The organism is Ruegeria sp. I1, assembly GCF_056532675.1.
In genome coordinates this window covers 1-113,137 of record NZ_JBQFNM010000001.1, presented here as the reverse complement: position 1 = coordinate 113,137, position 113,137 = coordinate 1, and the positions used below count along the sequence as shown (strand labels likewise).

General features: G+C 57.5%; 111 protein-coding genes and 1 riboswitch. Of the genes, 53 read left to right on the top strand and 58 right to left on the bottom strand.

Annotated elements, in window-relative coordinates:
- Window positions 1-6: 6 nt before the first annotated feature.
- The gene (locus ACR0DH_RS00555; protein WP_480546378.1) at window positions 7-942 is read left to right on the top strand and encodes a 2-hydroxyacid dehydrogenase; all 936 of its coding nucleotides are present in this window, start codon (window positions 7-9) and stop codon (window positions 940-942) included.
- Between the two features lie 5 nt (window positions 943-947).
- Here the strand turns inward: ACR0DH_RS00555 and ACR0DH_RS00550 are convergent, their stop codons facing one another.
- A complete protein-coding gene (locus tag ACR0DH_RS00550; RefSeq protein WP_480541958.1) occupies window positions 948-1,304 on the bottom strand; it encodes a hypothetical protein in 357 nt (118 codons plus the stop codon).
- 175 nt (window positions 1,305-1,479) lie between these two features.
- Between ACR0DH_RS00550 and ACR0DH_RS00545 the strand changes: the two genes are divergently transcribed.
- The 3 genes from ACR0DH_RS00545 (at window position 1,480) to ACR0DH_RS00535 (ending at window position 3,777) form a co-directional block, all read left to right on the top strand.
- Window positions 1,480-2,310 carry a bifunctional allantoicase/(S)-ureidoglycine aminohydrolase gene (locus ACR0DH_RS00545; protein WP_480546376.1) on the top strand — a complete coding sequence of 277 codons (831 nt, stop codon included), beginning with the start codon at window positions 1,480-1,482 and terminating at the stop codon, window positions 2,308-2,310.
- A 102-nt stretch (window positions 2,311-2,412) separates the two neighbouring features.
- Entirely contained in the window at window positions 2,413-2,736 is a 324-nt protein-coding gene (locus tag ACR0DH_RS00540; protein ID WP_480546374.1) for a hypothetical protein, read from the top strand.
- A gap of 54 nt (window positions 2,737-2,790) precedes the next feature.
- The gene (locus ACR0DH_RS00535) at window positions 2,791-3,777 is read left to right on the top strand and encodes a type I glyceraldehyde-3-phosphate dehydrogenase (protein ID WP_480546372.1); all 987 of its coding nucleotides are present in this window, start codon (window positions 2,791-2,793) and stop codon (window positions 3,775-3,777) included.
- 101 nt (window positions 3,778-3,878) lie between these two features.
- On the opposite strand, the gene ACR0DH_RS00530 is transcribed toward ACR0DH_RS00535, so the two are convergent.
- Window positions 3,879-4,367 carry an ureidoglycolate lyase gene (locus tag ACR0DH_RS00530; RefSeq protein WP_480546370.1) on the bottom strand — a complete coding sequence of 163 codons (489 nt, stop codon included), beginning with the start codon at window positions 4,365-4,367 and terminating at the stop codon, window positions 3,879-3,881.
- Complete coding sequence (gene puuE / locus ACR0DH_RS00525) at window positions 4,364-5,782, bottom strand: allantoinase PuuE (RefSeq protein WP_480546368.1); 1,419 nt, start codon at window positions 5,780-5,782, stop codon at window positions 4,364-4,366. The genes ACR0DH_RS00530 and puuE overlap by 4 nt, the downstream gene beginning before the upstream one ends.
- A gap of 165 nt (window positions 5,783-5,947) precedes the next feature.
- Here puuE and uraH point away from each other — a divergent pair, with 165 nt between their 5' ends.
- A complete protein-coding gene (gene uraH, locus ACR0DH_RS00520; protein ID WP_480546366.1) occupies window positions 5,948-6,304 on the top strand; it encodes a hydroxyisourate hydrolase in 357 nt (118 codons plus the stop codon).
- A gap of 4 nt (window positions 6,305-6,308) precedes the next feature.
- On the opposite strand, the gene ACR0DH_RS00515 is transcribed toward uraH, so the two are convergent.
- Window positions 6,309-7,223: a LysR family transcriptional regulator gene (locus tag ACR0DH_RS00515; protein ID WP_480546364.1), complete on the bottom strand. Its 915-nt coding sequence runs from the start codon at window positions 7,221-7,223 to the stop codon at window positions 6,309-6,311.
- 97 nt (window positions 7,224-7,320) lie between these two features.
- On the opposite strand from ACR0DH_RS00515, the gene ACR0DH_RS00510 reads away from it, so the two are divergent.
- The 3 genes from ACR0DH_RS00510 to ACR0DH_RS00500 all read left to right on the top strand — a co-directional run bounded on the left by ACR0DH_RS00510 (window position 7,321) and on the right by ACR0DH_RS00500 (window position 14,570).
- A complete protein-coding gene (locus ACR0DH_RS00510; RefSeq protein WP_480546362.1) occupies window positions 7,321-8,544 on the top strand; it encodes a urate hydroxylase PuuD in 1,224 nt (407 codons plus the stop codon).
- 135 nt (window positions 8,545-8,679) lie between these two features.
- Window positions 8,680-10,485 (top strand): autotransporter assembly complex protein TamA, encoded by a 1,806-nt coding sequence (locus tag ACR0DH_RS00505; RefSeq protein WP_480546360.1) that lies wholly within the window; start codon window positions 8,680-8,682, stop codon window positions 10,483-10,485.
- 86 nt (window positions 10,486-10,571) lie between these two features.
- The gene (locus ACR0DH_RS00500) at window positions 10,572-14,570 is read left to right on the top strand and encodes a translocation/assembly module TamB domain-containing protein (RefSeq protein ID WP_480546358.1); all 3,999 of its coding nucleotides are present in this window, start codon (window positions 10,572-10,574) and stop codon (window positions 14,568-14,570) included.
- 79 nt (window positions 14,571-14,649) lie between these two features.
- Here the strand turns inward: ACR0DH_RS00500 and ACR0DH_RS00495 are convergent, their stop codons facing one another.
- From ACR0DH_RS00495 to ACR0DH_RS00475, 5 genes are all read right to left on the bottom strand, one after another.
- Window positions 14,650-15,612 carry a porin gene (locus ACR0DH_RS00495; protein WP_480546356.1) on the bottom strand — a complete coding sequence of 321 codons (963 nt, stop codon included), beginning with the start codon at window positions 15,610-15,612 and terminating at the stop codon, window positions 14,650-14,652.
- 1,128 nt (window positions 15,613-16,740) lie between these two features.
- Window positions 16,741-17,637 (bottom strand): LytTR family DNA-binding domain-containing protein, encoded by an 897-nt coding sequence (locus tag ACR0DH_RS00490; protein WP_480546354.1) that lies wholly within the window; start codon window positions 17,635-17,637, stop codon window positions 16,741-16,743.
- Window positions 17,638-17,897: 260 nt separating this feature from the next.
- On the bottom strand, window positions 17,898-20,681 hold the full coding sequence (gene fdhF / locus ACR0DH_RS00485; protein ID WP_480546352.1) for a formate dehydrogenase subunit alpha: 2,784 nt from the start codon (window positions 20,679-20,681) through the stop codon (window positions 17,898-17,900).
- Window positions 20,682-20,695: 14 nt separating this feature from the next.
- Window positions 20,696-22,399: an NAD(P)H-dependent oxidoreductase subunit E gene (locus ACR0DH_RS00480; protein WP_480546350.1), complete on the bottom strand. Its 1,704-nt coding sequence runs from the start codon at window positions 22,397-22,399 to the stop codon at window positions 20,696-20,698.
- A gap of 85 nt (window positions 22,400-22,484) precedes the next feature.
- The gene (locus tag ACR0DH_RS00475; RefSeq protein ID WP_480546348.1) at window positions 22,485-23,366 is read right to left on the bottom strand and encodes a LysR family transcriptional regulator; all 882 of its coding nucleotides are present in this window, start codon (window positions 23,364-23,366) and stop codon (window positions 22,485-22,487) included.
- Between the two features lie 195 nt (window positions 23,367-23,561).
- Here ACR0DH_RS00475 and ACR0DH_RS00470 point away from each other — a divergent pair, with 195 nt between their 5' ends.
- From ACR0DH_RS00470 to ACR0DH_RS00460, 3 genes are read left to right on the top strand one after another with little or no spacing between them, the layout of a single operon-like run.
- A complete protein-coding gene (locus ACR0DH_RS00470) occupies window positions 23,562-24,380 on the top strand; it encodes an ABC transporter substrate-binding protein (protein ID WP_480546346.1) in 819 nt (272 codons plus the stop codon).
- The gene (locus ACR0DH_RS00465; protein ID WP_480546344.1) at window positions 24,381-25,238 is read left to right on the top strand and encodes an amino acid ABC transporter permease; all 858 of its coding nucleotides are present in this window, start codon (window positions 24,381-24,383) and stop codon (window positions 25,236-25,238) included.
- Complete coding sequence (locus ACR0DH_RS00460; RefSeq protein WP_480541923.1) at window positions 25,235-25,966, top strand: amino acid ABC transporter ATP-binding protein; 732 nt, start codon at window positions 25,235-25,237, stop codon at window positions 25,964-25,966. Before ACR0DH_RS00465 ends, ACR0DH_RS00460 begins: the two co-directional genes overlap by 4 nt.
- A gap of 61 nt (window positions 25,967-26,027) precedes the next feature.
- Here the strand turns inward: ACR0DH_RS00460 and ychF are convergent, their stop codons facing one another.
- Window positions 26,028-27,125, bottom strand: a complete 1,098-nt coding sequence (ychF, locus tag ACR0DH_RS00455) for a redox-regulated ATPase YchF (RefSeq protein ID WP_480546342.1) — start codon at window positions 27,123-27,125, stop codon at window positions 26,028-26,030.
- A 201-nt stretch (window positions 27,126-27,326) separates the two neighbouring features.
- On the opposite strand from ychF, the gene ACR0DH_RS00450 reads away from it, so the two are divergent.
- The 7 genes from ACR0DH_RS00450 (at window position 27,327) to ACR0DH_RS00420 (ending at window position 33,342) form a co-directional block, all read left to right on the top strand.
- A complete protein-coding gene (locus tag ACR0DH_RS00450) occupies window positions 27,327-27,815 on the top strand; it encodes an acyloxyacyl hydrolase (protein WP_480546340.1) in 489 nt (162 codons plus the stop codon).
- 79 nt (window positions 27,816-27,894) lie between these two features.
- Window positions 27,895-28,686 carry a tryptophan synthase subunit alpha gene (gene trpA / locus ACR0DH_RS00445; RefSeq protein WP_480541917.1) on the top strand — a complete coding sequence of 264 codons (792 nt, stop codon included), beginning with the start codon at window positions 27,895-27,897 and terminating at the stop codon, window positions 28,684-28,686.
- 156 nt (window positions 28,687-28,842) lie between these two features.
- Window positions 28,843-30,009 carry an alpha-hydroxy acid oxidase gene (locus ACR0DH_RS00440; RefSeq protein ID WP_480546338.1) on the top strand — a complete coding sequence of 389 codons (1,167 nt, stop codon included), beginning with the start codon at window positions 28,843-28,845 and terminating at the stop codon, window positions 30,007-30,009.
- 244 nt (window positions 30,010-30,253) lie between these two features.
- The gene (locus ACR0DH_RS00435; protein ID WP_170531146.1) at window positions 30,254-30,910 is read left to right on the top strand and encodes a 50S ribosomal protein L25/general stress protein Ctc; all 657 of its coding nucleotides are present in this window, start codon (window positions 30,254-30,256) and stop codon (window positions 30,908-30,910) included.
- A gap of 122 nt (window positions 30,911-31,032) precedes the next feature.
- Window positions 31,033-31,716, top strand: a complete 684-nt coding sequence (gene pth / locus ACR0DH_RS00430) for an aminoacyl-tRNA hydrolase (protein WP_480546336.1) — start codon at window positions 31,033-31,035, stop codon at window positions 31,714-31,716.
- Window positions 31,717-31,797: 81 nt separating this feature from the next.
- Window positions 31,798-32,961, top strand: a complete 1,164-nt coding sequence (locus ACR0DH_RS00425; protein WP_480546334.1) for a serine hydrolase domain-containing protein — start codon at window positions 31,798-31,800, stop codon at window positions 32,959-32,961.
- 9 nt (window positions 32,962-32,970) lie between these two features.
- Complete coding sequence (locus tag ACR0DH_RS00420) at window positions 32,971-33,342, top strand: DUF2237 family protein (RefSeq protein ID WP_480546332.1); 372 nt, start codon at window positions 32,971-32,973, stop codon at window positions 33,340-33,342.
- A 5-nt stretch (window positions 33,343-33,347) separates the two neighbouring features.
- Here ACR0DH_RS00420 and ACR0DH_RS00415 read toward each other — a convergent pair whose 3' ends face one another.
- The 10 genes from ACR0DH_RS00415 to ACR0DH_RS00370 form a co-directional block, all read right to left on the bottom strand.
- The gene (locus ACR0DH_RS00415; RefSeq protein WP_480546330.1) at window positions 33,348-33,980 is read right to left on the bottom strand and encodes a class I SAM-dependent methyltransferase; all 633 of its coding nucleotides are present in this window, start codon (window positions 33,978-33,980) and stop codon (window positions 33,348-33,350) included.
- 44 nt (window positions 33,981-34,024) lie between these two features.
- Complete coding sequence (trpB, locus tag ACR0DH_RS00410; protein ID WP_480546328.1) at window positions 34,025-35,272, bottom strand: tryptophan synthase subunit beta; 1,248 nt, start codon at window positions 35,270-35,272, stop codon at window positions 34,025-34,027.
- 137 nt (window positions 35,273-35,409) lie between these two features.
- Window positions 35,410-35,790 (bottom strand): hypothetical protein, encoded by a 381-nt coding sequence (locus tag ACR0DH_RS00405; protein WP_480546326.1) that lies wholly within the window; start codon window positions 35,788-35,790, stop codon window positions 35,410-35,412.
- Window positions 35,783-36,436, bottom strand: coding sequence for a phosphoribosylanthranilate isomerase (locus ACR0DH_RS00400; RefSeq protein WP_480546324.1), 654 nt, complete (start codon window positions 36,434-36,436; stop codon window positions 35,783-35,785). Before ACR0DH_RS00400 ends, ACR0DH_RS00405 begins: the two co-directional genes overlap by 8 nt.
- A 9-nt stretch (window positions 36,437-36,445) precedes the next feature.
- The gene (locus tag ACR0DH_RS00395) at window positions 36,446-36,796 is read right to left on the bottom strand and encodes a lipopolysaccharide assembly protein LapA domain-containing protein (protein ID WP_480547282.1); all 351 of its coding nucleotides are present in this window, start codon (window positions 36,794-36,796) and stop codon (window positions 36,446-36,448) included.
- Window positions 36,797-36,803: 7 nt separating this feature from the next.
- Window positions 36,804-37,088 (bottom strand): integration host factor subunit beta, encoded by a 285-nt coding sequence (gene ihfB / locus ACR0DH_RS00390; protein ID WP_480546322.1) that lies wholly within the window; start codon window positions 37,086-37,088, stop codon window positions 36,804-36,806.
- 271 nt (window positions 37,089-37,359) lie between these two features.
- Entirely contained in the window at window positions 37,360-39,036 is a 1,677-nt protein-coding gene (gene rpsA / locus ACR0DH_RS00385; RefSeq protein WP_480546320.1) for a 30S ribosomal protein S1, read from the bottom strand.
- Window positions 39,037-39,302: 266 nt separating this feature from the next.
- Window positions 39,303-39,590, bottom strand: a complete 288-nt coding sequence (locus ACR0DH_RS00380; RefSeq protein WP_480546318.1) for a DUF6525 family protein — start codon at window positions 39,588-39,590, stop codon at window positions 39,303-39,305.
- 133 nt (window positions 39,591-39,723) lie between these two features.
- Window positions 39,724-41,406, bottom strand: a complete 1,683-nt coding sequence (locus tag ACR0DH_RS00375) for a tryptophan halogenase family protein (RefSeq protein WP_480546316.1) — start codon at window positions 41,404-41,406, stop codon at window positions 39,724-39,726.
- A gap of 168 nt (window positions 41,407-41,574) precedes the next feature.
- Window positions 41,575-42,111 carry a hypothetical protein gene (locus ACR0DH_RS00370; RefSeq protein WP_170531161.1) on the bottom strand — a complete coding sequence of 179 codons (537 nt, stop codon included), beginning with the start codon at window positions 42,109-42,111 and terminating at the stop codon, window positions 41,575-41,577.
- A 48-nt stretch (window positions 42,112-42,159) separates the two neighbouring features.
- On the opposite strand from ACR0DH_RS00370, the gene ACR0DH_RS00365 reads away from it, so the two are divergent.
- Both ACR0DH_RS00365 and ACR0DH_RS00360 read left to right on the top strand, forming a co-directional pair.
- On the top strand, window positions 42,160-42,333 hold the full coding sequence (locus ACR0DH_RS00365; RefSeq protein ID WP_480546314.1) for a hypothetical protein: 174 nt from the start codon (window positions 42,160-42,162) through the stop codon (window positions 42,331-42,333).
- Window positions 42,330-42,806 (top strand): YHS domain-containing (seleno)protein, encoded by a 477-nt coding sequence (locus ACR0DH_RS00360; RefSeq protein WP_480546312.1) that lies wholly within the window; start codon window positions 42,330-42,332, stop codon window positions 42,804-42,806. The genes ACR0DH_RS00365 and ACR0DH_RS00360 overlap by 4 nt, the downstream gene beginning before the upstream one ends.
- A gap of 23 nt (window positions 42,807-42,829) precedes the next feature.
- Here ACR0DH_RS00360 and cmk read toward each other — a convergent pair whose 3' ends face one another.
- Complete coding sequence (gene cmk, locus ACR0DH_RS00355; RefSeq protein ID WP_480546310.1) at window positions 42,830-43,453, bottom strand: (d)CMP kinase; 624 nt, start codon at window positions 43,451-43,453, stop codon at window positions 42,830-42,832.
- Between the two features lie 8 nt (window positions 43,454-43,461).
- Entirely contained in the window at window positions 43,462-44,814 is a 1,353-nt protein-coding gene (gene aroA / locus ACR0DH_RS00350; protein ID WP_480546308.1) for a 3-phosphoshikimate 1-carboxyvinyltransferase, read from the bottom strand.
- Window positions 44,815-44,998: 184 nt separating this feature from the next.
- Between aroA and ACR0DH_RS00345 the strand changes: the two genes are divergently transcribed.
- Entirely contained in the window at window positions 44,999-45,802 is an 804-nt protein-coding gene (locus tag ACR0DH_RS00345) for a hypothetical protein (protein WP_480546306.1), read from the top strand.
- Here the strand turns inward: ACR0DH_RS00345 and trmB are convergent.
- The 8 genes from trmB to miaB form a co-directional block, all read right to left on the bottom strand.
- Window positions 45,799-46,509, bottom strand: a complete 711-nt coding sequence (gene trmB, locus ACR0DH_RS00340) for a tRNA (guanine(46)-N(7))-methyltransferase TrmB (RefSeq protein ID WP_480546304.1) — start codon at window positions 46,507-46,509, stop codon at window positions 45,799-45,801. The genes ACR0DH_RS00345 and trmB overlap by 4 nt on opposite strands.
- A gap of 138 nt (window positions 46,510-46,647) precedes the next feature.
- The gene (gene metK, locus ACR0DH_RS00335) at window positions 46,648-47,829 is read right to left on the bottom strand and encodes a methionine adenosyltransferase (protein WP_480546302.1); all 1,182 of its coding nucleotides are present in this window, start codon (window positions 47,827-47,829) and stop codon (window positions 46,648-46,650) included.
- Between the two features lie 5 nt (window positions 47,830-47,834).
- Window positions 47,835-47,883, bottom strand: a riboswitch (SAM-SAH riboswitch).
- Between the two features lie 21 nt (window positions 47,884-47,904).
- Window positions 47,905-49,422, bottom strand: coding sequence for an apolipoprotein N-acyltransferase (gene lnt / locus ACR0DH_RS00330; RefSeq protein ID WP_480546300.1), 1,518 nt, complete (start codon window positions 49,420-49,422; stop codon window positions 47,905-47,907).
- Entirely contained in the window at window positions 49,419-50,306 is an 888-nt protein-coding gene (locus ACR0DH_RS00325) for a hemolysin family protein (protein ID WP_480546298.1), read from the bottom strand. The genes lnt and ACR0DH_RS00325 overlap by 4 nt, the downstream gene beginning before the upstream one ends.
- Before the next feature lie 36 nt (window positions 50,307-50,342).
- Window positions 50,343-50,837: an rRNA maturation RNase YbeY gene (ybeY, locus tag ACR0DH_RS00320; protein ID WP_480546296.1), complete on the bottom strand. Its 495-nt coding sequence runs from the start codon at window positions 50,835-50,837 to the stop codon at window positions 50,343-50,345.
- A gap of 35 nt (window positions 50,838-50,872) precedes the next feature.
- Entirely contained in the window at window positions 50,873-51,895 is a 1,023-nt protein-coding gene (locus tag ACR0DH_RS00315) for a PhoH family protein (protein ID WP_353012261.1), read from the bottom strand.
- A gap of 134 nt (window positions 51,896-52,029) precedes the next feature.
- On the bottom strand, window positions 52,030-52,794 hold the full coding sequence (locus tag ACR0DH_RS00310; RefSeq protein WP_480546294.1) for an outer membrane protein: 765 nt from the start codon (window positions 52,792-52,794) through the stop codon (window positions 52,030-52,032).
- Window positions 52,795-52,966: 172 nt separating this feature from the next.
- Window positions 52,967-54,298, bottom strand: coding sequence for a tRNA (N6-isopentenyl adenosine(37)-C2)-methylthiotransferase MiaB (gene miaB / locus ACR0DH_RS00305; protein WP_480546292.1), 1,332 nt, complete (start codon window positions 54,296-54,298; stop codon window positions 52,967-52,969).
- A gap of 120 nt (window positions 54,299-54,418) precedes the next feature.
- Between miaB and ACR0DH_RS00300 the strand changes: the two genes are divergently transcribed.
- Window positions 54,419-55,282: a hypothetical protein gene (locus ACR0DH_RS00300; protein ID WP_480546290.1), complete on the top strand. Its 864-nt coding sequence runs from the start codon at window positions 54,419-54,421 to the stop codon at window positions 55,280-55,282.
- Window positions 55,283-55,284: 2 nt separating this feature from the next.
- Here the strand turns inward: ACR0DH_RS00300 and ACR0DH_RS00295 are convergent, their stop codons facing one another.
- The gene (locus ACR0DH_RS00295; protein ID WP_480546288.1) at window positions 55,285-56,082 is read right to left on the bottom strand and encodes a phytanoyl-CoA dioxygenase family protein; all 798 of its coding nucleotides are present in this window, start codon (window positions 56,080-56,082) and stop codon (window positions 55,285-55,287) included.
- Between the two features lie 93 nt (window positions 56,083-56,175).
- Here ACR0DH_RS00295 and ACR0DH_RS00290 point away from each other — a divergent pair, with 93 nt between their 5' ends.
- Window positions 56,176-57,072 (top strand): LysR family transcriptional regulator, encoded by an 897-nt coding sequence (locus ACR0DH_RS00290; RefSeq protein WP_480546286.1) that lies wholly within the window; start codon window positions 56,176-56,178, stop codon window positions 57,070-57,072.
- A 1-nt stretch (window position 57,073) separates the two neighbouring features.
- On the opposite strand, the gene irrA is transcribed toward ACR0DH_RS00290, so the two are convergent.
- Window positions 57,074-57,496 carry an iron response transcriptional regulator IrrA gene (irrA, locus tag ACR0DH_RS00285; RefSeq protein WP_170531195.1) on the bottom strand — a complete coding sequence of 141 codons (423 nt, stop codon included), beginning with the start codon at window positions 57,494-57,496 and terminating at the stop codon, window positions 57,074-57,076.
- A gap of 185 nt (window positions 57,497-57,681) precedes the next feature.
- Between irrA and fabA the strand changes: the two genes are divergently transcribed.
- From fabA to ACR0DH_RS00265, 4 genes are read left to right on the top strand one after another with little or no spacing between them, the layout of a single operon-like run.
- Window positions 57,682-58,191 carry a bifunctional 3-hydroxydecanoyl-ACP dehydratase/trans-2-decenoyl-ACP isomerase gene (fabA, locus tag ACR0DH_RS00280; RefSeq protein ID WP_170531196.1) on the top strand — a complete coding sequence of 170 codons (510 nt, stop codon included), beginning with the start codon at window positions 57,682-57,684 and terminating at the stop codon, window positions 58,189-58,191.
- Window positions 58,192-58,222: 31 nt separating this feature from the next.
- Entirely contained in the window at window positions 58,223-59,452 is a 1,230-nt protein-coding gene (gene fabB / locus ACR0DH_RS00275) for a beta-ketoacyl-ACP synthase I (RefSeq protein ID WP_480541867.1), read from the top strand.
- A 5-nt stretch (window positions 59,453-59,457) separates the two neighbouring features.
- Window positions 59,458-60,249 (top strand): enoyl-ACP reductase FabI, encoded by a 792-nt coding sequence (locus tag ACR0DH_RS00270; protein WP_480546284.1) that lies wholly within the window; start codon window positions 59,458-59,460, stop codon window positions 60,247-60,249.
- 59 nt (window positions 60,250-60,308) lie between these two features.
- Window positions 60,309-60,482, top strand: a complete 174-nt coding sequence (locus tag ACR0DH_RS00265) for a hypothetical protein (protein ID WP_170531201.1) — start codon at window positions 60,309-60,311, stop codon at window positions 60,480-60,482.
- A gap of 116 nt (window positions 60,483-60,598) precedes the next feature.
- On the opposite strand, the gene ACR0DH_RS00260 is transcribed toward ACR0DH_RS00265, so the two are convergent.
- A complete protein-coding gene (locus tag ACR0DH_RS00260) occupies window positions 60,599-61,027 on the bottom strand; it encodes an FKBP-type peptidyl-prolyl cis-trans isomerase (RefSeq protein WP_480541863.1) in 429 nt (142 codons plus the stop codon).
- Window positions 61,028-61,153: 126 nt separating this feature from the next.
- Between ACR0DH_RS00260 and ACR0DH_RS00255 the strand changes: the two genes are divergently transcribed.
- The 8 genes from ACR0DH_RS00255 to ACR0DH_RS00220 all read left to right on the top strand — a co-directional run bounded on the left by ACR0DH_RS00255 (window position 61,154) and on the right by ACR0DH_RS00220 (window position 68,216).
- Window positions 61,154-61,840, top strand: a complete 687-nt coding sequence (locus ACR0DH_RS00255; RefSeq protein ID WP_480546282.1) for a haloacid dehalogenase type II — start codon at window positions 61,154-61,156, stop codon at window positions 61,838-61,840.
- Window positions 61,840-62,667 (top strand): alpha/beta fold hydrolase, encoded by an 828-nt coding sequence (locus ACR0DH_RS00250; protein ID WP_480546280.1) that lies wholly within the window; start codon window positions 61,840-61,842, stop codon window positions 62,665-62,667. The genes ACR0DH_RS00255 and ACR0DH_RS00250 overlap by 1 nt, the downstream gene beginning before the upstream one ends.
- Window positions 62,664-63,641: a threonine ammonia-lyase gene (locus ACR0DH_RS00245; protein ID WP_480546279.1), complete on the top strand. Its 978-nt coding sequence runs from the start codon at window positions 62,664-62,666 to the stop codon at window positions 63,639-63,641. The genes ACR0DH_RS00250 and ACR0DH_RS00245 overlap by 4 nt, the downstream gene beginning before the upstream one ends.
- 46 nt (window positions 63,642-63,687) lie before the next feature.
- Window positions 63,688-64,476, top strand: coding sequence for a 3-oxoadipate enol-lactonase (gene pcaD, locus ACR0DH_RS00240; RefSeq protein WP_480546277.1), 789 nt, complete (start codon window positions 63,688-63,690; stop codon window positions 64,474-64,476).
- 12 nt (window positions 64,477-64,488) lie between these two features.
- Window positions 64,489-65,202 (top strand): alpha/beta fold hydrolase, encoded by a 714-nt coding sequence (locus ACR0DH_RS00235; RefSeq protein WP_480541853.1) that lies wholly within the window; start codon window positions 64,489-64,491, stop codon window positions 65,200-65,202.
- 97 nt (window positions 65,203-65,299) lie between these two features.
- Window positions 65,300-66,499, top strand: coding sequence for a TCR/Tet family MFS transporter (locus ACR0DH_RS00230; RefSeq protein WP_480547280.1), 1,200 nt, complete (start codon window positions 65,300-65,302; stop codon window positions 66,497-66,499).
- 90 nt (window positions 66,500-66,589) lie between these two features.
- A complete protein-coding gene (locus ACR0DH_RS00225) occupies window positions 66,590-67,822 on the top strand; it encodes a mandelate racemase/muconate lactonizing enzyme family protein (RefSeq protein WP_480546275.1) in 1,233 nt (410 codons plus the stop codon).
- A gap of 106 nt (window positions 67,823-67,928) precedes the next feature.
- Entirely contained in the window at window positions 67,929-68,216 is a 288-nt protein-coding gene (locus ACR0DH_RS00220; protein WP_480547278.1) for an ArsR/SmtB family transcription factor, read from the top strand.
- 3 nt (window positions 68,217-68,219) lie between these two features.
- Here the strand turns inward: ACR0DH_RS00220 and ACR0DH_RS00215 are convergent, their stop codons facing one another.
- Entirely contained in the window at window positions 68,220-71,216 is a 2,997-nt protein-coding gene (locus ACR0DH_RS00215; protein WP_480547276.1) for an ABC transporter transmembrane domain-containing protein, read from the bottom strand.
- A 256-nt stretch (window positions 71,217-71,472) separates the two neighbouring features.
- On the opposite strand from ACR0DH_RS00215, the gene ACR0DH_RS00210 reads away from it, so the two are divergent.
- Window positions 71,473-71,820, top strand: a complete 348-nt coding sequence (locus tag ACR0DH_RS00210; RefSeq protein ID WP_480541849.1) for a DUF3307 domain-containing protein — start codon at window positions 71,473-71,475, stop codon at window positions 71,818-71,820.
- A 7-nt stretch (window positions 71,821-71,827) separates the two neighbouring features.
- On the opposite strand, the gene ACR0DH_RS00205 is transcribed toward ACR0DH_RS00210, so the two are convergent.
- The 8 genes from ACR0DH_RS00205 to ACR0DH_RS00170 form a co-directional block, all read right to left on the bottom strand.
- Window positions 71,828-72,559 (bottom strand): hypothetical protein, encoded by a 732-nt coding sequence (locus tag ACR0DH_RS00205; protein ID WP_480546273.1) that lies wholly within the window; start codon window positions 72,557-72,559, stop codon window positions 71,828-71,830.
- 57 nt (window positions 72,560-72,616) lie between these two features.
- Window positions 72,617-73,921: an NAD(P)/FAD-dependent oxidoreductase gene (locus ACR0DH_RS00200; protein WP_480546271.1), complete on the bottom strand. Its 1,305-nt coding sequence runs from the start codon at window positions 73,919-73,921 to the stop codon at window positions 72,617-72,619.
- Window positions 73,918-74,592 (bottom strand): TetR/AcrR family transcriptional regulator, encoded by a 675-nt coding sequence (locus ACR0DH_RS00195; protein WP_480546269.1) that lies wholly within the window; start codon window positions 74,590-74,592, stop codon window positions 73,918-73,920. The genes ACR0DH_RS00200 and ACR0DH_RS00195 overlap by 4 nt, the downstream gene beginning before the upstream one ends.
- Window positions 74,593-76,137 carry a trimethylamine methyltransferase family protein gene (locus ACR0DH_RS00190; protein ID WP_480546267.1) on the bottom strand — a complete coding sequence of 515 codons (1,545 nt, stop codon included), beginning with the start codon at window positions 76,135-76,137 and terminating at the stop codon, window positions 74,593-74,595.
- A gap of 2 nt (window positions 76,138-76,139) precedes the next feature.
- Window positions 76,140-78,542 carry a GcvT family protein gene (locus tag ACR0DH_RS00185; RefSeq protein WP_480546265.1) on the bottom strand — a complete coding sequence of 801 codons (2,403 nt, stop codon included), beginning with the start codon at window positions 78,540-78,542 and terminating at the stop codon, window positions 76,140-76,142.
- A gap of 113 nt (window positions 78,543-78,655) precedes the next feature.
- Complete coding sequence (locus tag ACR0DH_RS00180; RefSeq protein ID WP_480546264.1) at window positions 78,656-79,285, bottom strand: glutathione S-transferase family protein; 630 nt, start codon at window positions 79,283-79,285, stop codon at window positions 78,656-78,658.
- Window positions 79,286-79,316: 31 nt separating this feature from the next.
- Window positions 79,317-80,465: an acetate/propionate family kinase gene (locus ACR0DH_RS00175; RefSeq protein WP_480546262.1), complete on the bottom strand. Its 1,149-nt coding sequence runs from the start codon at window positions 80,463-80,465 to the stop codon at window positions 79,317-79,319.
- 61 nt (window positions 80,466-80,526) lie between these two features.
- Entirely contained in the window at window positions 80,527-81,024 is a 498-nt protein-coding gene (locus ACR0DH_RS00170) for a class I SAM-dependent methyltransferase (protein WP_480541835.1), read from the bottom strand.
- Window positions 81,025-81,257: 233 nt separating this feature from the next.
- Here ACR0DH_RS00170 and ACR0DH_RS00165 point away from each other — a divergent pair, with 233 nt between their 5' ends.
- From ACR0DH_RS00165 to ACR0DH_RS00145, 5 genes are read left to right on the top strand one after another with little or no spacing between them, the layout of a single operon-like run.
- Window positions 81,258-83,030, top strand: a complete 1,773-nt coding sequence (locus ACR0DH_RS00165; protein WP_480546260.1) for an ABC transporter ATP-binding protein — start codon at window positions 81,258-81,260, stop codon at window positions 83,028-83,030.
- Window positions 83,023-84,933 (top strand): ABC transporter substrate-binding protein, encoded by a 1,911-nt coding sequence (locus ACR0DH_RS00160; RefSeq protein WP_480546258.1) that lies wholly within the window; start codon window positions 83,023-83,025, stop codon window positions 84,931-84,933. The genes ACR0DH_RS00165 and ACR0DH_RS00160 overlap by 8 nt, the downstream gene beginning before the upstream one ends.
- Before the next feature lie 13 nt (window positions 84,934-84,946).
- Entirely contained in the window at window positions 84,947-85,975 is a 1,029-nt protein-coding gene (locus tag ACR0DH_RS00155; RefSeq protein ID WP_170531235.1) for an ABC transporter permease, read from the top strand.
- Entirely contained in the window at window positions 85,972-87,126 is a 1,155-nt protein-coding gene (locus tag ACR0DH_RS00150) for an ABC transporter permease (protein ID WP_480541828.1), read from the top strand. The genes ACR0DH_RS00155 and ACR0DH_RS00150 overlap by 4 nt, the downstream gene beginning before the upstream one ends.
- Window positions 87,123-88,466 carry a CoA transferase gene (locus tag ACR0DH_RS00145; RefSeq protein WP_480546256.1) on the top strand — a complete coding sequence of 448 codons (1,344 nt, stop codon included), beginning with the start codon at window positions 87,123-87,125 and terminating at the stop codon, window positions 88,464-88,466. Before ACR0DH_RS00150 ends, ACR0DH_RS00145 begins: the two co-directional genes overlap by 4 nt.
- A 100-nt stretch (window positions 88,467-88,566) precedes the next feature.
- Here the strand turns inward: ACR0DH_RS00145 and ACR0DH_RS00140 are convergent, their stop codons facing one another.
- Complete coding sequence (locus ACR0DH_RS00140; RefSeq protein WP_480546254.1) at window positions 88,567-90,930, bottom strand: mechanosensitive ion channel domain-containing protein; 2,364 nt, start codon at window positions 90,928-90,930, stop codon at window positions 88,567-88,569.
- Window positions 90,931-91,205: 275 nt separating this feature from the next.
- On the opposite strand from ACR0DH_RS00140, the gene ACR0DH_RS00135 reads away from it, so the two are divergent.
- The 7 genes from ACR0DH_RS00135 to ACR0DH_RS00105 are packed head-to-tail and all read left to right on the top strand — an operon-like array spanning window position 91,206 to window position 97,703.
- Window positions 91,206-92,420, top strand: coding sequence for a glycosyltransferase family protein (locus ACR0DH_RS00135; RefSeq protein ID WP_480541822.1), 1,215 nt, complete (start codon window positions 91,206-91,208; stop codon window positions 92,418-92,420).
- Window positions 92,417-93,664, top strand: a complete 1,248-nt coding sequence (locus ACR0DH_RS00130; RefSeq protein WP_480546252.1) for a glycosyltransferase — start codon at window positions 92,417-92,419, stop codon at window positions 93,662-93,664. The genes ACR0DH_RS00135 and ACR0DH_RS00130 overlap by 4 nt, the downstream gene beginning before the upstream one ends.
- Complete coding sequence (locus ACR0DH_RS00125) at window positions 93,664-94,740, top strand: glycosyltransferase family 4 protein (RefSeq protein WP_480546250.1); 1,077 nt, start codon at window positions 93,664-93,666, stop codon at window positions 94,738-94,740. The genes ACR0DH_RS00130 and ACR0DH_RS00125 overlap by 1 nt, the downstream gene beginning before the upstream one ends.
- Complete coding sequence (locus ACR0DH_RS00120; protein WP_480541816.1) at window positions 94,737-95,321, top strand: histidine phosphatase family protein; 585 nt, start codon at window positions 94,737-94,739, stop codon at window positions 95,319-95,321. Before ACR0DH_RS00125 ends, ACR0DH_RS00120 begins: the two co-directional genes overlap by 4 nt.
- Window positions 95,318-96,460, top strand: a complete 1,143-nt coding sequence (locus ACR0DH_RS00115) for a glycosyltransferase family protein (protein ID WP_480546249.1) — start codon at window positions 95,318-95,320, stop codon at window positions 96,458-96,460. Before ACR0DH_RS00120 ends, ACR0DH_RS00115 begins: the two co-directional genes overlap by 4 nt.
- Entirely contained in the window at window positions 96,457-97,230 is a 774-nt protein-coding gene (locus ACR0DH_RS00110) for a polysaccharide deacetylase family protein (RefSeq protein WP_480546247.1), read from the top strand. Before ACR0DH_RS00115 ends, ACR0DH_RS00110 begins: the two co-directional genes overlap by 4 nt.
- The gene (locus tag ACR0DH_RS00105) at window positions 97,227-97,703 is read left to right on the top strand and encodes a class I SAM-dependent methyltransferase (RefSeq protein ID WP_480546245.1); all 477 of its coding nucleotides are present in this window, start codon (window positions 97,227-97,229) and stop codon (window positions 97,701-97,703) included. Before ACR0DH_RS00110 ends, ACR0DH_RS00105 begins: the two co-directional genes overlap by 4 nt.
- Here the strand turns inward: ACR0DH_RS00105 and ACR0DH_RS00100 are convergent, their stop codons facing one another.
- A complete protein-coding gene (locus ACR0DH_RS00100) occupies window positions 97,704-98,846 on the bottom strand; it encodes an alpha-D-ribose 1-methylphosphonate 5-triphosphate diphosphatase (RefSeq protein WP_480546243.1) in 1,143 nt (380 codons plus the stop codon).
- 52 nt (window positions 98,847-98,898) lie between these two features.
- On the opposite strand from ACR0DH_RS00100, the gene ACR0DH_RS00095 reads away from it, so the two are divergent.
- Entirely contained in the window at window positions 98,899-99,582 is a 684-nt protein-coding gene (locus tag ACR0DH_RS00095; RefSeq protein ID WP_480546241.1) for a DUF1045 domain-containing protein, read from the top strand.
- Here the strand turns inward: ACR0DH_RS00095 and phnN are convergent.
- From phnN to phnG, 8 genes are read right to left on the bottom strand one after another with little or no spacing between them, the layout of a single operon-like run.
- Window positions 99,564-100,112, bottom strand: coding sequence for a phosphonate metabolism protein/1,5-bisphosphokinase (PRPP-forming) PhnN (phnN, locus tag ACR0DH_RS00090; protein ID WP_480546239.1), 549 nt, complete (start codon window positions 100,110-100,112; stop codon window positions 99,564-99,566). The two genes, ACR0DH_RS00095 and phnN, sit on opposite strands and share 19 nt — an antisense overlap.
- Complete coding sequence (gene phnL, locus ACR0DH_RS00085) at window positions 100,109-100,792, bottom strand: phosphonate C-P lyase system protein PhnL (RefSeq protein WP_480546237.1); 684 nt, start codon at window positions 100,790-100,792, stop codon at window positions 100,109-100,111. The genes phnN and phnL overlap by 4 nt, the downstream gene beginning before the upstream one ends.
- A gap of 22 nt (window positions 100,793-100,814) precedes the next feature.
- Entirely contained in the window at window positions 100,815-101,585 is a 771-nt protein-coding gene (phnK, locus tag ACR0DH_RS00080; protein ID WP_480546236.1) for a phosphonate C-P lyase system protein PhnK, read from the bottom strand.
- Window positions 101,582-102,442, bottom strand: coding sequence for an alpha-D-ribose 1-methylphosphonate 5-phosphate C-P-lyase PhnJ (locus tag ACR0DH_RS00075; protein WP_480546234.1), 861 nt, complete (start codon window positions 102,440-102,442; stop codon window positions 101,582-101,584). The genes phnK and ACR0DH_RS00075 overlap by 4 nt, the downstream gene beginning before the upstream one ends.
- Window positions 102,439-103,035: an HAD family hydrolase gene (locus tag ACR0DH_RS00070; RefSeq protein ID WP_480541798.1), complete on the bottom strand. Its 597-nt coding sequence runs from the start codon at window positions 103,033-103,035 to the stop codon at window positions 102,439-102,441. Before ACR0DH_RS00070 ends, ACR0DH_RS00075 begins: the two co-directional genes overlap by 4 nt.
- Window positions 103,032-104,123 (bottom strand): carbon-phosphorus lyase complex subunit, encoded by a 1,092-nt coding sequence (locus tag ACR0DH_RS00065; protein WP_480546233.1) that lies wholly within the window; start codon window positions 104,121-104,123, stop codon window positions 103,032-103,034. Before ACR0DH_RS00065 ends, ACR0DH_RS00070 begins: the two co-directional genes overlap by 4 nt.
- Window positions 104,124-104,126: 3 nt before the next feature.
- Window positions 104,127-104,702, bottom strand: coding sequence for a phosphonate C-P lyase system protein PhnH (gene phnH, locus ACR0DH_RS00060; protein ID WP_480546231.1), 576 nt, complete (start codon window positions 104,700-104,702; stop codon window positions 104,127-104,129).
- On the bottom strand, window positions 104,702-105,160 hold the full coding sequence (phnG, locus tag ACR0DH_RS00055; protein ID WP_480546229.1) for a phosphonate C-P lyase system protein PhnG: 459 nt from the start codon (window positions 105,158-105,160) through the stop codon (window positions 104,702-104,704). Before phnG ends, phnH begins: the two co-directional genes overlap by 1 nt.
- A 102-nt stretch (window positions 105,161-105,262) precedes the next feature.
- Here phnG and phnF point away from each other — a divergent pair, with 102 nt between their 5' ends.
- On the top strand, window positions 105,263-105,973 hold the full coding sequence (gene phnF / locus ACR0DH_RS00050) for a phosphonate metabolism transcriptional regulator PhnF (RefSeq protein WP_480546227.1): 711 nt from the start codon (window positions 105,263-105,265) through the stop codon (window positions 105,971-105,973).
- Between the two features lie 97 nt (window positions 105,974-106,070).
- Here phnF and ACR0DH_RS00045 read toward each other — a convergent pair whose 3' ends face one another.
- The 5 genes from ACR0DH_RS00045 to phnC form a co-directional block, all read right to left on the bottom strand.
- The gene (locus ACR0DH_RS00045) at window positions 106,071-106,685 is read right to left on the bottom strand and encodes an LbetaH domain-containing protein (protein ID WP_480546225.1); all 615 of its coding nucleotides are present in this window, start codon (window positions 106,683-106,685) and stop codon (window positions 106,071-106,073) included.
- A 20-nt stretch (window positions 106,686-106,705) separates the two neighbouring features.
- Entirely contained in the window at window positions 106,706-108,073 is a 1,368-nt protein-coding gene (phnE, locus tag ACR0DH_RS00040) for a phosphonate ABC transporter, permease protein PhnE (RefSeq protein ID WP_480546223.1), read from the bottom strand.
- Window positions 108,070-108,951 carry a phosphonate ABC transporter, permease protein PhnE gene (phnE, locus tag ACR0DH_RS00035; protein WP_480541785.1) on the bottom strand — a complete coding sequence of 294 codons (882 nt, stop codon included), beginning with the start codon at window positions 108,949-108,951 and terminating at the stop codon, window positions 108,070-108,072. The genes phnE (ACR0DH_RS00040) and phnE (ACR0DH_RS00035) overlap by 4 nt, the downstream gene beginning before the upstream one ends.
- Window positions 108,952-109,016: 65 nt before the next feature.
- Window positions 109,017-109,919 (bottom strand): phosphonate ABC transporter substrate-binding protein, encoded by a 903-nt coding sequence (phnD, locus tag ACR0DH_RS00030; protein WP_480541783.1) that lies wholly within the window; start codon window positions 109,917-109,919, stop codon window positions 109,017-109,019.
- A gap of 63 nt (window positions 109,920-109,982) precedes the next feature.
- Entirely contained in the window at window positions 109,983-110,804 is an 822-nt protein-coding gene (gene phnC / locus ACR0DH_RS00025) for a phosphonate ABC transporter ATP-binding protein (RefSeq protein ID WP_480541781.1), read from the bottom strand.
- Between the two features lie 163 nt (window positions 110,805-110,967).
- Here phnC and rpe point away from each other — a divergent pair, with 163 nt between their 5' ends.
- Window positions 110,968-111,654: a ribulose-phosphate 3-epimerase gene (rpe, locus tag ACR0DH_RS00020; RefSeq protein ID WP_480546221.1), complete on the top strand. Its 687-nt coding sequence runs from the start codon at window positions 110,968-110,970 to the stop codon at window positions 111,652-111,654.
- Window positions 111,655-111,661: 7 nt separating this feature from the next.
- Here the strand turns inward: rpe and ACR0DH_RS00015 are convergent, their stop codons facing one another.
- Window positions 111,662-112,114: a MarR family winged helix-turn-helix transcriptional regulator gene (locus ACR0DH_RS00015; protein WP_480546219.1), complete on the bottom strand. Its 453-nt coding sequence runs from the start codon at window positions 112,112-112,114 to the stop codon at window positions 111,662-111,664.
- A 57-nt stretch (window positions 112,115-112,171) separates the two neighbouring features.
- On the opposite strand from ACR0DH_RS00015, the gene ACR0DH_RS00010 reads away from it, so the two are divergent.
- Together ACR0DH_RS00010 and ACR0DH_RS00005 are read left to right on the top strand one after the other, a co-directional pair.
- Complete coding sequence (locus ACR0DH_RS00010) at window positions 112,172-112,540, top strand: antibiotic biosynthesis monooxygenase family protein (protein WP_480541775.1); 369 nt, start codon at window positions 112,172-112,174, stop codon at window positions 112,538-112,540.
- A gap of 21 nt (window positions 112,541-112,561) precedes the next feature.
- Window positions 112,562-113,011 carry a hypothetical protein gene (locus ACR0DH_RS00005; RefSeq protein ID WP_480546217.1) on the top strand — a complete coding sequence of 150 codons (450 nt, stop codon included), beginning with the start codon at window positions 112,562-112,564 and terminating at the stop codon, window positions 113,009-113,011.
- Window positions 113,012-113,137: the final 126 nt, after the last annotated feature.

The window sequence follows — 113,137 nt, the reverse complement described above, 5'->3', positions numbered from 1 at the left end:
AACACCATGGCGCTGTTGATAGATACCGGGCTGACCAACTGGATCAGTGATGCCGAGATCGCCAATGAGGTTCGATCCGCGATACCCGGTGCCGATATTCGCACACCCGACGCGATCGGCAACGCTGATGAGATTACGATGGTCGCTGTTGTTGGCATGCAAGATGACCACCTGCGCCTATTGCCGAACCTGGAACTGGTGCAAAAGCTTGGGGCCGGTGTGGAAACAATCGTTGGCAATCCAAACCTACCCAACCATATGCGGATCGCACGTCTGAAACCCGATGCACCAGCACAGGGCATCGCGGAGTGGTTTCTTGCCTACATCCTGCGTGCCCAGCGCCATATGGCTTTTCACGAGGCAGCACAGGCCCGTGGTGAATGGCTGCCGAAAGAGCCGACCTTTACACCCCATACGACCGTAGGCGTTCTGGGTCTGGGCCATATCGGGGATCGTACGGCGCGAATGCTGCGCGCCGTCGGGTTTCAGGTCTTGGGTTGGAGCCGCTCACCCAAACAGATCGAAGGTGTCACCTGCCTGCATGGTGATGATGCCCTGCCCCAATTGCTGGGTCGGTGCGATTTCGTCTGCGCCATCTTACCCTCGACCCCGCAAACAGTGGGTCTGTTCGATACGCAAATGCTAGCCGCGATGAAGCCTGGTAGTCAGTTGCTGAACGCAGGTCGGGGCGATCTGATTGACGAAGACGCGCTGATCACCGCACTGGATCAGGGCACGCCAGGCCATGCGGTTCTCGACGTCACTTGCCAAGAACCCCTGCCTACCAGCAGCCCGTTGTGGCACCACCCACATGTCACGATCACACCGCATGTATCGGGCTGGCACCTGGGCGATGCGCTGTCGGATGTGGCCGAGAATTTCAAAAGACTTAGCTCAGGCGCGCCCTTGTTGAATGAGGTCGACCGCGCACGCGGCTATTAACGGGATCAGGGGGCCATCACCCAATTGCCTCCGGCATCTTTGCACTGGCGCGTTCTAACCCCGCGCGAGGCTTCCTCGCCTTGTGGCTGAATATCGTGTTCCAAACGAACACAATTGCCTTCGACCGCAATGATGCGGATTGTTCCCTGTGATCCGGTTTGGCCATTCGCCCAACCCATCTCTTTGCCGACACTCGGCGTGCCATCAGTCAGCAAGGCGCGCGAGGTTTTGCTCGCCACCTCGAAGTCCGACGGCGACAGCCCCATCTCGGCAATGATTCGGGACAGCGGTTTAGCCGATGCGGTCATGCCGAACCCCATCGTGCTGAGAATTGACAAAACGAATATGATCCGGGCTTTCATGAGTGCCTCGCTGAACTGAGATAAATACCGTTCAAGGATATACCTGCGCTGAAACGGGGCCAACCCCCGCCTGGCCGGACCTTCAAATTATCCCGAACAAACCTATCGTCAGCCCGGCGCTAGAGGCTGCTCCATCTTCCCCTCATAGTACCAAAAAGACAGCCCGAGGCATTCGATGACCCAACCGACCTATTTTGCGCCCACTGGCGGACATCCCGGCCAGGATCAGTTGCTGACCGACCGCGCCATGTTCACCGATGCCTATGCGGTGATCCCCAAGGGAACGATGCGCGACATTGTCACCAGCTATCTGCCGTTCTGGGAAGGTACGCGCCTGTGGGTTCTGTCGCGTCCGCTCAGCGGATTTGCCGAGACATTCTCGCAATACATCATGGAGGTTCAGCCGGGTGGCGGCAGCGACCAGCCCGAGACCGATGCTCGGGCTCAGGCGGTTTTGTTTGTCGTCGAAGGTTCCGTACAAATTACCCTGCATGGTCAGGAATATGATTTGGAAACAGGGGGGTATGCCTATATCCCGCCGGGTGCGGATTGGACCTTGCACAATCGGTCTGACAACGAGGCGCGATTCCATTGGGTGCGCAAAGCATATGAGGCCGTACCTGGATTGCCCGCGCCCGAACCAATCATCACAAATGAACGCGAAGTAGCACCAGTTGAGATGCCCGGAACTCAGGGTCGCTGGTCCACAACCCGTTTTGCCGACCCGCAAGACCTGCGTCATGACATGCATGTGAATATCGTCAATTTCGAACCCGGCGGCGTGATCCCTTTTGCCGAAACCCATGTAATGGAGCACGGGCTTTACGTTCTGGAAGGCAAGGCCGTCTATCGCCTCAATCAGGACTGGGTCGAGGTCGAGGCAGGCGACTACATGTGGCTGCGCGCCTTCTGCCCTCAGGCTTGCTACGCGGGTGGGCCGGGGCGTTTTCGCTATCTGCTGTACAAGGATGTGAACCGGCACATGCCGCTCACACTGCCCCGCTAGCGCAGGTTTCGTTATATTTTTGGGTTGGCAGGGGTTCACACCGGCCCCGGAATTTGCTGAAATCCCAGCATATTCCATTGTTCGAGTATTGGAGACCGGCTCATGAAACTGCGTACCCCTCTGATGGCACTGGCCGCAATCGCCATGGTGGCCGCTTCGGTTTCCACGCCGGTCGCAGCAAAAGACGAAACCAAATCGGTCTTTGTCATGAGCCGCACCTGGGCCGTGACCAAAGTATCTGATGAGCCAGTCATCTACCGTGCCACGCGCGACAACAACAACCTCAACCCCTTTGGTCCGCCACCGCGCCTGCGTACCCTGCAGGCCATTGCAGCAATCCAGCAGGCAACGGGCTGCAAACCGATCGTGACAAGCATGTATCAGAATATCTCGGGGCAGTTTTTCTCGCAGGTCAGTTGCGGCTGAAATTGGTACAATACTTTCATTGAGATCGCCTGATCTGCCTGCCATAGCTTGCGCATGAAACTCGCAATCAATGGATTCGGCCGCATCGGTCGCACGATCCTGCGGCAGGTTCTGGCCCGGCCGCAAGGATCAGATATCGAGCTGGTGTTGATCAACGACATCGCGCCGCTCGACACCTGCGCCTATCTGTTCAAATACGACAGCACCTTTGGCCCCTATGCCGGGGACGTCGCCGCGCACGACAATGCTCTTGTCATCGACGGACGCAAAGTGCCTATGACGCACAGCTCCGATCTGACGAACGTCGATCTGACCGGCGTAGATGTTTTGCTCGATTGCACCGGAATCGCACGCACATCTGATGTGGCCTGCCGGGGTCTGGCTTCAGGGGCGCGCAAAGTTCTGATCTCGGGCCCCTCGCCCGCAGCAGAGTTGACGGTGGTTCTGGGCGCGAATGACGATCAACTCGGCGATGCCAGCGTCGTCTCGAACGCGTCCTGCACCACCAATGGTCTTGCGCCGTTGGTCTGGGTTCTGGACCAGATCGGCGGTATCGTCTCAGGTCACATGACCACCATCCATTGCTATACCAACAGCCAGCCGATGATCGACGCACCTCGCGGCGACCTTGCCCGGTCGCGGGCGGGGGCACTGTCGATGGTACCGACGACCTCCAGCGCGACGCATCTGATCGATGTTGTTCTGCCGCATTTGGCCGGGCGCATTTCAGGCGCGGCGGTGCGGGTTCCGACAGCCAGCGTATCTGCCGTAGATCTTGTTGTGACGCTCGAACGCGGGATGAGCGCGCAAGCCTTCGATACAACATTCCGCGATGCGGTAGAGGCCTCGGACGTGCTCGGCTGGACCGATCTGCCGCTGGTCTCTTCCGACCTTAGAGCGCGCCCTGAATCGCTGGTCATTGCGGGCCCTGAAACCCGTATGGTGGGCGAAAATCAGGTCCGCGTTTTCGGCTGGTATGACAACGAATGGGGCTTCTCAGCTCGTATGCTCGACGTCGCCCGATTGATGGCGACGGGCTGATACAGACCAGCCGCAGTGGGCGGGCCTGCCCGCGCGCTGCCGGGCCCAACGGGTTATGGTGCATCTTTGATGCGCCCTGACCGGGCGGGAGCGTGCCGGGCTCAGCCAGCGATCACCTCATAAGGAGTGTCGAACCAATGCTCCTCAAGATTTGTACCCTCACCGATACGGTCAACCACAGCAAACAAACCGGGGTCATGTAGCGGGGTCAGCACGCCGTGCCAGGTGCCCCGATGGTAGTTCACCGCTTGCCCCGGCTCTGTCAGGAAAGCCCGAGGAATGCCGGGCAAACCATCGCGATCGGGTGCGACGATCACCAGAAAGGGCTGATGGGTCATCGGAATGAAGGTCTGGCTGCCATCGGGATGACGCTCGACCATATCCAGCGCGTAGGGCAGCGCGCGTGGATTGGCGTTGAACAAGCTGATCCCGGCGCGCCCGTCAGTGAACTCCAGCAACGCGCGGTCATGATACCGTCCGCATTGTCCCTGATTGATAATCTTGTCCGGATCGCCAGACAGCTCGATCAAGTCCCCAAACGGCGCAAAAGCCTCAGCTGTCAACGGCGATGCAACGATCTGGCGGCTCATGAGGGTAATATGTCCCGCAGTCGAAACTCGGCGATACGTTCCACCTGGCGGCAGGCTTCGGAAAACTCCGTGTCCCGGTCCTGTTCGATACGCCGTTGAAAAGCGGCCAGGATTGAGGCCTTGTCATGATCCCGCACCGCAATGATGAAGGGAAAACCGAATTTCTCGGTATACCGCGTATTCAGATCGGTGAAGGCCCTGCGCTCCTCATCTGTCAGCGCATCCAATCCGGCTGAGGCTTGCTCGGACGTGCTTTCAACAGTCAGCCGCCTGGCCTGCGCCAGTTTGCCCGCAAGATCGGGGTGCGCAGTCAAAACACCCAATCGTTCGGCATCAGAGGCCGACCTGAACATCCGCGCCAAGGCGTTGTGCAACCCGCCTGCGGTGTCATGCGCGGGCCCAAGCTCCAGATCATAGGCCCTATCCGCGATCCAGGCCGAGTGTTCGAAAATACCCCCGTAGGCTTCGACAAATGCGTCCCGCTCCATCTGCGATGGCTTTGGATTGGATTGCGGCAGGTGGTTCTGCGCCCAGTGTTCAGCAATCTGCAACCGCGTGGCGAACCACACATCCGCATGACTGCGCGCATAGTCCAAAAACCGTCTCAGCGCCATAACGCGCCCCGGTCGCCCGATCAGACGGCAATGCAGGCCAATCGACAGCATCTTGGGGGCGCCGGCCTCACCTTCGGCATAGAGCGCATCGAAACTGTCCTTGAGGTAGGCCAAGAACTGATCGCCTGAATTGAACCCCTGCGGCGTTGCAAATCGCATATCGTTGCAGTCCAGCGTGTAGGGCACGATCAGCTGATCCCGGCCGCCGATCTGCATCCAGTATGGCAGGTCGTCATCATAGGTGTCGGCGACATAGGCGAACCCACCTTCTTCGCTGACCAGACGCACGGTGTTGTCGGAACATCGCCCGGTGTACCAACCGCGCGGGCGTTCGCCGACGACCTCGGTATGCAGGCGAATTGCCTCAGCAATCTGGGCGCGTTCCTGCGCCTCGGGCATGTCCTTGTGTTCGACCCATTTGAAACCATGGCTGGCAATCTCCCAATCGGCATCCTTCATGGCGGCAACCTGATCCGGGGATCGTGCCAGGGCAGTAGCCACACCATACACCGTGATTGGCAGCTCCTTCATCAGCCGGTGCAACCGCCAGAACCCGGCGCGCGCGCCGTATTCGTAGATCGATTCCATGTTCCAATGGCGCTGAGCCGGCCATTGGGCAGCACCTACGATTTCGGACAAAAATGCCTCGGACGCTGCATCCCCATGCAATACACAGTTCTCGCCACCTTCTTCGTAGTTCAGGACAATCTGAACCGCGATTTTCGCCCCGCCCGGCCATTTGGCATTCGGCGGGTTGGCACCGTATCCGATCATATTGCGAGGGTATCGAGGAGGTTGCATGAGGTCTTCCGGGCTTTGAACTGTTTCGACAGGCTTATCCTAGAAACTCGCCGATGATTATCAAATCAAACCGAACGCTGTTTCGGGTTCTTTCGGCATTTCCCCTGTTTCGATGTTTGCGCCACACTGTCAGAAAGCGAAGTTACGCACCTGAAGGAGGTTCACGTGGCAGGCTATCTGACAACCCATGTACTGGACACCGCCCGGGGTTGCCCCGCCGCTGGTTTGAAAATTGCACTCTACCGAGTATCCGGCAACTCGCATCGCAAGCTGGTCGAGATGGAGACCAATGTCGATGGACGTACTGACAGTCCAATCCTACCCACCGAAAAATTCAAGACCGGCACATACGAGTTGATCTTCTTTACTGGGGATTACCTACGTTCAACCGGCCAACATAGGGATGATCCCTTGTTCCTGGATCAGATCCCAATCCGGTTTGGTATGTCAGATGCCGAGGCGCACTATCACGTGCCGCTGCTTTTGTCGCCTTACGGCTATTCGACCTATCGCGGCAGTTGATCTGTCAGGTTTCGGCGCTTCGAACAACGCCACCGATACGCTCGATCATGAAATCCATGAACAATCGGGCTTTGGGGTCCTGATGACGCCGATGGGTGTAAAGGCACGCCATTTGAACCGGAACAGGGGGCGTGTCTTGCGCTACCGTGACGAGGCGCCCGGCAGCCAAGTGCTCTGCCACTTCAAAAACAGGCTTCATCGCAATGCCTTGGCCTGACAGCGCCCAATCGGTCAGCACGTCCCCATCATCACATTCGAATCGACCGGACACGGCAAACCGTTTTGGGCCGTCGGGGGTTTCCAACATCCACTGAAACTCGGTCGCACCGGGAAAGCGAAGATTCAAGCATTCGTGCTGGCCTTTGATCAGGTTCTCACCGGATTGCGGCATGCCCCGCCTCGCCACATAGTCGGGTGCGGCACACAACACCCTTTGACAATCCGCGATCTTACGAATGCGCAGGGTGCTGTCTTCCGGCTGCCCGATGAAGAAGGCCAGATCCAGCCCTTCGGTCGTCAGATCAACGGATCTATCCGTCAGACGCAATCGAACATCAATTTCGGGATAGTCGGCGAGAAAATCAGGCACATGCGGGGCTAGCAACCGCCGCCCAACCCCCAGCGGAGCCGCCACAAACAAGGACCCGCGCGGCGCTTCGGTCAGATGCGTTACCTGCGCCTCGGCCTCATCCACCGCATCCAGCACCGCCACCGCACCGGGGTAGAACGCCTTGCCCTGCTCAGTCGGCGACAGGTTACGCGTTGTACGCTGAAACAGCCGCACGCCCAGATGATCCTCAAGCTGCGAGATTCGCGCCGACGTCACCGCAGGGGAAATGCGCAAATCGCGCCCGGCGGCGGACATACTGCCCAAATCATAGACACGGACAAAGGTGCGAATATTGTCGAGATAGGACATCTTTTCGTTTTTTTTGATACAGTTTGACAATATACGGGAATACCGAAGAAAACCCCGTTTGCCTAGTGTGGCGGCACCTTATCGGAGACTTCTGAAAATGTACGACTTCGCCGTGTTCTGGGATTGGATGGCCTTTGCCGTGCGCTGGCTGCACGTGATCACGGCCATGGCCTGGATCGGATCGTCCTTTTACTTCATCGCGCTGGATCTGGGCCTGAACCGCAATATCCCCGGCCCAGCGGACGGCGAGGAATGGCAGGTCCATGGCGGCGGCTTCTATCACATCCAGAAATATCTGGTCGCGCCCGAACGGATGCCGGACCATCTGACCTGGTTCAAATGGGAAAGCTACTCGACCTGGCTGAGTGGTGCTGCGCTGTTGATGATCGTCTACTGGGTCGGTGGAGAGCTTTATCTGATCGACGCGGAAAAGGCCGATCTGGCGTTGTGGCAAGGCATTCTGATCTCGGCAGCCTCGCTAACTGTTGGGTGGCTGGTCTATAATTTCCTGTGTAAATCGGGGTTAGGAGAGCGCCCGACCCTGTTGATGGTTCTGCTGTTCGTGCTGCTGGTGGTCATGGGCTGGGGCTATAACCAGATTTTCACCGGTCGCGCCATGATGCTGCATCTGGGGGCCTTCACCGCTACGATCATGACGGCGAATGTGTTTTTCATCATCATGCCGAACCAGCGCATCGTTGTGGATGACTTGAAGAACGGGCGTACACCGGACCCGAAATACGGCAAGATTGCCAAGCTGCGGTCGACCCACAACAACTATCTGACTTTGCCGGTCCTGTTTCTGATGCTGTCGAACCACTATCCGCTGGCATTTGCCACCGAATACAACTGGATCATCGCGGCATTGGTGTTCCTGATGGGCGTGACCATCCGGCACTACTTCAACACACTCCATGCGCGCGCTGGAAACCCCACCTGGACCTGGTTGGCCACAGCCCTGCTGTTCATCGCCATCATGTGGCTGTCGACAGCGCCAATGTACAAGCCCCTGGAAGAGGCCGAAGCCAAACCGCTGACACCGTATGAACAGCGCTTTGCCGCTGCAGACGGGTTTACCGAAGCGCATGATATCGTTCTGGGCCGCTGCTCTATGTGCCACGCCCGCGAACCGGTTTGGGAGGGTATCCTTTGGGCACCCAAAGGTGTGCTGCTTGAAACCGAAGCTGATGTCGCGCGGAATGCGAAACAGATCTACCTTCAAGCCGGTATCACCCACGCGATGCCCCCGGCCAATGTCACCTACATGGAGCCCGATGACCGCGATGCGATCATTCGCTGGGTCCGTAACGCCGGGCTTTGACGCGCGCGGGAGTTCGCGCTGGCGAATGTTTCCCCCTTCCCCCGGGGCGCTCCAAATGATCTAACTTAACCTTAATCAGCCGCGTCATTTAGGCGGCATAAGTGATTTCGAGTTTGGGGGCAGTTGGAGCATCTGATGCAGGGATACAAGCCGCGGCGCGGTCTGACATGCTGGCTATTTGCTGCGCTGATGGTTTTTGCGCCCGCGATTGCCGAAGCATTGGAGACCACGCTGACCGTGCCCGGCGCCCCGAAAGAGGTGGTCGAGCGGCTAAAAGAAACCTCCTCAATCACCACGGCTGAAGTACGGGGTCTGGACACGCCGCTTGAAATTCTATCTGCCGCGCTTTCTGATTATCGAACACTGGTTCAAATTCTTTATGACGAGGGGTATTTCAGCCCTGTCGTCAGCATCAAGCTGGATGGGCAGGAAGCGGCCGAAATGAGCTCGCTCACCGTGCCAACCCAGATCAAGCGCGCGGCGATCACGATTGAGACTGGACCAACCTTTACCTTCGGCACCGCAATCGTGCAGCCGCAGGCGCCGGATACCGAACTGCCCGAAGGCTTTGCCACCGGCAAACTGGCGACAACGGGCGCTATTCAACAAGCGGCCTCAGCCGGCGTGCGCGCTTGGAAAGATGCAGGCCATGCAAAGGCCGATGTCGCAGATCAGCGCGTCATCGCGCGCCATGCTCAGGCGAGGCTGGACGCGGAAATCGACCTTGATCCGGGGCGGCGGCTGACCTTTGGCAAGATGTTTATCAAGGGCGATACAGACGTACGCCACCGGTCGATCGAAAAGATCGCCGGGTTTCCCACGGGTCAGGTCTATTCGCCTGCACAGGTGCAGAAGGTTGGAACTCGCCTGCGCCGCACAGGCACTTTCAGCACGGTCTCACTGCAAGAACGTGAAACCCCAAACCCGGACGGAACGCTTGATTTTGATGCCACCTTTGAAGACCTGCCCAAACGCCGCTTGACCCTGGGTTTCGAACTGGCTTCGCGAGACGGGATCGACCTGAGCGCGACCTGGACACATCGTAACGTCTTTCGCCGCGCTGAACGGCTGCGGTTCGAAGCCAGCCTACGAAACATCGGAGGGTCGGAAGATCTGGATGGCCGAATTGGCCTGAGACTGGATCAGCCCGACCGGCTTGGCCCCGATGACAATACGTTCTGGAGTGCGCTCTTGGAACGTCGCAATACCGATAATTACAACGTCTCGGTCGCGTCACTGGCGTATGGTGCTCGGCGCACGTTCTCGGATCAGCTCTACGCAGAAGCCTCGGCGGGCTTTCAATGGTCTGACGCGGATGACGCCTATGGCGACGGGCGCAAATTTCGCTATTTCATTCTGCCCCTCCGGTCAGAATGGGACCAGCGCGACAGTAAAGTCAGCGCAACGAAAGGCTTCTATCTCGACGCACAGGCTATGCCGTTCATCGGTCTGTCCGGCAGCGACACCGGGCTGCGGCTATTCTTTGACAGCCGAGCTTATACAAGCCTTGGAACCGGGGGCAGGCTGGTGCTGGCAGGCCGGATTCAACTGGGCTCGGTCATCGGGCCGCCCGCCGATGGGGTAACGCCAGACTTCCTTTTCTTCTCTGGCGGCGCTGGCACTGTACGCGGCCAACCTTATGAGAGCCTTGGGATTCCGGTTGGCACCGGTGTCGCAGGTGGCAAATCCTTCCTTGGTTTCTCCGGAGAGGTGCGGGGCAAGATCACTGACACCATCTCTCTGGTTGGGTTTTACGATTACGGTATCGTCGATACATCATCCTTCGTGGGCTCAGGCGCCGAAGACCATGCCGGCGCCGGGCTTGGTGTTCGGTACGATCTGGGCGGGTTCGGCCCGCTGCGCGTCGATTTGGCGGTGCCGGTGCAAGGCGACACCGGCGATGGCCTGCAATTCTATATCGGGATCGGACAGGCCTTTTGATGCGACGTCTCTCATATCCACTTCTAGTTGGTACCCTCATCGCCGTTCCGATGACCTCAGGTGCGCAGGAAGACGACGGAGGCAGTATGATCGAACGCTTTCTTCAGGACACTTTGTCCGGAGACAACCAGAACGTCACTGTCAAAGGCCTAGAGGGCGCGCTGAGCTCGCGCGCGACGATTCAGGAAATCTCGGTCGCCGATGACGAAGGGGTGTGGCTGACCATCAAAGGGGCAGAACTGGACTGGAATCGCCTCGCCCTGATCCGAGGACGGTTTTCAGTCAATGCCCTGACCGCGCAGGAGATCGATGTCGCACGCGCGCCTGGCACCACAACAACCGAAGACCCTCCGCCTTCGGCTGAAACGCAACCCTTTCAATTGCCGGAACTGCCCGTTTCGATTGAAATCGGTGAAATCCGTGTTGACGAATTGGCGTTGGGGCAACCGCTGATCGGGGTCGCAGCAGAGCTGAAAGTAACCGGGAACCTGTCTTTGGCAGATGGGACGCTGGATACCGATCTGGATATCACGCGGCTGGATCGCGCGGGGGATGAGATCACGCTTTCAGCCGGATTCCAGAATTCAAGCAGCCAGATCGATCTGGATTTGAACGTAATCGAAGCCTCGGGCGGTCTGATCTCCACCGCTTTACGCATTCCCGATAGCCCGCCTATCGGGTTGAGCGCCAAGGGCTCGGGCCCGGTTACGGATTTCACCGCCGATATCGGCCTGAGCAGCGACAACCAGCAACGTGTTGGCGGACAGGTCAAGCTGCGCGCCGCCCCTGATGTGGATGATACCGCCGCGGACGGTATCGCCTTTACTGCAGATATCAGTGGCGACATGACCCCGTTTGTTGCCAATGACATGGATGTTTTCTTTGGTCAGGACACACGCTTGTTGGTCGATGGCCAAACGCAGCCCGAAGGCGCGTTGATCATCAACGATCTGGCCTTTACCTCACAAGCGTTGAAACTGGAGGGTAAGCTGGAACTGGCAACCGGTGGGGCGCTGCAGCTGGCCGCGCTGCAAGGACGGATTACACCGCCAAATGGCGAAACCGTTGTCTTACCTGCTTCGGGTGGAGAAACCTCAATCGAAGCGGCCCAGATTTCGGCGCTGTTTGATCAGGCAAATGGCAACCTTTGGGATCTGAGCTTAACGGCAGACGCGTTTAAGTCCCCACAGATCGCCTTGGACCGAGCGCAGATTACCGCGCAAGGCTCGTTGGAACAGGGGAATGTAACCAAGGTTGAAGGTGATGTTCAGGCCGCGCTTGACGGTATTGATCTGGAAGACCCCGCGCTGAACAGCGCACTGGGGGATCGGGTCACGCTGGACGGGCTGTTCGACTACAGCACCGATGAAAATTTGAACCTTTCGGGGTTTGAGCTGGTCGGGACCGACTACACACTGGGTGTTGACGCATTGATCAGCGGCTTGACCAGCGGTTTGAAAATTGACGGCTCAGCCACGCTGGATGCAACCGATCTGTCCCGTTTCTCCGACCTCGCCAAACTGGACCTTGGGGGTCAGGTGTCGGCACGGCTGACAGGCAGTGGTTCCCCGTTAGAGGGGAGCTTTGACGGTAAACTTGAGGTTCAAGGCGATGATCTTTCCACCGGGCGTGATGATATCGACCCGGTTATTCAGGGCAAAACAACGATAACCGTGGACGCCAAGCGCGGAACAGATGGCATCACGTTGCGCGATTTCACTCTGATCGCGGACGCTGCACGGGCGCAGGCCGACGGGACCGTCACAACACCTGATGGCAATCTGTCCATCGATGGTCAGGTCAAACTATCCGCCCGTGATCTGTCCGTTTTCTCAGGGCTGGCGCAGCGGGACCTAGGCGGGTCGCTACAGGCCAGTTTGGATGGCAAGGGAACAGTACAGACCCTTGAATTCGATGGCACCGCAAGCGTCACAGGTCGAGATATCAAAACCGGAATGGACGAGATTGATCCGCTGCTGAGCGGTGAAACCTCGGTCGTGTTTGACGGGGCGCTGTCGCAAGATCAGATCACGATCCGGCAGGCTACGGTGAATGGCCAAGCTGTCTCTGGTCAAGTCGCCGCCACCATCGACGATCCGACCGGAGAGGTTGCGGTCGACGGAGAGGCTAGCTTGAACATCCCGGACCTGTCACTCTTTTCAGGACTGGCCAAGCGTGAATTGGGCGGCTCCGTTGATGCAAACGTTAAAGGAAATGGGGCTGTCGGCAGCAAGGCTTTCGACGTTAAGGGCACAGTTGCAGCGGACGATATCCGCACCGGAATCGACCAGTTGGATGGGCTGGTTCAGGGCCGAACAACCCTGAACGTAGACGCGTTGAACGGTGATGAAGGATTGAACATTCGCACCTTCCGCCTGCAGGGCACGGCCCTATCTGCGAATGCATCGGGCCAACTGAGCCGCGATGCGGGTGGGCTAAATTTCACTGCTGCGCTGGACGATCTCGGACGGCTTTCAAACACACTATCCGGCCCGCTGAGCCTGGGTGGCAATGTTGCCCCCACCGGTTCGGGGTTGGAGGGAAAGCTCAACCTAAAAGGACCCGACAGCTCGTATGCAAGTCTGACAGGCACGGTCGACACAGATGGCGCAGCCGATCTGGATTTTGATGCCAAGTTAAACCGGATCGAACGCTTTGCACCCGATTTCCCCGGGACAGTTGCCGCGACCGGCAATGCAAAACGAGCCAAGGGCGTTTGGACCATCGATGCCAAAGCCGAAGGGCCTGCGGGGATCAACAGCACCGTGGCCGGGACGTTTGACGAGACCGCAGGCACTGCTGATCTGAGGGCTCAGGGCGGGCTCAACCTGGGGATCGCCAACGTCTTCCTCACACCCAACAAAATCGATGGCTCGGCCCGATTCGACCTTGCGTTGCAAGGGGAGCCAGCGCTGGAGTCGCTGCGGGGGTCGATCACCACATCCGGGACATCCTTCGCGATTCCCAGCGCAGGTCAAACAGTGACTGGGATCAGCGGATCGGTCGATCTGGCGCAAAGCCGCGCCACGATCTCGTTAAACGGTGGCATGCGTGCCGGTGGTGGATTCTCCGTCACAGGGCCGGTCGATCTGAAACCACCCTTCAATGCACAGATCACTACGCGGCTGGACAACCTCGTTTTAACGGATCAATTGCTGTACGAGACCAAGCTAAACGGCCAGATCGCGATGACCGGGGCCCTGGCCGGGAACAGCAGCCTGGCGGGGCAGATCATCTTTGAAGAAACCAATATCAATCTTGCAGCAGCCTCTGGCGCAGTTGGCGCTGCCCCGATCCCCGAGATCACTCATATCGGAGAAAGCCGTGCGCAATACATCACCCGAGAGCGCGCGCAGCTGGTCACAAAAGACCAATCCGGCCAAAGCGCCTCCAGAATTGCGCTGGACATCATATTGTCTGCACCCAAAGCCGTGTTCGTTCGCGGGCGCGGCGTTAATGCTGAACTGGGCGGGCGCATCGCTATTGGCGGCACCACGCGATCTGTCGTGCCATCGGGTCAAATCGAACTGATCCGGGGGAATTTCGACATATTGGGACGCCGCCTTGCACTGACCAAAGGGATCGTAACGCTGCAAGGCGATCTGACCCCGTATATCGAGTTCGCCTCCTCAGCCAGCACACCCGATGGAACCGCAACGATCGAGATCGCAGGTCCGCTGGATGCGCCAGAGGTTGATGTCTTTTCCGACCCCGAGCGGCCAGCCGAAGAAGCCTTGGCCATGCTTCTGTTTGGAAATCGCTTTTCGGAACTTTCCCCGTTTGTCATCGCGCAGATGGCAGCATCTCTGGCACAGCTAAGCGGTGCCGGGGGGGATGCCACCAAAGGGTTGCGTGAATCCACCGGTGTGGATTCAGTCGATATCGGGGCGACCGAAGGCGGCGCAGGCCGTCTGGGCGCCGGTGCTTATCTGGGGGACAATCTGTACACGGATTTCACCGTCAACACCGAGGGAGATACCGAGGTGAACCTGAACTTGGACATCAACGACAACTTCACCGTCCGGGGGACTGTAGACGGACGCGGTGAAACCGGGATTGGTCTGTTCTTCGAGCGTGACTACTGAAGGTTCACTTGAAGCAAAGTTGCCAATAGGAAAAAGGCCGATCCAAAAACCGGCCTTTCTCCTGCAATCTGGGGTTCGATCAGAAGTTGAACTGAACACCAAAGTCAGCGATGGTCTGAGCTTCGCCCGCACGACCGACCTTTTCTCGACCAACTGCACCGCGCAGCGTTGCGCCGTTGCCTAGATCATAGATCGCGCCAACACCATATTGCTGCGTGTCACCTTCGGCCGAACCATCACCGTAAGCCGCTGTAATGGTGGTGGCGGCACCAAGGTTATAGGCAAGCGACGCACCATAAACAGTGCCGTCGGTATCTTCTCCAAAATCATTGACCGGCGTGTCACCATCACGTCCAACGAACAGTGTTCCGCTAAAGTCTCCGAGCTCAGCACCCAGAGCCAGAACAATCAGATCCTGTTTGTCGCCGCCAGCAACGGCTTCGGTCTGACCGTAGATCACTGTGGCAGAATAATTGTCGAAGATGTATGTCGCACTGACGTCCCAGCGATCTGCGCCATTGATGGCATCGGTGTCATAGGACGCACCAAAGGCCAAGTCTCCAACCGCATATTGGAAGAACACCGCATTCGAACCCGCGCCGGTCGATGAATACTCCAGGAAATCGTAATCGACACCAGAATATTGACCCAGAAACTCCTCTAGACCCGGTTCGTTACCAAAGTACAGGTCCGAGTTGTCAAACGCGCCAGAGACGTTGCCCGCATCGACACGCAGACCGCCAAAGATGACCGAGAAGCGGGCACCGTTCAAACCGGCTGTGTTTGCCTCGCCGGTATCGCTGTCTTCATCGGCCTGCAATCGAACCCGCGCCGAGAATTTGACCCCGGTATCAGTTTCCACATCCCCGTCGATGTTTAGACGAAAGCGGGAAACCAGAATTGTGTCACTCACATTCGAGTCGGTTGATCGATCTTCCTGATACCCGATACCAAAACGGCCATAACCGCTGAATTTCACCTCTGCTGCCGCGACACTTGCAGTCGCGATTAGCGCTGTTGTTGCGAAGAGAACATGTTTCATGTCGTTTTCCGTAAATGTGTGAATAGGCGAGCTATGAAATTTCGCTCGAGCCCTAATCGAACAGATCAGTTCAGTTCACAAGATGCTCAGAATAGTTTTATCAAGCGCTGCCTTTTACCTGCCTTTACGCGGGCTTCTTTGGCGGCAAAACACCTCACCAAAGGGGCGTTTTTGAGTTTACTAGGCGGTACGCAAACATGGCTTATGAACTTGGTAAACTTTTGTTAACGCTGAGTATATACTCCATGTGCCTGTCTCTAGACCTTCGCAGTGCCGTAGCCGAACAGCGTAGTGAGCCTTTTGCGCGGATCCGGGGCACACGTCCCAAAAGCCACAGTTTCAAAACTCAAATATTTGTGATCCAGCCTAGCCCTTGTAAAGTTTCTTTCTGATACCTAATGCACCCAAGGCAAGTAGCATGTGATGCCTGCACCGAAGTTGGCACCACGTTGTTCTGGACGATTTCGCTGCCACTTTGAACGGGTATGGATGAGGCCCGACATTCGAGCGGAACGGGGTGTCCAGCTGAACATTCCTAATCCCGAAAAGACCAACAACCATGATGGGCCCCCAGAGACTGATCTGGAGCGGTCTATAGACCTCAAATCATACGCGATTCAGGGCGACAAACGAATAGAGGCTGAACTGTTGACGCCTAAACCCTTGGGAAACGAGAATAGGTTATCTCGATCATCGTGATGAACTCCTAGCGGCCAGAAACAAATTAAAGACTTGGAATCTAAGAATTAAAGAACATGTCGCGAATTGCACTGCGCCCGCAACTCGTGCGACATGAACTGCAGGCCCCATTCGTTTCGAATTTTCGACGTTTCGTACCAAACTCGTTGCCTGTTTCAGACATATATTCGAAGAGGTAGCGTGCTGCGGTTGTTGCAGCGCATTTAACCAGTGTGTTTGGTGACGAGTAATGCCTGATGAAGGAGGGGGTTAAATCCGAAATCGGGGGAAACGAAAGTGGTACTAACAAACCGTTTCAGCATTCAAGCATTTGATACGTTCACCTTCCTGCGTGCCGCTATCTCAATTAGCGAGAAACGCGGGAAGGTGTTCATTTATCCGCGACCGCCCTTCAAACCCAACCCGAACAGAGTTGTGGCCTTCGCGTGATCAAGCTCCGACGCTCTGCAGCCCTTCGGAGCAGGCGAGGCTTGCCAACCAATCGCGTACCGCACCGGTGCGGCTGCGGGCAACGGACACTTTCTCACCGTTGCACAGCACGACATGTCCGATCTCATTCAAACTACGTGCGATGTCGACGCAGGAATTGGCAACCCAACACGAACGATGCACCTGCAACCCTGCCGCCGTGGGCAGCTGGGTCAGAATCCCCTTGAACGTAGAGCGCACCAGCACTTCACGATCATCAAGTTGCAGGGTCACATAGTGCTGGTTTGCCTGAATGAACTTGATGTCCTTGATCAGGAAGCTCTGACCATTTGCCGTCACCACCCCGGTCGCATTGTTTTCGGGCGTATCCTCGATTGGGCCCTCGCTTTCCCCTAGCCGGTCCAGATAAGGTGGCAAAACCCAAACGATAACAATGCTCTCAATCCCGACGATCAGCAGGTACTGCGGCAGGAGCATAGGCATATACATGAAATCTGATGTCTGAAACAGATTAAGCACCCAGTTCGTCGCAAGCTCGGCAAACGTCATAGCGCCAAGCGCCACGGGAATACATGTGACAGGCGAGAAGAATCTTTTGATGCCCAAAAAACTGCTGCCGCTGGCTTGAACCAGGATCATGAGAAAGGCGGATCCCATGTACCCGATCAACATCGACAACCAATAAACCGCACGACCAAACCCGCTTAACCGGTCAGCAAACAAAGACGATGTCGCGCCGATCAGCAACAGCATCAAAGGCACCAGAAATAAGATAAAATTCCTGGACAGAAAGAAACTGAGCAGGGTGTTCAAAGTTGCACGAACCGTCACCCGCGGTAGCACGACATATGTAATGTCGGCCTGTTTCAGTCTGAGATACACATCGTTGAGTGTCATATCGCCCTGCTGCTCTGGTCGCGCCCAAGTCCTTCCCTTTGGGCAATCCCCTTAGATTTGATGCCTTTGCTTCTCCTTGCCCTGCGGCGAATGGAGGCGTTCTTGTGACGTTTTCGCATTCGGGGATGTGTAGAAACAGACAATTGTGGCGCAAATGGTGCAAAGAAAGTCCAAAATAATGCAGCAGGGAGTGACGTAGCGGCACTTAGGAAAAGGGCGGCCCCATCGGACCGCCCTTTCAGATTCATCGCTGCCTAAGATCACTCTGCCGCGATGGCGTCTTCAATCTTTTCGACACGGATCGCCGAGAACTTGAATTCGGGGATTTTGCCATAGGGATCGATGGCCGAGTTGGTCAGGATGTTCGCGGCAGCCTCGACATAGGCAAACGGGATGAACACCATATCCTCGGCAATCGCCCTGTCCGCGCGCACCATGATCTCGATCGAGCCGCGACGCGTGGTCAGACGGATCGTCTCACCCGGTTCGATGCCCATCAGTTTCAGGGTACGCGGGTTCATCGAGCAATTCGCCTCAGGCTCCACCGCGTCCAGAACAGTGGCGCGGCGGGTCATGGAGCCGGTGTGCCAATGCTCCAACTGACGGCCAGTTGTGGCGATCATCGGATAATCCTCATCCGGGGCCTCATCCGGTGGGATGATGCTGGCCGGTGTGAACTTGGCCTTGCCATCGGTGCGTGGGAAGCCATCCCCGAACACAATGGACTGGCCCGGATCGGTTTCGCTGAGCGACGGATAGGTGATCGTCTCGGTTTCAAGCCGTTCCCAGGTGATGTTGTCGAGAGACTCCATCGTTAGCTTCATCTCGTTGAAGACCTGAGAGACATCCGTGTAGTCCCAGTTCAGCCCGATGCGCTGCGCCAGATCGACGGTGATCGCCCAATCCTCACGCGCTTCCCCCGGAGGGGCCACAGCCGGACGCACCCGCTGCACCTGACGGTTGGTGTTCGACACGGTGCCGTTCTTCTCATACAGCGCCGAGGCCGGCAGGATGATGTCGGCATAGTTCGCCGTTTCGGTCAGGAAGATATCCTGAACGATCATCAGATCCAACTTGGCCAAGGCCTCGCGCGCGTGGTTCACATCCGGGTCGGACATGGCCGGGTTTTCACCCAGAATGTACATACCCTTGATGTTGCGCGCATAGATCTGATCGATGATCTCGGTGACAGTCAGGCCCTTTTCATTCGAGAAGTCATCCGAGCCCCAGACATCCATAAACTGCGCCCGAATGCTGTCATCCGTAACCGTCTTATAGTCCGGTAGGAACATCGGGATCAGACCGGCATCGGATGCCCCCTGCACGTTGTTCTGACCGCGCAGCGGGTGCAGACCCGCACCGGGCTTGCCGACATTGCCCGTCATCAGCGCCAGGCTGATCAGGCAGCGCGAGTTGTCGGTGCCGTGGATATGCTGGCTGACGCCCATACCCCAGAAGATCAAGCCAGCTTTGGCCTGCGCAAAGGTGCGGGCCACACGGCGCAACTGATCGGGTTCGATGCCACAGATCGGTGCCATCGCCTCGGGCGTAAACTGGCGCAGGTGCTCTTTCTCGGCCTCCCAATTCTCGGTCCAGCGGTGGATGTACTGGCTGTCGTAGAGTTCCTCTTCGACGATCACATTCATGATCGCGTTGAGCATCGAGACATCAGCACCGGGGCGGAACTGCAGCATCTCATCGGCAAATTTGCGCATGCCAACACCGCGCGGGTCCATCACGATCAGCTTGCCGCCGCGCTTGGTGAACTGCTTGAAGTAGGTCGCGGCCACAGGGTGGTTTTCGATCGGGTTGGCCCCGATGATAATCGCCACATCCGCGTTTTCGATCTCGTTGAAGGTCGCAGTCACGGCGCCCGATCCCACGTTCTCGATCAGGGCTGCCACCGACGACGCGTGGCACAGACGGGTGCAGTGATCGACGTTGTTGTGCTTGAACCCCTGACGGATGAACTTCTGGAACAAATACGCCTCTTCGTTGGTGCATTTGGCCGAACCAAAGCCCGCAACGCTGCGCGGGTCTTCCTGACGCAGAGTTTTCAACTTGGAGGCCGCCAGATCCATCGCTTCTTCCCATGTCGCTTCGCGGAAATGGGTGTCCAGATTGCCGGGATCGACGTTCAGCCCCTTTTCAGGCGCATCCTCGCGCCGGATCAGCGGCTTGGTTAGGCGGTGGGGGTGGTGGATGTAGTCAAAGCCAAAGCGGCCCTTGACGCACAGACGACCTTCGTTAGCGGGGCCATTGATGCCCTCGACATATTTCACCTTGCCGTCTTTGACCTTCAGCGAGACCTTACAGCCCACGCCGCAGAACGGGCAGACGCTTTCGGTTTCGCTGTCATAGTCCTTGCTGTCACCCTTCTGCTGGTCGTCCAGCACGGTAGCAGGCATCAGCGCGCCGGTCGGGCAGGCTTGAACACATTCGCCACATGCCACGCAAGTTGATGCGCCCATTGGGTCGTTCTGGTCAAACACCACCTGCGCGGTGTGGCCGCGACCGGCCATGCCGATCACGTCATTCACCTGCACGTCACGGCAAGCGCGAACGCAGAGGTTGCAGTTGATACAGGCATCCAGATTGACCCGCATCGCAACGTGGCTGTCATCCAGCAGAGGGATTTTCTCGGCCTCTTTCGCCGGGAAACGGCTGTCGCTGACATCGTTCAGCTTGGCCATGTCCCAGAAGTGGCTGGAGGCGTCATGTGCCTCTTCCGGCTGATCGGCGACCAGCAGTTCCATGACCATGGCGCGCGATTTCTCGGCCCGGTCGCTGTCGGTCTTAACGACCATACCGTCTGCGGCGGGGCGGATGCACGAGGCGACCAGCGTGCGCTCGCCTTCCACCTCAACCATACAGGCGCGGCAGTTGCCGTCCGGGCGATAACCCGGCTGCGGCTTGTGGCACAGGTGCGGGATGGTGAACCCCTGGCCCTTGGCGGCTTCCCAGATGGTCCAGCCCTCAGGCACGGTGACATCTTCGCCGTTCAGGTTGAAGGTGACGGTCTTGGTTGGGCTTGCGTCTAGCATGGCTCTGTCTCCCCTCAGATTTCGTCAGCGAAATGTTTCATGACAAGGCGGATCGGGTTCGGGGCCGCCTGCCCCAGACCGCAGATCGAGGCATCGCCCATGACCTGACACAAGTCCTCAAGCAGGTCCTGATCCCACTTGTCTGCCTGCATCAGTTTGACCGCCTTTTCGCAGCCTGCCCGGCAAGGCGTACACTGGCCGCAGCTTTCGTCTTCGAAGAAGCGCAGCATGTTCAGCGCCGCATCGCGGGCGGTGTCCTGATCGGATAGAACCACCACAGCGGCCGAGCCGATGAAGGTGCCATGCGGTTGCAGCGTGTCGAAATCCAGAGGAATGTCATCCATCGACGCGGGCAACAGACCCGACGAAGGACCACCCGGCTGATACGCTTTGAAGGTTAGCCCTTCGGCCATGCCACCGGCAGCCTCAATCACATCCAGAATGGTCGAGCCGGCGGGCAGCAGGTAAACACCCGGCTTCGCCACACGGCCAGAGACCGAATAGCTACGCAGTCCTTTGCGACCATTCTTTTTGGTACTGTTGAGGCATTCCGGCCCCTCTCGGCACACTTTGGTGACCCAATACAGAGTCTCAACATTGTGCACCAAGGTCGGGCAACTAAAGACCCCAACCTGCGCCACGAACGGAGGACGATGACGCGGCAGGCCCTTCTTGCCTTCGATCGACTCGATCATCGCGGATTCTTCACCGCAGATATAGGCACCGGCACCCCGGCGCAGGTCGATGTAGCCTTCTTCGACGATCCCTGCCTGCTCCAACGCGGCGATTTCACGACGCAGGATTTCCAGCACGGCCGGGTATTCGTCGCGCATGTAGATGAAACACGTCTCAGCCTCGACCGCCCATGCGGCGATCAGCATGCCTTCGAGGAAGACATGCGGCGTGCGCTCCAGATAGTAACGGTCTTTGAACGTGCCAGGCTCGCCTTCATCGCCGTTCACGGCCAGATAGCGCGGGCCTTCATTCATGCGAACAAAGCCCCATTTCTTGCCCGACGGGAAGCCAGCACCGCCCAGACCACGCAGGCCCGAGGACAGAACGTCTTCCTGCACCTTCTCCCAATCGCCGCCCTTGCGCAGCTCTTTCAGCTTGGCATAGCCGCCTTCGGCCTCATAGGTCGCGAAGGTTTCGTAGTCAGGCAGATGTGCATGGGTGTCATCGGCAGCAATTGCAGCCTGCACCTTTTCGGGGGTCGCATGGTCAATGTGGTTGTGGCCGATCTCAAGCACCGGAGCGGTGTCACAGCGGCCCATGCAAGGGGCGCGGACAACACGAACCTCGGACGGGTCCAGTCCGTCTTGCAGCGCTTTTTGCAGCTGCTGGGCACCGGCCATCTCACAGGACAGAGAATCACAGACGCGAATCGTCAGCGCGGGCGGAGGTGTCTCGTCTTCTTTCACTACGTCGAAATGAGCATAGAAGGTCGCGGTCTCATAGATTTCAGCCTGTCCAATCCGCATCTCGACCGCCAGCGCAGCGATGTGGTCGGCGCTGATATGGCCATGTTCGTCCTGAATCAAATGCAGAAATTCGATCAGCAGGTCGCGGCGACGCGGGCGGTCGCCCAACAGGCGCGCGATTTCGGCCTGCGCCTCGTCCGAGAATTGACGGCCTTTGGGCGTGTGCCGCCCTTTGCCTTTACCTGACTTCCAGACGCCCTTTGGTGCGCCTGATGGCTTGGTATCTAATGGTGCCATGATGCCCTCCGATTAAGGCCCCGTGTCTCATCAGACCAGCATATCGTCAAATCGCATTTGGCTATCGCACGATAACGACACCTTATCACCGCAAAGAGGTCACCACAGAGCGCAGCGCTTGTATGGTTGGCAATTCGGGATCTCGGCTCAGGGTCGCCAGACAAATCGGCTTACTGACCACCGGATCGACCAAGGGCAGCACTTTTGTACCCTTCAGTTCGCCCAGCGCACGCACCAGAACCCGTGGCACAACGGTCGCCGCTAGCCCTTCACGAGCCATCACCATCGAGGCCGTGAAGCCGCTGGTTTCAGCCACGACATCCGGATGCAAACCTTGGTCCGCGAAAATTCGATCCAGAATACGACGGTTCTGCATTTGTGGCTCCAACAGGCTGAGCGGGAACTCGGCCACGCGCGCCCATGGGATCGGGTCGGTTTCAGCGGTCATATGCGACGGCACCAACAGCACATAGGTTTCTTCGTATAATGACTGCACCTGCCGCAGATCGGTACCGATACTGTCGCCATAGGTGATGCCCGCGTCCAGGCTGCCCTCATCCAGCCGGTGTTGAATGGCGGTGGCTGACATGGTTTCGATCCGTGTGATGATGCGGGGATGCGCGTCGCGCAGCCGCTTGATCAGGCGGCCCGTAAAGGCAATGGCGGTCGGGATCACGCCCAGGATCAGCGTCCCGGTAATCTCGCCCTTTGCGGCCAGAACCTGTTGCTCCAAAGCTTTGGTATCGTCGAGAATACGCCGGGCCCGCAGGACAATCATCTCACCCTCTTCGGTCAGACCCTGAAACCGGTTCGCGCGACGTACAATCGAGACGCCAAGCCGATCCTCAAGATTTCGGATTCGCATCGAGAACGCAGGCTGCGAGATCCCGCATTCCTCGGCCGCCTTGGCAAAGTGACGATGCCGCGCAAGGGCGCTGAGCAATTGCAGGTCGCGGATTTCAATCATGTAGTGCAGTCTCGGATCATGGCTTGCCCCTTACACTAGCGGGCTCTGCGCCCGAGCGGAATGCATGATGCGTTCAAGCCATAAGCAAGCTGTTCCATCAGACCGATGTTACGGGCATTCCATATCGGGACACACTAGACAAATACGTGCGTCCGTAAGAACCTGTGCGCAAACAATATCCAGGGAGATGCTTTAATGAAACTGATTGCGGGTACGGCATTAGCCGTCATTCTGTCCTCGACCCATGCCTTTGCCGCAGGGGAATGCGCGACAGGTAAGACCCTTACGGATGGCACGCTGACAATCGCCACCGGAAACCCGGCCTATTATCCTTGGGTGATGAATGACGCACCCGAAAGTGGTGAAGGGTTTGAAGCTGCCGTTGCCTACGCCATCGCCGAGAAGATGGGCTTTGAGGCCAACAGTGTCACTTGGGTGCGCACCAGCTTTGACGAGGCCATCCAGCCCGGGGCAAAGAACTTTGATTTTAACATGCAGCAATATTCGATCACGCCCGAGCGCGAAGAGATGGTCGATTTCAGCCTGCCCTATTACACGTCCGCAATGGCGGTTCTGACCACGCAAGGTGTGGTGGATGCAGGAGCCGAGGCAACGCTGGACAGCTTGAAGGGACTGAAATGGGGCGCAGTCGCTACGACCACCGCGATACCGATGTTGAATGACGTGATTCAGCCCGCAAGTGATCCCCTGCTTTACAATGACAATGCAGATGTGAATGCCGCGATCATGGCCGGCCAGATTGATGCTGCCCTCTACGATCTGCCCACGGCCTTGTATCTGTCAGCGGTCGTGGTTGAAAACGGGGCATTGCTGGGGCAGTTTTCACCCGATCAATCAGAAAGCCCTGATCAATTCGGCCTTTTGATGGAGGACGGCAATCCACTCAAGGAATGCGTCAACGCTGCCATCTCGGAATTGGTTGATAGCGGAGAGCTTGCCGCCATCGAAACCCAATGGCTGTCCGAAGCCACCGGAGTTCCGGTTATCCAGTAAATGAACGACGCGTCACTACAAAATCCACCCGAACCCCAAGGTTCGGGCCCAACACGCCGCGAGCTCTATGAGGCTGGGGTCAGGCGACGCTTCAACCGTATCGCCCTGATCTCAACGGTCAGTGTGGTCCTTGCGCTGATCATCCTGATCCCGCTTGCCCCCGGTTGGGAGGCTGTTCAGCGCGCCTTTTTCAACGGCAGGGTCTTTGCAGCGACCTTTCCCGGCTTGCTGGAAGCCTTTGTGCTGAACGTGATGATCTTTGCCTGGTCCGCACCGTTGATCGCAGTGACGGGTTTGATGATCGCACTTTGCCGGGATACGCGCGCACCCGCGCTGTTTCCTTTGCGCCTTTTCGGGATCGCCTATACCGACATTTTCCGCGGCTTGCCTGTGGTTCTGGTGATCTACATTATCGGCTTCGGCGTCCCTGGGCTGGGCCTACCGCGGCCATGGAATAGCCCTTATATCTGGGGCACCCTGGCGCTGGTTCTGGTGTATTCGGCTTATGTGGCCGAGGTGATCCGATCCGGCATCGATTCGATCCACCAGTCGCAACGCTCTGCTGCGGCCTCGCTGGGGCTAAGCGCGCAAGACACCATGCGCTTCGTGGTGCTGCCGCAGGCCATCCGCAACGTGGTGCCTGCCAATATGAACCTGTTCATCGCGCTGCAAAAAGACGTGGCGCTTTTGTCTTTCATCGGACCGGTCGAGGTGTTTCGTCAGGCTGGGGTCTACAAATCGCTCTATGCGAACTTCACACCCTATGTAGGGGCCGCGCTGATCTTCCTTGCGCTGACCATCCCCGCAACACGCTATGCCGATTACCTCATGAACAAACAGAACCGGGCGCGAACATGACGGCGAAGCTGAGTTTACGAGGTGTGCGCAAACGGTTCGGTGATCATGAGGTTTGCAAAGGCATCGATCTTGATGTGGCCGAAGGGGAAATGGTCTGCCTGATCGGGGCGTCCGGGTCTGGCAAATCCACGCTGCTGCGCTGCATGAACCTGCTTGAGCCTGTCGACGACGGCACGATCTGGCTGGACGGCAAGGATATATCGGAACCCGGGCTGGATCCTCAGCCCGTGCGCCAGCAGATTGGCATCGTGTTTCAAAGCTACAACCTGTTTCCCCATATGACGGCGGTTGAGAACGTGATGCTTGCGCCACGCCGCGTGCACGGCCTCAGCCGGGACAAGCTGCGCCCAGAGGTCACGCAGCTTTTTGCCCGCTTCGGGCTAGAAGACCGGATGCAGCACTATCCCGATCAGCTTTCAGGCGGACAGCAGCAGCGCGTAGCAATCATCCGGGCGTTGGCAATGCAGCCGCAGATCATGCTGTTTGACGAAATCACAAGCGCCTTAGACCCCGAACTTGTCGGCGAAGTGCTGGACGTACTGCGGGACCTGCATCAGCAGGGTATGACCATGGTGCTTGCCACCCATGAGATGGGATTTGCCCGAGAACTGGCAGACAAGGTCTGTTTTCTGGACGCAGGTCGCATTCTGGAACAAGGCACACCCGAACAGCTGTTTTCCCAACCACGCGAGCCGCGCACCAAGGCCTTTCTGTCGCGCGTCCTATGACCCTATGCATCATGATGCGCTGGGTGATCTCAGCACCAATCGCAATGCCCGTTGCGAGACTTTAGGTGTTGAACAGAAAGTGCATCACATCACCATCTTTGACGATGTAGCCTTTGCCCTCAGCCCGCATCTTGCCCGCCTCTTTCGCACCCTGTTCGCCATTCGCGGCAATGTAGTCGTCATAAGCAATGGTCTCGGCCCGGATAAAACCCTTCTCGAAATCGCCGTGGATCACACCCGCGGCCTGCGGTGCGGCAGTGCCGGTGCGGATGGTCCAGGCGCGGGCCTCTTTCGGGCCAACGGTGAAATAGGTTTCTAGTTTCAGCAGGTCGTAGCCTGCGCGGATCAGGCGGTCGAGGCCGGGCTCTTCCAGACCCATCTCTTCAAGGAACATCTGGGCCTCATCCTCTTCCAGAAGGCTGATCTCTTCTTCGATCTTGGCGCTGATGATGACATGGGAATTGCCCTGCGCCGCCGCCATTTCGGCGACCTTGGCTGAATACTCATTCCCTACGGCCGCTTCTTCTTCGGAAACGTTGCAAACATAAAGCACCGGCTTGGTGGTCAGCAGTTGCAGCATCTTCCAGGCCTTGGCGTCCTCGGCAGATACCGCGACCAAACGCGCAGGTTTGCCGTTTTCCAACATCTCTTGCGCCTCTGCCAGCAAACGGTCCTGCTGCTGCGCCTCTTTGTCATTGCCCTTCAGCTTGCGCACCAGATTGACGCGGCGCTTTTCGATGCTTTCCAGATCGGCCAGCATTAGCTCGGTCTCAATCGTGTCCGCATCGGCCACCGGATCAACGCGTCCATCCACATGAGTCACATCGCCATCTTCGAAACAGCGCAACACATGGGCGATGGCGTCTGTCTCACGAATATTGGCCAGAAACTGGTTGCCCAGCCCTTCGCCTTTTGAGGCCCCCTTCACCAGACCTGCAATATCCACAAAGGTCATGCGCGTCGGGATGATCTGCTTGGAAGACGCAATCGCTGCCAGCTTGTCCAACCGGTCATCCGGCACAGCCACATCACCGACATTGGGTTCGATTGTGCAAAACGGGAAATTCGCAGCTTGCGCTGCAGCTGTTTTGGTCAGCGCGTTAAACAGGGTCGACTTGCCGACATTCGGCAGACCCACAATTCCCATTTTAAAGCCCATGATGGCCTCCTGAAGCGATGTGACGGCGTCTTCTATGCATCTGAGTTAGAATGCGCAAGCAATAGCTCGGGCCTGCGAAACGTGGGGCCGATAGGTCACATCACAAAACTGTTCCCCAATCGTGTTCTTGTACCAATTGAAAAATACGATTTAGGGTAGCCACTTAGCGCATGTAGACATAACGATTGAAGAACTCCGGCTATGAAGACTTTCCTTTTCGCGTCCTTGATTGCACTTTCCACCCCGGCAGTTGTGCAGGCCCAGACCGTGATCTTTGGGGCCGGCTATGCAGATTATTCTGACAGTGCGTCGGTGGATCAGGGCATTGTATCCCTTGAATATCAGCATCGCCCCTTCCATCAGGCAACCCGGTTCAGTGCGACCTGGGGTGCGGCCCTTTCGGTTGACGAAGACGGCGATACCCATATCGGCGCAGGCCTCGTCGGCATCTACAATCTGAATGACCGCTGGTTCGTCGAAGGCAGCGTGATGCCCGGCTATTACAACGAAGGCAACGATCTGAACGATCTGGGCGGCAATTTTCAGATCCGCAGCTTGCTGGGGCTGGGCTATACCTTAAATGGCGGGAACAAAGTGTCGGTGGCGATCACTCACAAGTCCAATGCCAGCACAGAGGAATTCAACCCCGGCGTAAACGCGGTGCTCGTGCGGTATCATCTGGGCTTCTGAGCCGATCAGACCCGGGCGGGATTGATTTTCGGGTAAAGTTTCTGCACATCAGGTTCAAACCTGACTGCTAGGACACCCGATGACCCGTATCGACACGAAGTTCGCCGCCCTGAAAGCCGAAGGCAAGAAAGCATTTGTTGCCTATATCATGGCGGGCGATCCCGACTATGACACCTCGCTAGAGGTGGTCAAAGGCCTGCCTGCGGCAGGCGTCGACGTGATCGAGCTGGGCCTGCCCTTTACCGACCCGATGGCGGATGGGCCCACCATTCAGGCCGCGGGTCAACGGGCGCTGGATCAGGGCATGACGCTGAAGCGCACCCTCGACCTGGCCCGCAGCTTCCGCGAAACAGATGACACCACACCGATTGTTTTGATGGGCTACTACAATCCGATCTACAGCCACGGTGTTGATGCCTTTCTGGGCGACGCTAAAGCTGCAGGCATTGATGGGTTGATCGTCGTGGACCTACCGCCGGAAGAAGATGACGAGCTCTGCCTGCCGGCGCAGGCTGCGGGCCTGAATTTCATCAGGCTCGCCACACCCACAACCGATGATAAACGCCTGCCTCGCGTTCTGCAAAACACCTCTGGCTTTGTCTATTATGTGTCGATTACCGGAATCACTGGCGCGGCTGAGGCTGAGGCTACTAATGTCGGCCCCGAGGTCGCGCGGATCAAATCCGCAAGTGACCTGCCCGTGATCGTGGGTTTTGGGATCAACACACCCGAAAAATCGCGCGCCATAGCATCGGTTGCAGATGGGGCTGTCGTGGGCTCAGCGATTGTAAGCCAGATCGGCGCGGGAAAACCCGTGCCTGAAGTGCTGGAATTTGTAAAAACGCTGGCGGATGGTGCGCATTCCGTCTGACTTTAATCACCAAGAACAAAACCGAAGCCGCAGTCAGCCCCTACTGACTGCGGTTTTTCGTTATACGGGCATGTCCATCAACCGCAATTATCCAGCGTTGCGATCTTTGATGCGAATTGGTAAAGAAAACAAACCAATCCTTCAGGGGCCGGACAAATGCCAGTCATCACCACCATCGACGACCTAAAACGTATCTACGAACGGCGCGTGCCGCGCATGTTCTATGACTACGCCGAAAGCGGCAGTTGGACTGAACAGACCTTTCGCGAAAACAGCTCGGACTTCGAACAAATTCGCCTGCGCCAGCGGGTCGCTGTGGACATGGCCGGGCGTTCAACCGCGTCTCAGATGATCGGGCAAGATGTCGAGATGCCCGTAGCGCTTGCGCCGGTAGGTCTGACCGGAATGCAGCATGCTGATGGCGAGATGAAAGCGGCCAAGGCAGCCGAGGAATTCGGTGTCCCGTTTACGCTATCGACGATGTCCATCAATTCGATCGAAGATGTCGCAGAGTATACCAGCACACCTTTCTGGTTTCAGCTCTACACGATGAAAGACACCGACTACGTCAACCGACTGATCCAGCGTGCAAAAGATGCCAAGTGTTCGGCGCTGGTGATCACGCTGGACCTGCAAATCCTGGGTCAGCGGCACAAGGATCTGAAGAACGGATTGTCCGCCCCGCCAAAACTAACCGCCAAAACCATAGCAAACCTGATGACCAAATGGTCCTGGGGCCTTGAGATACTGCGCGCCCAAAGGCGTGAGTTCGGAAACATCGTCGGCCATGTCGAAGGCATCTCGGACGCCTCCTCACTGGGCGCTTGGACCGCTGAACAATTTGACCCCAGCCTGGATTGGTCAAAGGTTGAAAAGCTGATGGAACAATGGGGCGGCAAGGTGATCCTCAAAGGCATTCTGGATGCCGAAGATGCAAAAATGGCCGCCAAGCTGGGGGCGGATGCTATCGTTGTCTCGAATCACGGCGGTCGCCAACTGGACGGCGCGCTCAGTTCAATCCGGATGCTGCCCGAGATCATGGACGCCGTCGGTAGCGATATCGAGGTGCATCTGGACAGCGGCATCCGATCTGGGCAGGACGTCCTGAAGGCGTTGGCCCTGGGCGCAAAAGGCACCTATATCGGGCGCGCCTTTGTCTACGGACTGGGCGCAATGGGTCAAAAGGGTGTGACAACAGCGCTCGATGTCATTCAGAAAGAACTTGATACAACCATGGCTTTGTGCGGGGAACGCAACGTTTCGGATTTGGGTCGGCACAATCTGCTGGTGCCTCAAGACTTTGGTGGCCGCTGGCAAAACTGACGAGTCATAGGGGCTCTGCCCCCGTCGCCCTTTCTGGGCGCCTCCCCCGGGATATTTATAGCCGGATGAAGTCTGGATTCTTCATTCACCTGGCTAAAAAATATCCCGGAGCTTGAGGCAGAGCCTCGCAAGAAAACAGACGCTGCAAAAACCCCTTTCCAAACCCAATGAATCAAGCTAAGGACGCGGCTTCACGCGGGCATACAGCCTTGGAGGATGCCCGCCCTAACATTGGAGAATTATCATGGCTGGAGAGATTCCTGATCTCGTAGCTCTGGAACGGACGGGGACAGGCAAGGGCGCCGCTCGTCAGGCGCGCCGCGATGGCATGGTTCCGGGCATTGTGTTTGGTGGCGATAAAGAGCCGCTGCCGATTCAGATCCCGTTCAACGAACTGTTTAAACGCCTGAAGGCTGGCCGGTTCAAGTCGACCCTTTGGAACCTGAAGGTTGACGGTCACGAAGACGTCCGCGTCATTTGCCGCGATGTTCAGCGTGACGTCGTCAAAGACCTGCCGACCCATCTGGACCTGATGCGCCTGCGCCGGACCACCAAAATCGCACTGTTCATCCCCGTTGAGTTTATCAACGAAGAAGCAGCCCCTGGAATCAAGAAGGGCGGCGTTCTGACCGTTGTGCGCCCTGAGGTCGAACTGATGTGTACCGCTGGCGAGATCCCCGAGAAGATCACCGTTGATCTTACTGGCATGGAGATCAACGACGTTGCCACCATCTCGTCGGTTGACCTGCCCGCAGGCACCAAGCCGACAATCGACCGGGACTTCGTGATCGCCAATGTGTCAGCGCCGACAGGACTGTCGACCAGCGACGATGAGGAAGAAGGCGAAGAAGTGGCCGCGGACGAAGTAGAAGTCGTCGGCCAGGAAGAAGCTGAAGAGTAAACCCGGGCCCAAGAGTTCGGACTTGAAACGGGGCCCTTTGCGGGCCCCGTTTTCTTTTGGTCGGGCTGGAAACACGTGCAATTCCGTGCCATCAACCCACTGCGCTGTACAAGGACGAGAAAATGAAACTGTTTGTCGGACTGGGGAACCCGGGCTCGAAATACGCCCGCAACCGACACAATATAGGTTTCATGGCTTTGGATCGAATTGCCGAAGATCATGGCTTTGGTCCTTGGAAATCAAAGTTCCAGGGTGAGATCGCCGAAGGACGTTTGGGTACAGATAAAGTACTGCTGCTAAAGCCGCAGACGTTCATGAACCGTTCAGGCCAATCGGTTGGCGAAGCAATGCGCTTCTACAAACTTGAATCCACGGATGTGACCGTCTTTCACGATGAGCTGGATCTGGCCCCGGGCAAAGTCCGGGTCAAGGCGGGCGGCGGTCACGCTGGTCACAACGGATTGCGGTCGATCCACGACCACATTGGGGCGGCCTATGACCGCGTGCGCCTGGGCATCGGCCATCCTGGTCGCAAAGAGATTGTATCGCCTTACGTACTATCAGATTTTGCCAAAGCTGAGGCCGAATGGCTGGACAATGTACTGCGCGGTGTCTCAGACGGGGCTGAACATCTGACAAAGGACGAGGGTGGCAAATTCATGAACGCCGTTGCGCTGCGTACTGCACCGGCACGATCCTCCAAGTCGCCTCCGGCCGACGACCCCACATCTAAGCCCGTTGAAAAACCCGAACCAGTTGCAGATGACCGGACGGCCATGCAAAAGCTGCTGGATAAATTCAAATAGTCCTGATCGCGCTTTCCGTTACGTCTTGATTGCGCAATGCGCCCTGCAACGCTCCTATGTAACCGAAACAGGGAGGGTTGCATGAGAACTGTGATCAAATGGCTGCTGCGCATCACTTTGGCCTTGGTGCTGGCTGCAATTGCGGTTGGGGTCTGGAAGCGTGAAGAGATTCAACGCTTGATGGCGGTGAACTCTTTGTTTTCCGAAGAGAAGATCGTTCACAACTTCTCGCACATGGATGAGGCGTTTCTGACCGCCCCCCTGCCCCGTGGAAACGGACCAACTTGGGAATTGCCCTATGGGGCTGGCTTTGACCTTCCCGATGGCACAGATGAATGGGTTGACGAACGCGCCGTGACATCTCTGCTGGTCATGCAAAACGGTGAGGTTCGGTTTGAAGAGTACTATCTGGGCACTGGCGCAGATGACCGGCGGATATCTTGGTCGGTTGCAAAAAGCTATCTGTCGGCCTTGTTCGGCATCTTACTGAGCGAAGGCGCAATCACCTCGCTGGACGATCCTGTCGTGCAATATGCCCCGCAGTTGAAAGGCAGCGCCTATGACGGCGCAACGATCCGGAATGTGCTGAACATGGCCAGCGGTGTAACCTTTGACGAAGACTATCTGGACCCAAATTCAGACATCAACCGCATGGGCCGTATCGTTGCGCTTGGCGGGGAACTGGATGATTTTGCCGCGTCGCTCAATGAGAGTTTCGCCCCTCCGGGGGAAACCTATCAATATGTTTCGATCGATACCCATGTGTTGGGCATGGTGATCCGCGGGGCCACTGGGCGCAGTGTTACCGACCTGCTGACCGAAAAGATCATTCAGCCCTTGGGCCTAGAGCATGACGGCTACTACGTGACTGACGGCGCTGGCGTGGCCTTTGTCCTGGGTGGGTTGAACTTCACCACGCGTGACTTCGCCCGCTTTGGCCAGATGATCTTGCAAAACGGCGTACACAATGGACAACAGCTGGTTCCGGCGGACTGGATCGCCGCATCAACAGCCGCGTCATCACCAACCAAACCGGGCAAAATCGGCTATGGCTACCAATGGTGGATCCCTGTTGGTGCCGAAGACGGTGAATTCATGGCGCGCGGCGTTTACGGGCAATACATCTATTTTGACCAAGCCCGCGACGTTCTGATCGTCACGACCGGCGCAGATCGGCGATTCCGCGATCCGGGCGTCAGCGAAGAAAATATTGAAATGTTTCGCAGCATCGCCCAAAGCCTGTAAGATGGCCATATGCAGAAACAAGACAGCGTCAATGTTCTGGGGGGCGTTCTGGCCCCCTGCTCACGCGATCCTCTGACCGGGTTTTTCCGGGACGGGGCTTGCAACACATGCCCCGAGGATCAGGGCAGCCACACGGTCTGCGCCGTCATGACGGCTGAATTCCTGGCCTATTCCAAGTATGTAGGCAACGATCTCAGCACGCCGCGCCCCGAGTTTGATTTCCCGGGCCTTAAACCCGGTGACGGCTGGTGCCTTTGTGCAAGTCGTTTCCTGCAGGCCTATGACGAAGGCTGTGCCCCGATGGTGCATCTTGAAGCAACACATCAGCGAGCTTTGGAGATCGTTCCGCTCAAGGTATTGGAAGCCAAGCGCGCTGACTAAGATAGTTATATCGCCACTGCGCGATATCCACGGGATGTGCGCGAAGGCGGGCCGGTTGGAAAACCGTGCTCTGCCTCCAAACCCCACCCTGATTGTGCCAGCAATTTTGCCACCACATCCGGACGATAGGTCCGGTGGCGCCACTGCAGCCATATGATCGCATTGCACCAATGCGGTTTGCTTACGACCAGCCACAGCGTCGCTCCCGGTGCAGCCAACTCGCGCATTTGACGCAGTGCATCGACCGGATCAGTACAGTGTTCCAGAACATGCGCCGCTAGGATACAATCATAGGGCTGAACGGCCTTGAACTCTGACAGCCAGTTTCTCGCGACCGCTGCATCAATTCCGCGCCGAGCGAGGGCACCCTTTGCCCGAAACAACATGTTCTCTGATGGCTCAAGCAACGTGACGGAACCGTGCGGTTGTACAACGGCACGCGCCTCGGCAAAGGCACCGGTTCCGCACCCAACGTCCAACGCATTGTCGCCTAGATTCGCCGCCGGGTCCGCCGATAGAAACCCGAGATAGGCGTCGAAATAGCCAAGCAACCGCATCTTGTCCGCCCATCCGGGCGCTGCGGCATCATACTTCTGACCAAGCTGTTCGGACTTGATGGATTGAGACGGGTCGCGCATGGGCGCAACCTGACACAATTCAATCGAGTCTCATAGCTCCAAGGCTAGTCCGCCGTGCGGCCTTCGGTATCCGACATATCAAAGTTCAGATACTTGGCCACGGTCTGTACGTCCTTGTCTCCTCGCCCACACATGTTCATGCAGATCAGGTGATCTTTGGGCAGGTCGGGCGCGATCTTCATGACATGGGCCAGTGCATGGCTAGGCTCCAGCGCAGGAATGATGCCTTCGGTCGCGCAGCACAGCTGGAACGCCTCTAGCGCTTCTTTGTCTGTGATAGCGACATAGTTTGCACGACCGATATCGTTCAGCCATGAATGCTCAGGTCCGATGCCCGGATAGTCGAGACCAGCCGAGATCGAATAGCCTTCGAGAATCTGACCATCGTCATCCTGCAACAGATAGGTGCGGTTGCCGTGCAGCACGCCCGGACGTCCACCAGTGAGTGAGGCGCAATGTTCCATCTTTTCGTTCACGCCTTTGCCGCCAGCTTCGACGCCAATGATGTTGACGTCCTTGTCGTCGAGGAACGGGTAGAACAGGCCCATCGCGTTCGAGCCACCGCCAATGGCGGCGATGATCGTGTCGGGTAGGCGGCCCTCAGCCTTCATCATCTGCTCTTTCGCTTCCTTGCCAATGATCGACTGGAAATCGCGCACCATCGCCGGATACGGGTGCGGACCGGCCACCGTGCCAATGCAGTAGAACGTGTCGCGCACATTAGTCACCCAGTCGCGCAGTGCGTCGTTCATCGCGTCTTTCAACGTGCCACGACCTGAAGTCACTGGGATCACTTCGGCGCCCAACAGACGCATCCGAAACACGTTCGGGGCCTGACGCTGCACATCATGCGCACCCATGTAGACGATGCATTTCAGGCCGAACTTGGCGCAGACGGTGGCGGTAGCCACACCGTGCTGCCCGGCCCCTGTTTCCGCGATGATCCGGGTCTTGCCCATGCGGCGCGCCAGAATGATCTGGCCCAACACGTTGTTGATCTTGTGAGCGCCGGTGTGGTTCAGCTCATCGCGTTTCAGATAGATCTTCGCGCCGCCCAAATGCTGCGTCAGACGTTCCGCATAATACAGCGGCGACGGGCGACCCACGTAGTTGGCCCACAGATCATCCATTTCGGCCCAGAAGGTGGGATCATCCTTGGCCTTTTCATATTCCTCTTCCAGCGAAAGGATCAGCGGCATCAGCGTCTCGCTGACAAACCGCCCGCCGAAGATGCCAAAGCGGCCCTGTTCATCCGGACCGGACATGAAGGAATTGAAAAGATCGTTGGCCATGGGTGTCTCCCTCGTCGTACCTGATGTTCATAGGAGGTAGGTGCGGAATTTGCCATGGCAAAACGTACACTTTGCCTTAGGCTCTAATGACCGACACCGGACCCATTCTACAATCGAGGTTTGAGTCGAATCCTAGATCACTTGGCCTGCCGTTCTGCGATCCGACGTTCAATTTCACGCCGCAGTTCCAAGTTTTCATGCATCTGCCGTAGGGACGAACGATTGATCAAAAGAACTGTGACAGCCGCGCCAATCAATGCCGCCCCCAGTTCGAAGAAAAGATCAACAAACACATCGCTGACCAACTGGACCAACAAATCAGGATACCGAGCGACAACTAGCTTTGAGAGAACAATAAAAGCCACAGCGCTAAGAATTAACGCCACCAATCGCTTATCCTTACCAGTCTCACGCGTGTTAAGCAGATCGATCCGATCCGGATTCTCGGCAAAGAAATCAATGTCTTTCTCGGTAACAGTCTTCCGCTCGCCCAGAAGCAGTTCATATGGATCAGACATATTCTCCCCGACAGGCTGCGATGAACGCTTTAATCATGTCAGCGTCCTTTACACCGGGTGCCTTTTCAACCCCCGATGCGACATCAACCTGCCGTGCCCCGGTCATACGAATCGCTTCGCCAACATTATCCGGGGTTAGCCCACCGGCCAGCATCCAGGGTTTGCGCCAGTATTTGCGCCCGGCCAGCAGCCGCCAGTCAAACGCCAAGCCATTGCCGCCGGGCAGAACTGCATTTTTGGGGGCCTTCGCGTCGATTAGCAGCTGATCGGCGACCTCGCTATAGATATCGATTGAGGTCAGGTCCTCGGCATCGGAAATACCGATGACCTTTATGACGGGCAAACCATAGCGATCCTTGACCTCTTGCACCCGAGCGACTGTCTCGGCCCCGTGCAATTGCAGCATGTCGAACGGTGCAGCCTGCGTGATACTATCGAGCAGTTCATTCGTGGCGTTCACAACCAGCGCGACCTTAGCCACACCAACCGGGACATCGGTCACCAACCCGGCGGCCTGTTCGGGTGAAACATATCGTGGTGATTTTCGGAAAAAGTTGAACCCCAAGTACCGTGCACCAGCATCAACCGCGGCACGCACGTGATCAGGCGCGGTGAGGCCGCAGATTTTGACGGATATCTCGGCCATGGTGTAGGCTCAGCTCGCCTCGTCGAGAATGGCCAGAACTTCGTCTTTGTCTTCGTTCTGCTTTTTCTTGAGCTTCTTGACCTCGCGCTCAAGCTTGCGCACTTCGCTTTTCTTGACCGACGCGTCTTTGCGATGCTTGTGCTCGCGCAGCCATTCCCACAGGAAGCCGATGACCAGCCCGGCCACAACACCGCCCAAAACGACGATGAACAGCGGCAATGAGATGGACAGGTTAAAGCCCAGCAGTTCTGCCAAAGCGTCGGGCATCAGCTTCAGCTCGACCGAGCTGACATTGGCCAGTGAAATCGAGATCAGGATGATCCCCAAGCTGGCCAGAAAAGCATATCGAAGGTAGCGCATCATGGGATCAGGCTTTACCGTTCAATCGGTCCCTTAGCAACTTGCCGGTTTTAAAAAACGGTACAGATTTTTCTTCAACCTGAACCGTCTCACCGGTTCTGGGATTCCGACCCACACGTGCATCGCGCTTTTTCACGGAAAACGCGCCAAACCCGCGCAATTCTACTCGATCACCACGCGCCATGGCATCGGTGACTTCTTCAAATACGGTATTCACGATCCGCTCGACATCACGCTGGTAGAGATGTGGGTTTTCATCGGCAATCTTCTGAATCAATTCTGAACGGATCATTCGCGTTACCCTCCCAGGCGGCCAATATGTCAGGTCTATTGTTCTGACAGTATAGGGAAAAATCCGGATCAGGGGAAAGCAAACTATGGGCGCGGGTGCCTGAATTTGGCACAGACTCACGCGATTTTTTGCCAGTTCACCCGCTTTGTACACCTAAAGCGCGAACGATCAGCCGGATAGGTCGAAGAATCGGAACATATTGATTCGCAACAAAAACGGCCCCGCACGGATGCACGGGGCCGATTATCATGTTCAAGCTTGCGCCCTGAGTTTAGTCGCCGGATTTCAGCGCTGCACCCAGGATATCGCCCAGCGACGCACCCGAGTCGGAAGAACCGTACTGTTCCACGGCCTCTTTCTCTTCGGCAATCTCCCGCGCCTTGATCGACAGGCCCAGACGGCGGGTCTTACTGTCAACGTTGGTGACCCGGACGTCGACCTTGTCGCCGGTGTTGAAACGCTCAGGGCGCTGTTCGGCACGATCACGCGACAGGTCCGAACGACGGATGAACGACTTCATGCCTTCGTACTCAACCTCGATGCCGCCATCTTCGATCGCGGTGACCTCAACGGTGATAATCGAGCCACGCTTCACGCCGCCCACGGCTTCGGCGAACTTGTCACCGCCCAGGGCCTTGATCGACAGCGAGATACGCTCTTTCTCAACATCCACTTCCGAGACAACAGCCTGTACCACATCGTTCTTGTGGTAGTTCTGGATGGCGTCTTCGCCACGCTCGTCCCAAGACAGATCCGACAGGTGAACCATGCCGTCGATGTCGCCTTCGAGGCCAATGAACAGACCGAATTCGGTGATGTTCTTGACTTCGCCTTCGACCTCGGTGCCCTCGGGGTGTGTTTCTGCAAACACTTCCCATGGGTTGCGCTGAGTCTGTTTCAGGCCCAGAGACACGCGACGCTTGGCGCCGTCGATTTCCAGAACCATGACGTCGACTTCCTGGCTGGTCGAAACGATCTTGCCGGGGTGGACGTTTTTCTTGGTCCAGGACATCTCGGATACGTGCACCAGACCTTCGACACCGGCTTCCAGCTCGACGAACGCGCCGTAGTCGGTGATGTTGGTGACGCGACCCTGATGGACCGAGCCCAGCGGGTACTTGGCAGCAACCAGATCCCACGGATCTTCCTGCAGCTGCTTCATGCCCAGGCTGATGCGGTGGGTCTCTTTGTTGATCTTGATGACCTGAACCTTGATGGTTTCGCCGATCGTCAGGATCTCGGACGGGTGGTTTACACGACGCCATGCCATGTCGGTGACGTGCAGCAGGCCGTCAACGCCGCCCAGGTCAACGAATGCACCGTATTCGGTGATGTTCTTGACAACACCCTCGACGGTCTGACCTTCGGACAGGTTGCCGATAACTTCGGCACGCTGTTCGGCACGCGATTCTTCCAGGATGGCGCGGCGCGAAACAACGATGTTGCCACGGCGGCGGTCCATTTTCAGAATCTGGAACGGCTGCTTCAGACCCATCAGCGGACCAGCGTCGCGCACGGGGCGAACGTCAACCTGCGAGCCGGGCAGGAACGCAACTGCGCCACCCAGATCGACGGTGAAGCCACCTTTGACGCGACCAAAGATTGCACCTTCGACGCGCTGGTCGTCGGCATATGCTTTTTCCAGACGGTCCCATGCCTCTTCACGGCGGGCCATCTCGCGCGAGATGACGGCTTCGCCACGGGCGTTTTCTGCGGCGCGCAGGTAAACTTCGACCTCGTCACCTACAGCGATTTCAGGGGCTTCGCCGGGATTTGCGAATTCTTTCAGATCAACGCGGCCTTCCATTTTGTAGCCTACGTCGATGATGGCTTGGCCGGCTTCAATCGCCAGAACCTTACCTTTGACGACAGAACCCTCTTCGGGTGTGTCCATTTCGAAGCTTTCGTTCAGGAGGGCTTCGAATTCCTCCATAGATGTATCAGCCATGTGGCGTCGTTTTCCTTTACAGTACGTTTTTGCTGGCCGAGCGGTTGTCTCCGCCGGTCTTGTTTCATGATGTCGTCGGGCGTGATCCGGTGCGCCCCTGAGCAAACAAACACAAAGGGCCGAGGTAACCCGGCCCTGCTCAGAAACGTCATCCGGGCGTTGACCGCCCATGTATCGACAGCGCGCGTATAGGCGGATTTCAGTGCGGACGCAAGGGCAAAGCCCATATTTTCATGGCCCAGGGGAATCCGGGCGCCCTTGTGCAATCAGACAGACTGGGTCCAGACTTTCGAATCCTTTTGCAGCATCGCCTGCTCGACCGCGTTCAACCGTCCAATCGCAGCTAAGGGGTATTTGGCACCGTCAATTCGGTTCCAGATTTTCAGGGCCGAGCTTGGGCTCCACGGCAGACAGGCCTGTGCCAGCCAGCGCCGTAACGGTTGCGGCAAGTTATCATAGGTCTGCATAGGCGACGCCTGTCGGCGACGCCGTTTCAAATCACTCCGCAGATTGCGGTCAGTGCCGGGTCGGTATTGGGGTCTCGGTTGCCTCATGACGTAATGATATTACATTTCTCATCACAGGCTGCAACACGGATTGATCACCTTACCAAGTCATAGAGTGGGGCACTTGGCGCTCAGAGCACCAGTGCTTGACAAATGCCCCCTGTCACCCGCCGCAAACACCCTAGAAAAGCTGCAAATCCTTGCTGCCACTTTGAATTTCGGCAAGATTCGGCATGTTCTGGATCGCCACAGGCGCAGGCACCTGCCCGGGCATTGCCACCGTCGCCGCAGCAACGGCCTTGTCAAAGGCGGGTTTATCCAGTTCTCCCCGAATATCGCGCAACAGAGTTTTGTGGTCTGGCATGGTGCGCAGAATCTGCGCAAGGTCCACCTTGGCCCCCTTCCACCATTGGAACCAGATCGGCTTTTTCAGCGGGCGTATCCGGTCGCGTATCCCCGCGCCATAGCCTGTATCGTAGACCTGCTTGCCTAGCAGAACCGTCTGATAGACGCGGAAATTGAACAGGGTTGCGAACTCGATATCATGTTCCATTGGCAGGCGGCGTTGCCACAGCTCAAGGTTCTCGGCCAAACGGTCCGGTATCTTCATCTCGGTGCGCGCATCAATCCAATATTGGTCATCTGTGCGATTGCCCAATCGGTAATGCAGGCAGATGAAGTCCAGAACCTCATCATACAGCTTGTTCATCTGGCGATTATATCGCGCCCGCAAAGACGGCTCGATATCGCGCGTGGGCAGATGCTCGGCGAACCAGCGGATGGCATGGTCGATCATATGGATCGCGGTGCTTTCAAGCGGTTCGATAAACCCACCGGACAGACCAATCGCCAAACAGTTCTTAACCCAGGCATTGCGCACCCGCCCGATGCGCATCGGGATAACACGTGGTGTCAGACCCTTGCCGCTGTCGCCCAGCCATTCCAGATACTCATCCGCCGCCTGATCATCAGTCCGATGCGCCGATGAGAACACATAGCCCGTCCCAACCCGATTGTAGAGCGGCACGCGCCATGTCCAGCCCGCGCCCAGTGCGGTCGACCGCGTGACGCTTTCGATCTTTTCCGGATCGGGATGTTCGATCTGTAACGCCATGGCGCGGTCATTCGGCAAATAGTCCGAATAGTCCATGAACGGCTCGCCCAGAGCCTGGTTGATGATCAATCCCCGGAATCCGGTACAGTCGATGACCATCTCAATGTCGTGCCGCCCTTTGCGCTCCAGCATCAGATGGCTGACATTGCCCTGCTCGTCCAGCTCGACCGACTGCACCTCATCCTGAATGTGCTCCACACCACGCTTGGTGCAGACCCGCGTGAGCATGCCCGCAAACTTTACCGCGTCCAGATGATAGGCATAGCCAAAGCGCTGTTCGAACTCAGGCGCACCCAAAGGCCGCGCACCTTTGCACAGGCGGGCCAGATCATCATGAGGCGCGATTGACTGCGTAAAATCACGATCCCCATTGCCGAACCGCAGAAAGTATTCCGCGGCCTCGAGCCCTTCCAGCAACTGCCCATGGGCAAAGGGGTTCACGTAGTCGATACGGTTTCCCTTGGCATCCTTATTCCAGTTGCAAAACTTCACGCCCAGCTTGAACGAAGCGTTGGTTTCACGAAAGAAATCCCGCTCGGAGATCCCCGCCTGGCGCAATGTGACCGGCATGCGGGGCACCGTCGCCTCGCCCACACCGACGGTCGAAATATTCGGGCTTTCGATCAGGCAGATACGCGGACGATCCTTGGTTGCGGAGGTGCGTGAAAACACCATGTCCAGGATCAGCGCAGTCATCCAACCCGCCGTACCACCACCGACGATGGTGATCTTACTCAAACGATTATTCATATTTTCTGTCCCTGTTGGCTTTTGGGATTCTGTAACCGCCTCCCCATTTATTGAGGTTGTTTGGCGGCTTTCCCATTTAGCTTGCAGGAGACTATAGCAGCTTTCCTGCATCCAGCTAGGGTCTTTGGGATGGGGCCATCAAAGAGGATGGGGGATCGCCAATTGCGTTCAGATTTCTTCGCCCTTCTTCAACAGCTCTTCGAGCAACTCGCGCTGCAAGTCATGACTGTCGCCGCCGCCAAACTCGGCCGCACCACCTGTGTACAGAGTGCCATAGGTGATTGCGATGTTCACAGTCTGGGCCAAACCCGAAATCAACTGATCCTTATCCAATCGGGACAACGGATGGATAAACGCCGCCCAGAGTGTGCCATTGGCAATAGCGTAGCGGGCATCCAGCGTACTGTCGAAATTTGCCTGCATCATGCGCTGCAGGTCTGCGTGCGACAAATCTTCGGCGCTGCCAATCGCAACCAAAGCCCGCATCCGATCCAGTGTCGTATCGGTGACAACCAGCACCGTCTGTTCTGATATCGTCAGCTGAAAGCCCGGTCCAAACGGCTGCGCCTCGGGGTCGAGCGCGAAGAGGATCTTGCCCAGACGCTCATATGTCATCGCAGGTTCGACATCTGGCTGCTCTGGCTGAGCCTCCTGCGCCATCAGGCTTCCGGCGGCGAGGAACAAAATCAGGGCTAGTCGGATCATGGCGTCTCTCCTGCTGGCATAGGGTGAACATATGGCCAGATGTTTCGCATGACCAAACAAAGCTTGGTGAACAGCACAAGCCTGCAATCCGACAAGTTGTACGATCTGCAAGTAATCGCGACCTATCTGCGATTAAACGTCCAACCACCCTTGCCTAGCTATGTTTCATCGGTCGCCACAGTGATCGACTTGAACCCAAAGCAACAAGGAAACGCACAATGAAAACTCGATTTTTGACCGCCCTCGCAGCTGCCATTGCCCTCACCACACCGGCCTTTGCAGCGGATGAAATCAATGTCTCGAACGGCATCTCAGCCGCAGGTGCGCCGCTGGCTGCCCACGGCGTTGATCTGGTCGCACTGGTCAATAACGGCAACCCGGTCGAAGGCTTCGCGACCCATACAGCAACTTATGATGGCGCATCATACTATTTTACCACCGCCACAAACCTCGAAGCATTCGAGGCGAACCCGACGGCGTATCTGCCGCAACACGGCGGTTTCTGTTCGTTTGGCGTATCGGTCGGCAAGAAGTTCGATGGCGATCCGGATCAATACCTGATTGCCGATGGCAAGCTGTACCTGTTCTTGAATGCTGATACCCGCGCCGCCTTTTTGAAAGATGTTGCTGGCACCGCAAAAACGGCGGACGATCAGTGGGCAAACATTCAAAGCATCGCAGTTGGCGATCTGTAAACTGCGCCTTGCTGCCCGCGGCTTTAGTCAGCTGCGGGCAGTTTTGCGTTGATCGCGGCCAGGGCTTGGTTCAAAGCGGCCTCGATGCTCAGATCTGTGGTATCCAGCATCACGGCATCTTCGGCCGGTTTCATCGGCGCTGTACTACGCTCGGCATCGCGCGCATCGCGTTCTTTCACATCCGCCAGAACCTGATCACGGGTCACGTCAGCGCCTTTGGCTTGCAGCTCAAGAAACCGACGCTCGGCCCGAACCTCAGCACTTGCGGTGACGAACAGTTTCACCTCGGCATGTGGGCAAATCACAGTCCCAATGTCCCGCCCATCCAGTACGACACCGCCTGCCCGCCGGGCAAAAGCGCGTTGAAAATCGACAAGTGCGGCGCGCACGTCAGGGATCACAGCGACTTTTGACGCTGCCTGCGCTATCTCAGCCGTGCGCAGGTCGCCCTGATCTAAATCCTCGGCCGTCAATGTCTGTGCGGCGTCTACCGGATCGACGCCCCGCAGAGTCTGTCGCCCAACCGCGCGATAGAGCAGTCCCGTATCCAAATGCGCAAACCCAAAATGCGCCGCAACCGCCTTTGAGATTGTGCCTTTTCCTGCTGCTGCCGGGCCATCAATCGCGACAGTGAAGCTGTAGGTCATCGCCCGGCTCACTGGTTGTTTCTGACAAGCCGCGCCCCAAGGCCGGCCATCAGAGGTTCGAATATCGGGAAAGAGGTTGCGATTGGGCCAGCGTCATCAACTGTCACTGGGGTCTTAGCACCCATACCGAGGATCATAAACGACATGGCGATGCGGTGATCCAGAAAGCTCTCGCAGGTTTTGCCACCGGGCACGTTACCGATGCCCAGCCCTTCAACCGACCACCAATCATCGCCGTCTTCCACAGTGACGCCATTCGCGCGCAAGCCGCGGGCCATTGCGTCGATCCGGTCGCTTTCCTTCACGCGCAGCTCTTTCACGCCAGCCATCATCGTAGTGCCGGTCGCGTTGGCGGCCACAACGGACAGAACCGGATATTCATCGATCATCGAGGCGGCGCGTTCGGGTGGCACCTCGATCCCCTTCATATTTGGCGAATACTTGGCGCGCAGATCGGCAACGGGCTCGCCCCCTTCTTCACGTTCGTTCTCATAAGTCAGATCAGCCCCCATCTCGCGCAGCGTGGTGAACAGACCCGCACGGGTTGGGTTCAAACCAATACCAGGCACCAACACGTCTGAGCCGGGCGTGATAAGCGCAGCACAAACTGGGAAAGCCGCGCTGGACGGGTCGCGTGGCACGGCAATGACCTGAGGTTTCAACTCGGGGCGACCGGTCAGAGTGATCACGCGCCCCTCATCCGTATCCTCAACGGCGATCTCGGCCCCGAAACCCGCCAGCATCCGTTCGGAGTGATCGCGGGTGGCTTCTTTCTCGATCACCACGGTCTTGCCGGGCGCATTCAGCCCTGCCAGCAGCACCGCCGATTTGACCTGCGCAGACGGCACTGGCACTTCATAGCGCACCGGAACAGGCTCAGCCGCACCCACGATTGTCATCGGCAAGCGCCCACCGGAACGGCCCACAGATTGCGTGCCAAACAAGGCAAGCGGATCAGTAACCCGTGCCATTGGGCGTTTGTTCAGGCTCGCGTCTCCTGTGAACGTGGCCGAGATCGGACAGGTGGCCATGGCCCCCATGATCAGCCGCACCCCGGTGCCCGAATTGCCGCAATCGATCACCTGATCGGGTTCAGCAAAGCCACCAACGCCGACGCCGTGAACCGACCATTCGCCACCGCCGTGATCTGTCACCTCGGCCCCAAAGGCGCGCATCGCCTTAGCGGTGTCCAGAACATCCTCACCTTCCAGCAGGCCGGTGATCCGCGTCTCGCCCACAGCCATCGCACCCAGGATCAAAGACCGATGCGAAATCGACTTGTCGCCGGGAACCTCGGCCGTGCCTTGCAGCGGGCCGCAGGGATGCGAGGTCATCGGGATGGGCGTGCCGTGTCCGGACATGGGAGCTCCTGTTTTCGCTATCAATCCTCAGGCCGATTAGCGAATTGGGCGTGCAGGGTCCAGCGCCAAAGCCCCGGGTTGCAAGCTTGTTTCTTCGATTCTGTGCTAAACACCTGATTTGTGGTATACTGAAGCCATTCATATTCAGTGATTTATTTTATCTATGAAAGCTCAGGATTTTACCATGAACAGAGCACCAAACATGTTGGAGCGCGGGCCAACTCAGCTTTTCCACCCCGCTGATCCCACGCGCACAGAAAGCAAACTGGAACAAAGGCTGGCGTTTCTGGTCGGACTGGTCGCCTTTGGCCTGCCGATCATTCTGGCAGTCGGGGCCAACTTCGGCGGAAGCTGTTTCCGCGACAGCATCAGCCATTTCTACTATGCCCAGTTTCTTGGCACAATCTTCGTTGGCCTGCTGTATTTCATTGGCGGCTTTCTGATCGCCTACACCGGAGATACGTTTTTCGAAGACACCCTCAGCAGCGTTGCAGGTGTCGGCGCATTCATCGTCGCCTCAATCCCAACACTGGGCACCGGGTGCGAGGATCGGAAAACTTTCCTGTCCCGCGTCTTTGTCGAAGTGACCAGCGGCCCGCCGATCACAGTTGCAGAGGCACCGCATCAAGGGTTTTTCAACCTGTTCAGCAGCGCCAGCAACTGGCACCTGATCGCGGCTGGTATCTTGTTTGTTTATCTTGGCCTATACTGCCTGATCGTGCTCAAGCGCGTGGTCCCCGAACGGCATGAAAAAGACGGCGTGCTGATCGAAAGCAAGCGCAAGCGGAACCGGCTGTATACCATATGCGGGATCACTATTCTGGCCTGCGTCGCAGCGCTTTATGTTAAAGACAAGTTCGGAACAGATTTCGTCGACTGGTGGAACAGCCTGAACTTGACCTTCTATGTCGAAGCCCTCGCCCTGTGGGCCTTTGGAATCGCATGGTTCGCCAAGGGACGTACCTTCCCGAAGCTGAACGACGCCTAGCCCAACCGCCGGAAGGTCAGATAATGCGGGGTCCTGCCTTCGCGCAGGGCCTTTTGCTCATACCGGGTTGAGATCCAATCAGACCATGGCTCGCGCCAATCCGCGGGCCTCTCCGCCAGCCATTCGAACCCCGCACGCGGAACCTCTTCCAGCGTTTGGCGCACATAGTCGGGGATGTCAGTCGCGACCCGAAAGATCGCACCCGGCTTGAGCGCCCGCGCTAGAGGTTCGAGATGCTCGGGCGTAACGAAGCGACGGCGATGATGCCGTGTCTTGGGCCATGGATCGGGATAAAGCAGGAAAGCGCGCGAGATGCTGGCCTCAGGCAATACATCAAACAAGTCGCGCGCATCGCCAGGGTGAACGGCAAGGTTCTGAACTCCCGCCTGTCGGATTTTGCCAAGCAGCATCGCAACGCCATTGATATAAGGTTCAGCCCCAATGATCCCGACATCAGGGTTGGATGCGGCCTGATGCACAAGATGCTCTCCACCGCCAAAACCAACCTCAAGCCAGACATCCTTGCCGCCGAACAACGCATCAAGATCCAACGGGTGACGATCCGGGTTAACATCCCAATCCACTTCGCCCGGCGACAAAGCATCGAGATCTTCGTTCAGATAGGTCTTTTGGCTTTGCTTAAGGGTCTTACCCTTGAAGCGACCATAAAAGTTTCTGCGGGGGCGTTGGGGTGTCTGGGTGCTCATGGCCGTGCCCATACTGCGCTCATGATGTTGTTGCAATAGATGGCAAGGGCGGAAGCGGGGGCCAGCCCCCACACCCCCGGGGTATTTTCAAACAGAAGAAGAGCGCGCCCGTCAGGGCGCACCTTCGGATTAGGGTCGTTAGACGGCCTTTTTCAGAGCGTCAGTCAGATCGGTGCGTTCCCAGCTAAAGCCGCCATCCGCATCCGGTTCACGACCAAAATGGCCGTAAGCGGCCGTGCGCTGGTAAATCGGCTTGTTCAACTGCAGATGTTCGCGGATGCCACGCGGGGTCAAATCCATAACCTGCCCAACCGCCTTTTCGATTTGCGCATCCTCAATCTGGCCGGTTCCGTGGGTGTCTGCATAGATCGACAGAGGTTTGGATACGCCAATCGCATAGCTCAGCTGGATGGTGCAGCGTTCGGCCATGCCGGCGGCGACCACGTTCTTGGCCAGATAGCGCGCAGCATAGGCGGCTGAACGGTCCACCTTGGTTGGATCTTTGCCCGAGAATGCACCACCACCATGGGGCGCAGCACCGCCATAGGTATCCACGATGATCTTACGACCAGTGAGACCAGCATCTCCATCCGGGCCACCAATGACGAATTTTCCGGTTGGGTTCACATGCCACTCGGTCTCAGTCGACAGCCAACCATCGGGCAAGGTTTCGGTGATATAGGGTTCGACAATGGCGCGAATATCATCCGAGCTCAGCGCTTCATCGAGATGCTGGGTCGACAGCACGATCGAACTCACGCCAACGGGCTTGCCATCGCGATACACGACCGACAGCTGCGATTTTGCGTCCGGGCCCAATGCGGGCTCAGCTCCGTTCTTGCGCACCTCGGCCAGACGCCGCAGGATCGCGTGCGAATACTGGATAGGCGCAGGCATCAGCGCAGGGGTTTCGGTCGTGGCATATCCGAACATAATGCCCTGATCGCCCGCGCCCTCATCCTTGTCGCCCGAGGCATCCACGCCCTGAGCAATATGGGCGGATTGCTCGTGCAGCAGGTTCGTCACCTCGACTGTTTCATGATGAAACTTGTCCTGCTCGTAGCCGATATCCTTGATACAGTCGCGCGCAATCTGATCGATGCGCCCCATGTAATCGTGCAGCTTTTCCTGATCAGACAGACCTACTTCGCCACCGATGACGACACGATCGGTGGTCGCAAAGGTTTCGCACGCCACGCGTGCTTCGGGTTCTTCATTCAGAAATGCATCAAGGACGGCATCCGAGATCCGGTCGCAAACCTTATCCGGGTGCCCTTCGGAAACCGATTCCGAAGTGAAAGTATAGTTCTGTCTGGACATAAAATTGCTCCATTAAGATTTCTCTGCCACGCCAGGAAGCCGTTGTGACAGGCTTTTGCGGGGATACGCGCGTTGTTACACGGGGTCAATCGGTATTTCTGAACGACCCCGGTAGGCCGTGAAGCAACACCCGGCAAACAGGAACAATAAAAAGATCAGAACCGGGTTGTCCCCAAATCGCGAATAGAGCGTGGGTGCGTGCGGCGCAGGCAGTATGGTATCCACGAATCCCGCTTCTCCCAAAGGCAATGAATCTGTGATCTGGCCCAGCGGGTCGATCATTGCAGAAACACCGGTATTGGCGGATCGCATCAGCGGCAAACCCTGCTCAATGGCCCGCATGCGGGCCTGCGCCAGATGCTGATAGGGGCCCGAGCGGGTGCCAAACCACGCATCATTTGTGATCTGCAGAATGAAATCTGCCCGATCCGGTGCGCCGTTGACATCTTGTGGAAACACGGCCTCGTAACAAATCAATGGTAAAGCGCGGCCGAGCTTTCCAGCCTCCAACAGCGATGGACCGGGCCCCGCACTGAACCCGTGGCCGGTCGTGGCAGCCAGGCCATGAATGCCAAAACGCCCGAGCAAATCGCCAAACGGGACGTATTCCCCAAACGGGGCAAGGTGGTGTTTGTCGTACGATCCCCGTTGGGCACCGGTTTCATCCAGAAAGATCAGCGAGTTGAAAATCTTCAACCCATCCGCGCGCTGGATGCCGAACACAACAGGCGTGCCCTGCGCTGCACTGGCAATCGTTTCCAACCAAGGGCCAGCACGGCTCAACCATGCTGGCACTGCGGTTTCGGGCCAGACAATGAGATCAGGCCGTGGCGCGGCGGCGGTAAATTCAATCTGCCGCGCGAAGAACAGCGATGCGTAGTCCGGGTCCCATTTCTGGTGCTGCGGCGCATTGGGTTGCACCAGCCTTACGACACTATCGGTATGCTCCACGGCGGGCCTGAGGCCTGCATAGACGAACGCGAAAACCACGCTGGCGATGGCAAAAATACCCGGAGCAACCAAGCCCTCCCCGCGCATCAGCGCCGCCCCTAAGGGGACGGCTACCAACAGGGTCAGCGCACCCAAACCATACGGCCCGATCAGAGACAAAAGCTGCGCCACAGGCGTATCGACCCAGACCTGTGCAACGCCTGCCCATGGAAACCCGGTCAGCACATAGCCGCGCACAAACTCAGCAAGCGACAAAGTCAAAGCCAGCAGTACGGCCCTCTGCATGAGTGTGCCGCGAATCCGATGAGCGGCCCAAAACGCCGCAGCCCAAAACAACGCAAGCCCGCCTGCCATAAACACCAAAGCAAAGGGTGCCATCCAGGCGTGGCGTTCGGGGTCCACCTGAAACGGTTCAATAATCCAGCCCAGCGCATGGGCGAAATAGCCGGTTGCAAAGGCCCAGCCCAGAAATCCGGCACGCCAAGCAGTCTCGGAAGCCAGAAAAAGCGGCGCAATCAGAACCAAAGCGGCAAGCGTCACACCCCAATACCCAAATGGAGCTAGACCAAATGCGCCCAGTGCGCCCAATGCTGCCGCGAATAGGATCCTCAGGCTGAATGGCCAGCCCCGGACAAGGGTCATGCAGTCAGTTCCGGCAACATGACACGCAAGCGCTTGATGCGGCGCGGATCGGCATCGATCACTTCAAACTCGGGACCTTCTGGATGCAGCACCACCTCACCCCGCGCAGGAACACGGCCCGACAGCATGAAGACCAGACCTCCCAAGGTGTCGATCTCTTCTTCATCCACATCCTCGTGACTGGTCAGAGAACATCCTATTTCAGCCTCAAAGTCTTCCAACGGCACACGGGCCTGCACCACGTAACAGCCGGGTTTTTCCTGGAACCAGAGCTGATCTTCGTCAGCGTCATGTTCATCGGCGATTTCACCAACGACCTGTTCGATCAGGTCCTCGATGGTCAGCAAGCCGTCAACGCCACCATACTCATCGATCACCAATGCCATATGCCGACGTTCGGTCTGCATCTTTGTCATCAGAACACCGATCGGCATCGAAGGCGGCACAAACAGTAGCGTGCGCAGCATCGAAACCAGATCGAATTCGGCCGCACCGCCATTGAACCCGTGGGTAAGTGCGAAATCCTTGAGGTGAACGAAACCGAGAGGTGTGTCCAGAGTGCCCTCATAGACCGGGATACGCGACAATCCACTGTCACGGAACACCTGCGCCAGTTCATCCTTTGAGATGGTTGAAGGAACCGAAATGATCTCGGCCGTTGGGATCGCTACATCTTCGACCCGCATCCGGCGCAGATTGATCATTCCACGGGGTTGAACGGCCATAGTCTCTTGTCCGTTCACCACCTCTTTCTGATCATCGTTCTGACCAGAAAATGCGTCAAATATCCTTGAAAAGAAGCTGCCCTTCTCTTCGATTTCAATGCTGCTGTCCTGTGGTTGCGCGCCCTGCGCCGCCCTAGAACTGCCGTCTGTGTCGCCCATTATCCTGTTCCAATAATCCGGGTGAATTTACCCGCTTCATCCACTATATGGGTTATTGATACCCATTTTGCCAAGTATCTCGACCTCAACAGCCTCCATAAGGGTGGCATCAGGGTCACGAATGTGATCATAGCCCAACAAATGCAACGTGCCGTGAACGATCAAATGCGTCACATGATCCGCCATAAGTTTGCCCGCATCGGCTGCTTCGCGGGCGCAGGTATCGTACGAAATCGCAATGTCACCCAGGGCAATTTCACCCGTGAAATCCGGTTGTGGAAGATCGGGCGTAGCGCCTGCCGTTTCCGGGGACAGGTCCTCGGCAGGCCAACTCAGTACATTGGTCGGGGCAGGTTTGCCGCGAAACTCAGCGTTCAGTTCTGTGATGCGGGTATCATCGCAGCCTAATAGGCTAACTTCGCATATGTCGGGATCGAGGCTCCGAAAGCGCAGCACCTCAGCAATGGCTTTGGTGGCAAGAGGTTCCAGATCTTGCCAGCGCGAGTCTTCAATCGTTAGTTCCAGGTTCATTTCACCAGTCCAAAGCCCGTTTCGGGGCCCTGGTTCTAACCGGTCTCACGGCCCGCATCAGCCTCATATGCTTCGATGATCGCGGCGACAAGCGGATGGCGTACAACATCCTTGGACGTAAAGTAGTTGAAGCTGATATTCGGGATCGTCTTCAGCAAACGTTCGGCATCTGCAAGCCCCGACTGGACCCCGCGCGGCAGGTCAACCTGCGACCGGTCGCCAGTGATGACCATGCGGCTGCCTTCGCCCAGACGGGTCAGGAACATCTTCATCTGCATGGTCGTGGCATTCTGCGCCTCATCCAACACAACAAAGGCATTTGCCAGTGTCCGCCCCCGCATAAAGGCCAGCGGCGCGATTTCGATTCGCTTTTCCTCGATCAGTTTCGCCAGTTGTTTGCCCGGCAGAAAATCATTCAGCGCATCATACAGCGGCTGCATATAAGGATCGACCTTGTCCTTCATATCACCCGGCAGGTAACCCAGTTTTTCGCCCGCCTCGACGGCTGGTCGGCTGAGGATGATCCGGTCCACATGGCCGCCAATAAACATCGACACGCCAACGGCTACGGCCAGATAGGTCTTACCTGTGCCCGCTGGGCCGATTCCAAAGGCCAGTTCATTGTTGAACAGTGACTGCACGTAAGCCTTCTGCGCATCGGTGCGTGGTTCAACCAGCTTTTTGCGAGTTTTGATCTCGACAGAACCGCCCTTGAACATCTCAAGCTGATCACCGTCGCGACTGCCGGTATCCTGCTCAGCATTGCCCATGCGCAGCTCTCGATCCACATCCGCAGCTTCGACGTCGCGCCCCCCTTCCAGACGCGTATAGAGTGCCTGAAGCACCTCAATTGCGTTTTTTTGGGAATCTTCGTCGCCCATGACAACCAGTTGATTGCCGCGGCGCACAATCTGCACGGACAGCTTTTGTTCAATCTCTGTTAGGTTACGGTCATATTCGCCGCAAAGATCGATCAGCAATCGGTTGTCTGGAAATTCTACAAACGCCTCGCGCGCGGGCATTTCATTTGGCGGTGGGGTTAGGGCACCGGTGGCCAATCCGTTCTCCTGTCTTGGCATTGCACCCCGAGCGTAGACAAGATTTCTTGGTAGGTGCAAGCCACAGTTTTAAAATTTCCACTGAGGTCGACAAAACCGCCAGCAAACCTGCTTTCAATCGCCAGAAACTGTGCTCAGAACGTGTAGTTCAAACCAAATCTGAGGCCGCGATATCCTGGCGTCGACTTGGTCGAAAAGCCTGAACCAAATTCGACGGTCTTGGATTCGAACTGAACATATTGATACTCGCCCGTGATCGACCAGTTTTCGTTCAATTTATGCTCAGCCCCAATGCTGGCCGTGTACCCACCACGCCGATCCGATTCTTCGAACAGCTGGCTGGAGAAGGTCGAGGAGATGCTGCTGGTCGTATCAACCTGACCCCAGATATATCCAACGCTGACAAAGTACAGCACCCGACCGCTGCGGTTTGTCAGGCCGTTGCGCAGTTGCACATAGAACATGTCGGAAATTTCGGTTCTGCCCGTCACCGTGTCGCCACCGATCTGGGTCGAGACCGTATCGCTTAGGTTTCCGACGTCATATCCCAGTTCGATCCCATAAACATAGTCGCGGCCAAGGCTGGTGGGAACGACACCACGCCAGCCCCCCCGCATGCTGAAATAGCCACCGCGGACATCCTGATCCCCGATATCGAACACACCGGTGGGAGTTCTAAGACCAAAGCGATCGCTGCCGTTTGCGCCATAACCGGCACCGAACCCAAGATAAAAGGCGCTGACATCGCGGCTGAAACGCTCAGCGCTGATCACATCGGGCTCTGTCACCTCACCTTTCAACTCAGCTGCCAGCGTAGTGCCGGCAAAAAGTGCTGAGACACAGACAACCCACGCTGCGCGCCAAAGATCCGACCGTTTCAATCCCCGAATAACTTCCACTCGTACCCTCCATCACACGCTGACCACGTCTTCAGCGCAGCGCAATATACGGCTTTTCAGATGCTCAGATAAACGCCGAACACATGGTTAGCATTGGTCCGAACATAGTTCGAAGCCATAAATCAAGGGTAAATTTTGGAAACAAAGCCCAGAACCGGTACCGTATCTGCGATCAATCACCAAACGAGCGCAGTTCTCCGGCCAGAGAATTTGCACCCGAATCAGTGATGCGAACCTCTCGCAGATCGCCAACTTCAATCCCGGGGGCCTTAACGTGGACCGAATGCAGATATTCGGATTTACCAACCATTTGCCCTTCGAGACGGCCGGTTTTTTCGAACAGAACGCGTACAGTGCGGCCCACCATCGAATCCTGTATCTCGCGCTGATGCCGGGTGATCAGAGTTTGCAGCCGCTGCAGGCGATTATCAGCAGCGTCCGGATCAACCTGCGCTCGTTCAGCTGCCGGTGTGCCCGGACGGGTCGAATATTTGAACGAATACGCATATCCGTATTTGACCTGCTCGACCAAATCCTTCGTCGCCTGAAAATCCTCTTCGGTTTCTTCCGGGAAACCGACGATGAAATCCCCGGACATCACGATGTCCGGGCGCGCCGCGCGAATACGCTCGATCAGTCGAAGGTAGCTTTCAGCCGTGTGGCTGCGGTTCATCCGCTTGAGAATCCGGTCCGATCCGGATTGTACGGGCAAATGCAGATACGGCATCAGCTTGTCACATGTGCCATGCGCCTCGATCAGGTCATCAGCCATGTCATTGGGATGAGATGTGGTGAAACGGATGCGTTCCAGCCCGTCAACCTTGTTTAATTCCCAGATCAGAGAGGCCAGCGTCATATCCCCGTTCGGACCCGCGCCGTGATAGGCGTTGACGTTCTGACCCAACAGGGTGATTTCACGCACACCACGTTCGACCAAATCTTGCGCTTCGCGAATGATCCGATCCGCCGGGCGGCTGACCTCGGCCCCGCGGGTATAGGGCACGACGCAGAAGGCGCAGAACTTGTCGCAGCCTTCCTGCACGGTCAGAAACGCCGTCGGGCCACGCTTGGCCTTAGGCCGGTTCTTCAACTTCTCGAACTTGTCTTCCTCGGGAAAATCCGTGTCCAGCGCCTTGGCCCCGGTACGAGTCTTCGCCTCCATCTCAGGCAAGCGGTGATAGCTTTGCGGGCCAACCACCAGATCGACCAACGGCTGGCGGCGCATGATTTCTTCGCCTTCAGCCTGCGCCACACATCCTGCAACGCCGATCTTTAGATCGGGTTTTTCGGCCTTCAGCCCCTTGAACCGACCCAGTTCGGAATAGACCTTCTCGGCCGCCTTCTCCCGGATGTGGCAGGTGTTCAGCAGGATCATATCCGCGTCATCGGCTGACTTGGTTTCGACATACCCCTGCCCGCCCAGCGCTTCGGCCATACGTTCACTGTCATAGACATTCATCTGACAGCCATAGGTCTTGATAAACAGCTTCTTGGATTCGGACATGGGGCGGGCCTTTGCATTCGCTGGATCGGCGTCGTCTATACGCTTCGAACGCCGCTTGCAATGTGGGCGCATTTACCTGAATTTGGCAGGACTTTCCAGCAGGGCACAAATGAACGCGCGATGACCTATGATTCCTTGGACAGCTTCCTGAAATCCGGCCAAACCGCCTTGTCCAAGGGACCGGTTGCTCTGATCTTTGCCGAAGATGATGCCGAGGTCGAAAGCACGCTGCACCATCACCTCTCACTTGGATTTCAATCCGTCGTTGCGTTCATGCCAGCCGAGTTCGACCTGGGTGAGGAGCTCAGCGCGCGGGTTCATCGGGTTACGTTCAATTGCGCGCCCAGATCGGTCGTATTCGATGCGTTGAATCTCATCATCAAAGCCGCTCCGAGCGTCTGGATGTACTACTGCTACAACGCCGAGTACCTGTTCTATCCGTTCTGCGAAACGCGCAGCATCGGTGAGATGCTGGCCTTTCACACCGAGGAACGCCGCAGCGCGATGCTATGCCATGTGGTCGACATCTACGCCGATGATCTTGCCAAGTTCCCAACCGGTGTCGCACCGGACCATGCCATGCTGGATAGCACAGGATATTATGCGCATGCGCGCCACGATGCCTCGGGGCGGCAGCTGGAACGCCAGCTGGATATGTCAGGTGGCCTGCGGTGGCGGTTCGAGGATCATATTCCGTACGAACGCCGCCGGATCGACAGGATCGCCCTGTTCAAAACGCAGGCCGAATTGATCATTCAACCGGATCACACGTTCAACCAGCCGGAATACAACACCTATTCCTGTCCGTGGCATCACAACCTGACGGCTGCCATCTGTTCGTTCCGCGCTGCCAAGGCACTGAAAAGCAACGCCGGGTCGACCTTTGACATCCCCAGTTTCCGCTGGAGCCATTCTGTGTCTTTCGAATGGAACTCGCGTCAATTGCTGGATCTGGGCCTGATCGAGCCTGGCCAGTGGTTCTGAAACTACCGTTGCAGCAGAATTGGAAACCAATCCTCGCGCAGGCGCTGGCCCGGCACCATCTCATGCCCCGGAAACGGGGGTGAGGTCGGGCCGGGGCGTTCCACATAACGCGCATCATCACCGACCAACCGTAGCGAGAATGCCCGACGTCGGCTGTCCGACTGATTGCCCCGCGCTCCGTGCAAAGTGCGATAGTTAAACGCCACCGCGTCCCCCGGTTCCATCTCGAACTCAACCACTTTCATACCCTCGGCATCGGGGTCTGGCACGGGGATGTATTGACCTTCATCCGCAAAGAACCCCTCTTCAGAGACCCAGCGGGTCGGCAGTACCTCTTTTTCCCAGCGATGCGATCCGGCAACGCAACGCAGCGTGGCCTGTTTCACCGCATCCAGCGGCGACCAGAAGCTAATCGTTTGCTGCCCTTCGACGAAGTAATACGGCCCGTCCTGATGCCAGGGGGTTGGCATCGAAGTTCCGGGTTCTTTGACCAGAACATGATCATGAAACATCTGCACACTTTGCGACTGCATCAAATCAGCAGCCACGGCGGCAGCCGGAGAGGTCTTGATCACCTCCTGAAACTGGGGGATTCGGGTCCAGTTGCAATAATCATCGAAGAATAGGCCGGTTTGGCCCTCTTTCTTGTTTTCTGACGCATAAGGCCCCGGCGCGTCCATATTGGCCGCAACACCTTCGCGCAGTTGTTCGACGTGATCGGCAAACAGTCCTTTGACCAAGACAACACCCTCACTCTGATACGTGTCGATCATCTGCTGCGAAACAAGAGGGTGCGGCATGTCAATCTCCGTTCGGTTACCCTTGAATACATCCGTTAGAGACCACCCAGGTATTCTGTTCAAATCATATCTTTCGAAGTTATAATTAGCTTCATGTTATATATTTCACTGCGTCAGTACGAATACATATGTGCGATCGCGCGGCAGGGCAGCCTATCTGCGGCGGCCCAGGCGCTAAATGTCTCGCAACCCGCGCTGTCCAACGCGCTGACCCGGGTCGAATCACATCTTGGATACCCACTGTTCGTCCGCAGGCGCGGGGCTGCTATGGTTTCAACCCCACAGGGGCGCCGCTTTGTCGAACAGGCCGAAGGGTTGTTGAGTGCTGCTGCTCAGATTGAAAACCCTGGGTCCGTTCCGCAAGGTCTGGATCATTTAACTGTCGGCTGCTTCGTCGATTTGGCCCCGTTCCACCTTGCACCCGCCCTGCGCTGTTTGCACGCGACGCTGCCAGATGTTTCGGTGTCTTATACGGTCGAAGATTTTCAGGGATTGCTGGACAGCTTGGTCGACGGTCGGATCGACCTCGCCATTACTTATGATCTTGGTATGGATGCCGGTTTTGTACGGCAAAAACTGTTCGATAGCGTCCCGCAGGCATTGCTGTCGCCAGAACACCCACTGGCTGGGGCACGTCAGGTTACGCTAACCCAACTGGCGAACGAACCCTTGATCCTGTCAACCGAAGGGCTGTCTGCACAACACATACTAGGCCTCTTTAGACGCCATGGGTTAAACCCAACAGTCAGACACCGTGCCGCCACGCTTGAGATTCAGCGCAGCCTCGCCGCACATGGTGAAGGGGTGGCAATCAGCTATGTCAGCCCAAAGAACGAACTGAGCTACGCCAACAAAAGCCTGGCAAGCCTGCCCATCGCCGACAAGGACGTGGCCGAGGCCGTCGTGCTGGCGCGTCACGGCACCGGGCCTGTCGACGCAACAACGAAGGCCGCAGAGCGCGCTCTGCTTGATCAAATGAAGGATCTGTAAATCAGGTGGTTTTCTTGCGCAGACGGATCACCACATCAACCGATGCGATCTCGACACCTTTGGGGGCCTCTGGCAGGCGCTGGATCACCAATTCCTCGGACGGAGCATCGCTGAGCCGTCCTTCATCTTCCCAAAAGAAATGAGGGTGATCATGCGTATTGGTATCGAAATAGCTTTTTGATCCGTCCACCGTGATCTCTTGCAGCACTCCCGCATCGCAAAAGGCACGCAAAGTATTGTAGACAGTCGCAAGCGACACGGCGTCGCCTTTTGTCTTGGCGGACTCGAATAGGCTTTCTGCTGTGACGTGGCGATGGCGACCATCACCAATCAAAAGCTCAGCCAGCGCCACGCGCTGACGCGTCGGGCGCAGACCTGCGCCTTCCAGCCAATTTGTCGCTATCTTCCGGCTCTGAGGTGTCATGAATCCGATACCCGTTCTTGCTGCTATATATATAGGGGCGCTCTTACCCAGATTTCAAATGAAATTCATTCGCAAACAGCCATATGCAGGAACATCTTACGGCCCGCGCTCTTGCAGGACCTTGCATACGGGTGCTAGGTGAGGCCAGATATAACGAACGGACCCAAGGCAGGAGAGGCGGCAGAATGGCCCAGTTCCCGAGCAGTTTTGACAAAGACGATCTGCTAAAATGTGCTCGTGGCGAATTATTTGGCCCTGGCAATGCACAACTGCCTGCGCCGCCCATGCTAATGATGGATCGCATCACCGAAGTGTCGGCGGATGGCGGGGCCCATGGCAAAGGCCACATTCTAGCTGAATTCGATATCACGCCAGACCTTTGGTTTTTTGACTGCCACTTTCCCGGGAACCCGATTATGCCCGGATGCCTCGGGCTAGATGGCTTGTGGCAATTGACAGGCTTCAATCTGGGCTGGCGTGGTTGGCAGGGTCGCGGCATGGCCGTGGGTGTCGGCGAAGTCAGGCTGACAGGGATGGTGCGACCGGACCGCAAGATGTTGACCTATAAAATCGATTTCAAAAAGGCGATCCAGACCCGCCGCCTGACCATGGGCGTCGCAGATGGTATCGTCGAAGCGGACGGCGAAATGATTTACGACGTCAAAGACATGAGAGTTGTTCTGTCGGACGCCTAAGGCGGACCAGCCTGAAATAAGGAGCACGCACATGCGTCGAGTAGTTGTCACCGGTCTGGGGATCGTATCCTCCATCGGGAACAATGCCCAAGAGGTTCTGGCCTCACTTAAGGCCGGTAAATCCGGTATCGAAGCCAATGAGCAAATGGTTGAACATGGCTTTCGCAGTCAGATCGCCGGAACGCTGAAAATCGACGTGGCCGAGCATGTGGACAAACGCACTTTGCGGTTCATGGGCCCCGGCGCTGCCTATGCCCATATCGCCATGAGTCAGGCGATAGCCGATTCCGGGTTGGGCGAAGACCAGGTGGTCAATCCTCGCACGGGTCTGGTGGCAGGTTCCGGTGGGCCATCCACAAGCGCAATGCTGACAGCGCACCAGACCGTGCTGAAAACCGGTGCGACTAAGCGGATCGGGCCATTTGCTGTGCCGAAATGCATGTGCTCGACCATTTCCGCGAACCTTGCGACGGCGTTCAAGATCAAGGGGATCAACTACTCGATCACCTCGGCTTGCTCGACCTCGCTGCACTGCATCGGCAACGCGGCAGAACAGATCATGCTGGGCAAACAGGATGTCATGTTCGCAGGCGGCGGAGAAGAACTGGACTGGACGTTGTCCTGCCTGTTCGACGCGATGGGTGCGATGTCATCGAAGTATAACGACACACCCGAAAAAGCCTCGCGCGCGTTCGACGAAAACCGCGATGGGTTCGTGATTTCCGGCGGTGGCGGAATTGTCGTGCTGGAAGAACTGGATCACGCCTTGGCCCGTGGTGCAAAAATCTATGCCGAAGTGACCGGCTACGCCGCCACTTCGGATGGCCATGATATGGTGGCTCCGTCCGGCGAGGGTGGTGAACGTGCGATGCGGCTGGCTCTGGCGACAGTTCCTGAAAGCCGCAAGGTTGGCTATATCAACGCCCATGGCACCTCGACCCCGGTCGGGGACGTGGGTGAGGTCGAAGCCGTGCGCCGCATTTTTGGCGAAGGCAGTGTGCCGCCAATCTCATCGACCAAATCGATGACCGGCCACGCACAGGGGGCTGCGGGCGCGCTAGAGGCGATCTTCTGCCTGCTGATGCTGGATAATGATTTCATTACGCCGTCGATCAATGTCGACACTTTAGCCGAAGGCATTCTGCCCGGTGAAATTGCAACGGAAACGGTTGAAAACGCAGGCTTGGACAGTGTCATGACCAACAGCTTCGGCTTTGGCGGCACCAACGGGTCCATGGTTCTGTCGAAGTATAACGGGTGAATGTGATGTCGGATATTCTAACGGGAAAACGCGGGCTGATCATGGGCGTGGCCAATGATCGCTCGATTGCATGGGGCATTGCCAAAGCCATGCACGAAGCAGGCGCGGAACTGGCATTCACCTATCAAGGCGAGGCATTCGGCAAGCGGTTGGAACCGCTGGCCCAAAGCCTTGGCAGCGATTTCATGGTGGATGCGGATGTCACCGATGACGCATCGTTGGATCGCGCATTTGGAGAACTAGCCGAGCGCTGGCCAACCATTGATTTCGTGGTCCACGCGATTGCCTATTCGGACAAATCCGAACTGACGGGCCGGTTCCTGAACACCTCACGGGCCAACTTCAAGCATTCGATGGATGTTTCGGCATATTCCTTCATCGAAGTCGCGCGACGCGCCTATCCGATGATGAAGGAAAATGGCGGCTCGCTGCTGACACTGACCTATCAGGGTTCGAACCGCGTTGTTCCAAATTACAACGTAATGGGTGTTGCCAAGGCAGCACTGGAGTCTGCGACCCGCTATTTGGCCAACGATCTGGGCCCTGAAGGCATCCGTGTAAACGCCATTTCGCCCGGACCGATGAAGACACTAGCAGGCGCAGCCATCGGCGGTGCGCGTAAAACCTACAAGTTCTGCGACCTGAATGCCCCTATGCGCTCGAACGCGACGCTTGAGGCGGTCGGCGGAACCGCCGTCTATCTGACATCGGATGCGGGCGCCTGCACGTCGGGCGAAATCATCCGTGTGGATGGCGGTTTCCACGTGCTCGGAATGCCACAGCCCGATTTCATGTGACCATATCTTTCCCTGACGCCGCCCAGATTTAACCAAATTTCAGCGTCAGGGTTTGCGATATGAGCAAACTTGACCAGATCATCGCAAGCAATGCCCGCACGGCCCGGCGCAAATCCGGCTTTCTGAGCCAGCGCGCCCGTATCCTGCTTTTGACCCTGACCACGTTGCTGGTGCTATTTGTGTTCTTCACACAACCTCCAGTGCGCAGCGCCATCGAAGCGTTGATCGGATAAGGGCAAAGCCGGGTTCATTGCGTTCAAGAACAGCGCAGGCCCGTGCAGGTCCTGCGATGGTACTGCGTAGATTTCAACCGTTCTGACTGAAACACTCGGATCGATCTTCAATTACACTAGTTGATTGAGGCAACCTCAATCTCGAAAATCAAATCCTGACCAGCCAGCGGGTGATTGGCGTCCAGCGTTACGGTCGCGTCATTTGCGTCAACAATCGTGACCGGCAAAGCCTGACCATCCGGTGTCTGCATTTGCAATTGTGTCCCGGGGTCCAGCGGGATGTCATCCGGAATACCCTCGCGCGGTATTTCCTGGCGCATGGCAGGGTTGATCGGCCCATAGGCATCAACGCAGGCAATCTCGACCCGTTTCTTATCGCCCACGGCAAGGCCGGGCATCGCGCTATCAAGCCCCGGGATGATCTGCCCGGACCCCACAACAAACTCCAGCGGATCGCGCCCGTCCGAGCTGTCGAAGACAGTACCGTCCAGCAGCGTACCGGTATAGTGGATGCGAACCCTGTCGCCTTGTTTGATGTCTGTCATTTGGGGCCTCCGGGCCGATAAGTGTGTGAACCGCCAACCCTAGGGGCCTACACAATGATGTAAACCCTTCGCCCTTTCATGCCCTGCCCTCTTATGCCAACTTGCGCAGAAATGTCGGAGGCGTAGATGACAATCACAACCTGTATTTTTGATGCCTATGGCACATTGTTCGACGTCGCCGCCGCCGCCCGTCAGGCCGCGTCCGAGCCAGGCTTTGAGGCGCTGCGCGACACCTGGCCCAAGGTCGCGGGACATTGGCGTTTGAAGCAGCTCCAATACACCTGGCTTCGGGCCGTCGCCGATGCGCATGCCGATTTCTGGGATGTCACGCAGGATGGTCTGGATTGGGCGCTAGAGGCCGCCGGGCTGCAAGGGGACGCCAAGCTGCGCCAACGCCTGCTGGATCTGTATTGGGAGCTACAGGCCTACCCCGAGGTTCCGGACATGTTGAAGGCCTTAAAAGACGGCGGACTGCAAACCGCGATCCTTTCCAACGGATCTCCGCCAATGCTGGACGGGGCTGTTGAATCTGCCGGGATTGGCGACCTGCTGGATGATGTTCTGTCCGTCGAAAGCGTTGGTGTCTTCAAGCCACATGTTCGGGTCTATGATTTGGTGCAGCAACGGTTCGGCTGCGCCCGAGAAGAAGTGTTATTCGTCAGCTCGAATGGTTGGGATGCCGCTGGCGCCAGTGGTTATGGCTTTGTCACCGCATGGGTAAACCGCGCAAACGAGCCGATGGATCGTCTGCCTTGGACACCGGCGCATGTGCTGGCGGACCTGACCACGATCCCTGATCTGGCGGGGGTTTGATGCCTGATTTTCGAACATCAGACGGCAGACGCCTGTATTTCCAACAATCCGGCTCTGGTGATCCTTTACTGTGTCTGTCGGGTTTGACACGCAACAGTGGTGATTTCTCGTTTGTTCAGCCCCACCTGAATGGCGTGCACCTCATCATGATGGATTACCGCGGACGCGGGCGATCAGACCATGATCCAGACTACATGAACTACAACATCTTCCGTGAATCACTGGACGCGATTGACCTGTTGGATCATTTGAACTTGCCCAGAACAGCAATCCTGGGCACATCGCGTGGCGGATTAATCGCCATGGCCCTTGCCGCCAGCCACCCCGAACGACTGACACAAGTGATCCTAAATGATGTTGGGCCCGTGATCGAACCGGCAGGCATCGCCAAGATCATGGATTATGTTGGCAAAGAACCCGCCTCAAAAACCTATGAACAGGCGGCACATGCGCTGAAGTCAGGGATGGCAACGCTGTTCCCTGATGTTCCATATGACAGATGGCTGGCACAGGCTAAGGTTCAGTATAATGCCGCAGATGACGGTTTGACCCTGCGCTATGACCCTGCCCTGCGCACCGCGTTGCTGGAACAGGCCGCAACCGGAGCGATCCCGGATATGTGGATGTTCTTCGAAGCGCTAAACGGCATCCCAACCGGCGTGTTGCGCGGTGCAAACTCGGATGTTCTAAGTGCGGAAACCCTGGCTGAGATGCACCGACGCCATCCCGGTTTGATCTCAGCCGAAGTTCCGAACCGGGGGCATGTACCGTTTCTGGACGAACCTGAATCTTTGGCCCTCATACACAAGGTATTGAGTACAACATGAGCAGTATTGAACTGATCGAAGCCGCCGCAGACCGGTTGCGCGGTCATGTAAGGGAAACGCCCGTTCTAACCTCACCCTTTCTGGATGACATCGCGGGCCGTCGCGTTTTGGTTAAACCCGAATGTCTACAACACACCGGCAGCTTCAAGTTTCGCGGCGCATGGTCGGCGATATCTGCACTGAACCCCGAGCAGCGACAGCGCGGTGTCATCGCCTATTCCTCGGGCAATCATGCGCAGGGCATCGCAATGGCGGCGGCGAAGCATGGCGTTGCGTCGGTGATCGTGATGCCGTCGGATGCGCCACAATTGAAGATCGACAACACACGCGCTTTGGGTGGCGAAGTGGTCCTCTATGATCGGTCCAGCGAAAGCCGTGAGGAGATTGGCGAGGCTTTGGCCGCTGAACGAGGCCTGACCCTTATCCGGCCCTATGATGAACCTCAGGTTATTGCCGGTCAGGGTACAGTTGGCCTTGAACTCGCGCGACAGGTCGAAGCGTTCGGTGTTGAAAAGGCAGATGTTCTGGTATGCTGCGGAGGTGGTGGGTTGACCTCGGGTATCGCTCTGGCATTGGAAAAACATGCGCCCGGCCTGCGCGCCCGACCGTGTGAGCCGGACGGGTTTGACGACGTCAAACGTTCGCTGGCCAGCGGTCAGATCCAGAACAACAACGCCTCGTCCGGCAATATCTGTGATGCGATCCTCACCCCGCAGCCGGGCGAGATTACCTTTCCCATTCTCCAACGGCTCTGCGGACCGGGCCTGTCGGTGTCTGAGGATGAGGCGTTGAAGGCAATGGCTTTGGCATTTCTGCGCCTGAAAATCGTATTGGAACCCGGTGGGGCCGTTGCGCTGGCCTCGGCCCTGTTCCGCAAGGATGAGATTGAAGGCGACGATGTAGTGGTGGTTGCATCCGGCGGCAATGCCGATCCGGAAGTGTTTGCCAAAGCATTGGAGCGGTTAGACGCATAGTGGTCAGATTGAATGAAGCACGTGTTATGACCCAAAGGACCTTAACATGCCTCACGTGACTATCGGGAACGTGGACCTGAACTACAGGATTGATGGCGCGCCAACCGGCGCACCCATCGTGTTTGCCAATTCACTGGGCACAGACCTGCATCTCTGGGATGGGGTGATCCCTCACCTGCCCGACGGTCTGCGGATCATTCGATTTGACAAGCGCGGCCATGGTCAATCCTCGGTTCCTCCTGCGCCCTATTCGATGGGATCGCTGATCCGAGATACCGAGGCTTTGTTAGATCATCTCGACGTGCGCGATTGTGTGTTCGTGGGCCTGTCAATCGGTGGCATGATCGCCCAAGGCCTAGCCATCAAACGTCTGGATCAGGTGCGCGCCTTGGTCCTGTCCAACACGGCCGCCAAGATCGGTATGCCCTCGATCTGGCAGGATCGGATGGAGGCTGTTCGCGATGGCGGGATCGAAGCCCTGGCTGATGCCACAATGGAGCGCTGGTTCTCGCGTGAGTTTCGAGCCGCACAAAACCACCTGCTCTGGCGCGAGATGATGGTGCGGCAGCCAGTTGAAGGGTATCTGGGATGCTGTGCCGCTATAGCCGGCACGGATTTTTATACGCCAACGTCGGGTTTGCGGCTGCCCACTTTAGGCATCGCCGGCAGCGAAGACGGCTCGACCCCACCAGACCTTGTGCGTGAAACGGTCGAACTGATCCCCGGCGCGAAATTCAATCTGATGCGAAGGGCAGGACATTTGCCTTGTGTTGAAAAACCAGACGAGTTTGCCGCTATACTTGAAGCGTTTTTGAAAGATATTGGACATATTTAAGGGAGCCTTTCGATGGCTGATTTCCTTCTGATTCATGGTTCTTGCCACGGCGCCTGGTGTTGGCGCGACTTGATTCCCGCGCTGGAAAACTTTGGGCACACAGCCCGTGCCATCGACATGCCCAGCCACGGTGCTGACCCTACGCCGATTGCCGAGGTCACCCTTGATGGCTGCCGAGACGCCATCCTTGCCGCATCGACGCCAGATACGATCATCGTAGGGCATTCCTGGGGAGGGTATCCGATTAGCGCCGCCGCCGAAGCGCAACCGCAAGCCATGCGCGCCCTGGTCTATCTGAGCGCCTATGTCCCGCAAGACGGGGTGTCTATGGTCGAGATGCGCCGCCGTGGACCAAGCCAAACAATCGCGAATGCAGTAGAAAAATCGGCTGATGGATTGTCTTACACCGTCCGTCCAGAGCACGTAAAAGAACTGTTCTACCATGATTGCGCGCCCGAAATCACACCGTTCGCCTTTGCGCGCCTTTGTCCGCAGGCCATACGCCCGCAAGATACGCCCTTGGCACTTAGTGAGCGCTACAAAAGTGTCGCGCGCGCATATATTGCAACCAGCGATGATCACACTGTTCCATTCGCGTATCAAAAGAAAATGGGCAGCGAAATCCGCACGGATTTGCAACGCACTATTGACAGCGGCCACTCCTCGTTCTTTTCCCATCCGGACCAATTGGCGCGTGCGCTGACAGATCTTGAGAAACAGCTTTGATCAGGCGCCTTTGCGACCCTACGTCAAAGAACAGCCCTCTATCCTAACGAATTGGCCCCGCCTAGGGTGCTGGGGACGAAACTTTGTGACGGTTCTGATGCGCCTGCCCTTTGCCTTTGTTCTATGTACGGTGATGATCGATGCGATGGGGATTGGCCTCGTGATGCCAATCATGCCGCAACTGATTGTCGAGGTTCAGGGCGGAACGCTTGCCAGTGCGGCGATTTGGGGCGGTATCCTCAGCACCGCGTTTGCGGCAATGCAGTTTGTCTTTGGGCCTATCCTCGGGAATCTGTCTGACGCCTACGGACGACGGTTGGTTCTGCTGGTGTCGCTGTTTGTGATGGCCTTGGATTACGTGGTGATGGCGCTCGCAGGGAGCATCTGGCTACTGCTGATTGGGCGTATTGTCGGGGGTATCACGGCGGCTACACATTCGACGGCGGCGGCATTTATGGCCGATGTCTCAAAACCGGAAGACAAGGCTGCAAACTTTGGCCTTGTCGGCGCGGCGTTTGGCGTGGGCTTTGTTCTTGGCCCAGTGATGGGCGGGCTGCTCAGTGAATATGGAACACGCGCGCCGTTTTGGGCGGCTGCCGGTCTTTCAGCGCTGACTTTCGCCATTGGCTTTTTTGTGATGCCGGAAACCGTGACCGACAAGACCAGACGGGCATTCAGTTTGAAGCGCGCGAACCCGGTCAGCTCGCTTACCGCGATCGCCGCCCTGCCTGGCATCCGGCCTCTACTGTGGGTCTATTTCCTGTATTCGGTGTCAATCTACGTCTACCCCGCGATATGGTCCTATTTTACCACCGAGCGCTTTGGCTGGTCGCCGCAGATGATCGGCCTGTCGCTGGGCGTTTATGGAATTGGCATGGCCGCAGTTCAGGGCGGACTGATCCGCCCCGCCACGCGTTATCTGGGTGAACGCGTCACCATCCTCTACGGTATGGCCTTCGAGATCGTTAGCTTCCTGTTTCTGGCCTTTTTAACCAATGGCCTGATCGCCCTGATGCTGGTCCCGATGACTGCGCTGGGCGCGGTCATCACGCCAGCCTTGCAAGCGATAATGTCACGCGCAACGCCAGATTCGCAGCAAGGTGAACTGCAAGGCGTATTGGCGTCTCTACACGCGTTGTCGATGGTCATATCACCCCTATTGATGACCAGTGTTTTTGCCCGCTTTATCCAACCAGAGACGGCGATCTATCTGCCAGGTGCTCCCTTTCTTCTGGCTCTCGTCCTCATGCTGGTTGGGGTGCTTCTATTTCTTCGCGCACGCCCCATCGCGGTATAACAACGACATCAATCTGACGATTTCCGGCTTGCAGCCCGATTGTTCCCAAGCCACCGTGGGCGAAACAGCCGAATAGCCGGAGCGCTCGGAATGAAGTTGCAAGATCTTGATATTATTGTCACCGCACCCCCCGCCCCCGGTTGGGGCGGGCGGTATTGGATATTGGTGAAACTCACCACCGATACGGGCATCACAGGCTGGGGGGAATGCTATGCCTCGACCGTGGGTCCCGAGGCCATGAGCCATGTGATCCGCGATGTGTTCGACCGGCACATGCAGGATGAAAATCCCGAAAACATCGAACTGATGTTCCGCCGCGCCTATTCCAGCGGATTCACTCAGCGCCCCGACTTGACCGTCATGGGTGCCTTTTCGGGGCTTGAAATCGCGTGTTGGGATATTCTGGGGAAAGATCGAGATCGGCCCGTTTACTCCCTGCTGGGCGGCAAGATGAATGAGCGCATTAGGTCCTATACCTACCTCTACCCTCTGCCCCAGCACAATTTGAATGACTTCTGGACTGCGCCTGATCAGGCCGGAGAAAGCGCCGCAGAAATGGTGCGGCAAGGCTATACGGCGGTCAAATTCGACCCGGCGGGTCCCTATACCATCCGGGGCGGGCATATGCCGGCGATGTCTGATATCTCGATGTCTGTGGCCTTCTGCAAAGTCATCCGCGAAGCTGTGGGGGAAAAGGCCGATCTGCTGTTCGGCACCCACGGTCAATTCAACACGGCTGGCGCTATTCGGCTGGGCCAAGCGTTGGAGCCGTATTCACCGCTTTGGTTCGAAGAACCTACCCCGCCCGATAATATCGAAGACATGGCCCGCGTCGCGCGCAATGTCCGTATCCCTGTCGCAACCGGCGAGCGCATGACCACCAAGGCCGAGTTCGGTGCAGTCTTGCGCGCGGGCGCAGCGGAGATCCTGCAACCCGCTCTTGGGCGCGCCGGTGGCATTTGGGAAATGAAGAAAGTCGCGGCCATGGCCGAAGTCTTTAGTGCGCAGATGGCACCTCATCTTTACGCCGGTCCGGTAGAATGGGCCGCCAATATCCATCTGGCGGCCTCGATCCCCAACTTGTTGTTGCTGGAATCCATCGAAACTCCGTTTCACGATCAACTAATCAAGGGCTCGATCCGGGTTGAGGATGGCTTTGTCACACCACCCACGACGCCGGGGCTTGGGATTGAGGTCGACGAAGATCTGGCGCGTGCTCATCCCTACACCGGAGACGGCCTGCACCTGCAAATGCAGGAAGATCCTTGCGACTACGCAAATGGAAATTCCTTTCAGGGCGGCGCACCAGCAACCGAGGGGTGACAAGCCCGCGCGGGTTGGGGCATATTGCTCCAACCCCTATCTTACAGATGACCGATCCGTGACCCCGAAAGACGCTGCCGTTCTACCCGCTGAAGCATCAGACAGCATGCAAGCAAATGCAGCCCGTGCTGCGGCTTACCTGAAGACATTGGCGCATGAAGGCCGCCTTATGATCCTGTGCCACCTGAGCGATGGGGAAAAATCGGTCGGAGAGTTAGAGAGCCTGTTGCAAATCCGTCAGGCCGCCGTCAGCCAGATGCTGGCACGTTTGCGAGACGAAGAACTGGTTTCAACCCGCCGGGACGGTAAGACCGTTTATTACTCGCTGGCCGATCAAAGTACCCAACGCGTGATCGGATTGATGTATGAGCTGTTCTGCCAGCCCGAGGACTAAGGATCAGTTCGACACATACCCGGCGATCACCTGCATCAGCTTATAGGCAGTGGCGGCATCATTTTCGACAACGGCCAGAAACTCTTCTTCACCAATCCGTAGGCAGGACAGGTTGGTTTCGGCAATCATGCTCAGGGCGCGTGGTTCTTTTCGGATCAACCCCAACTCACCCACCAGAGCGCCTGCGCTTACGGTGGTGATCAGTTGATCCGGGCCATCCGACTGCGGCAGATACAGGCCCGCCTCTCCGTCCAATACCACGTAGGCGCCATCGGTCGGTTGGTCATCTTTCAGGAACACGACCTGTCCGGGTGTTGCATCAAACCAGCGCGCACCAAAGGCCAGCAGGCGCAGTTGCCTGCGATCCAGGCCCGAGAACAGAGGGGTCTGTTCAAGTGCTCGTAGCTTGCGCGCAAGATCAGCCGATGCGGCGCTGTCTTCTTCCACGTCCATGGGTCCTTCATCCGAAACCACACGACCTTGCCGGATTTCGACGAACATGTCGAACACGTCCGGATTTTCGAACTGATCGTTGAGATAGATGATCGTGACATCCGGCATCAATTCCCGCAGGTTTTTATAAACAGCAATCTGTGTCTTGACGCTGTAGCTGGCCAACGCGTTCTCCAGGATCAGGATATCCGGCTTCTTGATCGTTGCACGCGTAAAGGCCAGTGGCTCGGCAAATACAGCGGGCAGGTTCTGCCCCCCGAGCGAAACCGGCACATCATAAATCAGCTCAACAACCAGCGGGCGCGCGCCATTCTCGGCCAGAACATCCCCAATCAGCTTGCGTACCTCGTCGGATCGCGCGCCGCCAATCTGGCTGACTTTACCAAAAAGCGCGTTCTCCATCACCGACAGACCCGGTGCGATCTGCTCGGAATCCAACGGTACAAACACGTCCTGCAGCGGTTCCAGCAGCTTACTGGAATGGCTATGGCGCAGCTCCAGAATGCGGCTCTTGAGCTCATCGGTGAAGGCCGGGCCAATCTGCTCCGCTGAGATCACAAATGGCACCGCCAGCAGATTCGCCAATTGAGCGTCATCCAGCCCCTCGGCCCCTTCTTTCCGGGTACGTTCGACCAATTCAACGGCCGCCTCATAGGTCCCGGCCTCCAGGCCCAGTTTGCGGAACAAGGGATGGTCGGTGCCATCCAGCCCAAAGATCTGCCGCAACATGTCGATCACGTCGCGCGTCAGGGCGATCAAGGTCTCATCCAATCCAAGCTCACGCAGCTGTCCCAAGAACACGGTTTGCTTGGCCAGAAGCTCTTGGTTGACCGGAACACAAGGCGTTGCGAACAACAGGTTCTCGGCCACGGGCAAGGCCGGGTTATAGCTTTCGCGATCAAAGATCAGCGCCTGCTCGGTCAGCTTCGCCTTTGTTACCGTCTCTTGTATCAGCGGGCGCAGTTCGATCAGCTTCTCCGCAAGTTGAGGATGGGCCACCGGATCAAATTCCTGCTCGGCTCCGCGTCGAAACAAGGCCGCGCCCGATCCCATACCATCGATCAGTTTCAACCACCAATCCCGCAACTCAGCCGCGTTCTGAAAGCCTGCACGGGACGGGTCGAGCCATTCTGCCTGGAACGGGTCGGTGCTGTTGCCTGCACGCAGGGTTTCAGCAAAACCGGGGTGATCGGTGTGTTCAGACAACGGCTTGAACCGCATTGGCATCATAACGTTGTCGCCCAGCGTGCCTTGGAACATCACCGGTCGGGATGATGCATAACCGATCCGCGCCGCCACGACGCCCTGATGCAGCTCGGCCAGATTCTGATCACCGATTTCCACCCTACCCGCACTGGGCAGGATTTCGCGTGTCAGCAGTTCGCTGACGGCGCGGCGGTCTTCCTCGCTCTGCGCCAGAATGCCGATGGTTTTGCCCGCCGGGAATGTCAGGTTCAGGTCATCCAGCACCTGATTGCCATCCATGTCGCGCACCGAAACGTGATCAAGAATAATATCGCCGCTCAGATGCGGACGCTCGGGCGGTTCGCCTTCGAACAGACCTTCATCCTGCATACCCGAAGGCGCAAACCGTTCAACCACCACGTCCCACCGCAGCGACATATCCTGCGTTTGATTGTAGTAGGTCAGCAGTTCTTTCCACGGGGAACTGAGGTCTTTATACGCCGCCAACGCCGCCACCAGCGCGCCGAGTGAAACCGATCCCTGCAACACCAGCAAACCGCCAACCAGATAGAACATGAACGGTGTCAGTTGCGAGATGAAGTTGTTTATGAACTTCATAAAAAACTTCTTTTGGTAGATCTCGAACCGGATCCCAAATAGGCGACCCAATTGATCCGAAATCATCGCGCGGCGATAGCGCCAGCCTCCGTTTGCGCGCAGGGTCGAGGCACCAGCGGCGTTTTCGCCGATCTGCGCAGCCAGTAGGCGAACTTCCTGAATGCGTTTCTTGTTCAGCAGGTTGATCTGGCGCTGCAGTTTCGGGATCAGCCACGCCTGCACCGGGATCAAAGCAACCGCCGCAAGGCCAAACCAGACGCTTTGCAGAAACAGGAACGACAGGATGGTGATCATCTGACCGGCTTGAAGCACCGGCTGGCTGATCGCGTCGCCCATCAAACCGCCCATGGGTTCGCTTTCGGCGGTGATCATCGACACCATTTCGCCTTGGCTGACCCGTTCGAAATAAGGCTGAGGGAAGCGCAAAGCCCGACTGATCAATTGATAGCGAAAGCGACGCAGCATCCGCTCGCTCAAAACACCTTTCATCGTGTTGATGCGCATCTTCATCAGGCCATGGGCCAGAACCGCACCCAGAAAGGCAAAGCACAAGATGATAAGGAAATTGGTCTGCTGCAGGCTGTATCCCCAGACCTCTACGATTTCACTGCTGGCCCCAATCGCATCGTTGATGATGCGCTTGGGCAGTTCCAGCGTCAGATATAGCAACGGAAACAACGTTGACGTCACGGCCAGAAGGATAAGCTGGTCGCGTTTGGAGTACTTCCAGATAAAACGAAAGATCGTGCGCTCTATGGAACCGGTTCCTGCTTGCTATCTACAACTCAGCTTTTTGGCATGGCCTCAGACTCAACAGCATAAAGCCACAAAATCCCAGCGAAAACTGATATTCGAGGTCAATAGCGGAACATTTCTTTGCCGAATGTGAACTAGTTTATTTACGTAGCAACTTAATCGTGCCTAGTATCCGCCTCAGGACGTTTTCGGGAGAGGCCTTTTGACTGCCAGTTTTGGCGCAGTTTTTTTTATGCTCTGCTTGATGCAGATTAAGCATATGTTTGCCGATTATTACCTCCAGACGCCCAAAATGCTATCCGGGCGAGGTGAGTATTTTCATGTCGGTCGCGCGCAACATGCCGGGGTGCACGTTGTCGGCTCTGCTGTTGTCTTTATCCTATTTGGCACGCCTTTGCTTTTCATCCTGATTGTCGGTCTGATCGAATGGGTGGTTCATTTCAATATCGACTACGCCAAAGCCAGCTACTCCGACAAGAAGCAGCTAGAACCCAAACAGGCCGCATTCTGGCGCGCGGCCGGGCTGGATCAGTTGATGCATCAGTTGACCTATATAGGTATGGTCTGGGCTTGGGTTACCTTCGCCGCCTGAACCGGTTTCAGGCGACATGTTTCAGATGACTGGGCTCATAAGCCGACAACCACATCCGATCCAAAGCGTCGAGTTTTTCAACATCAAAACGTTGCGCTTCTTCCCAATAGCGCCCGGATGGGACGTGATACCCCAACCGTTCTTCTTCAGCCAAAGCCGCCTTCATTCCAGCGGTCGCGGGTAGTGGCGCAATGGTCAGCCGTGTCGCCTGCGACGACGGAAAGACCAACCGACTGTCCCCTTGCGACAATCTTACAACACGGCAATTTTGAGCGGCTGCAAGCAGGGCCAGACGTGCGGATTTGGCTTCTAACGAGCGTAAGGTGACGTCATCGCGCAGCGGATCAGCGGCGCCCGTGCCATAGAAATGGGTCTGACCCTTGCCCGCATAAACCATGTCGCAACCAAAATACGCAAGAACCTCGGGCTCAAGGGTCGACAAAGCCCAATACCCTGCCGTAAAGGCCATCGTGCCGCCTGCGTAGACAAAGCCGCCATAGTGGTTCTGCCGCGGCACATAATCCTCGGCCGTAACAATGCTTTGCCCAGGTTTCAAATGCACAGGGCACCTGTCTGTTGGGAAATCTTCGGGATGGATCAGCACATCCCAATCCTCGCGCACACGCCAGGCGTTGTTGATCACCACTATGTGCGTAAAGGGCGCACGGGGCCATGCGCGCGCCTCAATCGCATCTGGTGCGCTGCCCAAAATCAGAACGCGGTTTCCTGACTGTGCCATCTCGGGTCCTGTGTTTGCTCAGACCTTTCGAAAGCATAGCGCGTTTGGACCGGTCGACTACCCCAGAACCGAAAAACTGCTTTCTTCGTTGATTGGGCGTTTGCGCGAATAGAACCCCACATCGATCATGCGCTTGATATACGGCAGTTCGAACTGCAGCGGCTTGGAATCATGGTCGGCCCCACCTTCGCAATATTCAATCAGCGCAGTCATCATCTTTCCCGCAATTGGAGCGTTCTTATACTGGTTTCCGCTGGTGCCACAGGCCATATAAAAACCCGGCAGGCTGGATTTGTCGTAAATCGGAATCCAATCTGTCGACGCATCGTATAGATCAACTACACCTCGGGTTTTGGACGGGATGCCCAGGCTGGGCACGCGCTGAGCATATCGCATGGCCTGAGTGGTCCACTGATCGGTGAAATCGCGATTGTAGTGCAAATCATCCTCGCACCACTGATGCGGATCGCATTCGGGGTCTTCAGACCCAACGAGGATATGGTTACCATGTTCCGGGCGGCAGTAACACGCGATATCACTGTCCGAGACGATGGTGCCATTGTTCTCGAAATCGAACCCTTCGGGCGCGGGCACATGAACCACTTCTTGCCGCAAGGGTCGTGTCTCAATCGTCATGTCATCCAATACGCCCGCCATCTTGTTGATGATGGCCGACCCCGGCCCGGCCACATTCACGACAACCTTGGCGTGGATTTCTTCGCCAGACGCCAGCTTGACCCCCGTTACACGGCCATCTTCGGATAGAACCTCAACGACCTCAGCCCCAGTCTGCACCCGAGCCCCATGTTGCTTGGCAGCATCCATCAGGTTCTGAGCGGACAGCGCTGGATCGGTGACATAACCTGCCTGCGGCCAAAACACACCGCCCTGCATCTTGCGACCGTTGGGATGACCGAACTCAGGATCATCCATCCGGCGTGCTGGTGCAAAACTATCCAAAGAATAGACCGGCAAACGATCGTTGATTACCTCGGGCGACCATTCTTCGAACGGGCAATCCAGATCAGCGCTGTTGGCCATATGCTTTTCCAGCATACCGTTGGCATTGGTCTTCATGACCAGACACCCCGTCTCGCGAAACTGCGCCAGGTCGGCATCGGCAGGCAGACCTAGATATTCGGCCCAATCACGCCAATAGTGATATCCTTCCCAGGCAAAGGCCGTGCCATCGGAGGTCGAATAGTGCATGCGGATGATCGCGCAGGACCCAGCGGTTGAGCCATGCCCCGCCTGGCTGTTCCGATCCAGCGACAGGGTTTTCCACCCGGCTTTCGCCATCTCAAAAGCGATCGCGGCACCGATTACACCGGTCCCAATGATAATTGCATCTGGTTGGCTCATGGGGTGTCTCCTCTCCAATAGCACTGCGAATAGGCGCTGAATTCTTCAACTTCCTCGGGCTGCGGATCAACGCCCGTGAATACATACAGATAGTGCGGCACCATCGAAATCCGCGTGTCCATGGGCTCGTTCAATTGGGCCAGATCATAGCCAATCTGCATGTAGTACAGAACGCGCGCGCGGGTTTCTGCTTCGACCTCGGAATACCCATATCGTGCGAACATTGCGTGCAGGGCGGCCAGGCGTTTGGCGTCGGACTGATCCAGAACGCGCCGCACCTTGCCGGATTTGCGCGCCCAGTCGCGCACCGCAAAGTCCAAGGCAGTGTCAAACAGCGCCGTATTCACGACACACCGATGCACGTTACAGACCGCCGCGGTAATCGTCTTGGCGGGGATTTCAGCCTGTTTGATCAGGGCCGCAGTGTTCGTCGCCTGCCAGCGCGCCAAAAGCGCGTCCAACAATTCCTGGCGCGACTTGAAGTACCAGTAAAAGGACGACCGTGACACAGCCATCCGCTCGGCCAGGTTCAGCACCTTGATCTGATCCACCCCGTCCGAGATCAGCACATCCATCGCCACGTTCAACCAGTCGTCGCGCGTGACTTTGACATTGCCGACCAATGGTTCGGCCTGTGGGTCATCCCGGTGCAGGATCGGTTTGGTGTTCATTCAGCTCTCCGGTGGTGCGCCGCCCTCGTTAGTGCGTCGTTCAATAAATTCGTGCAGGGCTCCGATACGGTCACTATCGGTTGGCGGTGCTTTGAAATCGTTCAGAATAGACTTCCAAACCCCGGTTGCCCGATGGTTGGTGTCAATCGATCCGCGTTCGGTCCAGGTTCCGAAATTGGCGTAATCGTGGACATGGGGCTGATAGAACTCGGTATTGTATCGCTCCATTGTTTGGCTGGAGGCAAAGAAATGGCCGCTGGGCTCAACCTCACTTAGCGCAGTATCAAAGCCGATCTCAGAGGTTCCGGCCTGCGCCCCGGCGCAAAGCTCGGCGACCATGTTGAGAACCTCGGCATCGCAGACAAGCTTCTCGAAGGATACAGTCAGCCCGCCTTCAAGCCAGCCTGCCGAATGGATAATCACAGTTGCCCCGGCCATCAAACAGCCCCACAGGCCGAACTGATTCTCGTTGGCCGCCTGCACATCGTTGACATTCGCCGCCGATCCCGCCGCAGATCTCCATGGAAGACCTAAATGGCGCGCGAGTTGTCCGGCCGCTAGCGAAGCCTGGAAATGTGAGGGCGTCCCGAATGCCGGCGCACCTGATTTCATATCCACATTGCTGGTGAACGTCCCATAGCATACAGGCGCGCCCGGATTGGTGAGTTGCGTCAGGGTCAGCGCCGCCAGCGCTTCTGCATGAGACAAGGTAATCGCCCCCGCCACCGTGATCGGCGCCATTGCCCCCATGAGCGTAAATGGCGTGATAATCGACATCTGACCATGCTTGGCAAAATCGATCAGCCCCTGCGCCATCGGAATGTCCAGCGTGCGTGGGCTGTTGGTGTTGATGATGGTGTAGCAATGGGCTGCATTGCGGAAATCATCATCCGACAAGCCTCGGGCAGTGGCCAGCATCTCAAAGCAATCCATCACCTGTGGCGTCCCGCGCGAGAAGAAGAACGGAAACTTGTCCGTCAGCTCCATCTGCGCTTTGGTCGTGAAATAGTGGCGCAGGTTGGTTGGTACGTCCTGCGGTTCGACCTGGGGTGAGATCATCTGAAACACGTCAAAATGATGGGTGAGTTTCAAAAACTCAAGATAGTCCCGCCCTGTCGCCGGCCGGCGCCCCCGCTCCAGATCGGTGGCATTCGGGGCCCCGGCCCCCGGTTGAAACACCAGCGAACCCAATTCCAGTGTGAAGTCCCGATACCGTGCCCCTGCCCGGCAGGCAATCGACTTTGGGGCCGAGGCAACCGCCGCCTCGACCATATCGCGCCCGATAAAGACCATCTCGGTCTCTTCATTGACCCGTGCGCCCGCCGCAGCAAAAATACGGCGCGCTTCGGGCAGCAGAACCTTGACGCCCAGCTCTTGCAGCATACGCAGCGCGGTCTCGTGCATGTCCGCAATCTGATCTGCCGGGAACACCTCCATCTGCGGGAAAGGGTTTCTAAGTTGGCGATAGTTCACATCCCGCAAAACGGGTGGCGCAGCCTCTGCTCCGCGTCCGCGCCGTCGACGCCTTTGGTCATGCGCCACCATGATCAGCCTCGCATCGCCTTACCCTGCGGGTCGTATGGCGACGCGGCGATCACACAGGCCGGGCGTTCGACGCCGACCACATGTACGGACAGTTCCGTCCCCGGTTCAGCTTTGTCCCTGTTGACCAGAGCCATCGCCAGCGACTTGCCAGTGTAGTGGCCATAACCGCCCGAGGTTACAAACCCCACACGCTCTCCATTCGCCCAGATCGGTTCATACCCGCTGGCATCTGCGTCCAGCGCATCGACCTCAAGCGTGACCTGCACCTGTGCAGGGCCATTGCCATCGCGTTCGGCCACAGCGGCATCCTTGCCGACAAAATCCTTGTCCCAGTCGATCCAACGATCCATCCCGGTCATGCCTGGTGTGTAAAGCTGCGTGAATTCCGCCGACCAGATGCCAAAGCTTTTTTCGAGGCGGGTCGACAACATCGCATTGAAACCACATTCACGGATGCCCTCATCGGCCCCGGCCTCAAGCAGCATCCGACGTAGCTTGATGTGATCGCCGTAGCGGCAGTTGATCTCATACCCCTTTTCGCCAGTCACCGACATGCGGGCCACGCGGGCACGCGCGAGGCCAATATCGAAATCGCCGCAGCCCATGAATTTCAGGCCCGAGATATCCTGTTCGGCCAGTTTCTCGATCACGTCCTGCGATTTCGGCCCGACCAGACCGAAGCCGCAGTATTCCTCACCCAGATCGCGTATGTTCACCCCATCGATCATGTGGTCGTCGAACCAGCGCATGTGCCAGGCGCGCAGGTAGTAGCTGCCCATGATCCACCAGGTGCCATCGCCCCAGTTCAACACGGTCAGATCGCCCTTGAGGCGCCCATTCTCACCCAGCATCGGTGCGAGTTTGGCTCGACCCGGCGCAGCCAGTTTTGAGGCCATGACCTTGTCCAGCCATGCTTCGGCATTCGGGCCAGAAACCTCGAACCGCGAAAAGCCCGAGATGTCTAGCAGGCCCACGCCTTCGCGGATCACTTTGCATTCCTCGGCCACGATGTCATGCGCGTTGGACCGCTTGAGTGTCGGTGTTTCCTCGAACCCTTTCGGCGCAAAATAAAGCGGCACTTCCAGGTCCCAGCTGACGCCCCATTTGCAGCCCGCTTCGGTCATTGCGTCATGCGCCGGGGCCATTTTCAACGGACGGCCGGCAGGCAGTTGTTCGTTCGGATAGGTCATCACAAACCGGCGGGAATAGAATTGACCGGTGGTTTCGCGGATATACCGTTTGTTCTGGGCAAAATCGCCATAACGCGCCACATCCATCGGCCATGCATCTGCCTCAGGCTCGCCATGGATCATCCATTCAGCCAGCGTTTTACCAACACCGCCCCCTTGCAGGAAGCCCGCCATCACCGCGCAGGCCGTCCAATAGCCGCGCTTGCCGGGCACCGGACCAACCAGCGGGTTGCCATCGGGCGAGAAGGTAAATGCGCCGTTCACCCATGTCTTGATGCCCACATTCTGTATTGATGGGTAGCGCTCAAAACCCAGCATCAACTCGTTTTCGATGCGGTCCAGCTGTTCCTGAAACAGCTCTTCGCCATAGTTCCAGGGCGCGCCGTCCATGGCCCAGTGTTCGTGGTCGACCTCGTAAATGCCGACCAGAACCCCCTTCTGGTCCTGCCGCATATAGGTGAAGCCTTCCAAGTCCACGGTCATCGGCATTTCGAAATCTGCCGCCGCCACTTCGGGTACGGAATCGGTGATCAGGTAGTGGTGCTTGAGCGGTGAGACCGGCAGTTCCACGCCAGCCATGCGGCCCACTTGCTTGGCCCACAGACCAGCAGCGTTGACCACATGTTCACAGGTGATCGTGCCCTTGTCGGTCACCACTTCCCAGCCATCCGCCGTCTGCGTCAGGCTTTCGACCTTGGTCTCCTCGTAATACTCCGCACCACGCTTCTTTGCAGCCGTTGCATAAGCCTGCACCGTGCCGGTGGTGTCGATGTAACCTTCGCGGTCCGCCCACATCGCGCCCAAAACGCCATCAGTGGACATAATCGGACAACGTCTTTGCGCCTCTTCCGGTGTCAACAACTCACAATCGTCAATGCCGATGGATTGGAAGATGCGATAGTTGGCTTGCAACCATTCCCAGCGCTCGGGTGTTCCGGCCAAGGTCAGGCCACCGGTCATGTGCAGCCCGATGTTCTGACCCGATTCCTTTTCAATCTCGCTGAGCAGGTCGATGGTATAGGCTTGCAAAGACGCCATATTCGGATCGGCATTCAGCGCGTGGATACCGCCGGCTGCGTGCCAGGACGAGCCCGACGCCAACCGACGCCGCTCCAGCATGACCACATCGGACCAGCCAAATTTGGCCAGATGATACAGAACCGAGGCGCCCACAACGCCGCCCCCAATGACCACCACGCGATACTGCGATTTCATCCCGACCTCCCTTGGGTGACTCGTAGCGGACGCTAGCGGCACTGTTCACTCCTGTCTAGACATTTCTGTACAGTGTAGATCACCGCAGGCCGGCGCACGGTTTGGCGCTGAAGTTACAGGCTTGCGCTGGGCCGGGATTGAACGCTTTGAAACCAGGCTAGGGTGGCGCTGTTGCCTTCAGGGATGCGTGTTTTGATGACACGTGCAAAATCCACAAACACAAATGTGCTGATATCCGCCAAACTGAACATATCCCCCGCAACAAAGCGGCTGGACTGCAATCGCGCCTCAAGCAATGTGAAAAAATCGGAGAGGCGCGTCCTGCCGCGTTCGGCCAATGCTGAGATCTGAGGATGGTTTGTTGGTCCGGGAATGGCCCGGTCCTTGAACGCCGGGTGTGTATTGCGCAGAACCTCTGCGATCGGCATACCGCCCTGTTGTTCAACGATGGCATTCCACATCAAAACCTGCCCCTTCTCATCTGGTTTGCGCCCGAGTAGGGGTGGTTCGGGAAAGCGAGCCTCAAGATAGGCCGCGATCCCCAGGTTTTCGGTCAGAACTGCGCCTTCATCTGTGACCAGAACCGGGATTGTCGCCCGAGGGTTTACGGCCAGAAACGCGTCATCCAACTGCTCGTTCTTGGCAATCGAAACCTCGCGCGTTTCGATCTCCAGCCCTTTTTCCGCGATGAACATTCTGGCTCGGCGCGGGTTCGGGGCGGTCGAGCAGTCGTAGAAGATCATCTCGAATTTCCTCTCATTTAGGGGCGACAATTCAATCCAGTGCCTGGGATACGGCGCGCGCGATGACGCGCTCTTCATCCGTCGGGATCACCAACACCGGAATACCCTTGTCTGATATGACCTTGGAATTGGTGTCATTGGCCTGAACATTCAGGTGGATGTTCAGAAACTCCATCCCCTGCAGCACACGTTGCCGAATTGGGGCCGCGTTTTCTCCAATACCGCCACAAAAGACCACGGCATCAAGACCACCCAGAATGGCGGCCATTGCCCCCAGCTCGCGGCGGATGCGGAAAACGTAGTAGTCAATTGCCTCGCGGGCATGCGGGTCGTCACTGGCCAGCAAGGTACGCATGTCGTGGCTGATCCCGCTCAAGCCCAGCAGGCCGCTCTTTTTGTACAAGATATGGGTGATCGCCTCGACCCCATGCCCCTGCTGCATCAGATACAGCAAGACACCGGGATCAAGCTGACCGCAGCGCGTTCCCATCGGCAATCCATCCAGCGCAGAGAACCCCATGGTCGATCCGACGCTTGCGCCGTTGGTCACGGCACACATCGACGCACCATTGCCCAGATGCGCAATGACAACGCGACCCGCCGCTAAATCGGGGTAGTCCTGCTGCAACTTGCCGGTGATGTAGTCATAGGACAGCCCGTGGAACCCATAGCGCCGCACGCCTTTTTCGTAGAACCGCCGCGGGAGGGCGAAGGTATCGTTCACAAACGCATGGCCTGTGTGGAACGAGGTATCAAAACACGCCACCTGCACCGCATCCGGAAAGGCGGCCTGTGCAGCGCGAATGGCGGCCAGATTGTGGGGTTGATGCAGTGGAGCCAGCGGCGAAAGAGCCTCTAACTGCGTAAGGACATGATCATTCAGAACAACAGGACCATCAAATGTTTGCCCGCCATGCACGATACGGTGACCCACCCCAACAATATGGTGCGTGTCCAACAAAGGCTCGACAGATTGTAAAATTGCCTCTACGGCCGCCGCATGGTCGGCTGGGCCGATCTCAATGACCTGAATCGGCCCATCGCCTTGCAACTCCAGCTGCGCGACTGGGCCAAGGTTTTCGACCTGCCCCTGCCACAACAGTTCGGGTTCAGACGCGGCCCGGTATACGCTGAACTTGATGGTCGAACTTCCCGCGTTCAGTGTCAGGATTGCCTGCATGACGTCCCTCCTGTTTGCTTTGGTTGCCGCCGTGCCGACGCTACCTCCAGGCTTATCAAACCTAGCGCTGATAGATAAAGCACCGCCCCGGAACCGCGCCTTGGGGTAAGGGGAGCTCGGTAAGGGTTTCAAAATACATCCGGTCGCTCGACACCATTAGGCCACCTTCGGCCAAAAGCGGCTCGATCAAGGGTGAGACAAACCGTGCGAAGGCGTCATTCTTTTCTCGGTTGTGCCCGCCCAGATCAGCATGGATCAGGCTGGCTGTCGCACCGAACCGATCCAGAGAAGCGGGAAGTGTCTCGCGGACATCGCCCAAAATCACTCGATCCTCGGGCGGTGTCGAATCCGGATGCGAAGCGACCGCGCGTTCGAACACATAGACCGGGCGCTTGGTGACATATTGGATCATGTGGTGATAGGTCCTGCCATTCCCCAGCCCAAGTTCAAAGACCGGCCCACCCATATCTTGGGTCTGCGCGATGGCAAAATCCAGACAGGCCCGCTGGGACACCATGCGGTCGATGAACAGATCAAGTCGGCTTTGATTCTCGGACACTGGGAAATCTCTCCTTGATACCTACTGCCAACATAAGGGCGGTCGAATTGGGCTTTGATGACAAAAGCTCAAGTGTTTGTGTAGTCGCCAGACCCCAAGTTTCACATTTCCGCGACATTTCAGCACAAGAACGGGTTTGACTATACGGGCAGAACCGCGCGAGACTGTCGAAAAAATCACGGGGAGTTGATAGAGCCGATGCAAACATGCGGCCAACCGGGTGGAAAACCCGAATGAATGCTTTGTTGTCCGTCAAAAACCTGAGCATCGGTTTTGGCGCAGGTGAATCTGTTGTCAAAGATGTGAATTTTGATGTCCATGCCGGACAGACCCTGGCGCTGGTCGGCGAGTCCGGGTCTGGCAAAACCATCTCATGCCGCGCCGCCTTGCGCATTCTGCCCCGAACCGCGCAAATCCGCAGCGGATCAATCACTCTTAACGACTCCAAAGGTGCCGCCGAACTGACACAGATCAGCGAGCGCGAAATGCGTGGCATTCGCGGCAACCGGGTATCGATGATTTTTCAGGAACCGATGCGCTCGCTTTCGCCGCTGCACAAGATCGGCAATCAGGTGAGCGAGGTTCTCTGGCTTCATCGCGGCGCGTCCGAGGCACAGGCCCGCAAAGAGGTATTGAGTCAGTTCGAACGCGTTGGCTTCCCAGACCCGCAGCGCGCCTACGATTCCTATCCGTTCGAACTGTCTGGCGGCATGCGTCAGCGTGCAATGATCGCCATGGCAATGGTATCTAAACCCGATCTGTTGATCGCTGACGAACCGACCACAGCGTTGGACGTGACCACTCAAGCACAGGTTCTTGGCCTGATCAAAGAGCTTCAGCGCGAAACCGGCATGGCTCTGATCCTTGTAACCCATGACCTTGGCGTTGTGGCGAACATGGCCGAACACGTGGTGGTGATGCACAAGGGCCGTGTGATGGAGGCAGGCCCCGCCGCGCCGATCCTCACCGCTCCGGCGCATCCTTATACCAAGCAGTTATTCGATGCCGCCCCCGCGATCCCCGATAACGATGCTGTCGGGGTGCCAATGCCGGATGAAGACCTGATCCTGCAGATGAAAGGCGTTTCAAAGACCTATACGATGCGGGCCAGCAAAGGCTGGCAGGCCGACAAGGAAATCCACGCCTGTCGTGGCGTCGACCTGAACCTTGGCCGCGGCAAAACGCTGGCCATTGTCGGTGAAAGCGGGTCGGGCAAGACCACGGCTGCCCGGATCGCCCTGGGGGCAGAGCTACCTGACGCCGGTGGGGAAGTTCTGTTCAAAACCTCCGCACGAGATGACCCGATCCCCGTACATCAGATGACCCGCGCCCAGCGCACCGCGTTTCAACGCAAGGCGCAGATGGTATTTCAAGACCCCTATAGCTCGCTCAGCCCGCGTATGCGCATTCAGGATGCGATGACCGAACCGCTGGAAATTCACCGGATCGGGTCGACATCGGAACAACGCGACAAGGCCGCCGAGATGTTGCAGCGCGTGGGGCTGAACGGGGATATGCTGAAACGCTACCCGCATGCGTTCTCCGGCGGGCAAAGGCAGCGCCTGTCCATTGCGCGCGCCATGATGCTGGACCCGCAACTGATCGTCTGTGACGAACCGACCTCGGCTTTGGATGTTTCGGTACAGGAACAGATCCTGACCCTTTTGGAGAATTTGCAGGACAGTCTGAACCTGTCGTATTTCTTTATCTCTCATGACCTTGCCGTTGTGGCCCGCATCGCCGATGAGGTCGCCGTAATGCGCCGGGGGTTGGTCGTGGAACAAGCCCCGCCCGAAACCCTTTTCTACAATCCGCGCCATCCCTACACAAAGGCGTTGATTGCCGCCCAACCAGAACCCGACATCAACCGCCCGATTGACTTGCAAATGGTCTCATTGGGTGCCGGCGCGCCGGACAGTTGGGATGAAGCCTTTCGTTTCTCTGACACCGTGATACCTTCACTTGTGGAATTGGAGCCGGGCCATAAGGTACGTTGCCATGTATAAGACCACTCGCCATCTGATCCTTGCGGCATCGTTGGCCTTTTCTTTGCCCTTTGCCGCGAGCGCCGAACTTCCGACCTTGCAAGAGAGTGAGTTCTGGTCAAACGAGGTCAATTCCGGCGATCTGCCGCCCATAGCCGAGCGCCTGCCTAAGGAACCGCTGATCGTTGATCTGGCCGCGAAAGGCCGGGAATTCGGAACCCAGGGCGGCACCTTGCGCACCATGGTGACCCGGTCCAAGGATATCCGTCAGATGGTCGTCTATGGCTATGCGCGACTGGTCGGATTTGACGAGAACTACAACATTGTCCCTGATCTGCTGGCCTCGTTTGAAAACGAAGGCAACCGTAAGTTCACCCTGAAGCTTCGGGAAGGTCACAAATGGTCTGACGGGTCGGCGTTCACGTCCGAGGATTTTCAATATTGGTGGGAAGATGTAGCAAACAACCCTTTGCTCAGCCCATCCGGCCCGCCAGATTTCCTGATTGTCGAAGGCAATCCGCCCACAGTTTCTTTCCCGGATGAAACCACGGTGATCTTTGAATGGCCGGATCCCAATCCGGATTTCCTGCAATCACTGGCTCAGGCCCGCCCACCGTTCATCTATCGGCCCTCGGCGTTCTTGAAACCCTATCACGAGAAGTACGCAGACCCTGAAGAGCTTGCCTTTTTAGTCGACGACGCCCGGGTCAAAAGCTGGGCCGCGCTGCACAACAAGCTGGACAACCTGTACAAGTTCGACAATCACGAACTGCCCACGTTACAGCCTTGGTTGAACGCAAGTTCTGGCAAGAAAATCCGCCACAACTTTGTCCGCAACCCCTACTATCACCGCATTGACTCAAATGGCGTCCAACTGCCCTATATTGACATCGTCGCGATGGAGATCGTCGCCCCCGGTCTGGTCGCCGCAAAAACCAACGCGGGCGAGAGCGATCTACAGGGTCGCGGCTTGGCCTTCCGGGATGCATCGATCCTGAAAAAGGGGGAAGAGGTCGGCGACTACAAAACCCTGCTGTGGAAAACCGGTGTCGCCTCGCAAATCGCAATCTACCCCAACCTGAACTACGCGGATGAGGTCTGGCGGAATGTGCTGCGCGATGTCCGGGTGCGCCGTGCACTTTCGCTGGCGATAGATCGCAAAACCATCAATCAGGCGCTCTACTTCAAACTGGCGAAGCCAATGGCGATGTCCGTCCTGCCTGCCTCGCCCTTTTACAACGAGGAAGATGCCAAAGCCTGGGCCGCATTCGATGTCGACATGGCCAATGCGCTGCTGGATGAGGCCGGGCTGGACCAACGCGACGGCTCTGGCACCCGTCTATTGCCGGATGGCCGCCCGATGGAACTGATCATCGAAACCGCAGGTGAACGGCAAGAAGTTGAGAATGCGCTGCAGATCGTAACCGATACATGGCGCGAGATCGGGGTCAAACTGGTGATGCGCCCGCTTGATCGTGACATCTTGCGGAACCGTGTTTTTGCAGGCAATACAATGGCTTCAGTCTGGTTTGGGTGGGATGACGGGCTGCCACAGGCACATACCTCTCCGGCCTATCTGGCCCCGACCGATCAGGTCTTCCTCGCCTGGCCCAAATGGGGCCAATTCTACCAGACAGGTGGTGAGGTTGGCGAAGCCCCCGATATGCCCGAGGCCGAGCGGCTCATGAATCTGAACCATGATTGGGAGGTCGCCACCACGGATGAGGAGCGCACGGCAGTTTGGGCAGAGATGTTGAAAATCCACGCCGATCAGCTTTATGGCATCGGCATCCTGAACGGCGCCCCACAGCCTATCGTCGTATCGAACCGTCTACGCAACGTCCCGGAACAGGCCATGTGGGCGTGGGAGCCCGGCGCGCATTTTGGCGTCCACCGCCCAGATGAATTCTTTTTGGTCGACTGACAGGAGCAGCTAAATGATCATGCTGCGCTATGCGGTCTATCGCTTCTTTACGATGCTGCTGACCCTGTTGGTGGTCTCGGTTCTGATTTTCGTCATTATCAACCTGCCGCCGGGCGACTATCTGAGCAATCAAATCGCTGAACTTCAGGCCTCAGGTCAGTCAGCAGGTGTGGCAAAGGCCGAGTTTTTGCGCACCGAATATGCGCTGGATCGGCCGATGTGGGAACAATATCTGATCTGGATGGGCTTCTGGCCCGGCCCGCACGGGTTCTCTGGCATGATACAGGGCAACTGGGGTTGGTCCTTCGAGTTCGACCGCCCCGTGTCCGAGATCGTGGGTGATACGCTTTGGCTGACCGTTGTTGTGAACCTGGCCGCTATCCTATTTGTTTACGCCGTCGCCCTGCCCCTGGGCGTGATCGCCGCAGCACGATCGCGGACGTGGATCGACTATACTTCGGCCTTTGTCGGTTACCTGGGGCTGGCCACACCAAACTTCTTGCTGGCGCTAATCCTCTTCTACTACGGCCATCAATATTTCAACCTGCCCATCGGCGGACTAATGGATCCCAAATTCGAAGGTGAGCCAATGAGTTGGGACAAGCTGAAATCGATCCTAGTACATCTGATCGTGCCCACCTTTGTGATTGGCACCTCCGGCGCCTCGGCGATGATGCAGCGTTTGCGTGCGAACATGTTGGACGAGCTAGGCAAGCCCTATGTTGAAACCGCGATTGCCAAGGGAATGGCGCCATCGCGGATGCTGACAAAATACCCTCTGCGCGTTGCGTTCAATCCCTTCGTGGCCGATATTGGCAACCTGCTGCCCTCGATGGTGTCGGGTTCGGTTCTGGTGTCCGTTGTGTTGGGCCTGCAAACGATTGGTCCGACGCTGCTGACAGCCCTTAAGACACAGGATCAGTTCCTGTCAGCTTTCATCCTGATGTTCGTAGCGCTTTTGACGCTCATCGGCACTATGATCTCGGATATTCTGTTGGTGATGCTTGACCCCCGCATTCGGTATGAGGGGCGCGAAGCATGACAGATCGCCCTGATAACCGCTATGTTGACGAGGCACCGTTCGATCCCGAAGCCTCGGTCCAGCAGCTAGAACGCGCTGATCTGGACGCCCCGAACTGGGTGCTGGTCTGGCGCAAATTCAAAACACACAAGCTGGGCTTGATCTCAGGCATCTTCCTGTTGCTGTGCTATCTTATGTTGCCGTTTGCGGGGTTCATTGCACCGTACGGCGCCAACGAACGCAATGGCGAGCATCTCTATGCCCCGCCCCAATCGATCAACTGGTTCCATGATGGCGAATTCATCGGGCCGCATGTCTATCCAATTGTAGCCGAAGCCGATCTGGAAACGTTCCAGTGGAAGTTCGTTGCGGATACTGACGACCCAAAACCGATCAAGTTCTTCTGCGAAGGCTCCGAATATCGTCTGGCCGGGTTCATTCCATCTGACACCCATCTGTTCTGCGCACCGGATGGAGCGACCGTGTTCCTCTGGGGCTCGGACCGACTGGGCCGCGATATCTTCAGCCGCATCCTCTATGGCGCGCAACTGTCGCTGACTGTGGGCCTGATTGGCATCTCGGTATCGTTCTTCCTAGGCATTCTGTTCGGTTCAATGGCCGGGTATTTCGGCGGGCGCATCGACTGGACCATCAACCGCGTTATCGAAGTTCTGCGATCCCTGCCCGAACTTCCCTTATGGCTGGCTCTGTCAGCCGCCGTGCCCTCGAACTGGAGCCCTGTTGCGGTCTTCTTCATCATCTCGATCATCCTGGGCATCCTCGACTGGCCCGGCCTCGCCCGATCCGTGCGGGCCAAATTCCTATCACTGCGCGAAGAAGAATATGTGCGCGCGGCTGAGATGATGGGCGCCAGCTCGGGTCGGGTGATCCGCAAACACCTGCTGCCGAACTTCATGTCCCACCTGATCGCCTCGGCCACCTTGTCGATCCCGGCCATGATTCTGGGCGAAACGGCGCTTAGCTTCCTGGGTCTGGGTCTGCGTGCACCGGCGGTCAGCTGGGGGGTCATGCTGAATGACGCCCAAAACCTCGCCTCAATCGAGATTTATCCGTGGACGGCCATTCCTATGCTTCCCATTATCGTCGTCGTTCTGGCCTTCAACTTCCTGGGTGACGGATTGCGCGACAGCCTCGACCCCTATCAACAATGAGCCTGCTGGCTTCTCTTCCCGCGGCCAGCAGCTACCGCACGAAAAAGCCCGGTGCATTGCACAGTGCGTTTGCTGTCTCGGAACTGGCAACCGCCAGCATCGCCGCGGTTGGACAGGAACTGTCGCGCCTGATGGTGGCGATGAACCTTACACCAACCGCACCTGAGGTGGTTATGGATCAGCGCCTGGCCTCACTTTGGTATCGCTATTCTTTCAAACCAGACGGCTGGGAAATGCCAAGCCTGTGGGACGCGGTCGCCGGAGACTATCAGGCGGCAGACGGGTGGATTCGCTTGCACACCAACCTGCCGCATCATCGGGCCGCAGCCTTGAAGGTGATTGGCACACGCGCAGACCGGGACACCGTCGCACAGGCATTGAAATCATGGTCGATCGTTGACCTGGAAACCGTCATCGTCGCCGAAGGCGGGGTCGCCGCCGCCATGCGCAGTCGGGCCGAATGGCTGGACCATCCTCAGGGGCGTTCCGTGTCGCGGGACCCTTTGATTGGTTGGCACGGTCCTAGAAAAATCTCTCTGCGGGTTCGGCCAGAGGCAAACACCAATCGCCCGCTGGCTGGGCTGCGCGTGCTGGATCTGACGCGCGTTCTGGCGGGCCCGGTCTCAACCCGCACGCTGGCGGGACTTGGGGCTGATGTTTTGCGCATCGACCCACCGGATTGGGACGAGCCTGGCGTCATCCCTGACATCTCTTTGGGCAAACGCTGCAGCTATCTCGACCTCAAATCACCAGAGGGGCTTGCGCGGTTGGAGGGGCTTCTGGCAGAGGCCGATGTGTTTGTCCATGGCTATCGCCCCGGTGCATTGGATGCGTTGGGACTGAATAAAGCCAAGCGAGATCAACTGGCCCCAAACCGGGTTGAGGTGACGCTGGATGCGTATGGCTGGCAAGGTCCTTGGGCCGCACGGCGCGGATTCGACAGCCTGGTACAGATGAGCGCCGGGATCGCACATACCGGTATGATCTGGGCGCAGGCGGACAAACCAACCCCGCTGCCGGTTCAGGCGCTCGACCACGCAACCGGCTATCTTATGGCTGCCGCTGTTCTGTCCGCTCTGGCCGAAGCGGCGCGAGGTAACACCGTGATGCATGCCCAGCTGTCGCTTGCCCGAACGGCAGAGCTGTTGGCAGCCCTGGGCAAATCCGATTCGGAAAAGGCCATCAAGGACGCCTCTCAGTCTGACTATAACAATACGCCCGAAACCTCGGGTTGGGGGCCGGGATATCGCCTGAGATCGCCGCTGAGCGTTGGCAAAACCAAACTGCACTGGAACCTGCCCGCCTCAAAACTGGGCACATCCGACGCCGTCTGGCCCTAGCCGACCAAAACACACGACCGCCGCGCGGAACGCGCGGCCCGGCCCAACGCTTTGGGGGACGTCTCGCCAGAGACGCATCCCAAAATAACGGGAGCCTACCCTAGCGATCATCTCCACCCGGGCCGATATCGTCCAGGTAATCTTCGTCAATAGCAGCTTGAACCGCGCCGGTGACCGCCTCACGCTGTTTCGGGCTCAGTTCCTCGACGTCTTTGCCATCGGCCAGCCTTACGGTGACCTCGCGGTGCGCAAAGCGGATACCTTCCCGCGCGAACAGCTCTCGGATGTCCTGATAAACCTTCTTGCGCACCAGCCATTGGTCACCGGGCTTGGTCATGAACTTGACGCGGATGATCATCGCGGAATCCTGCATCTCGATCACGCCCTGCGATTTGAGCGGTTGGATGAAGTTTTCACCAATCACCGGGTCGCTCAGCAGTTCCTGCCCCAGCTTCTTGATCAGCTTCCGCACCTTCTCGACATCCGTGTCATAGGTCACGCGCAAGGGCAGTTTCATGATCACCCAATCACGCGAATAGTTGGTCAGCACTTTGATCTCACCAAATGGGATGGTGTTCAGCGCCCCCAGATGGTGCCGCAGCTGGAATGACCGGACCGAGATCTTTTCAACCGTCCCTTTCACGTCCCCAATGTCGATGTATTCCCCTTTGCGGAACGCGTCATCGAGCAGGAAGAAGGCACCCGAGAAGATATCGCGCACCAAGGTTTGTGAGCCAAACCCGACCGCCAGCCCGACAACACCGGCACCAGCGAACAAGGGGCTAACATTGATGCCCAACTCCATCAGTACGATCAGGATAATCGTCACTACGACAACGGCCAGGATCGCCCCACGGAACAGTGGTAGCAGAGTCGCCAGACGGCTTTGCCCGCCTTCGCCACCTTCGTCCCCAAGTTCGGCCTCGGTACCGTCATCGGATTCTTCGGCGATCTTGCTGTCGATCCAGATGCGGAAGAAGTTGAACAGGATGTAGCCGATGAACAGGATCACCATGACATCCAGCGCGCGCCCTATCGGGATGTCTTCGCTCCAACTGGCTTCGGGGTTCCAGATCACGACCAAAGCGTAGATGCCGACTACAAAGGCCAGAATGCCGGCCACACGGCGGGCCAGATCCTCATAAGTAAGGATCACATGCTTACGTTGCTCAGCTTGCGGCGTGTCGGCATCCTCGTGCGCTGCATCTGCAATGGCATTCTTTTCTTCTATACGCCGGTTGCGATCAAAATAGCGTTCCAGCACATAGTTCATCGCGCCGTATGCGACGACAACTGACATGAAGATCATATAGCTACTGGCAACAATCGGGATTGAATTGTCATTCTCCAGCACCAGATCAACGGCCAGTTTGAACCAGCTGAACATCAAATAGACGATCAGAAATGGCGCCCAGGCGAAAGAAATAAACCTCAAGAGCCATGATACTTGAGCCGGGGCCCGTCCACCTCGGATCGCGTTAGAAATCGCACGCGCATTGAATAGGATCATCAGGATGTTGCCCACGGCACCGACCATGGTCAGCCCGCCATACACCATGGCGTAGACATTGTAGTTCAACCCGAAATCCGCGACCCAGGTTGCAAATAAAACGGCCGAGATATCATAGGTCGCCAGAAGCGAGGCCCAGATATACAGCCGCTTCGCATCCCGGTCCGAAAACGGGGGCAATCGGTATTGGCTCAGAAAGGGTGACAGCACCATCCGCCACAAGTCAGACACCGTGCGCGCCAGGAAAAAGGCGGTGAAGATGGCAGTCACCGTAAACTGGATCGAAATATCTTCGGCCTCGCCAAAGAACAGATAGCCAACGATCAGGGCCATCAACATCGCAAAGATGGTTCCGCCTATCCCCATAAGGAAGCGGAACACCAAGAACGGCATCTTTTCCTTATAGCCTTGCGGGTTTTCCTTGATCCGGGCCACCACCCAGCGTCTGGCGAACCGCTTGCCATAGATTTCGGTGGACAGCCATCGGCCCAACAGCAGGAACAGAACGTTCCAGCCCAGAACCTCGACATAGGTCTGTATCCGCCCGTCCGGGCTGGTCTGGCGCAAGATGTACTGAACTTCGAACACCGAATACGGCAACGCCTCCAGCCGTGATGCGGCGGAATCGCGGAATTTCGAGAACCGCTCCTGCGCTTTCATCAGCTGCGACCCATCAGCCATTGGGTTACCCGAAGCGTCTTCCGATGCCTCTGCCGCAGCACCGGTTGACGTCACGACCTGCCCGGCGCTGTCAATGACAATAACGCTGGCACCGGCCTCACTGGCGGCGCGGATGGCAGCGGCCAAATCGCTTTCACTGGTGGTGTCGGTACTCTCGCTTGATCCAGAGGAATAGCCCGGTATCAACCCGGTTTGCGCGGTTCCGCTGACCGGATAGACCAAGACAAAGGTCATGAACGCAAAAAGCAATCCAGCCAGAACATTATGTTTCATAGGGTCTTACATCCCGATCCAAAGTTTCGGATAAGGTTACAAAAGCGTTCGGTTCAGTTCAAACCATCTTGGCCCAAGGTCCCAAATTTGTGTTAAATTGCGTGATCGGCGCACCGTGACAAGGATTCCTCAAAACCCATTCGGCTGTTGCCAAATCACAATGTTTGGCGCATTTGCAAAGGCGCTTTTCCACCTTTGGCAAGCGCGGCTTAACAATGTAAGGTATGTGGTGCAAACGCGCAGACCAGAAGTAAGACCAAAACACAGGCACCAATATGAGCCTCGGCAAAAACACAGTTAACACCGGTCGCGCGCCGCGCATCCTGTTTTACAGCCACGATACTTTTGGGTTGGGGCATCTGCGACGCTCGCGCGCATTGGCCGCAGCGATCACACAGGCTGATCCGACCGCCTCGGCCCTGATCCTGACGGGATCGCCCGTGGCTGGGCGATTTACCTTCCCGCGTCGCGTCGACCATGTCCGCCTACCCGGCGTCACCAAGCGCGCCGACGGGTCTTATGCCGCGCGCACAATCGGGATGGGGATCGATGAAGTGACCGACCTGCGATCCGGCCTGATCCAGACAGCAGTTCAGCAGTTTAACCCCGATATCCTGATCGTTGACAAGGAACCCACCGGGTTTCGGGGTGAGCTTTTGCCCACGCTTGAATATCTTGAAAACAACTGCGGCACACGGCTTATCCTGGGTCTGCGCGATGTTCTGGATGAACCCGAGGTGCTGGCTGCAGAGTGGGAGCGCAAAGAGGCCATCGCCGCAACCGAGAGGTTTTACCATGAAATCTGGGTTTACGGGCTGAACTCAATCTATGATCCAACCAAAGGATTGCCGCTGAGCCGCAGCGCGCAATCCCGTATCCACTACACCGGCTATCTGCGCCGCGATCTGGGCCCGGTTGGTGAACCGCCCGAACAGCCCTATATTCTGATCACACCCGGCGGAGGGGGTGACGGCAAGGCCATGGTCAATCTGGTCCTTTCCGCCTACGAAAAAGATCCCGATCTGTCCCCCCGAGCCATTCTGGTCTACGGCCCGTTCCTGTCGGGTGAGTTGCGAGAAGAGTTTGAAACCCGTGTCGCTGCGCTAAACGGTCGGGTCACTGCCGTTGGCTTTGAATCCCAGATCGAAACCCTGTTTGCCGGGGCGGCTGGGGTTGTGTGCATGGGGGGCTACAACACGTTTTGCGAGGTTCTATCCTTTGACAAACGTGCCGTTATTGTGCCCCGCACCACTCCTCGTCTAGAACAATGGATCCGGGCCTCGCGTGCCGAAGGTCTGGGGCTTGTGCGCATGCTGGATGAAACCCGCGATGGCCTGACGCCTGACGCGATGATCAAAGCCATCCGCGCGCTGCCGCAGCAATCTTTGCCATCGCAAACCATCCGTGCTGGCCTGCTGGATGGCCTTGACTATGTCACAGCCCGTATTGATGCCCTGCTGACCGGGGAAAAGGAACGAGCCACCGGATGAATGCCAATGCTCCGAAGCTAGCGGTGCTGGTCAAAGGGTGGCCGCGCCTATCCGAGACATTCATCGCGCAGGAACTGGTCGCCCTTCAGGATGCAGGCCACCAGTTTGATATCTGGTCGCTGCGCCACCCCACGGATACCAAGCGTCATCCTTTGCATGACCGCTTTAGCGGTCAGGTGCACTACCTGCCTGAGTATCTGTATGACGAACCCCAACGCGTCTGGGCCGCGCGCGCGGTGGCACAGCGCCTGCCCGGTTATGCCGAGGCCTATGACGTCTGGCGCAAGGATCTGCGCCGCGACCCGACCCACAATCGCATTCGCCGTTTCGGTCAGGCCTGTGTTCTGGCCACCGAGCTTCCGGCAGAAACACGCGCGCTTTATGCGCATTTCATGCATACGCCTTCGTCCGTCGCGCGCTATGCCGCCATCATGCGCGGCCTACCGTGGAGCTTTGCCGCCCACGCCAAAGATATCTGGACCTCGCCGGACTGGGAAAAGCGCGAAAAGCTGCACCCAGACACCTATGGTGCAGCCTTTGGAGCGACGTGCACTGCATTTGGTGCCAAACATCTGCGCGGATTGGCCGATACACCAGATCGAGTCGATCTGATCTATCACGGGCTGGATCTGGGCCGGTTCCCTGCGCCGCCAGACCGTCTACCACGACAACCCGATGCGGTCTTCCATATGATGTCGGTTGGCCGGTTGGTTGAGAAAAAAGGGTTTGACCGGCTGATCGCCGCCTTTGCCTTGCTGCCGGATACTCTGAACTGGCGCTGGACCCATATCGGCGGCGGCGGTTTGGGGCCAAGCTTGCGCGATCAGGCCTTGGCTGCCGGTGTTGCAGATCGCATCACCTGGAAAGGGGCCTGTGATCAGCCCGAGGTGATTGCCGCCATGAGGCAGGCAGATTTGTTTGTTCTGCCAAGCCGGATTGCCGAAGATGGCGACCGGGACGGGCTGCCAAATGTCTTGATGGAGGCGGCCTCGCAAAAACTGCCGATCCTGTCGACACCGGTTTCGGCCATTCCCGAGTTCATCGAAACGGGGGTTCATGGCCTCTTGTCCAGCGACGGTCCTGCCGCATTGGCCAGTGCGATTTGTGACCTTGCAGCGCACCCATCCCAAACCGCCCAAATGGCCGAAGCCGCTTATACGCGCCTATTGGCAGAGTTTCGGATGGATCCAGGAATTGCGCGTTTGTCGGCCCGTCTTAAGACCCTGTGCGCGGATGCAGCCTGATGGCGCGGGTCGCGTTCTATGCTCCGATGAAATCGCCCGATAGCCCCAAACCCTCGGGCGATCGCGAGATGGCCCGAAACCTGATGCAGGCAATCGGGGCACAGGGGGATCGCGTTGATCTGATCTCGGACCTGCGCATCTATGACAAGGTCGGAGATGCGGCGAAGCAGCGCGCCCTGCGACAAGCGGCTGAGGTTGAAGCACAGCGGCTGATCTCGGACATGCCTGAAGACATCGACCTTTGGGTGACCTATCACAACTACTACAAGGCGCCCGACCTGTTGGGGCCGGTCGTCGCGCAAGCACTTGGCATTCCTTATGTGCAGTTGGAAAGTACCCGCGCCTCAAGCCGCCTGACGGGACCGTGGGCAAGATTTGCGCAAGCTGCGCACACAGCCTGCGATGCGGCACAGGTGATTTTCTATCACACGGCCAATGATCTGATCACACTGGAGCGCGAGCGCTATGGCGATCAGGCACTGATTGAGCTGCCTCCATTCTTGCCGATGGCGGATCTGCCATCCGCAAGTAGCTGTGATGGCCCGATGCTAACCGTTGGGATGATACGCCATGGGGATAAGCTGTCCTCGTACCGGATTCTGGCCGAAGCACTGTCGCACCTGTCAGGCGATTGGCACCTGAACATCGTGGGTGATGGCCCTGCGCGCCCGGATGTCGAAAACCTGATGGCACCGTTTGAAGGCCATATCACCTTTCTGGGCCAACTCGATCGGGAGGCGCTCCAACGTGTTTACGGCGAGGCCTCGATATTCGTGTGGCCCGGTGTGAACGAAGCCTATGGGATGGTCTATCTGGAAGCGCAAGTCGCTGGCGTACCCGTCGCCGCGCAAGACAGACCCGGTGTGCGGGACGTTCTGGCCCCAGCGGACTACCCGGCTGCTGAGGCGGGGGCAAAAGGATTGGCGCAGCAGATTCAACCTTTGCTGGATGATCCCAAGCGGCGGCGCGCCCTTGGCCAAGCGGCCCGCACGCATGTTGCCACCCGTCACCTGATGCCCAAAGCGACCGAGGTGTTTTGGGCAGCCATACGCCCAATGCTGGAGGTAAAGGCATGACCCGATTGGCTCTGCTGCGCCATGGACACACCCACTGGAACCGTGCTGGACGCATTCAGGGGCGCAGTGACATCCCACTGGATGACGATGCCCGTTCAGAACTGGCCGAATATGCCCTGCCAAACGGTTGGGAAGACGCCGAGATATGGTCCAGCCCTTTGGCCCGCGCGCAAGAGACGGCGCTGTTAGTATCGGGTCGCACCCCTCAGACCTCGCCCGCGTTGACCGAAATGAACTGGGGCCGGTGGGAAGGGTTGCGCGGGGTCGATCTGATCGCAGACCCAGACAGCGGGTACCGCCATATCGAGGACTGGGGTTGGGATTATCGCCCACCCGAGGGCGAAAGCCCTGCTGAAGTTTGGGCACGATTGGAATCCTGGCTGTGTGAGCTGAACCAAGACACTATTGCTGTCTGCCACATCGGCATCATGCGCGTCATTCTGGCCCGGGCGTGGGGATGGAATTTTGAAGGCCCAGCGCCCTTTAAGATCAAACGCAATCGGCTCTATATCATTGATATGGCCGATATGACCCCAACACCGGATCCCGTTCGCCTGATTGCTCGCGGAGTGACCGAATGAACATGATGATCGTCGTGACCCATCTGCTGGGAACAGGTCACCTAAGCCGCGCATTGACGCTTGGCCGTGCCTTTGCCGAAGACGGCAGCGAAGTCATGATCGTGACCGGCGGGATGCCCGCGCCGCAGTTAAACTCGGACGGCATAACACTGTTTGGCCTGCCCCCGCTACGCTCAGACGGAACAGATTTCACGCGTCTTTTGACGGAGACCGGTGAGGTCGCCGACCCTGCCTATCTTTCGTCGCGCATTGCGGCACTTGTTCAGGCTGTGCAGAGCTTTCAACCGGATGTTCTGATCACCGAGCTGTTCCCCTTTGGCCGCCGGTCTCTCGCGGCGGAGTTCGAAGCGGGCCTTGCGGCGGCACATGCCTTGCCGAAACGCCCGCTGGTTCTGGCCTCGGTCCGGGATATTCTGGCCCCGCCATCCAAACCGACCAAAGCCACCCATGCCGACGAAATCATTAGTCGTTTTTACGATGGTGTCTTGGTGCATTCGGATGAGAGCATAATCCCATTATCGGTCAGTTGGCCGGTATCCGATCAACTGGCCCAGCACCTGCACTATACGGGTTTTGTTGCGCCTGCCGCGGCGCGCCCGCATCCCGAGGCGCTTGGAACCGATGAAATCCTGGTAAGCGCTGGTGGCGGATCGGTGGGGCAGCCGATCTTTCGTGCGGCCATCGAGGCCGCGCGAAAGATACCCAACAGGCGCTGGCGCCTGTTGGTGGGCGGGCGTGATGCTCAGGAGCGCATAGCAAAACTATCTCAGCTTGTGGGTGAGGCACCCGTGTCGCTCGAACCCGTCCGCCCGGATTTTCGCCAGATGCTGCCACACGCGGCGGCCTCGGTCAGCATGTGCGGCTACAACACTGCGCTGGACATCCTGCAATCGGGCACCCCTGCGGTACTCATCCCGTTTGATGACGGCAAAGAGGTTGAACAGGACCTACGCGGTCAAAGCCTGTCAGAATTGCCAGCAATAGAAGTGCTGCGTAGTCAGGCATTGACCGGCGATAGTCTTGCCGAACGGGTCGAACAAGTGATCTTGGAAGGCAGGCGTGCACCCAAGCAAGACGGCCTCGATGGAGCACAGCGCTCAGTCGAGATCACAAAGCATCTTTTGGGGCGGCGCACATGAGGCCGGATTGGAAACCCTTGGAGGACGAGCTTGCGCATTGGCATGCCCAAGGCCTGACGCTGCCCCTATGGTGGCGCGATGATGATGCCACGGTGCAAACACCGCAATTGGCGACACTGACTGCGCTGTCCGAACGCGTTGGATTGCCGGTACATCTGGCCGTTGTCCCCCGGGATGCGAATGCCAGCCTTGCGGGTTTCGTAGCACGCCACGAAAGCCTAATCCCTGTCGTCCATGGCTGGGCACACCAAAACCATGCGCCTGCGGGAGAAAAGAAGTCTGAATTTCGCGCGCATCGCCCGTTACAGGATATCATTGCCGACGCGCAAGCCGGGTTTGTTCGCCTGACGGATCTGTTTCACGACAGGTTGCGCCCCATGTTTGTCCCCCCCTGGAACCGGATCGGGGATGAGGCTGTCGCCCAACTTCCTGCACTTGGGTTCCGAATATTGTCGACAGCAACGCCGCGGAAAGCGACCTTTGCGGTCCCTGGACTGGAACAGATCAACACGCATCTGGACCCGATTGACTGGCGGGGCACACGGGGATTGGTCGCACCGGACATTCTGATCGCAAGGATGGCCGCACTACTGCAAGACCGCCGCACGGGTCAGGCCGACAATACAGAGCCCTTCGGCATCCTGACCCACCATCTGGTCCACGACCCAGACATTTGGACCTTTACCGAGGCATTGCTAACAAAACTGCTGGAGGGACCCACGCGCCCTTGGGTGGCCCTCGACACACCAGAACGGAGTTCCCCCATATGAGCCGATTGGATTCCATGCTGCGCCGCCTGACCGCTCAGCGCGACGGGCTGAACTGGGCCGCAGCCCGGATCGCCGAACAAGACGGAGATGTTCTGGACATGGGTCTAGGCAATGGCCGCACCTATGACCACCTGCGGGAAATCATGCCGGATCGGCGCATTTGGGTGATGGATCGCGTGTTGCAATGCCACCCTGACAGTACCCCGCCCGAACAGGATTTCTTGCAAGGTGAGGCCGAGCCAATGCTGCAGAAACTGGCAGCCTCGGGCCACAAGATGGCCATGGCACATTACGATTTCGGACGCGGGATCAAGGAAGACGACGTGGCTGAAGCCGCGCACCTCAGCCCGATGATCGCACAGGTCATGCAACCCAATGGGTTGTTGATCTCGGGCCAACCTCTGGTCGGGTTCAACCAGATCGAAGGACCCGAAACCATCGCCCCGGACCGTTATCTGTTTTACACCGCCTGATCAGGCGACCCGCTGCCCGCGCGACCAAACGGCGCTGAGCGCGGGTACATTGCCACGCATGCGGAACCGGATCAGGTCAGCGCGTGCATCTTTGCGCAGCTCGCCCCGATCCTGCAGCCCTGCGGCCTGCGCCGGGGAAAGCGTAACGGTCTTGAGGCCGCGCGCCATATCCCCCCACATCTCGCCCAATCGCACTGCCGACAGCAACAGCGCTGAAGGCACGTAGTCTGATGACATGATGTCCAGGTGGCCCAACTCTGCCAGGTCCCGGGCTGCGACGTTCCCGGAATGCGACCCGCCCCGAATGATGTTCGGTGCCCCCATCATCACCTTGATGTCGTGATCATGGCAGGCGCGCGCCGCCTCGACGGTCGTGGGAAACTCGGCCAAGCGGATACCGTGGCCAGCAGAAACCTTCACCTGATCCTCGGTCGTGTCATCATGGCTGGCCAGCACCGCCCCAAAACGACGCGCGGCCTTGACAGTCTCGACCTCATGCTTCTCACCATACGCATCCCGCAGCCCCTTCAGTCGCGCCACATGCTGCAGGAACATGTCATCGTCCATGGCATGCTTGCCCTTCACATAAGCCTCAAGCTTCGAGATATCCCGAAACTGGCGTTGCCCCGGCGTGTGATCCATCAGCGAGACCAACCCAACCCGATCTTCCGGGCCAAACTCATCCAGTTCTTCGACCAAAGTTTCCGAGCAGACCTCGGCCCGCAAATGCAGGAAGTGACTGATCTTAAGGGCGTCCTGTTCGCGTAGCTCCCACAGTTCTTGCGACAAACCGCGGGCGTATTTGCCATACCGCGCCGCACCAGATGGGATCGACCCCACCCGCATGGCATCGAACACCGTGGTAATCCCGGTGCTGGCCAACTCGGCGTCATGAGCCAGGATCGCAGCAGCATGAGGCCAGTCCACTTTCGGACGCGGCTGGATATGCCGCTCCAGATTATCTGTGTGCAGCTCGACCAGACCGGGGCAAACATAGTCGCCCTCACAATCAATCGCACCCGCCGGAACCGCAGTTCCGCTGTCGATATCTGCAATATGCTCACCAACGATGCGAATGCTGCCGGTTACGGTTTCATTCGGGAAAACAAGCGTGGCATTGGCAAGGGTCAATTCTTCTGTCATCTGAACTTCACACAGTTTGAGCTATTGGAAGGCCACGCAATAGGAGGCCAATGTGACATTCACGCGATACGCGATCTATTTTGCGCCACCCGCCAAGGCGGATTGGACGGTTTTTGTAACCCGCTGGCTGGGTTGGGATATGGAAAGCGGAACGCAGGTCGCACACCCACCGATCGGTGGTGTTGACGTGGCCGCCGTGACCGAGGTGCCCCGCAAATACGGGCTGCACGCGACGATGAAACCGCCATTTCGCCTGCGCGATGGCCAAAGCTTCGACACGTTGCAACAAGCCTGCGAAGCACTTGCCGCCAATCAGACGCCAGTTACTCTGGACGGGCTTGAAATAGCGCGTCTGGGGCGGTTTCTGGCGCTGCGCCCGGTTGGCGATACAGGTGCACTGAATGCGCTGGCCGCCGCCTGCGTGACAGAGCTTGATAGGTTCCGCGCGCCTGCATCCCAGGCCGAACTGGCGCGTCGCCGTGCCGCCAATTTGACCCCGGAACAGGACGCCCATCTGATCAGATGGGGCTATCCTTACGTGCTGGATGCGTTCCGGTTTCACATCACGCTGAGCGGGAAACTGGACAAACCCACTCTGGCCGCGACCGAAACTGCGCTTCAGGCATATTTGGGTCCGCTTTTGCCCCAGCCCTTCCAGATCAACGATCTGGTCTTGATGGGCGAGGCCGAGGATGGGCGGTTTCACCTGATCCATCGTTACGCGCTTTCTAGCTGAAGACGGTTCAGGATTTCGCTGACCGTATCGTCCAGCGCGCCTGAATTGTCGATTTCGAACACGCGGTCCAGCCCTTCGGGCAAAGGCGCGCGTGCCCGACCCAGTCGGCGCGCCTGTTCGGCGCTGTTTTCGCGCCCGCGCGCTGCAAGACGCTGGGCAAGAACTTCTGCGCTGGCCGTCAGCGAAACCACGACCAGATCTCCGAAAACCTCCTGCGCCTGCACCAGCACGGACCGCGAGAAATTCACCAGTACCGCGCTGCAATTCTTGCGCTGCTCAGCAATTTGCGATGGCACGCCATATAGCAACCCATGGGCCGACCAATGCAGTGCAAAGGCTCCGTCCAGCACCATCTGTTCGAACACATCGACCGAGACGCGGTCAAAATCCTCGCCCTCTTCCCCTTCGGGCCGGGTGATCACACGGCGCAAGCGCTGAATACCCGGTGCACGGGCTTCCAGTGCTTCCATCACACTGTCCTTGCCAACCCCAGAGGGTCCGACAATGGCAATGACCGGAGCCAGCGTCATGCGGCTTTCCCAGGGGTGAAGCCCGACACGTCAATCTCGCGGTCGCACACCCGCTGACGGGCTTCAATGTCGTGGAAAATGCCTACAATCGCCGCTCCGCGCGCTTTTGCCTCTTCGATCAGGGACAAAACCGTTTCACGGTTCTGCGCATCCAAACTGGCTGTTGGTTCGTCCAGCAACATCGCCGGATATTCATGCGCAAAACCGCGCGCGATATTGACCCGCTGCTGCTCGCCACCCGAAAACGTCGTCGGGCTCAGCGCCCAAAGCCGTTCAGGAATGTTCAACCGCTTGAGCAGGCCTGCAGCCTTGTCCAACGCGATCTGCCTGTCATGCCCCAACGCCAACAACGGCTCGCCCACAACCTCCAGCGTCGGGACCCGAGGGACCACCCGCAGAAACTGGCTCACATAGCCCAGCGTCTCGCGCCGCAGTGCAAGAATCTCGCGCGGCTCAGCCTGTGCAACATCCAGACCGCCGACCAGCACCTTGCCAGACGCCGCCAGATAGTTCCCGTAAATCACCCGCATCAGCGTGGATTTCCCCGCGCCCGAGGCCCCGGTCAGCGCAACGCATTCCCCCGCACCGACCTTTAACGAGGCCCCTTCCATAACCGGGATAACCGCGCTGCCCTGATTGTGCAGGGTAAAGCTCTTGCTTACGTCATTCAGCTCAATCATAGCTTTATCTTTTCCCAACTATTCAAACCTGCAGGACGCTGGAGACCAGCAGCTGCGTATAGGCATGTTGCGGATCGTCCAGTACCTGATCGGTCAACCCGGCCTCGACCACATGGCCGTCTTTCATAACCATCAATCGGTCCGCCAACAGGCGCACGACGGCCAGATCATGGGTCACGATGATGGCGCTCAGCCCCATCTCGCGAACCAGCCCGCGCAGCAAATCCAGCAGACGTGCCTGAACCGATACGTCCAGCCCGCCGGTCGGTTCGTCCATGAACACCAGCCGAGGGCCTGTGACCAGATTGCGCGCGATCTGCAGGCGCTGCTGCATCCCGCCCGAGAACGCAGTGGGGCGATCATCGACCCGGGCCTCGCTGATCTCGACCCGACCCAACCAGTCGATGGCCTTGTCCCGGATATCGCCATAGTGGCGATCGCCAACCGCCATTAGCCGTTCGCCAATATTACCACCCGCACTGACTGACATCCGCAACCCGTCACGGGCATGCTGATGGACAAAGGCCCAATCGGTGCGGCTGAGCATCCGGCGCTCGGGTTCCGACATGGTCACCGTGTCCACCGGCCCATCTGCGCGGGTATCAAAGACCACCTGCCCGGCATCCGGCTCAAGGTGGCCAGCCAAGCAGTTCAACAAGGTCGATTTGCCCGAGCCGCTTTCGCCCACGATCCCCATCACTTCGCCCGGATAGAGATCAAAACTCACATCCGCGCAGCCGATCCGCGCGCCATAGTGTTTCTGAATACCTTTGACTTGCAACAAGGGGGTCATGCCGCGTTCTCCTTGGTCATTGGACCGACATGGCCCGCCTCGCGGCGCGACCGGCAGTAATCCGTGTCCGAACAGACAAACATGCGATTACCTGCGTCATCCGTAATGACCTCATCCAAATAACTGTCCGCGGCCCCGCACAGATCGCAACAATGATCGGCCTTGGTTGCCTCGAACGGGTAATCCTCGAAATCAAGGCTGACGACTTTGGTATGCGGCGGTACCGCGTAAATCCGTTGCTCGCGTCCCGCGCCAAACAGCTGGATCGCGTCCATCTCAAGCTTGGGGTTGTCGAACTTCGGAATCGGGGACGGATCCATCACATACCGTTCCGACACTTTCACCGGATAGGCGTATGAGGTCGAAATAGCGCCGTGCTGGCTGATATCTTCATACAGCTTCACATGCATTAGCCCGTATTCCTCTAGGCTGTGCATCTTGCGTGTCTCAGTCTCGCGCGGTTCCAGAAAACGCAGAGGTTCCGGGATCGGCACCTGATAGACCAATATCTGATCTTCGGTCAGCTTCGCCTCGGGGATGCGGTGGCGGGTCTGGATAACAGTCGCCTTGTCCGTTTCTTCCGTGGTTGTCACACCTGCGGTGTTTTCAAAGAACTTACGGATCGAAACCGCATTGGTGGTGTCATCCGCGCCCTGATCGATCACCTTGAACGTATCATCCGGCGTCAGCGTCGCGGCCGAGACCTGCACCCCGCCTGTGCCCCAGCCATAGGGCATTGGCATCTCACGGCTTGCGAAGGGCACTTGGTAGCCTGGAACTGCCAACCCTTTGAGAATGGCGCGGCGGATCATCCGCTTGGTCTGTTCGTCCAGATAGGCGAAATTATACTCGCTCATAAGAACCCTCTTTCGGTTAGCGCGATGTCCAGCGCTTTTGGCGTGGTAAAATGGATACCGTCCATGCCGACTGCCTTTGCGCCTTCGACATTGTGCAACCCGTCATCAATGAAAACGCAGTCTTCTGGCGCGACTCCCGCACGATCACATAGCATGTGGTAAATACGGGCATCCGGCTTCATCACACCTTCTTGCCCAGACACGACCAGAGTGCCGAAGACCTCACCCAAACGTGGGTGGACCTTCAGACCTTCGGGCCAGGTTTCAGCAGACCAATTGGTGATGGCGTGGACTGGTGTTCCTTGAACCTTCAATCGGTCCAACACGTCCCACGTTCCATGGATCGCGTTTTCTACCGTCCGGGCGTAAAGCGAAACATAGTCTACAAACAGGTTTTGATCTTGCGGGTCTTCTAACTCTTGCGCCAGATCCGCAAACTGCTCACCATTGTCCGCACGCGCGTTCTTTTCCCGAAAACCCGTTCTTTCGATAAACGCATGAGCAGCCTCTTCTGAACCCAGCGCTTCGGCCCAAGCCAATTGCGGCTGCCAATCAATCAGCACACCGCCAATATCAAAAACGACCGCCTTCATTCCGCGGCCTCCCTGGGCGCAATCCGCTCTTCGGCCTCGCGGCGCAGTTTGCGGACCAATTCCAGTTCGGACTGGAAATCCACGTAATGCGGCAGCTTGATATGTTCCAAGAACCCGGTCGCCTGAATGTTGTCCGAATGGCTCAGAACAAACTCTTCGTCTTGCGCCGCAGCACCAACAAAATCCTCGCCCAGTTCTTTCCAGCGCAGCGCGCGATCAACCAAGGCCATCGAGATGGATTTCCGTTCCGATTGCCCGAACACCAAACCATAGCCGCGCGTGAATTGCGGCGGTTCGGTTTTCGAGCCTTTGAACTGGTTCACTGTTTCACATTCGGTCAACTCAACCTCGCCAATGTCGATGGCAAAACCCAATTCGGGGATATCCATCTCAACCGCGACCTTGCCAATCCGCAGCTCGCCGACAAAGGCGTGGTTCCGGGCATAGCCGCGCTGGGTTGAGTAAGCCATGCCCAGCACGAACCCTTCATCCCCGCGCGCCAAAGACTGCAGCCGCAAAGGTCGGTTCGATGGAAACTCCAGCGGTTCGCGCGTCAGATCACCGGGTGTTTCATCACTGGCAATTTCATCCTGAATGATGTCCTCACCCTTGAGGAATTCGGTGATATGCGGCGTGGATTCGGTGCGTGCCGCCCCTTCCGGCGCGGCGGGCACCTCTCCATCAGCGGCCAGTTTGAAATCAAGCAAGCGATGGGTGTAGTCGAAAGTCGGGCCCAGAACCTGCCCACCAGGCGCATCCTTGAACGTGGCCGAGATCCGTCGGTCACAGTCCATCTGCCCCGTTTCAACCGGGTTCGAATACCCAAAGCGCGGCAAGGTCGTGCGATAGGCACGGATCAGGAAGATCGCTTCGATCAGATCGCCACGCGCCTGTTTGATCGCCAATGCAGCCAGATCGGGATCGTACAGAGAGCCCTCGGCCATGACCCGGTTTACCGCAAGGCTCAACTGTTCGCGGATCTGCGCAAGGCTCAGCTCGGCCACGTCGGTTGATCCACGCCGTTCCTCGGCCAGCCAGGCATGGGCGTTTTCAATCGCCTTTTCGCCACCTTTGACAGCTACATACATGGCTTAGCCTCCTACCGTGATCTGCGTGCTGCGCGGCAGAGCCGCAACCTGATCGCCGCAGGTCAGAAAAAAATCACACCCCAACGGGTAGAGCGCCGCATTAGCTTGCAGAACAGCCACATCCGGTAGTGACAGTTGGGCGACATCCTTGATGCCCGGCCCAGACAGAACCGCACCTGACGCCTGCAGGTCATCGCATTCCACGATCAACGTGGTCGAGCGGTCGGGGTATTCCGGCGTTCCAATACGATACGCATTGAGGGATCCCAAATCCTGCCAGGTTCCAACGGCAAAATCCGCCTCAGACGCGGCAACCAAAGGTGCCCCGGTGTGAAAGGTCAGCCACTTGCGCACGGCGTCGGTGTCGACTGCCCCGGCCAGGTACAGCTTGGTTTCTGGGTCGCAAAGCGTCAGCAGTAGGGTCGCCGCCGCAACCGACAAGGGCGCCGGAGGAACAGCGCCGGTCAGGCTGCGAATCTCACCCGGTCGGGCCATGACTGTCATAGCTGCGCGGAAGGCATGTGCCGCCTGGATTGGGGCGTTATCAAATCCGCCCGAAAACTGTGCTTGTTCCGCCATCAGTCTTCCCCCCGCACCATCGTGAAGAACTCGACCTTCGTCGCCGCCGCCTTGGCCGCACGCGCCGTTTTCGACGCCTGCATCTGCCGCTTAAGCGGTTCCAAAAGCTCGGACCTCAAGGTCCCCGCCGCAGGGGTCTGCATCATCGCGTCAATCAGTGCCGCAGCTTCGGCCTTAGGTTTTGACCGCCCCTGCACATATCCGTGCCCAACGGTGCCATCGTCCAGAACAACGGAGCAGCGGGTCACAGTCATTTCACCCAGATTGAACGGTGCGCCGGTGCTGCCCGCACGACCACGAACCATGACGCCGCCGACTTCAGGACGGCGCAGCCAGTCAAAATGTGGACGGTCGAAAAGCCCATTCCAAAGCGCCAACATCGCCTCTTCTGGCGCGCGCGCCAGAAGGCCCATCCATTCTTGCCGGGCGGCAGTCTCAATTTCTGTTTGATTTGTCATCAAAGCCTCTTGGCGGGGTTGTCTACACATACTATACAACTAGACAAATATTATATCGTACGATCCTGACCTGCAATCGAAACTCTGTGAATATTTGATGACATGAGCAAAACACCGATCTGGAAAAGCATCTCGCTCAGCCTGACCTCTGACATAGCTGAAGGGCGGTACCAAACGGGGGATCGCATCCCGACCGAGGCGCAGCTGGCCGCAAAACATGGCGTCAACCGCCATACAGTGCGGCGGGCATTGTCGGATATGGCAGAACAGGGCCTGGTTCATGCGCGCCGCGGTGCAGGTGTGTTCGTGGCGGCACGCCCAACCGATTACCCCATCGGCAAGCGTGTTCGGTACCACAAGAACATATCGGCCAGCGGCAAGATACCCGGCAAACAGATTCTCTCGCTGACAACCCGCGCCGCGGATGAGGCCGAAGCTGGTGCACTTCAACTAAACACTGGCGACCCCGTGCACGTCTATGATGGATTATCCTTGGCCGATGGGCAGCCGATTGGACTGTTTCAAAGTGTTTTTCCAGCCCAACGATTTCCCGATCTCCTGAAAGCTCTGCAAGACACGCAATCCGTCACAAAGGCGCTGCAGACCTGTGGTGTATCCGACTACACCCGGATATCGACCAGACTGACCGCGCGGGCAGCAACAGCAACTCAAGCTTTACATCTGCATCTCAGCGAAGGGGCCCCGGTGCTGTTTTCAACCGGGATCAACGCAGACCCTGATGGCAATCCAGTGGAATTTGGCCGGACCGTTTTTGCCGGTGAGCGCGTGACCTTGACCCTGAATGAGGATTGAACCGGTGGGGCTCCCGCCTGTCTTCGACCTCCTGACGGAGATCTCATCCCGTTGGGCGTAGCCGATGCTCCTGCGGGCGCGTGAGCCTTCACCTTTGCTATTCGTATTTTTCCAAAAACGCCTCAGCATTTAGCGCGCGAAAATCCGGCAACGCCTTGCGCAGGCGTGCGTTGTCCCAATCCCACCAGGCCAAGGCCATCATCCGGTCAGCTACGTTGACGGAAAAGCGGCGGCGTATTTCAGTCGCCGTGACGCCTCCGACGATGGAAAAGGGTGCAACATCCTTTGTGACCACGGCCCCCGCAGCCACAACCGCTCCGTGGCCAATTGTAACCTCGGGTTTGATCATGGCACCATGGCCAATCCAAGTGTCATGGCCAATCCGAGCAGTACGGCTGGCCCGATGGGCGAACCAGTCGGCATCATCCTCTTCATTGTCCCAATAGCTCGCCGATCGATATAGAAAATGATGCAGCGACGCTTTCTCAATCGGGTGATCTGTTGCCCCGATGCGCGTGAAACTGGCGATATTGGCGAATTTCCCGATCTCGGCATTGGCGATGTCGCAAGTCCGGTCACAATAGGAGTAGTCACCCCAGACCGAATTTGCGACACGGCTACCCGCGCCGATCTCGACATATTCACCAAACTGACTGTTGGTGATCTGACAATCAGGGTGAATGAACGGCTGATCTGCACGCAGTCTTGGCATGGTCTGGTCCAATTATCCTGTCAGGGCAAAAGGAAAGGTTTACGTTTAGAATCACGCGGCTTTCGCGTCTTCCCTGTCTCTCCCTGGATCAATCGACGGCGTAGCCAGCCCGAGAACCAGTCCATCAGCATCACCATCATAATAATCAGGACGATGTAGTAGGCGACCTCTTCCCAGTCCTTTTGCGTGATGATCGCTTGGGTCAGCAACAGGCCGATACCCCCACCGGTAATGGCACCAATTACGGTGGCGCTGCGGGTGTTGGATTCGAGGAAATATAAAAGCTGACTTAGCAAAACAGGCGTGATCTGAGGGATAACTCCAAAACGATAACGCTGCGTGGCGTTGGCCCCGGTCGATTGCACGCCTTCGATTTGTTTCTGGTCCACATTCTCCAACGCTTCTGAGAAGATTTTGCCGAACGTGCCTGTATCCGTCACCAGCATAGCCAAAGCCCCGGTTAACGGGCCGGGCCCAAAGGCGCGGGCCAGCACAACGGTCCAGATCAACGCATCCACACCCCGTACGAAGTCAAAGATACGGCGGGTGAAAAACCGGACGGATTTCAGCGGGTTGAAGTTGCGCGTGGCTAGAAAGGCCAAAGGCAGTGCCACGATGGCTGCGCCGAATGTGCCAAGGAACGCCATCAGGATTGTTTCGAAAATCGCCCAAGCAACATCCTGGTGCCGCCACATCTTGTTGGTCCAGAAGTCATTGAAGATGACACCCGCCTCACCCGAAGCAGCGCGCCCGGCGAGCTGGGAGAAAGACTGACCATAATACGGGCTGTCCAAGGTGAACCAGAACAGCTCCCACCCGTTGAAGTACCGGAATACTTCGGCGCGGTTTCGGGTCACCGTCAGGCGGCCCGCATCCGTGGTGATGGCCATCCGGTTTTTCGAAACATTGATCCACTCGGGCACATCTCCTGCAGGCAATTCAGCCTGCACCCCGGCGGTGCGCGTCGGGGTGGCGCGCACGGTGCCATAGCCGGGAATGTCATATTCAATCGTTTCCGGACCGAACCGGACAACATGCCCGTCCTCCAGATCGATCACGGTTGTTTCGCCCAGCACTACCCAATCCGGGGCCTCACCTTCGGGATAAGCACCCTTGCGCTCACCCTCGATAGCGGCTGAGACCTCGCCGGTGCGATTGTCCCTCTCGATATGGGTTTTATAGCTGTAACTGTCTGCAACCAGCGTTTTGCCGTTCTCCAGATTGGCCCGGGCTGCCAGACCCGGCACGTCAAAGGCGAAGAACACATAGGTTAGGTAGACCAGAACCAGTACGGGCAGGCCGAAGTTCATCAGGCGCTTGCGACTGAACAGGCGGTCCGCCTCGGCCTTCAGCTCATCAATCGACAGATCGGTTGCGAAGGTGCTCATACCGAGGCTCCTTTTTCCGACCCGTGGGTCAGGCGGTCGCGCAGCACACCTGAAATCTGGTCCACAACGACGATAGTGACAAAGAGAAGAAGGAAGATGGCCGCCGCTTCATCATAGCGCCCCTGGCCCCAGGACATCGAGTTCCTCAGCTCATAACCCAAACCGCCCGCCCCGACGAAACCCAGAATGGCCGACGCGCGGATGTTGATCTCGAACCGCAGCAGCGCATAGCTGACGTAGTTCGGGCCGACCTGCGGGATGACACCCAAATACATGCGCTGTGACCAATTGGCTCCGGCTGAGTGCAGCCCTTCAACTGGCTTTAGTGAGGCGTTTTCGTTCACTTCCGAGAACAATTTGCCCAGTGCCCCGGCCGTATGGATCGCAATCGCGATCATCGCGGGAACCGGACCGCCACCCAGAACAAAGATCAGCACCAAAGCGATGACAATCTCGGGGATCGCGCGACAGATATCGGCAATACGTCGAAACAGCGGGATAAGTGCAGGCCAAAGCGCCATGCCCCGCGTCGACATCAAGGCCAGAAACGTCCCCGCGATAGTCCCGATCAGAGTGGAGGCTGCGGCAATGTTGATCGTCTCGATCAGAGCCGGGAAAAACTTCACCAGGTTCTCGGGCATTGACCCGATCTTCTCCCACGCCTCCGACAAAACTTCCGAGGGGTAGTCGAAGATACGGTGCCAGCCATCGATAAAGCTGCCTGCGTTGCGGCTGTCTGCGGTGCGGAAACCCGCGGCCATCAGCGCGACAAAAAGGATCAGAAGAATACCGCCATAGACCCGCTTGCGCCGTGTCATATCGGAATAGTCGGCCCGAATCTGGTCGACGGTCTGGGACCCTGCGGTCAGGTCTGTCATGGAATGCTCCTGAGTGGAAAACGGGGCCCGGTGGAAACCGGACCCCGAACTTGGAAGATGCAGGCTTAGTTTGACTTCAGCTTGCGTGCTTCGATGATGATCTCATACGCGTCATGCGTGATTGGCTCGAACGCCTTGGCTTCACCGGCCGCAACACCGTAAAAGCATTCGCGGTCTTTTTCCGCCAGACCAGCCATCAGAGCAGTCATCTTTTCCTTTACGTCGGCAGGCAGTGCGGTGCGCAGAACAACCGGGCCTTCCGGAATCGGCTTGGATTGCCAGATCATCACCATGTCGTTCATGTCAATCAGACCTGCGTCAACCGCGCGGCGCAGGGCACCCGAGTTGAAACCGTCTTCCCAGTCGCCCAGACCGTCAGCCCAGGTCACACCACCGTCAACGTCGCCATTGTTCACAGCAACGATGGTCTGTTCATGACCGCCGGTGAATTTCACTTCACCAAAGTAATCACCCGAGTCCATGGTCGCGCCAGTTGCCTGCGGGATTTCGATCGACGGGATCAGGTAGCCCGAGGTCGAGTTCGGATCACCGAAGCCAAAAGTCTTACCCTTCATGTCTTCCAGCGAGGCAATGCCGCTGTCCTTGCGCGCAAAACCGATCGAGTAGTAGCCGTAACCACCGTCCAGGTTCACTTTGACCAGAACCGGCTCAACTGCTTCGGGGTCGCTCAGATAGGTTTTTGCGTAACCCGACGCACCCAGCCAGGCCATGTCGATGGTGCCGCCCAGCAGGCCCTGGATCACGCCATCATAGTCGGCAGGGGCGAACAGCTTGGTTTCAACACCCAAAGCTTCTTCGGTGTATTCACGCAGACATTCGTTGTTGTTCAGGCGGTCCTGGGCGTTTTCGCCGCCCAGAATGCCAATGCGGAACTCGCTGATTTCGTCAGCCAGGACCGGTGTGGCCAGGGCCGTGGTCGCAGCAAGGGCAGCAATCAGTTTTTTCATCTGTCTCTCTCCAGTTGATGTGCCGGCCTTTCATCAGCCGGTCGATGAAAGGGGGTAAGTGGCTCAGATGGTCGCTTCTGCTTCCATCAGCGCCTTCTGGGTGGCGTCCAGAGTGTCGATCTCGGTCGAGGTTGCCTCTTCCGAAAAACTGGCGTCCGCCCCGTAGATCTCGCGGGCGACGCCGGTTGTCAGTTGCTCGGGCAGCCCGTCAAAGACGATGCGCCCGTCGCGCATACCGACCACGCGGTCGCAATAGCGGCGTGCAGTGTCCAGCGTGTGCAGGTTGGCGATGACCGTGCGGCCATCTTCTTCGTGGATGCGGCGCAGCGCCTGCATCACGACCTGTGCGTTCATCGGGTCGAGCGAGGCAATCGGCTCATCCGCCAGAATCATCTTGGGGTCCTGCATCAAGGCACGCGCAATCGCGACGCGCTGCTGCTGTCCGCCCGAAAGCGCTTCGGCCCGTTTGGGCGCGTGCTCGGCGATCCCCAGACGATCCAGAATATCGATGGCACGATGGATCTCGGCCATTGGGTATAGGTTAAACATGGTGGCCAACGTCGAATGACGGTTCAGCGTGCCATGCAGCACGTTCGAGACCACATCCATGCGCGGCACCAGGTTGAACTGCTGAAAGATCATCGCGCAATCGGCCTGCCAGGCGCGTTTCTCACGGCCCTTCAGTTTCGTGACATCGCGGCCTTCGAACAAAATCTCGCCTTCGGTCGAATCCGTCAGACGGTTGATCATCCGCAACAGGGTCGATTTGCCCGCGCCCGAGCGCCCGATGATGCCGATCATGCACGGCTTATCTACATCCAGCGTTGCCGCATCAACGGCGGTATTCTCGCCGAAGCGCTTGGTCAGTTTCTCGATCCGCAGCACGTGCCACCCCCAATTCGTATTGGCGGTCAGCTACAGACACCACAAAACGGATATGTGTCAGTATGGTGAAAGTTTTGTAACGGCGCGGACGGCGGCGGGGCTATCCTTCTATGACGGCCACAGGTATACGCGACCCCGACTCTTCAGCTGATACGAGACCGCCATGAGCTTTGACCGCACCATCAAGATCGCCCCGTCCATTCTGTCCGCCGATTTCGCCAATTTCGGTGCCGAGATTCAGGCCATCGAAGCGCAAGGCGCAGATTGGGTTCATGTGGATGTGATGGACGGTCATTTTGTCCCGAACCTGACCTTCGGCCCCCCCGCGGTAAAAGCCTTCCGACCCCATGTGAAAACCGTGATGGACGTGCACCTGATGATCGCACCGGTCGACCCCTATATTCAGGCCTATGCCGATGCAGGCGCTGACATCCTGACCGCCCATGTCGAGGCTGGCCCGCACACGCACCGAACCCTGCAGGCGATCCGTGCCGCTGGCATGAAAGCCGGCGTCGCCTTGAACCCCGGCACCCCGGCGGAAGCGGTTGAGCATCTGCTGGACCTGACTGATCTCGTCTGCGTCATGACCGTGAACCCAGGCTTTGGCGGCCAGAAGTTCATCGACATGACCGCAAAGATCCGCAAGCTGCGCCAGATGATCGGCGACCGCCCGATCCATATTGAAATCGACGGTGGCGTTGATCCCCGGACTGCTCCTCTGGTCACTGCAGCCGGTGCCGACGTACTGGTCTCCGGGTCAGCGGTATTCAAGGGCGGGTCGGTAGATCAGCCTGAGGTCTATGGCGAGAATATCCGGGCAGTACGTGCGGCGGCAGAGGGGGGGCTATAACGCCAACCTAATCCTGACGCATGCCTGAAATGATCCGACGCATGAGGTCCAGGAGCTGACGCTGTTCAGAAGCATCAAGTCCCTCAAGCGCCTGAGCGTTGACGCTGTGGGCGGCGTCATATGCATTCTGACGAAGTCTAGCGGCCTTTTCAGTCAACCAAATCAACTGCGCCCGGGCATCATTTGGGTTTTTGGTTCTCTTGACCAGCCCGTCCCGCTCCATCCGGTTGAGAGTATTTGCAAGGGTCGCCTGCTCGACATCGATCCTGCTGAGCAGATCCTTTTGCGACACTCCATCTTTCTGCCACAGCTCCAACAGGATCTGGAACTGGCCGACAACGATACCCATTGGTGAGATACGCTGTTGCAGTTCTCTGGCGAACAAACGCGCCATGTGATTGATCAGATATCCGGCTGAGTCTTCTTTCCTGAATTCCATATCAAGCAAATACGCTTGCATAGCATGCTATGCAATATTATATAGCTTGCTATATTAATACTTTGGAAAGGATCCAGAATGGCACGTATTGTAGAACTCGACAATGTTGCAAGCTTGGCCGATCAGATGGAAACTGACGAAGGCCCAGTTGTATTGATCAACCTCTTCACGGTTGATGCGAAGGACGAAGACGCTCTGTTGGCCGCATGGTCGCACGACGCTGAGTTCATGAAGTCCCAACCAGGATACATCTCGACACAGCTACACAAGGGCATCGCCAATAGCTCAACCTTTGTGAATTACGCCGTTTGGCAAGACGTTCAGAGCTTTCGTCAGGCCTTTACCAACCCTGAATTCCAGCGCCGTATCGCCGATTACCCTGACAGCGCGGTAACGCGCCCGCACCTTTTGCGTAAGCTGGCGGTCGACAATCACTGTGTTGCTTAAGTGAAGGACAATGAGGGACACATGATCAAAACAATCCACCCGATCGCCGGAGTCGTTGGTTTTCTGACGATTCTGACCTTCTGGACATCGACTCTGTATAGTGAACTTTTCACCTCATACGCGACCGTTGCTTTTGTGAAAGCGAGCGTCGTCAAGGGGCTGTATTTGCTTGTACCTGCCATGATAATCGTCGGGGCAACCGGCATGTCGATGGGACGGCGCCGCAAAGATGCGCCGGCTGTGGCAAAGAAGAAGAGAATGCCCATCATCGCAGCCAACGGGCTTCTGATCCTTGTGCCTGCCGCAATCTACCTAAACGCAAAAGCCGGAACCGGAGCGTTTGACACCGGCTTTTACGTTGTGCAGGTCATCGAGTTGATTGCCGGAGCCGCCAATCTGACACTGATGGCGATGAGCATTCGCGACGGTCGGGCGATGACCGCGCGAAGGCGTAAACTACAGAAAAAGTAGATCACACTTCCTGAATATACAAAGGCCGCCCCCTGTGGGACGGCCTTCTTTTGTTCAACCGAGTGGGCTCTCATTGCTCTTTCAGAGCAACTGCCGCCCACCAGTCGGCAGAGCCGACTTAATCAG

Excerpts from the sequence above, each read along its gene's own strand:
- ACR0DH_RS00475 (WP_480546348.1), bottom strand. The coding sequence starts at position 23,366 with ATGATTGAAATCCGCGACCTGCAATTGCTCAGCGCCCTTGCGCGGCAT.
- ACR0DH_RS00425 (WP_480546334.1), top strand. The coding sequence starts at position 31,798 with ATGAGAACTGTGATCAAATGGCTGCTGCGCATCACTTTGGCCTTGGTG.
- ACR0DH_RS00125 (WP_480546250.1), top strand. The coding sequence starts at position 93,664 with ATGGCGCGGGTCGCGTTCTATGCTCCGATGAAATCGCCCGATAGCCCC.
- ACR0DH_RS00490 (WP_480546354.1), bottom strand. The coding sequence starts at position 17,637 with ATGACACTCAACGATGTGTATCTCAGACTGAAACAGGCCGACATTACA.
- ACR0DH_RS00270 (WP_480546284.1), top strand. The coding sequence starts at position 59,458 with ATGTCGGATATTCTAACGGGAAAACGCGGGCTGATCATGGGCGTGGCC.
- ybeY (WP_480546296.1), bottom strand. The coding sequence starts at position 50,837 with ATGAACCTGGAACTAACGATTGAAGACTCGCGCTGGCAAGATCTGGAA.
- phnK (WP_480546236.1), bottom strand. The coding sequence starts at position 101,585 with ATGACCCCCTTGTTGCAAGTCAAAGGTATTCAGAAACACTATGGCGCG.
- ACR0DH_RS00230 (WP_480547280.1), top strand. The coding sequence starts at position 65,300 with ATGCGCCTGCCCTTTGCCTTTGTTCTATGTACGGTGATGATCGATGCG.
- rpe (WP_480546221.1), top strand. The coding sequence starts at position 110,968 with ATGAGCTTTGACCGCACCATCAAGATCGCCCCGTCCATTCTGTCCGCC.
- ACR0DH_RS00545 (WP_480546376.1), top strand. The coding sequence starts at position 1,480 with ATGACCCAACCGACCTATTTTGCGCCCACTGGCGGACATCCCGGCCAG.
- ACR0DH_RS00540 (WP_480546374.1), top strand. The coding sequence starts at position 2,413 with ATGAAACTGCGTACCCCTCTGATGGCACTGGCCGCAATCGCCATGGTG.
- ACR0DH_RS00555 (WP_480546378.1), top strand. The coding sequence starts at position 7 with ATGGCGCTGTTGATAGATACCGGGCTGACCAACTGGATCAGTGATGCC.
- ACR0DH_RS00470 (WP_480546346.1), top strand. The coding sequence starts at position 23,562 with ATGAAACTGATTGCGGGTACGGCATTAGCCGTCATTCTGTCCTCGACC.
- ACR0DH_RS00505 (WP_480546360.1), top strand. The coding sequence starts at position 8,680 with ATGCAGGGATACAAGCCGCGGCGCGGTCTGACATGCTGGCTATTTGCT.
- ACR0DH_RS00100 (WP_480546243.1), bottom strand. The coding sequence starts at position 98,846 with ATGACAGAAGAATTGACCCTTGCCAATGCCACGCTTGTTTTCCCGAAT.
- ACR0DH_RS00250 (WP_480546280.1), top strand. The coding sequence starts at position 61,840 with ATGCCTGATTTTCGAACATCAGACGGCAGACGCCTGTATTTCCAACAA.
- ACR0DH_RS00235 (WP_480541853.1), top strand. The coding sequence starts at position 64,489 with ATGGCTGATTTCCTTCTGATTCATGGTTCTTGCCACGGCGCCTGGTGT.
- ychF (WP_480546342.1), bottom strand. The coding sequence starts at position 27,125 with ATGGGCTTTAAAATGGGAATTGTGGGTCTGCCGAATGTCGGCAAGTCG.
- ACR0DH_RS00260 (WP_480541863.1), bottom strand. The coding sequence starts at position 61,027 with ATGACAGACATCAAACAAGGCGACAGGGTTCGCATCCACTATACCGGT.
- ACR0DH_RS00165 (WP_480546260.1), top strand. The coding sequence starts at position 81,258 with ATGAATGCTTTGTTGTCCGTCAAAAACCTGAGCATCGGTTTTGGCGCA.
- ACR0DH_RS00200 (WP_480546271.1), bottom strand. The coding sequence starts at position 73,921 with ATGAGCCAACCAGATGCAATTATCATTGGGACCGGTGTAATCGGTGCC.
- ACR0DH_RS00450 (WP_480546340.1), top strand. The coding sequence starts at position 27,327 with ATGAAGACTTTCCTTTTCGCGTCCTTGATTGCACTTTCCACCCCGGCA.
- ACR0DH_RS00510 (WP_480546362.1), top strand. The coding sequence starts at position 7,321 with ATGTACGACTTCGCCGTGTTCTGGGATTGGATGGCCTTTGCCGTGCGC.
- trpB (WP_480546328.1), bottom strand. The coding sequence starts at position 35,272 with ATGGCCAACGATCTTTTCAATTCCTTCATGTCCGGTCCGGATGAACAG.
- phnL (WP_480546237.1), bottom strand. The coding sequence starts at position 100,792 with ATGATTGAGCTGAATGACGTAAGCAAGAGCTTTACCCTGCACAATCAG.
- phnD (WP_480541783.1), bottom strand. The coding sequence starts at position 109,919 with ATGAAAAAACTGATTGCTGCCCTTGCTGCGACCACGGCCCTGGCCACA.
- ACR0DH_RS00360 (WP_480546312.1), top strand. The coding sequence starts at position 42,330 with ATGAAAACTCGATTTTTGACCGCCCTCGCAGCTGCCATTGCCCTCACC.
- ACR0DH_RS00345 (WP_480546306.1), top strand. The coding sequence starts at position 44,999 with ATGAACAGAGCACCAAACATGTTGGAGCGCGGGCCAACTCAGCTTTTC.
- ACR0DH_RS00495 (WP_480546356.1), bottom strand. The coding sequence starts at position 15,612 with ATGAAACATGTTCTCTTCGCAACAACAGCGCTAATCGCGACTGCAAGT.
- phnN (WP_480546239.1), bottom strand. The coding sequence starts at position 100,112 with ATGACGCTGGCTCCGGTCATTGCCATTGTCGGACCCTCTGGGGTTGGC.
- ACR0DH_RS00460 (WP_480541923.1), top strand. The coding sequence starts at position 25,235 with ATGACGGCGAAGCTGAGTTTACGAGGTGTGCGCAAACGGTTCGGTGAT.
- ACR0DH_RS00075 (WP_480546234.1), bottom strand. The coding sequence starts at position 102,442 with ATGAGCGAGTATAATTTCGCCTATCTGGACGAACAGACCAAGCGGATG.
- fabA (WP_170531196.1), top strand. The coding sequence starts at position 57,682 with ATGGCCCAGTTCCCGAGCAGTTTTGACAAAGACGATCTGCTAAAATGT.
- ACR0DH_RS00295 (WP_480546288.1), bottom strand. The coding sequence starts at position 56,082 with ATGCCGCACCCTCTTGTTTCGCAGCAGATGATCGACACGTATCAGAGT.
- ACR0DH_RS00195 (WP_480546269.1), bottom strand. The coding sequence starts at position 74,592 with ATGAACACCAAACCGATCCTGCACCGGGATGACCCACAGGCCGAACCA.
- phnH (WP_480546231.1), bottom strand. The coding sequence starts at position 104,702 with ATGGCGGAACAAGCACAGTTTTCGGGCGGATTTGATAACGCCCCAATC.
- ACR0DH_RS00205 (WP_480546273.1), bottom strand. The coding sequence starts at position 72,559 with ATGGCACAGTCAGGAAACCGCGTTCTGATTTTGGGCAGCGCACCAGAT.
- ACR0DH_RS00225 (WP_480546275.1), top strand. The coding sequence starts at position 66,590 with ATGAAGTTGCAAGATCTTGATATTATTGTCACCGCACCCCCCGCCCCC.
- ACR0DH_RS00070 (WP_480541798.1), bottom strand. The coding sequence starts at position 103,035 with ATGAAGGCGGTCGTTTTTGATATTGGCGGTGTGCTGATTGATTGGCAG.
- ACR0DH_RS00515 (WP_480546364.1), bottom strand. The coding sequence starts at position 7,223 with ATGTCCTATCTCGACAATATTCGCACCTTTGTCCGTGTCTATGATTTG.
- ACR0DH_RS00150 (WP_480541828.1), top strand. The coding sequence starts at position 85,972 with ATGACAGATCGCCCTGATAACCGCTATGTTGACGAGGCACCGTTCGAT.
- ACR0DH_RS00530 (WP_480546370.1), bottom strand. The coding sequence starts at position 4,367 with ATGAGCCGCCAGATCGTTGCATCGCCGTTGACAGCTGAGGCTTTTGCG.
- ACR0DH_RS00375 (WP_480546316.1), bottom strand. The coding sequence starts at position 41,406 with ATGAATAATCGTTTGAGTAAGATCACCATCGTCGGTGGTGGTACGGCG.
- ACR0DH_RS00045 (WP_480546225.1), bottom strand. The coding sequence starts at position 106,685 with ATGCCAAGACTGCGTGCAGATCAGCCGTTCATTCACCCTGATTGTCAG.
- ACR0DH_RS00415 (WP_480546330.1), bottom strand. The coding sequence starts at position 33,980 with ATGCGCGACCCGTCTCAATCCATCAAGTCCGAACAGCTTGGTCAGAAG.
- trmB (WP_480546304.1), bottom strand. The coding sequence starts at position 46,509 with ATGAGCACCCAGACACCCCAACGCCCCCGCAGAAACTTTTATGGTCGC.
- aroA (WP_480546308.1), bottom strand. The coding sequence starts at position 44,814 with ATGTCCGGACACGGCACGCCCATCCCGATGACCTCGCATCCCTGCGGC.
- ACR0DH_RS00220 (WP_480547278.1), top strand. The coding sequence starts at position 67,929 with ATGCAAGCAAATGCAGCCCGTGCTGCGGCTTACCTGAAGACATTGGCG.
- ACR0DH_RS00120 (WP_480541816.1), top strand. The coding sequence starts at position 94,737 with ATGACCCGATTGGCTCTGCTGCGCCATGGACACACCCACTGGAACCGT.
- puuE (WP_480546368.1), bottom strand. The coding sequence starts at position 5,782 with ATGCAACCTCCTCGATACCCTCGCAATATGATCGGATACGGTGCCAAC.
- ACR0DH_RS00500 (WP_480546358.1), top strand. The coding sequence starts at position 10,572 with ATGATCGAACGCTTTCTTCAGGACACTTTGTCCGGAGACAACCAGAAC.
- ACR0DH_RS00180 (WP_480546264.1), bottom strand. The coding sequence starts at position 79,285 with ATGATCTTCTACGACTGCTCGACCGCCCCGAACCCGCGCCGAGCCAGA.
- ACR0DH_RS00435 (WP_170531146.1), top strand. The coding sequence starts at position 30,254 with ATGGCTGGAGAGATTCCTGATCTCGTAGCTCTGGAACGGACGGGGACA.
- fabB (WP_480541867.1), top strand. The coding sequence starts at position 58,223 with ATGCGTCGAGTAGTTGTCACCGGTCTGGGGATCGTATCCTCCATCGGG.
- ACR0DH_RS00395 (WP_480547282.1), bottom strand. The coding sequence starts at position 36,796 with ATGCGCTACCTTCGATATGCTTTTCTGGCCAGCTTGGGGATCATCCTG.
- phnE (WP_480546223.1), bottom strand. The coding sequence starts at position 108,073 with ATGAGCACCTTCGCAACCGATCTGTCGATTGATGAGCTGAAGGCCGAG.
- metK (WP_480546302.1), bottom strand. The coding sequence starts at position 47,829 with ATGTCCAGACAGAACTATACTTTCACTTCGGAATCGGTTTCCGAAGGG.
- miaB (WP_480546292.1), bottom strand. The coding sequence starts at position 54,298 with ATGTCCGAATCCAAGAAGCTGTTTATCAAGACCTATGGCTGTCAGATG.
- rpsA (WP_480546320.1), bottom strand. The coding sequence starts at position 39,036 with ATGGCTGATACATCTATGGAGGAATTCGAAGCCCTCCTGAACGAAAGC.
- ACR0DH_RS00480 (WP_480546350.1), bottom strand. The coding sequence starts at position 22,399 with ATGGCACCATTAGATACCAAGCCATCAGGCGCACCAAAGGGCGTCTGG.
- phnE (WP_480541785.1), bottom strand. The coding sequence starts at position 108,951 with ATGACAGACCTGACCGCAGGGTCCCAGACCGTCGACCAGATTCGGGCC.
- ihfB (WP_480546322.1), bottom strand. The coding sequence starts at position 37,088 with ATGATCCGTTCAGAATTGATTCAGAAGATTGCCGATGAAAACCCACAT.
- ACR0DH_RS00065 (WP_480546233.1), bottom strand. The coding sequence starts at position 104,123 with ATGTATGTAGCTGTCAAAGGTGGCGAAAAGGCGATTGAAAACGCCCAT.
- ACR0DH_RS00155 (WP_170531235.1), top strand. The coding sequence starts at position 84,947 with ATGATCATGCTGCGCTATGCGGTCTATCGCTTCTTTACGATGCTGCTG.
- ACR0DH_RS00135 (WP_480541822.1), top strand. The coding sequence starts at position 91,206 with ATGAGCCTCGGCAAAAACACAGTTAACACCGGTCGCGCGCCGCGCATC.
- ACR0DH_RS00115 (WP_480546249.1), top strand. The coding sequence starts at position 95,318 with ATGAACATGATGATCGTCGTGACCCATCTGCTGGGAACAGGTCACCTA.
- ACR0DH_RS00535 (WP_480546372.1), top strand. The coding sequence starts at position 2,791 with ATGAAACTCGCAATCAATGGATTCGGCCGCATCGGTCGCACGATCCTG.
- ACR0DH_RS00420 (WP_480546332.1), top strand. The coding sequence starts at position 32,971 with ATGCAGAAACAAGACAGCGTCAATGTTCTGGGGGGCGTTCTGGCCCCC.
- ACR0DH_RS00190 (WP_480546267.1), bottom strand. The coding sequence starts at position 76,137 with ATGGTGGCGCATGACCAAAGGCGTCGACGGCGCGGACGCGGAGCAGAG.
- phnF (WP_480546227.1), top strand. The coding sequence starts at position 105,263 with ATGAGCAAAACACCGATCTGGAAAAGCATCTCGCTCAGCCTGACCTCT.
- ACR0DH_RS00105 (WP_480546245.1), top strand. The coding sequence starts at position 97,227 with ATGAGCCGATTGGATTCCATGCTGCGCCGCCTGACCGCTCAGCGCGAC.
- ACR0DH_RS00175 (WP_480546262.1), bottom strand. The coding sequence starts at position 80,465 with ATGCAGGCAATCCTGACACTGAACGCGGGAAGTTCGACCATCAAGTTC.
- trpA (WP_480541917.1), top strand. The coding sequence starts at position 27,895 with ATGACCCGTATCGACACGAAGTTCGCCGCCCTGAAAGCCGAAGGCAAG.
- ACR0DH_RS00185 (WP_480546265.1), bottom strand. The coding sequence starts at position 78,542 with ATGAAATCGCAGTATCGCGTGGTGGTCATTGGGGGCGGCGTTGTGGGC.
- ACR0DH_RS00255 (WP_480546282.1), top strand. The coding sequence starts at position 61,154 with ATGACAATCACAACCTGTATTTTTGATGCCTATGGCACATTGTTCGAC.
- pth (WP_480546336.1), top strand. The coding sequence starts at position 31,033 with ATGAAACTGTTTGTCGGACTGGGGAACCCGGGCTCGAAATACGCCCGC.
- ACR0DH_RS00130 (WP_480546252.1), top strand. The coding sequence starts at position 92,417 with ATGAATGCCAATGCTCCGAAGCTAGCGGTGCTGGTCAAAGGGTGGCCG.
- ACR0DH_RS00400 (WP_480546324.1), bottom strand. The coding sequence starts at position 36,436 with ATGGCCGAGATATCCGTCAAAATCTGCGGCCTCACCGCGCCTGATCAC.
- cmk (WP_480546310.1), bottom strand. The coding sequence starts at position 43,453 with ATGACCTACAGCTTCACTGTCGCGATTGATGGCCCGGCAGCAGCAGGA.
- ACR0DH_RS00210 (WP_480541849.1), top strand. The coding sequence starts at position 71,473 with ATGCAGATTAAGCATATGTTTGCCGATTATTACCTCCAGACGCCCAAA.
- ACR0DH_RS00440 (WP_480546338.1), top strand. The coding sequence starts at position 28,843 with ATGCCAGTCATCACCACCATCGACGACCTAAAACGTATCTACGAACGG.
- ACR0DH_RS00405 (WP_480546326.1), bottom strand. The coding sequence starts at position 35,790 with ATGTCTGATCCATATGAACTGCTTCTGGGCGAGCGGAAGACTGTTACC.
- ACR0DH_RS00290 (WP_480546286.1), top strand. The coding sequence starts at position 56,176 with ATGTTATATATTTCACTGCGTCAGTACGAATACATATGTGCGATCGCG.
- phnG (WP_480546229.1), bottom strand. The coding sequence starts at position 105,160 with ATGACAAATCAAACAGAAATTGAGACTGCCGCCCGGCAAGAATGGATG.
- ACR0DH_RS00145 (WP_480546256.1), top strand. The coding sequence starts at position 87,123 with ATGAGCCTGCTGGCTTCTCTTCCCGCGGCCAGCAGCTACCGCACGAAA.
- ACR0DH_RS00245 (WP_480546279.1), top strand. The coding sequence starts at position 62,664 with ATGAGCAGTATTGAACTGATCGAAGCCGCCGCAGACCGGTTGCGCGGT.
- ACR0DH_RS00140 (WP_480546254.1), bottom strand. The coding sequence starts at position 90,930 with ATGAAACATAATGTTCTGGCTGGATTGCTTTTTGCGTTCATGACCTTT.
- lnt (WP_480546300.1), bottom strand. The coding sequence starts at position 49,422 with ATGACCCTTGTCCGGGGCTGGCCATTCAGCCTGAGGATCCTATTCGCG.
- fdhF (WP_480546352.1), bottom strand. The coding sequence starts at position 20,681 with ATGCTAGACGCAAGCCCAACCAAGACCGTCACCTTCAACCTGAACGGC.
- ACR0DH_RS00370 (WP_170531161.1), bottom strand. The coding sequence starts at position 42,111 with ATGATCCGACTAGCCCTGATTTTGTTCCTCGCCGCCGGAAGCCTGATG.
- pcaD (WP_480546277.1), top strand. The coding sequence starts at position 63,688 with ATGCCTCACGTGACTATCGGGAACGTGGACCTGAACTACAGGATTGAT.
- ACR0DH_RS00265 (WP_170531201.1), top strand. The coding sequence starts at position 60,309 with ATGAGCAAACTTGACCAGATCATCGCAAGCAATGCCCGCACGGCCCGG.
- ACR0DH_RS00010 (WP_480541775.1), top strand. The coding sequence starts at position 112,172 with ATGGCACGTATTGTAGAACTCGACAATGTTGCAAGCTTGGCCGATCAG.
- ACR0DH_RS00465 (WP_480546344.1), top strand. The coding sequence starts at position 24,381 with ATGAACGACGCGTCACTACAAAATCCACCCGAACCCCAAGGTTCGGGC.
- ACR0DH_RS00160 (WP_480546258.1), top strand. The coding sequence starts at position 83,023 with ATGTATAAGACCACTCGCCATCTGATCCTTGCGGCATCGTTGGCCTTT.
- ACR0DH_RS00005 (WP_480546217.1), top strand. The coding sequence starts at position 112,562 with ATGATCAAAACAATCCACCCGATCGCCGGAGTCGTTGGTTTTCTGACG.
- ACR0DH_RS00110 (WP_480546247.1), top strand. The coding sequence starts at position 96,457 with ATGAGGCCGGATTGGAAACCCTTGGAGGACGAGCTTGCGCATTGGCAT.
- ACR0DH_RS00015 (WP_480546219.1), bottom strand. The coding sequence starts at position 112,114 with ATGCAAGCGTATTTGCTTGATATGGAATTCAGGAAAGAAGACTCAGCC.
- ACR0DH_RS00325 (WP_480546298.1), bottom strand. The coding sequence starts at position 50,306 with ATGGGCGACACAGACGGCAGTTCTAGGGCGGCGCAGGGCGCGCAACCA.
- ACR0DH_RS00550 (WP_480541958.1), bottom strand. The coding sequence starts at position 1,304 with ATGAAAGCCCGGATCATATTCGTTTTGTCAATTCTCAGCACGATGGGG.
- ACR0DH_RS00300 (WP_480546290.1), top strand. The coding sequence starts at position 54,419 with ATGACCTATGATTCCTTGGACAGCTTCCTGAAATCCGGCCAAACCGCC.
- ACR0DH_RS00380 (WP_480546318.1), bottom strand. The coding sequence starts at position 39,590 with ATGAGGCAACCGAGACCCCAATACCGACCCGGCACTGACCGCAATCTG.
- ACR0DH_RS00365 (WP_480546314.1), top strand. The coding sequence starts at position 42,160 with ATGACCAAACAAAGCTTGGTGAACAGCACAAGCCTGCAATCCGACAAG.
- irrA (WP_170531195.1), bottom strand. The coding sequence starts at position 57,496 with ATGACACCTCAGAGCCGGAAGATAGCGACAAATTGGCTGGAAGGCGCA.